The organism is Marivirga tractuosa (assembly GCF_042140215.1).
GTDB classification, from domain to species: Bacteria; Bacteroidota; Bacteroidia; order Cytophagales; family Cyclobacteriaceae; genus Marivirga; species Marivirga tractuosa_A.
Map to the genome: position 1 here is coordinate 1,630,001 of NZ_CP159478.1, position 115,343 is coordinate 1,745,343.

Here is a 115,343-nt window from a genome sequence, read left to right on the forward strand (position 1 = left end):
CTATGTTTGGAAGGGATAAGCGCTGAAAGCATCTAAGCGCGAAACCCGCCTCAAGATGAGACTTCTTTAAAGGAACCCTATAGATGATGGGGTTGATAGGCTGCAGGTGTAAAGGCAGTGATGTCATAGCCGAGCAGTACTAATTATCCGTAGCTTTCCGTTCAACAGTCTTGTGTTTACTTTAAGACTCTTTCACTTTAACATGTTGATTAATCCGAAAAAGATCGGATTAATTATAAAATACTGATACACCCTCCCGATCAATCGGGATAAGTGGTCAAAATAATTAAGTCCGCCTTCGCCAAGGCTAGGTTGGACAAGACTTTATGGTGACTATGGCGGTGGGGTACACCTCTTCCCATTCCGAACAGAGAAGTTAAGCCCACCAGCGCTGATGGTACTGCCGTAAAAGGTGGGAGAGTAAGTCGTTGCCAACTTTTATTTACAACCCTGATAGTGAAAACTGTGAGGGTTTTTTTGTGTCCTTTGGTTTTTTGTGCTTCTCTTTGCAATGTCCCCTACAGATAATCTGGATTAAGCCAGCCCTGCTTCTCCATATACTCCACTTCTAGCATAGGATAATTGTAATCCAGTACGACCTTGCCTATTAAGCTATAGAAGCCTTTGCCTCTGAAAGGGTATTTTTCAGTTACTTTAGGGAAGTGGACTGTATCAAAAGTATTTTCATAACAGTCGTGAAAGGTACCGAAATACATAGATTCTTTGTTTTTTGTAGAGGTTCTTTTAATAGTTACCATATAGCCGATGAGATGTACTTTTTTATTAATCTTATTTTTTAATTCTGTAGCAAAAGTATTCGGTGTGATTTCGGTATTCATTAATATATAGGGATTACATGTTGGATAACCAAATATCATCAATTCATTAAATGATTTTTCCAGAGCAGTTGTTTCCATTTCTGGAAGGCTGTAATTTACAGGCTCTTCTTCAAATAGATTTGCATTCGCAGTTTCTTTCTTTTTGAGATATAGGGAATAGGCTTTCCATAAAAGATGTTTGTTTGGTTTGTTAAAGCTATTAAAGGTTCCAATTTTTATTAGAATGAATAGTTGTTCTTTTTTAATAGGGATTCTTGTTTTAAAGTCCTCGAGGCTTTTGAAATTACCATATCTTTCTCTTTCAGTTACAATTTTTTCAGCTATCTTTTTCTCAAGGTCTCTAATATGAATAAACCCTAAATATATTTTCTTTCCTTCTATTCTGGTGAGGTAGTTGCTTTTATTAATACAAGGATTAATTATCTCTGCACCTGCTTTTCGGGCTTCATGAATGTAAAATTCTGTTTTGTAAAATCCTCCGAAATTATTGATGACGCCTACCATAAACTCTATTGGGTAGTGTGCTTTAAGGAATAAACTCTCATAACTTTCGACTGCAAAGCTGGCAGAATGACCTTTTGCGAAGGAAAAGCCTGAAAAACTTGATATCTCATACCAAACTCTCTGAATCACCTTTTCATCAAATCCTTTTTCACGACAATTTTTAAAAAACTGCTTTTCGACCCTTTCAAATTCTTTACGAGATCTGTACTTTCCTGACATTCCTCTTCTTAATATGTCTGCTTCGCTTAAGGTGAGGCCACCGAAGTGATGGGCTACGCGGATAACATCTTCCTGATAGACCATCACACCATAAGTTTCTTTCATCAGTTCATCCATTATGGGATGGATGGATTCATAATTTCCGTTGCTGTGATGGCGTTCAATATAAGTTCTCATCATGCCGGACTGTGAAACCCCTGGCCTAATAATAGAGCTGGCAGCCACTAATGTTATATAATCTTCACATTCTAGCTTTGCAAGTAGCATTCTCATAGCTGGAGATTCTACATAAAAGCAGCCCATAGTATTACCGTTTTTGATAAGGTTCTTAATAGCGGGGTCTTTTTCCAGTACCTTAGTGTGTATTTTTCTAGGATCGATTTTTTTACCTTGATTTTCTTCTACAATTTTAATGGTATCCTGAATATGTCCAAGGCCTCTTTGACTGAGAATATCATATTTGTAAATCCCTATATCTTCAGCATTGTACATATCAAAATGAGAAACTGGAAAGCCTTTTGGTGGCATTTCAGTTGCCGTAAATGCATAAATAGGTTGTTCTGTGATTAGTAACCCACCCGCATGAATGGAAATATTGGCAGGAAATTCTTTTGCTACCATGTGCTGCGTATAGTGCAATACCTTATGTAGATATTCGTCTTTTCTTCCATAGTTAGGATTTTCAGAAAGCTTATCAATTTCTGTTTTAGGCAGACCGAATACTTTGGCTATTTCGCGCAACATCATACGGGATTTCATAGTAGTGTGTGTGCCTAATAAACAAGTGTGATGCGCATCATGTTTGTCAAACATGTACTGAATCACCTCATCTCTATGTTGCCAAGAGAAATCAATATCAAAATCTGGAGGTGAGGTGCGTGATGGATTTAGAAAACGCTCGAAATAAAGGTCTAGATCAATAGGGTCTACATTGGTGATTCCGAGGCAATAGGCTATCATACTATTCGCACCACTTCCTCGCCCAACATGAGGGAATCCTTTACTTTGAGCAAACTGAATCATATCATAAGTAATAAGGTAGTAAGCTGTAAAATCTTTCTGCCTTATGATTTCCATTTCCCTTTCGAAGCGTTCAGTAAGCACTGCATTTTGCTTTCCATATCGATTTTTGAAGCCTTTTCTTGCCTCTGATTCGAAATATTGCCAATCTTCTATGGCTGAACCCAATAACGATCGTTTGTTTTTAGATTTACCAAATTGAATTTCAAAATGACATGCTTCCAACAGTTTTTTAGATTGTATTATCATAAATTCAAATCCCTGATAATATTGGATCAGCACTTCTTTAGGTTTCATAAATTCATTGGGCTGCGCTTGAAATTTTTTATCCAAACGGCTGAGTAACTGATTTTGCTGAATTGCTCGCAATAAACGATGCATATTAAAGCCTGTTTTATTTTTGAAGGTAACAGGGGACAAAGCCAATAATTTTTTCTTTTCAAATTTATGATGTTGATACCTTAAACGATTGAGTTCCTCGGGCTTTACTCCTATAAATTCGTTGGTGCGCAGATTTTCAGGAGCAGTGTGCATGAGATAAATTACTGCTACATTATCAGTGAAGCGTGGTCTGCTTTGCAAGGGTAAATCGTTTCGGTTGTGATAAGATAAAAAGGCATTGAGTTCTTCAAAGCCTTGATTATTACGGGCGATACCGATATAGATTAATTGTTCTTGATTACGAAATTCAATTCCTGGGATTACTTTTAGCGGATAATGAGCATATTCATTTTTCAAAAAACGGAAAAATTCAATATATGCAGCCGTACTATGAATGTCAGTTAATGCAATTTGATGAATATCATTTTCAATGCATTCTAATATTAGTTCTTCGGGCGATAAAGTGCCGTATTTGAAGCTAAAGTGTGTATGGCAGTTGATATACATTACTAATATTTTTAGTAAAATTACTAAAAATATTAGTTTAAATTCAAATTGATTTTACTTTTTATTATGTTAATTTATTTCTCTTGAATCCAAATAAATTCTTGTTTAACAACCGACAGCACTATATATTCGAAACCTATGGAACTATCCTTTTTGATTACTATTCTGGTTATATTAACTGCCATTGTTTTATTTGCTACCGAGGCTGTCCGAGTGGATTTGGTAGCGATAGGTGTAATGGTATTGTGGATAGTATTTGGCGTTTTAGAACCTGAGGAAAGTTTTAAAGGCTTTGCCAATAGTGCTACACTCACCGTAACGGCTATGTTTATTTTAAGTAGTGCCTTAATAAGAGGCGGGGTTATCAAATTATTGGCACCTTTAACCACTCGTTTATTCAATAAATCTTATAGTGGCGCTATATTGGGGATGAGTTCTGGAGTGGGTTTGTTATCTGCATTTATCAATAACACACCTGTTGTGGCCACTTTTATACCAATAGTTTCTAAAGCTGCAAAAAAGCTCAATTTACACCCTACTAAGTTTCTTATTCCATTATCTTATGGAGCCATATTAGGTGGGACCTGTACTTTAATAGGAACATCTACCAATCTGTTAGTCGCAGGTATTGCAAAAGATAAAGGATTTGATGAAATCGGATTATTTACCATGACTCCTATTGGGCTTGTATTTTTAGTGATAGGCTTACTGTATCTTATGTTTATAGGAAAGCATTTATTGCCTAAGGAATCGCAAGTGAAGCCTTTGCAGGATGAGAGCCAAATCACTAAATTCTTGACTGAAGTTAAAATACAGGAATTACCAGACGAAAAAAAAGGGATAAGTATAGAAGAATTGTTTGCTGTGAAGGATTTATCTTTTGAAGTGCAGGAATTGAAGAGGGGGGACGAATCCATCAAAAATCCTAAAATGGATACAAGACTTCAGACAGGTGATGTGATGTTGATTAAGGGAGAGCTAGATAAAGTGAAGAAAGTAGTAGCAGATAAACATCTTTCCATAGTGAAGTCCATTACGGATAAATATTTTCCCGAAGAAGAGACAAAAGTAGTAGAGGTAATTATTATGCCAGGAACACACTTAGTCGATAAGAAGCTTAAGAATATAGGGTTCTTGAAAAATTATCATTCGCATCTGCTAGCAATTAGGCATAGAGGTAAGCGTAAGTTCAGCGATATGGAAAATATTAGACTGAAAGTGGGGGATATTCTATTGCTGCAAACGAGTAAGGAAGGTTATGAATTATTGCAAAAGGCTGAGAGTAATCCAAATGCTCCTTTCTTATCAATTAAAGAAACCGATTTAAATATACCTAATAAAAGGAAGCTTTATATATCAGCTGGTGTTTTGGCATTAGTAATATTGACTGCTACATTTAATATTTTACCCATTGTAGCATCTGCCTGGGCAGGTGTTTTTCTATTAGGGGCTTTTAGGATTATTAGTATGACGGATGCCTATCGTTCGATAGATTGGCAAGTAATATTTCTACTGGCCGGTTCTTTGAGTTTTGGGACCGCTATGGAAAAAAGTGGTTTGAATGAATGGTTGGTTACACATTTAACATCCTTTACGGAAAATGAATTAGCACCGTTTATTATAATAGGCGTCATTTATTTAATGACCATGATTTTTACTGAAATCATGTCGAACAATGCTGCGGCCGCTCTAATGGCACCACTTTCCATGGCAATAGCAGAAGCTTTAGGCTTCAGTCCATTACCTTTCTTAATAGCAGTAATGATAGCGGGTAGTGCCAGTTTCATGACACCAATCGGTTATCAGACCAACACCATGGTGTATAGTGCCGGGAATTATGAATTCAAGGATTTCTTTAAAATAGGTGCACCACTAGGGGTTATATTTTGGATTATTGCTTCATTGCTTATTCCTATTTTTTATTCATTTTAACAGTAGATTTTCCAGGTCATCAACATTATTGTAATTCTTATCTCTTCTTTCACCGTTCACAAATTGGTCTTCAAAGGCTAGTGCTATGGTGTCAATTTCTTGGGATTTAAATAATGCTTGCTCAGGTTGAGTACCTAAATATAATTTAGGGCAGCAAACAAAACTAAGGGAACTAATGTGCTTAAGCCCCAAACCAATTCTCATCCCGTCTCAATCTTTTATCAAGCCCTACGGTATTGCCTCTCATAATGCTTTCCAAACCATGTTTGTGGCGGATTTTATCCAAGGCTTGGTAGAGTTGGATGTATTCTTCCGTATCGTCAAATAAATTGATTTGGTAATTGCCGTGCACTAGTCCGCTGAGGCGCACTCCAATTAGTCGAAGCATCATCCTGCGGGTGTATAATTGGTCAAAAAGCTCTTTTCCAAAGCGAATTAAAGATTTGTCGCTAGCGGTATAGCTAATTTTCTTTTGCTTGCTTTCCGTATCAAAATTGCTGTAGCGGATTTTAATGGAGATGTTGGAAGTCAGGCGGTTCTGCTCACGGAGTTTGTGCGCTAGTTTTTCTATCATGGCTACCAATATAGCTTTCATTTGCTTTACGTCCATGCTGTCATCATGGAAGGTACTTTCGGTGGAAATGGATTTTTGTTCGCTATAGGGCGTGATAGGCGTATGGTCTATGCCTTGTGCTCTTTGCCACATCACAATCCCATTTTTACCAAAGGTATATTCCATCAGCTTTTTTGGGATTTGCCTGAGCGTTTCTACTTTTTTCACACCCATTGAGCGTAGAAGCTCAGAGGTTTTCTTTCCGATCATCGGGATTTTATGCACGGGCATAGGATCCAAGAATGCGATTTCTGTTCCAGGAAGTATTTGCCGAGTATTGTTAGGTTTTGCTTCTCCTGTAGCTACTTTTGAAACCATTTTATTTTGTGAAATTCCCATGCTGATCGGTAATCCGCTTTCACTGATGATTTTTTTTCGCAGCTCTTTTCCCCATTCATAGCAACCAAAATATTTATCCATTCCGCTTACGTCCAGATAAAATTCATCCACAGAAGCCTTCTCAAAAAGAGGTGATTCGCTTTTAATGATTTCCGTAATCAGCTTGGAGTAATGGCTGTAGTTTTGCATATCTCCCGCTATCACCAGAGCCTCTGGGCAAAGCTGTAATGCCGTTTTCATAGGCATGGCAGAATGTACACCATATGCCCGGGTTTCGTAACTACAGGCAGCTACCACACCTCTGTGCCCGCCTCCAACGATAACAGGCTTGCCATTTAGTGTTGAATCTAAAAGACGTTCGACAGACACAAAAAAGGTGTCCATATCTAAATGAATGATGGATCTGGTAGCATTTTCTCGCATAAAACTAAAATAATTAGCTTTTATTTGGCTTTTTTAATTATTAATACTAAATTTATTATCAAAATTACTAAAATAAATAGTAATTCAATTGAAAAAGTTCACGGCTTTTAAAATTATTAAGTGGGATGGATGTAAAAATTAGATTATCAAGTAAACGCCTTAATTCAGGAAGGTGTCAGGTGCATTTTCATGTGCGTACTAAAACGGGAGATAGCAAATGGTACGGTTACACACTAGCTGAACCACAAGATACCGTAAGCGAGGTGGTCGGTAGAATTAGGAGTCGATTTAACAGGGCGGAGGATAAAATTTCTTTGCATCAAAAGGTGCTATATCATATGAATGAACATTATAGAGAAACGGATGATTTGATGATTTTTAAAGTCCCCTAACCCGCCAACTGGCGGGGAATTAGGCAGCAGGAAAATGAAAGTTGAGTGCAGTTGATTAGGTCAGTACCGAAGGACCGGAATGGGCAGAATTGACAATAGACAGTTGACAAAATGAGAATTAATATTTTGGAAGTTTAGTTCAGACCGGTTTATAAAAATTGAAAGAAGAATATAGAATATAACGAAATTTAAGATAAATGATATAAGTTTGAATTGGGGAGTAGGAAATTAGAAGATGGAAGTGGGGAGTTTGATTTTTCTAGATACTCGATACTAACTACTTGATACTAAATAGAAATAATGAGCTTGATCAATAACAATATTAAATACCTCCGAAAGGAGAAGGGTTGGACTCAGCAGGACTTAGCTGATGAGTTGGGGGTGAAGCGTCCGCAGATTGGTTCTTATGAAGAGGGAAGGGCAGATCCACGGATTCAAACATTGATTAAATTATCGGATCTTTTTAATGTGAGTATGGATGATTTGTTAGGGAAGGATTTGTCAAGCCCAATGACAGTTAGCCGAAAACCAACCAAAGTGTTGGCTATTACGGTGGATAGCCAAGAAAGAGAAAATATTGAATTAGTCCCTCAAAAAGCTTCTGCAGGCTATACCAATGGCTATGCAGATCCTGAGTATTTACAGGAACTTCCCCGCTTTCAATTACCTAATTTACCTCGAAATAGCACTTACCGAGCATTTGAAATTAGTGGTGATTCCATGTTGCCTTTGGAACCCGGTACCATTATTATAGGCGAATATGTGGAAAGTCCTGAGGCAATCCGAAATGGTAAAACTTACATCATTGTGAGTGAGCAGGAGGGAGTGGTTTATAAAAGAGTTTTCAATTATGCTGAGGAAAAAGGAGTGTTGTTTATGGTGTCGGATAATACGGTGTATTCGCCTTATGAAATTCCTTTGGAGAGTGTTATGGAGATTTGGGAAGCAAAAGCTTTTATCAGTACACAATTTCCTGATGTCAAAAATGGAGATAAACCTCCTATGAGCTTAAGAGAGCTAACTGATATTGTGTTAGAAATTAAAGAGGAAGTGACAAAATTGAAGAAGTAACTACGCTGAAGCGGAAGTAACTTCCACCAGCCTGAGGCTGGTGGAAGTTGTCATTTTAGTCTTTTAAGCTTTCAAAGCAGCAACACCAGGTAATTCTTTGCCTTCCATATATTCTAGTAAAGCACCACCGCCAGTTGATACATAACTTACTTTATCGCCATAACCTAAGCTGTTTACAGCTGCAGCTGAATCTCCGCCACCTATAAGTGAGAAAGCGCCATTTTCTGTAGCTTTTACTACTGATTCAGCAATGGATTTTGTTCCTTTAGCAAAATTCTCCATTTCAAAAACACCCATTAGGCCGTTCCAAAGGATAGTTTTGGATTCTTCTACTGTTTTTTGGAAAATAGCTGTTGCTTCTGGTCCAATATCCAGTCCCATCCAGCCATCTTCTATGGCATGATTTTGTGCTATTTTCGTATTGGCATCATTAGCAAAGTTATCTGCTACTATGGAGTCAATTGGTAATTTTAATTCAACCCCTTGCTCTTTGGCTTTTTGAATCAACTCTTTGGCTAAATCTAATTTATCTTCTTCTACCAATGAGTTTCCGATTTTTCCTCCCATTGCTTTAAAGAATGTATAAGACATTCCTCCACCTATGATTAGATTATCTACTTTACCTAATAACTTTTCAATGATTAAGATTTTATCAGAAATTTTAGCACCTCCCATAATAGCTGTATAAGGCTTATCTGCTTTTTGCAATACTTTATCGGCATTTTCGATTTCAGCAGCCATTACAAAGCCAGCCATTTTATCATCAAAGAATTTTGCGACTACTGTGGTAGATGCATGAGCACGATGAGCGGTTCCAAAGGCGTCATTCACATAAACATCTCCTAATTTTGAAAGAGCTTCGGCAAAAGCTTCATCTCCTTTGGTTTCCCCTTCATGAAAACGAACATTTTCCAACAATAGAACTTCTCCATTTTTTAGGTTTTGGGCTGCAGATTCAGCTTCTTCCCCTATAGTGTCCTTACTGAAATGAACTTTGGCTCCGTAAGCTTTCTCTAAATCACCTACTATATGTTGTAGTGAGAATTTATTTTCTGGTTCGTTTTTAGGTCTTCCCAAGTGGGACATTAAAATTGCTTTTCCTCCATCATCTAATATTTTTTTAATGGTTGGGATGGTAGCCTTTATTCTGGTGTCATCAGTTACCTGAAAATCTTTATTTAAAGGCACATTTAAATCGACTCTGATTAATGCGGTTTTGTTTTGGAATGAATAGTCTTTTACGGTTTGCATTGAATTAAAATAATTATGGTTATAAATTTATTCTCTTACGGCTGCTCTTTGCAGTCGATCGTTTATTGCTTTTCCCAATCCCTCAGAAGGTACTTTTTCAGTAATGATCAAATCTACATTACTCTCATCTAATTTACGAAGATGCGAAAATAAGTTTTTAGCTGCTTCGTGCATATCTTTAGTTTTCGAGAGTACTAATGATGTTTCTACATTATTGTAAAACTTTGAAAATGATAATACTCCTATTTTTGATTCAGGATTCTGCTCAATTAACTTTTCAATATCTCCTAAAATAATGTTTTTTCGAGGAGCGTAGTGACTTTTAAGCATACCAGGAGCATCTGGTTTTGAACTCGAATGTGGAAGAACTTTTACTTTACCTACTAATCTTTCGATAGCATTTACTTCTAATCCTCCCAATCGATAGATTATGGTTTCTCCATTTTCAAATCCCACTATAGTGGATTCTATCCCTACCTCACTAATTTCTCCTTCCAATATAAAAGGTATTTTATGGCCCAGTTGCTGTTGAACATGAACAGAACTGGTTGGACTTATATAGCCAAACGGATTTGCGCTAGGGGCTGCTAAGGGATAATCAAGAATTTTAAGTAAACTTAATGCTTTTGGGTGTTTTGGTATCCGAAATGCTACTCTATCTAATCCTGAGCAAGTTAAATCTGGGATTTTCTGGTTCCTTTCCAAAAGAATAGTTAGTGGCCCTGGCCAAAAGGCATCGGCTAATATTTTCGCTGTCTTTGGAATTTCAATTACATATTCACTTATGGCTCCAATACTATGAGAATGAAGAATCAATGGATCAAAGTGTGGACGGTTTTTTACTGCGAAGATTTTACTCACAACTTCCGCCTTTAATCCGTTTCCTGCTAAGCCATAAACTGTTTCAGTAGGCAGTCCAATTAAATGATCTGCATCGAGCATGGCTTTTGCCTGATAAATATCGCTATTGATTTCTGCCATAATTCTGAAGGCGAATTTAAGTTATTTTTTTATTGATGTCACAGATTTGTAAAATGAGAATGATATATTTATACTTGAACGTACCAAAACAAATAAAACTATGAGCAGAAAATCTAGAAATTTAATAAAACTAGTGGCTATTATAATAATATTGGTTTTAGTTTTTATGGAATTAGGAATTATTGCAATTCCTGCATTGGCAACCTATAAATTTTGGTTAAGTGTTATAGCCTTTGCAATGGCATTATTAGCTTCCAGGTAATTTTTGGAAGGGAGAAGATTGGTCTTCTCCCATTTCTTATTTACAAAATTTCTCTAATGCTTCAATTGCATCTTGAAAGCCTCTGTTTTTTGCTTTAATCAAATCATCGCAACCAGCTTCTTTTTGGTCTGTATTGATTTTGATAAACCCACTCCAGTAATAGCTCTCTCCATTCTCAGGATTTATTTTTAAGCTAAGGTTTAATAAACTATCAGCTTTATTAAATGACCCAAATTGCAATAAGGTTTTCGCACTATTTAGATATGGAATATGATTATTTGGCGAAAGTTTAATAGCAAATCGATTATCTTCCAAAGCGGCATCATATTGTTTTAATTCAAATAGAGCTGTTGCTCTGTTAATGTATAAATCTGCATTATTTGGGCGTAAATCTATAGCCTTGTTGTAATCTAATAGAGATTTTTCATAATTTTTGGTCTCTAAATGCACATTTCCTCTATTATAATACGGCTTATAATTTGATGAATCATTTTTTATTGATTTTGTAAAATCTTCCTTTGACTTTGAATAATCTAATAATTGCAGATGTGCTACACCTCTCATATTGTAAGCGTCAGCATTAGTATTATTCATAGAAATTACCTGATTTAAGTATTTTATCGCCTCTTTATAATTTTCAGACTTCATGTTTTTTCTGCTTTCTTGCATTAGTTCTTCTTCTGAAGGACTGCAAGCGAAAATTAGTGTTGAGCAAATTAGTAAAATAATAGTGTTAACCTTGAACATATGTTTAAACAATTAATGTTGTAAAATATAAAAAACCTTACATGAATGACTTAAATGATGTTTGTGCTATTTACGTTTAAAAAAAGCGTTTTACATTTGTATTAAGCTTTACGATTCATTTATTCAAATGGGCGTAATTTTAAGGTTGATAGTTTACCCCGGTTTGGTTCACCGGGGTTTTTTTATGCCCTATCAATTCTTTCCACATTTTCGAATTCCATTATAAAGTCTTTACCAAATGCCTGTGCAGGTGTTAAATAACCTTTAAGACTCTTTTCTTCAAGTTTTAGGGCAGATGATAATGCTGTCTTAGCTGTAAGGAAGTAAGCTTCAGGTAAAATTAATTCTGCTGAATAGCTGTTTTCTTCTTTGTCAGAAATTTTTCCCAATACAAAAGTTTTTCCTGATTTGAGATTTTCCTCGCTTGGACCTGTAACAGAATTTTCAATTTTTCTTCTTACTAGCTTTTGAATCCATCCAATGCTTAGTAGAAATTTTAATCTTCTAAATTTTTTAATTTTTTTAATCATTTTAATACTTGCGCCACTAAATACTTTAATATTCGGTATTTGTGTCTGATGGAAACTGGTCATAAGATCTCCCCACGGAATGGTCATACACCATTGATGCCGATGCGAAAATTTAAATTCCTTTACTTCATATGCCAAAGGAACATTTTTTATTTCTCCGTTCTTTCTTATAAATCCACCTTTTGCAATATTTTTTGCCATAGTTACGGCTGTTCCACGCGACATGCCAGTTTTAGAACCAACAAATGCTAATTCTAAAGCATTACCGTTAGGCATTTTTTCCTTTAGATATGCAGCTAAGCAATCTGTAGGTACTACATCAAAACCTACGCCTGGCAGGAGCGCTATGCCTGCTTTTTTGGCTTGTTCGTCATATTTCATGATATCTTCAAACACCCATATTTCTCCTGTAATGTCCAAATAATTTGTTTTGGAATTAATACAAGCCTCCACCATTGGGATAGCTGTTTCTGAAAAAGGCCCAGCACAATGGATTACGGTATCGAATTCCTTTAAGAGCGTCTCTAATTTGACTGTTTCTGAAAGTTCAATAATATGGTAAGGGAATCCTGTTTCCTTTGAAATAGATTTAATAGCCTCTTCATTTCTCCCTGCTATTTCTATCCTTATTTCATTATCCTTAGCTTCCTGTGTAATTAGTTTTCCGGTATAGCCGTTAGCCCCATATATCAGAATTCTATATCCCATTTAAAAATACTTTTGATTTTTCCGCCATTCTCAAAATGGAGGGTTCCTTTGTTAAGGTTTCCACACTATTTAGTTTAATCCAATGAAAGTTATTGCTTTCAGAGTTTATTTGAGTTTTTTCAATTTCAGTACAAAAATAAGCAAACCTAACATCAAAATGATAATGTTCCGGAATTCCTTTATTCTCAGGAATGATATGAATATCTATATCAAAGATTTTATTTGTGATCAATTGTAAGTTATTAAGTGCCGTTTCCTCCTCAGCCTCTTTCTTTGCTACTTTTTCTAAATCTGTTTGACCGTCTGCATGACCACCGGGTTGCAGCCATTTGTTAAGTTTTTTATGATGCAACAAAAGCACTTCTTCAGAGTTTGGGTTAATTATCCATGCTGAGGCAGTAAAATGAGCTTCTAGGTTATCTCTATAAAATGATTTCTTTCCTTTGGACTTATAGAGCTTAAGCATTTTTTCTTTAAATACTTCTTCTTTTTCTGAAACTGGATTGTAGTTTTCTATGAGTTTCATTTTAATGAAATGGGTAAAAAAAAAGCCATCTTTTAGGATGGCTTAATGGAATGATTGAGATTGTATATTATTGTAATTCTAAGCTTAAAGTAATATTAGTGTCATTATCAGTTGCTTTAGGATAAGGTGCAGTATAGCTCAATGTTAAGTCACCATTTTCCTTGTTGATATTTCCGATAGTTAAATCACCACCTGGGCTTAAAGTAACCACATCTAAATTTTCATTCAGACTAAAGCTACCACTGGCACTTAAGGTTTCAGCGTGATTCAAATTTGCATCAGTAAAGGCTGAAAGACCAGAAACTGAATAAGTTGTGTTTTCTGCGTTAAAATTGATAGTAATTCCGCTTAGGTCTTCATCTAGAACGTTAGCTCCTACTATGTTCCAAGTTCCACTTAATTCCTCAATTTTCTGTTCTTCAGGACTTGGATCATCATCTTTTTTACATGAGCTGAATATAACAACAAAGGATAATGCTAAAAAGCTTAAAAGTTTAATGTTCATTTTCATAATTAGTAAATTAGTTATTTTAATCTAATGCTTAAAAATCTGAATTATTGTTCATAATCCAATAAAATATTTATCTTTTATTTGATTTTTTTAATTCTATTTAATGTCAATATTAACGATTTTTTTTGCAAAATCATTATATTCTGTAGGGTCATTTGATGCAATGAGGGTAATTCTTTCGTTAGCTGTTCTTTTCAAAAGGTCTTTATACCATGCAACTCCTTTTGAATCTAAGTGAGAAGTGGGTTCATCCAAAAGTAGAACCTTAGCTTCAAAACTACAACATAATATCAATTTCAACCTTTGCTGCATTCCAGAAGAGAATTCAGCAACAGCTTTATTCATACTCCTATGCAAATTTGCATTCTCAATTTCATCCATCACATTTTTCTCTAAATGCGTTTTTTTAAATTTTGAATGAAAATCCAAATGCTCCTTTAAAGTAAATTCTTCAATTAGATTTAGATAAGGTGCTGATATTCCTAGTAGTTTATAAATATTTTCTTTTTCAACTACTTTCCCTTCTTCAATAAACTTCACATTTCCTTTACTTGGAGCAATTACTCCCGCTATTATCTTAATCAAAGTTGACTTACCACTACCATTTTCTCCAGTAATAGCATATGCATTATTAGATTCGAAAGTATGGTTCAAATCTTCAAAAAGTTTGTTCTTTGGGTATTTTTTAGATAGCCCTTCAAGAATTAATTGCATATAGTGCTATTTAAAACTTCAAATAGGAATCTTATTCATTTAATGGAGCCAAATCAAATGATTTTTAATTTGGATAGATTAGTTTCCGTAGCCTTTCATGATACCTCTTTCAGATTTTCTGACAAAGGCTGTGATATTATCACGTTCTTCACTGCTTCTTATTAAGGTCTCTATATTTTCAAGTGCTTCCGCATTGTTTTTTCCACTTAAGTAAAGACTTCTATAAATCTCTTGAATATCGTTTATTCTTTCATTACTAAATCCACGTCTTCTCAAGCCTACAGAATTTATTCCGCAATAAGTAAGAGGTTCACGTGCAGCTTTTACATAAGGAGGAACATCTTTTCGAACTAAGGATCCGCCAGAGATCATTACATGACTTCCAATTTTTACAAATTGATGTATTGCTGTTGCTCCACCAATAATTGCCCAATCATCAATTGATACATGTCCCCCAACTTGAACGGAATTAACTAAAATACAATTATCTCCTATTATACAGTCATGCGCAATATGCACATATGCCATAATAAGGGTTTTAGCGCCAATTTTTGTAACTTGTCTGTCACTTGTCCCCCTGCTGATGTTCACATATTCTCTGATGACGGTTCCATCCCCAATTTCTGTTGTGGTTACCTCTCCGCTAAATTTTAAATCTTGTGGAACAGCTGAAATTGTAGCCCCTGAATATATTTTGCAATTTTTACCGATTCTAGCTCCTGAATTAATAGTGACATTTGGGCCAATCCAAGTGCCATCTCCAATTACCACATCCTTATCAATGAAGGTAAAAGGTTCGATTATTACATCTTGACCAATTTTAGCGTCAGGATGAATGTAGTTTAATGACTTGTCCATGTAAATTATTATTTAAGCATTAAATGCTTGTTCTATTTACCTTCTAAAAGGTATTATTCTTCATCTTTTTTAACAATTCTAGCAGTAAGTGTCGCTTCACTTACAATACTATTTCCTACATACGCATATCCTTGCATTTTGGCTATTCCTCTTTTAATTGGAGCCAGGAGTTCACATTTCAGAATAATTGTATCGCCAGGTCTCACCATTTTTCTGAACCTGCAATTGTCAATACCTAGAAAGTATGTCCAGTATTCAGAAGGTTCTTCAACAGAGCTAAGCACTAAAATACCACCTGTTTGAGCCATGGCTTCAATTTGTAATACGCCAGGCATCACAGGATTTCCATGAAAATGTCCTTGAAAAAAGTTTTCATTTATAGTGATATTCTTTAGCCCTATTACGGTTTTATGATCCTGATGGATAATTTTATCAACTAACTGAAAAGGATAACGGTGGCGCAGCATTGCGGAAATACCATCAATATCCATCACAGGCTCTGCATTAGGATCATATTTAGGAGCAGATTTCTCCGCTTTCTTGATATATTTCTTAATCTTTTGTGCAAAAGCCACATTCGTTGAATGACCTGGTCGTGCTGCTAATATTTGACCTTTTATAGGTCTGCCCACTAATGCCAAATCACCTACCACATCTAATAATTTATGTCGTGCAGGCTCATTTTTGAATCTTAATTCGATATTGTCAAGAATTCCCTCTTCTTTGACTTCGATATTAGGTTTGTTGAAAATCTTAGCTAGTTCTTTTAATTCATCATCAGAAACTAGTTTATCCACTACTACTATGGCATTATTTAAATCACCACCTTTTATTAAGTTGTTATTATAAAGCTGCTGAAGTTCATGCAGAAACACAAATGTACGGCAGGTTGATATTTCTTTCTTAAAATCTGCTAAATTATTCAAAGAAGCATGTTGACTACCTAATACTTTTGAGTTGTAGTCAATCATAACCGTAACTCTGTAGTCATCTACAGGCAATAAAGCCATCTCTACATTTTTCTCATCATCCGTAAGGAATAGACTTTCGGGAACTTCGAAAAAGTTTCTAAGTGCATTTTGCTCTGATAAGCCCACAGATTCCAATGCTTCATAAAATAATTTAGCACTTCCATCCATGATAGGGGTTTCTGGTCCATCGACCTCAATTAAAACGTTATCAATCTGCAGACCTACTAAGGCCGATAGAACATGCTCTACTGTAGATACTCTTGCTTCTCCTTTGGCAATTGTAGTCCCTCTTGAAGTATCTACTACCAAATCAGCATCTGCTTCTATGATTGGTTTTTCGGGTAAGTCAACCCTCTGAAATTTTATGCCGCTATCAATTTCATCTGGTTTAAAAGTTAAAGTTACTTTGTGGCCGGTATGAAGTCCCACACCTGAAACACTCACGGCTTTATTAATAGTATGCTGCTTATTATACATTTAGTTCTTTTTTTCAGACGGCAAATTTAAAACTATTTTTTCCAATTGCTGAACTTGTTGATGTAATTCCGGTAATCTCTTGAATAAAGTGCTGGCTTTAAGGTACTGTTTATGATCAAAACCTACCATGCCAGAAAGAATTGTACCAGTTTGCTTAACAGATTTAGAAACTCCAGATTTGGCACTTACAGTCGTTTTATCTGCTATTTCAATATGCCCAACTATTCCAACTTGCCCTGCAATCACACAGTTTTTGCCTACTTTTGTACTTCCTGAAATTCCTGTTTGAGAGGCTATTACTGTATTTTCACCTATTTCAACATTATGTGCAATTTGAACTAGATTATCAATTTTAGCTCCTTTTCGAATAATTGTAGAGCCTAAAGTGGCACAATCTATAGTAGTATTGGCACCAATGCTTACGTTATCTTCCAAAATCACGTTCCCTAATTGTGGAATTGTTTTGTAAGTACCATCTGCTTGAGGAGCAAACCCAAAGCCGTCACTTCCGATTACGGTACCTGCCTGAATATTACAATTGATACCAATTTTACAATCAGAATAAATTTTTACTCCCTGAAAAATGATGGTATTATCTCCAATTTCTACATTATCACCTATATGCGCTTGAGGATAAATTTTGACATTTCTTCCAATTTTTACATTATTTCCGATATAAGAAAAAGCTCCACGATAAATATTCTCTCCCACGGAACTCCCTTCTCCAATAAAAGCAGGTGATTCTATCCCAGATTTAGCGTAGGACATAATCTTGTTATATTCTTCCAATAATTGAGTAAAGGCAGAATAAGGGTCTTCGACTTTTATTAAGGCTGGCTTAATAGGATTTTTTGGTGTGAAACTCTTCTTTACTATTATGGCGGCTGCATCGGATTTATAGATGTAGCTTTCATATTTTTCATTTGATAAAAAGCTGATTGTTTTGGCTTTACCCTCTTCTATTTTTCCCAGATTATCCACTAATCTTTCCCCATCACCTTCAACCGTGCCCCCAATCATTCCGGCTATTTGATTTACGCTAAACTCCATGTATTACGATTATGGTTGCTATAATTTACAAAGATACGTTTTTAGGTAGGCATAGGTAATATTTTTTGACTATTTTACTCATGGCTTTGATATTTGGTAAATCAGCGGCTTGAGTAATATCCATAAGTTTTCCTTTTTTAGTGATTATTTTGATACTTTTTCCTCCTAATACATATGCTGAGTTTGTCACTTCTCCATGGGAAATAAAAAAAGCGGCTTCTCTATTCAATAATTTATATTCTTGTGTGATTTTGCCTTTTAAAGTATTGATATCTGCTTTTTTAAGGGGTTCATTCTCCAATTTAATTTTAAATAAATCACGTTGTAGAATCCTTTGACTTAAATTTTTAAGTACTTTATCTTTGTTGTTTTCCCATACTTTGATGGCATGCCAAATATCGGAGTCATCAAGCTTTGAAAATTGATGAACAATTTCAGGGTTTTCTTGAAACTCTTCTAAAGTAAAATCATTTTCTAAAAAATATTTTAAAGCAGGTGATATATTATCCAAACTATGAACCTCTTTAGCCCTGCTCATTAAATGAACTAGCATTCTTTCGGCACTTAAAGCTGTTTTGTGTAAATAAACTTGCCAGTACATTAATCTACGAGCATTTAGGAAGTTTTCAATGCTGTAAATAGCCTTTTCCTCTACCACTATTTCATCTTCAATCACATCCAAATGGCTTATAATTCTATCAACACTTATATTTCCTTCTGAAACCCCCGTATAAAATGAATCTCTGTTCAAATAGTCTAATCTATCTACATCTAATTGACTTGAAATCAACTGATGGAAGAATTTTCTTTTGTAAGTGTTTTTGAACATTGCAATAGCGGTATCCAATTTTCCTGAAAATTCTTTATTAAGCAATTTCATAAATTGCAAAGAAATATTTTCATGGGTTATGCCTTTAATTATGCTATATTCTAAAGCATGAGAAAAAGGGCCATGTCCGATGTCATGAAGTAATATTGCAATCTGAGCCGATTCATATTCTACCTCATTTATAGTAACATTCTTTTCTTTTAGGTGATCTAAAGCCAAGCCCATTAAATGAGTTGCGCCTAAAGCATGATGAAAACGAGTATGGGTGGCGCCAGGATAAACCAATTCGCTTAAACCCAATTGTCGAATCCTGCGTAAGCGTTGAAAATAAGGGTGATTGAAAATACTGAAAAGTAATTCACTTTTTATTGTAATGAATCCATAAATCGGATCGTTTACCTTTTTTAACTTCTTCAAATCAAATAATTTTAAAGGCTCAAATATACACTATGCAAAATTATCAAATCTTATGGGCAGATGACGAAATTGATCTGCTAAAACCCCATATTATTTTTCTAGAGAACAAAGGTTATCAAATTACTCCGGTAAATAATGGTTCGGAGGCAGTAGATTTATGTAAAGAACAAAAATTTGATGTTGTGTTCTTAGATGAGAACATGCCGGGTATGACGGGATTGGAAGCATTGAGCCTTATTAAAAGCTATAATCCCAATATTCCTGTAGTAATGATTACAAAAAGTGAGGAAGAATATATTATGGAAGAGGCAATCGGTTCTAAAATTGCCGATTATTTGATTAAGCCACTAAACCCCAATCAGATTTTACTTTCGGTTAAAAAGATTTTGGATAATCAGCGACTAGTTTCGGAAAAAACCAATCAAAGCTACCAGCAAGATTTTCGAAATATCAGTATGGCCTTTGGAGATGTTATGGATCATGCTGAATGGGCTGAGATGTATAAAAAGCTAGTTTTTTGGGATTTGGAAATAGATCAAACGGATGACCAAAGCATGTCGGAAGTGCTTTCTATGCAACATGTAGAAGCCAATGCCAATTTCGCAAAATTTATAGATGATAATTATGAAGGCTGGTTGAACGAATATCAGGATGAAGCACCTTTGTTGAGCCATCAATTAATGGAAAAAAAGGTATTCCCTAAAATGGGAGATGAGCCCGTATTTTTTATTGTAATTGATAATTTGAGGTTCGACCAGTGGAAGCTATTAGAGCCAGAGATTCTCAAATACTTTAATATAGAGGAAGAGGATAATTATTATTCTATTTTGCCCACTACTACCGCTTACGCCAGAAATTCTATATTTTCAGGACAAATGCCAGATGAAATGGCAAAAAAACATCCTGAATTGTGGGTGACTGAAGATGATGATGAGGGGAAAAATAATTTTGAAGATAAATTTCTAGAAAAACATCTGAAAAGGAAAAACATTCAAGGAAAGTTTACTTATAATAAAATTGTGAATGTTAACCAGGGTAAACAAGTTCTGGAGCATGTTTCTGCTATGATGGATCATAATTTGAATGTGTTGGTTTATAATTTTGTTGATATGCTTTCCCATGCCAGAACGGACATGAAAATGATTCGTGAATTAGCACCAGATGAATCAGCTTATCGTTCATTGACTAAAAGTTGGTTCTTACATTCTCCACTTTTAGATTTATTAAAGCGTATTTCTACTAAAAAAGCTAAAGTGGTGATTACAACTGACCACGGGACTATTAGAGTAAAAAAACCTTTTAAAATTGTTGGTGATAGAAATGTTAATAGTAATTTAAGATACAAACAAGGGAAAAACTTAGGCTATAAAAATAACAATGATGTTTTAGAAGCACCTAAGCCAGAGCGTTTTCATTTACCGAAACTTAATGTAAGTACCTCCTATGTTTTCACAAAAGGAGAAAGCTTTTTCGCCTATCCCAACAACTATAATTATTACGTAAATTATTTTAAAGATACCTTTCAGCATGGAGGAGTTTCAATGGAAGAAATGATAATTCCCATTATTTCCTTAACTTCGAAAGATGGAAAGTGAAATCTCTGAAAACATAACATTTTCGGATATAGAATTAGTTGACTTACCCAAGCTGGTTGCTGAAATTTATGATTTCGGAAAAAGTCATAAAATATGGCTTTTTAAGGCAGAAATGGGGGGTGGAAAAACTACTTTTATTAGTCATTTATGTGATTATTTAAAGGTAGAAGATCATGTTAGTAGCCCTACCTTTGGTTTGGTAAATGAATACATGTCTGCTAAAATAGGGGGAATTTATCATTTTGATTTTTATCGAATTAAAAATGAGCAAGAGGCATTTGAAATAGGAGTGGAGGATTATTTTTATTCGAATAAACTTTGCTTGATAGAGTGGCCTGAAATGATTCCTTCTTTTATTCCTGATCAATTTTTATTGATTGAGATTAGCCTTTCCAATGAGCAAACAAAAAGAAATTTTAAAATAAGTAAGCATGGCTAAGGAAGTTTCAAGAAAAGGCTTTGACGTTCTGGCAAGAAAAAGTGCCCTTTATCCTCAAGAAGAGTTATTGGCAGTAGAACGTGGTAAGAACGCCATGCAGATTGGTGTTCCAAATGAAATTTCTTTGCAAGAAAAAAGAGTGCCGCTCACGCCAGGTGCTGTAGCTTTATTGTCTAATAACGGACATGAAGTAATAGTAGAAAGTGGGATGGGCTTGAGTAGTAATTTCACTGATAATGAATATAGTGATGCAGGAGCTAAAATCGTTTATTCTGCTAAAGAAGCATTTGAAGCACAACTAGTGGTGAAAATTGAGCCTCCAATTAAAGAGGAGATTGAAATGTTTAAGCCAGGAAGTTTTTTAATTTCTGCTCTTCAGTTTGGTCAATTAAACAAAGAATATTTTCAATATTTAAATGAAAAGAGAATCAATGCGATTGGTATCGAATTGATTGAAGATAAAGTAGGAGGAATGCCAGTAGTTCGTGCTATGAGTGAAATAGCAGGGATTTCAGCTATTCAAATCGCCACGGAATTATTGAGTAACTTAAATGAAGGGAAAGGAATTATTTTAGGTGGTATAACAGGGGTTAGACCTACCAAGGTCGTAATTCTGGGTGCTGGAACTGTTGGGGAATATGCCGCCAGAGCAGCTTTAGGATTAGGAGCCAATATAGAAATTTACGATAATCACCTCTATAAATTAAGAAGAATTAAGCACGCATTGGGTCAACCAGTGCACACTAGCACACTTGATACTGTCATGCTTAGTGATTCCTTAATGGAGGCAGATGTGTTGATTTGTGCCATAAGAGCTGAAAAGGGGAGGAACAGATGTATTGTCACAGAGGAAATGGTGATGAATATGCGTAAAGATGCGGTGATTATTGATGTGAGCATTGACCAAGGGGGGTGCGTTGAGACTTCTGAAGTTACTTCTCATGACGATCCAACTTTCAAAAAATTCGATGTCATTCATTATTGTGTTCCTAACATAGCGTCAAGGGTCTCAAGGACAGCAAGTAATGCCGTAAGTAATATTTTAACTCCTATGTTGCTGCAGGCAGGTGATGTGGGCGGGATTGAAGAAATGATTTTTACCCATTCATGGTTTATGAAAGGGGTATATACTTATAAAGGAAGTCTAACCAATATGCATTTGGCCAAAAAATTTGATCTTAAATATAAGGAGTTGAGTTTATTAATGGCGGCCAGATTTTAGTTTAATCGGAAGCCTATTAAAAGCATATCATCTACTTGTTCTTTATTTCCTTTCCAATTTTTCACAATATTTTTAATGTGAATTTCTTGTTGGTAGACTGGCTCTTTATGAATGGATTCTAAATACTTTCTTAGCCTTTTAATGCCGTATTTTTTGTCCTTTGGCCCGCCAAATTGATCTTGGATGCCATCCGAGAATAAATAGGCCATCAAAGGCTCATCTTTAGGAATAATATGATTTTCGAAATCCAGTTTTTCATGTTTGATATAAGATTCACCTAAGGAAAACCGATTGCCCCTAATGACATTTAATTTATTATTTTTAAAATAATATAATTTATGTCCAGCTCCCGCAAAAATCATTTTATCTGTGTGAATCACGCAAAGCCCAATCTCCATTCCATCATTACCATATTTATCATCTTGTTTTAGCATAATTTTTAGCCTTCTATCCATTTCAGATAATATTGCTGCAGGCTTATCGTAATCTAATTCAATAATTATTTGAGATAAAAGCGCATCTGCAATCATACTCATGAAAGCTCCAGGAACACCGTGGCCAGTGCAGTCAATTGAAGCAATAAACTTTATTTCTTCTCCATTGGATATTTTTTGATGAAACCAATAAAAATCCCCACTTACAATATCTCTGGCTTTATAAAAAATAAAAGATTCAGGGATTGATTTTTTAATAATATTGAGGTCGGGCAATAAGGAATTTTGAATTTTCTGAGCATAATTTATACTGTCAGTTACATCCTTGTTTCTTTTTTCTAAAATCTCATATGCTTCCGAAAGTTGATCTCTATGCGATTCAATTTCCTCTTTTTGACTTTTAAGCTCCTCAGTCATTTCGCCCAGCTGAAGGTTTCTTTCTTCAATCTCTTTATTTTGTGAGTTTAATAATGTTAAAGCTTTTTGCTTTAATCGGTTTCTACTAATGTATACTGCTAAAAATAATGCTAAAAGTAAAAGGATGATTAAGGTCGCTAATATTAATATATTCTTTCGGGTAATCGATTCCTTGTTTAATTTACTTTGATGTTTGAGTAAATTTATTTCAGCTTCTCGCTGCTTAGCTTCATATAATTCTTGTAGTTCAAGGAATTTTTCAGTTGTTTCTTCACTGTAAATTTTGTCATTAGTTTCTACAAATTTTCTCAAATCATCATATGCTTTTGATTCATTTCCAAGTGATTTATGAATCTTGCTCCTTAATTCGTAGCCTTTCCTTAAGTAATAATTGGACTTCGATTTTTTTGAATTAAAAACTGAGGAATCTGCAAATTGTAAGGCATTCTGATATGAATTTTTCTTCAGATAAATATTCGAAATCGTCAAGTAAGCCTCGCTTATGGCAGCAAAATCAGGATCGGAAGAATACTGAATTTCTAAGCCTCTCAAAAGATAGATTAAGGCTTTATCAAAATCATTATTTCTTTCTAATGCCACTCCATAGTTTATGTAGGCTATTGATTGAATATATTTATCAGTTGAATCTTCTAATTTAATGGCATTCTCGGCATAAAATTCAGCGGAATCATATTCCTCCATGCGTATATACATGTCAGCTATGTTTAATAGGCCAATCATTTTGTCTTCAGGGAGATTATATTTCTCAGCATACTGAATATTCTGTCGGTAGTATTCTAAGGCTTTAGCATAATTCCCCATTTCATCATAAGTAAGGGCAAGGTGGGTAATGATATAATCGATTAGGTTTTCTTGCTGAGATTCTAAAGCTATATCATGAGCTTCAAAATATATTTTTAAGGCTTTATCAAGAGCTCCTAAATTGTAATAGGAGTATGCAATCATTGCTTTTCCATATACAATATTATTAGTGTCTTTCTTTTCAATAGCTAATTCCAGTAATTTTTCAGCGTAAGAAATGGCTTGCTCACTATCATTGAATTGATACTTCGAGCTTAAATCGTAGAATAATCTCATTCTTTGAGAATCAGATTTTGTATTATCTAAATCTTCCTTTAATTCTTTGATTGACTGACCAAAAACGGTCAGATTAAAAAATGCCAGAAAAATGAATAATACTTTATACACTTACAGCTGATTGATTTTGTTATTGATATGCAATTTATTAATTCATTTTATAATAAATCAAAGGTTAAGGTATTTAATGTTTTAGATAAATTATGCTTTTCTTTTTCTCTTTTGAATGAATCTAATTTGGATATACCTCAGTTCTTCATCTTTCTTTTCAGCAATTGAGCATTTAAGGCTACTATAATTGTACTTAAACTCATCAATCCAGCGCCAACAGCTGGGCTTAGAATAATTCCTGCAAAAGCTAAAGCTCCTGCAGCCATAGGGATGGCGACAATATTATATCCAGCTGCCCAGAATAGGTTTTGCATCATTTTTTGATAGGTAGATTTTCCGAATGCAAGAAGGTGTACTATGTCCATTGGATTGCTGTTTACCAAAATGATATCAGCTGTTTCAGCTGCCACATCAGTTCCTGAACCGATTGCAATTCCTACATCTGCTTTGGCAAGAGCAGGAGCATCATTTACACCATCACCTGTCATGGCTACTATTTCGCCATTTTCTTGGAGATCTTCAATTATTTTTTGTTTATCCTCGGGAAGTACTTCAGCATAGTAATCATCCAAGCCTAATTCTTTACTGACTGATTTTGCGACTTCTTCATTATCACCGGTAGCCATAATGACTTTTAAGCCATTTTCTTTCAATATTTTTACAGCCTCATATGATTCATCCCTTATTTCATCAGCAAGGGAAATATAGCCTATCAAATCTTTATCTTTCAGAATATAAACTATCGTCTCTGCCTTTTCATTTTTTGTATCTTCAGGTAATTCGATTTTATTTTCTTCCAAATAGCCAGGGCTCACCACTTTGATTGATTCCCCATTAATGTTTGCTTGGATACCTTCACCTGTCAAGTTTTCAAAGTCAGAAATATCTTCAAAATCTAATTCCTCTTCTTCATGTTTTGTTAATATTCCTGATGCAATTGGGTGTTCGGATTCTTTTTCAAGGGATGCTGCTATTTTTAGAATGTCTTTATCCTTAAAATCATCTGAAGTACTTTTAAATTGACTCACCACAAAATTTCCTTTTGTGAGCGTACCTGTTTTGTCAAAAATAATAGTGGTGATTTTGCGAGCATTTTCAAATGCAGTTCTATTTCTTATAAGCAAACCATTTTTGGCAGAAACAGAGGTTGAAATAGCCACTACCAAAGGCATAGCTAAGCCCAATGCATGAGGACAAGCAATAATCATAACAGTTACCATTCTTTCAAGAGCATAATCAAATTCTTTTCCTTGCCAGAGCCAGACCCCCAAAGTGGTAAAGCCAGAAAAAAGGGCAATGTAAAATAGCCAAGCAGCAGCTTTATTGGCAAGATTTTGAGTTTTGGATTTAGTCTCTTGAGCGGATTTTACCATTTCCACCACCTTGTTCAAATATGAACCTTCGCTATCTTCTTTAATTTTAAATTGAATAGAAGAAGAACCATTTACAGAACCACCAATTACTTCATCACCTTCTTTTTTGCTTACAGGTTTTGATTCGCCTGTAATCATAGATTCATTTATGTCGCTTTTACCTTTTTCAATGATGCCATCGGCAGGGATTTTTTCTCCTGGTTTTACAAGCACTAAATCTCCAGCTTCTAATTCAGATATTTTTACTTCATGCGTATCTCCATTCTCATCTAGTTTCAAGGCAGTTGAAGGAAGTAATTTAGCCAATTCTTCTACAGCTCCAGAAGCTCCCATTATCGATTTCATTTCAATCCAATGCCCTAAAAGCATGATAGCTATTAAGCTAGCTAGTTCCCAAAAGAATATTTTACCTTCCAGCCCGAAAACTACAGCGGAGCTATAAAAATAGGCAACACTAATTGCTAGTGCAATCAAAGTCATCATGCCTGGTTTTCGATCGGCTATCTCATCTTTTAACCCTTTAAGAAATGGAAATCCGCAATAGAAAAATACTACAGTGGACAAAGCAAATTGAACATATCTATCGTATTGGAAACGTAATTCATATCCCAGCAATTCTTGAATCATGGGTGCTAAAATCATGATAGGAATGGTGATGATGATAGAAATCCAAAATCGCTTTTTAAAATCTTCTATCATATGTGCATGATGCTCATGATGATCATGTTCACCGTGATTATGACCTTCATGATCATGGTGATCATGCTTTTTTTGAGAATCTTGTTGGCTTGAAGACATTGAAAAAATTAGTTAAAATGATAAATACTATAAAAAGTAACCTATACTATTAATGGAATTAATTTGATAATGTTTCGAGTGGTATGATTTAATAGTCGGAATCTTATTTTCTTAGCGCCAATTATTGACAATTGTAAGATAGCCTGTCATTATTGCAGCTTTTTGCCTATATGGCGCATGAGTCAAAAAAGTCTTAATAGAATTAAAATTAATTTGAATTTCTTATAATAATCATTTTAAGTGTCTGAATATTAGGTAATTAAATATTAAATAATTTTCGAATATTCATCATTTTTATTGAAAAATGGGTTTAGATGCACAATGCTTGCATAGGCTGAAGCACAATTGGAATTAATTCTTTATATTTAATAAACAAAAATTTACTTATGAAAGTACTTGTAATAGGAGCTGGAAACATGGGTTTAGCTTATGCTAAAGCCTTAGTGAAATCTGAATTTCTATCGAACCACAACTTAATGATTTCAGATACCAGTCCTGAAAAAACAGAAGAACTTAAAAAAATTAGCCGTTTTGATGTTTTTACTAACCTCTCGGACTGCCTTCCAAAAGCTGATATTATATTCATTGCTGTAAAACCTTATCATACTGATGAGTTGTTTGCAGAGCTTAAACCAATGATGTCTCCTGATCAGATTGTGATTTCCATCATGGCTGGAGTAACTATACAAAGCATGAAAGACGGGTTAGGAATTACCAAGGTGGTAAGAGCAATGCCAAATCTACCTGCGCAGGTTGGAAAAGGATTGACTTCTTTTACTGCTTCTGATGAGGTTTCAAGATTAGAGCTTTCAACTGTAGAAAATTTATTGGATACTACGGGTCGATCTGTAAGATTAGATACAGAAAATGATGTGGATGCTTCTACTGGTATTTCAGGTAGTGGGCCAGCTTATGTTTTCTATTTTATGCACTCTATGATGGAAGCAGCCAAGAAAATGGGTTTTTCTGTTCATGATTCAAAAGTATTGGTTGGAACAACCTTCGAAGGTGCTGTAGAGTTATTTAACAAATCTGATTTAAGTCCTGAAGGTTGGATGAAAAGAGTTGCCTCAAAAGGAGGAACAACTCGTGCTGCTTTGGATTCAATGGAAGATAATAATATCAAGCAATTGATTGAAGATGCAGCTTATGCAGCATTCAACAGAGCCGTTGAATTAGGAAAAGAATCGTAAACATAATATTGAATTGTGAAAACACATAGTAAAAGAATTGTTGTTAAAATCGGAACCAATGTGATGACCAATAAGGATAATCGCATTGTAGTTCCCATTTTGAAAAGGATAGTAGATCAAGTAGCACGACTTTATGAGGAGGATGTCATGACTGTTTTGATTTCTTCTGGTTCTGTTATAGCAGGAAAAGAAGTGCTAGATGATAATGAAATTGATACAATTGATAATGCCGCTCAAAGAAGACAGGTTTATTCTGCCGTTGGACAACCAAGGATGATGCGTCATTATTACAGTATCTTTCATGATTATGGAATGAGATGTGCACAAGTTTTGGCAACCAAAAGGGATTTCGATTTTGGTAGGCATAGGGATAATATGATCAATTGCTATGAAGGCTTATTAGGTCAAGGAATTATTCCAATAGCGAATGAGGATGATGCCGTTTCATTATCTATGTCTATGTTTTCTGATAATGATGAATTGGCAAGCTTAGTAGCAGAACTAGTGGATGCAGATGCACTTATATTGCTTACCGATACAGATGGGATTTTTGATGGTCACCCTGATCATGATGATTCTAATGTGATCAAAAGTGTAAGTACAGATCAGGAAGTGGAACAATTTATTCAGGAATCCGATAAAAAAGAAGGAGAAGGTCGTGGAGGAATGGAATCCAAGATCAACGTAGCCAAAGGTGCTGCATCTAAAGATATCGTTACATACATTGCTAACGGAAAACGTGAGGATGTTATTATAGACATTGTGCATGGTAAAGATGTAGGGACTAGGATTTACAAAGAGGAGTAATAATTTCTTTGATTCTCAATGTAATTTATTTTAAACTTAAATTTATACGCTTTTATGAAGCTTTTAAATACAAAACTTAAGAATGCAGTATTACAATCTATGATAGATAATCTTGATAAAAATCGAGATGCTATCATTGCTGCAAATAAAAAAGATTTAGATGCATTTGACAGAGATGATCAAGCACTCTACGACCGCTTGGTTGTAGATTCGGCTAAAGTCGATGATATGATCAGAGCAGTTAAAGAAGTGAAAGATCAAGACGATCCAGTTGGGACTGTAATCAGTGAGGATACTCTTGAAAATGGATTGAATATAACCAATAAAGCAGCTCCTTTCGGGACGATTATGATTATTTATGAATCTCGCCCTGATGTAACTATCGAAGCAGCTGTTTTAGCATTTAAAGCCAATAATAAAATATTATTGAAAGGTGGTAAAGAAGCCCATAATAGTAATGAGGAGTTAGTAAAATGTTGGCATCAATCTCTAAAAGAAAATGGGTTGGAAGATGATTGGATACAATATCTGAAAATGGATAGACCAACCACTCAGGAATTCTTAAGAAATCCTGACCAACCATTAGATTTGATTGTTCCTAGAGGAGGCGAAAGATTGATTGATTTCGTAAAAGAACATGCAAAATGTGCTGTTTTAGTCAGTGGTAGAGGGAACAACTTTGCCTATATAGCACCAGATGCAGATATGGAAAAAGTTATTCCAGTACTTGTGAATGCTAAAACGGATAAAATTTCAGGATGTAATGCATTGGATAAAATATTGGTAGATGAAAATCATCCTCAATTTGAAGAAACGCTTAAAACAATTGAAAAAGTATTGAGTGAAAAAGGTGTTCAAATTGTGGCTAGTGATAAAGTTATTGATCACTTGGAAACTAATGATAAGATTGATAGCGAAGATGTATGGTATGAGGAATTCTTAGCCATGAAAGCCGCAATTTCTTCAGTGAAGGATTTGGATGATGCCATTGAATTTATCAATAAATATTCTGGAGGACACTCCAATATCATTTTAACAGAGACTCAGTCAGATGCGGAGAAATTTATGGAGCAAATTGACAGTGCAGCTGTTTATCACAATGCTTCAACCCGTTTCACTGATGGTGGCCAAATGGGGGTAGGAGCTGAGTTGGCAATTAGTACCGATAAATTGCATCATAGAGGACCTTTAGGATTAAAGCAATTAGTTACGAATAAATACTATGTCTTAGGAAACGGACAAGTAAGGAAGTAATTCTAAAATAGAAATGGATAGTTGAAAAAGCTTGCCAGGTGGCAAGCTTTTTCTGTTTATAAACATTTTAGTTCCATAGATTATAGGCAAGCTGTAATCCTAATCGTAATTTCACTACTCCTCCAGTTTGAAGATCGCTAATTTCTCCTCTTGAATTAAAAATTTTATCAGGTACTACATCCGCATTATCCATTTCAGAAAATTCATGAATATATCTATATCCTAACCCAACAAAGATTGTAATGTAGAAAGGATCGTAATCATATATTTTACCCATTTTGATATTTAACGCAGGTACAATTCGGTCTACTCTAGAGTCATAAAACCTATAGTATTCACAGTCCCCAAATTCATCATTGCAGCTATAGCCGGCAATTCTTTCTGCATTAAAACTTGCCCAATAAAACTGTGGCTCAATGTCTATAAAAGTTTTCGAATTATAGGGGTAGTTTTCTTCAATATCCAAAAAATACCGATAATAGAAATAAGCTTTTACCCCATATACTTCAGTATACCAATCTGGTTCTATACTTGGATTCAGTCCCTGTAAATTATATATATAACCTATTTCCCCTCCAATAGCACTTCTGGTTCCCAATGTATTCATTAAACCAATGTCAAATGAATTATAACTTTCAAAATTGGAGCTTAAGGAAATATAAGAAAGCAATAATGGTTTGTATTGAGTATCGCTACTGTCTTTGGAAATAGAGTTGTTTTGAGCTAAACCAACAGATGAAATGCATACGAAAATTATTATTGCTAAAAGTTTATTCATTTGCAGGTGCACTAAGGATTTGACTTAATTCTTTTAAATTATAAGGATCATTATAATCATATTGAAATATGCCATTCTTACCTGTGATAATCAACTCTTTTCTACCATAATTTGTAATTACATCATAGCTTGGAATGCTGTCGTAATGAGATATAAGTTCCGGGTTTGCCCTGTCTTTAATATTAAAAACTTTAAAGCCAAAGTCACCTTCACATACAAAAAGAACCGTATCGCTCACTGATAATCCATGAGGGTTCTCCATTGGAATAGTAGTTAATAATTGTGGGTTTCTTAAATCTGAAACATCTACCACTTCCATTCGATCTTCTCCTGTCTGACAAGTGGTTCCGCTTCTTAAGGTTACATAAGCTATACTATTGGACACCACCACTGGATCGCATGAAAAAGAGTGTTCAAAATCTGATAAGTAATTTGGTATTGGCCCATCCTCTACTGAATAAATTTTCATTCCCCATTGGGTACCCAAAAACAAATAGTTTTCATATGGGAATATTGTCTCTACACCATCTCCAACATTTTCAGTTCCCAGTAAATCTGGATTTTCAGGATTACTAATATCAAAGGTTTTCAAAGTGCTTTCATCAACTATATATAAATAGCCTTTAAGAAAAGTAAATCTGGCCATTGATCCTCCTTTGCCTTCGCCTGAGCCATCAAATTCGGAGTCGCTTGAGCATGAGATGAATAGGGTAAGGGAAATGGTTATGAATATAAGTGGGAGTAATTTTAAATTTTTCATGACTTAAGGTTAGTTTTAAATGAAATTATCGATAGCATTTTGGAGATTGAAGTGTGGTGAGTTCCCACCCTACGATTAAACCTTTTTCAGGGTCTGGACATTCAAAATATACACCCTGTGGTTGTGGATATTGAACTCCAAATGGGAAAACACCTTTTACCCTAGAAGCTATTTTGACATTTTCTGGATTGCTAATGTCAATAGCTAATAAATCCATGGCTTGATCAGCATACAAAATATTATCTCTAACTGCTACATCATTACTACCCGTAATTTGAATAAAACCAATATTTTCCGGGTTTTCCGGATCTTCATTGTTGAAGACATGAACACCTTTTAGTCTATCAACCAAAAGTAGGTAATCATTTATGACATAAATTTTGCCTGGGTCTTCAATTTCTCTTACAGACAAAGTTTTAATTTCAGTTTGACTTTCTGTGGCATAAATTGGCCTGTAACCTTCCACTTCCTCAACATCAAAATCGGGGACAGGTTCCCAAGTATTGCATGAGGCTAGACTTAAGAAAAGTGCAGAAAGTGTTAATAGTTTAAGTATGAGTGTTTTCATTGGATTTATGAAATTTAAAAGTTCGATTTAATGACACATGTAGGCTACGATTGGTTGTAATCACCTTATGATTAGAATGAAAATAATTTATTCTACCAATACTGATAAATTATAGATAAATATAGTATTTCAAAATATTACTTTTTCAAATATTTATAGCATCTTAGCAAGATAGAAATATAATATGATTACAAAACGATTATTTTTTTTTACACTTTTATCCATTTTTTGTGTTTGTCATAGCTCTTTTTCCCAAAGGAAAGGAAATACAAAAGATAGTACTGAGGTAACCAGGCTTAATAATTTATTTAAAATTCAATATAAAAGTCAGCCCGCCAAAAGTTTTGAATATGCGAATACTGCTTTGGAGATCTCTAAAAGGATAAATTTCCTACAAGGAGAAGCCACAGCCTACAACAATTTAGGAGTTTATTATAAACAAAAAGGGGATTATGATAAAGCACTTCGCTTTTATAAGCTTTCCTTCAATCTTTATGATTCACTGGATGATAAAGAAGGAATAGGTAAATCTTTGAGTAATATCGGGAATATTTATTCCATCAATGAAGATTTTGAAAGGGCATTGGACTATTATACTGATGCTAAACAAATATTTGATGAACTTGATGATATTCCCAGACTATTAAGGATTTTAAATAATATTGGAAATATATACTTAGATCAAGGCCAGGAATTGGAGGCCGAAAATTATTATAGACAGGTTTTGAATATTTATGATCAAAATCCAGAGCAATCTACATTATTTGATCCTTACAGTAATATAGGGAAGATCTATTTCAACAGACAAGAATTTGATAGTGCGCTATATTATTTTAATAAGTCGTTAAAAAAGGAGGAGGCTTCAGATAATAAATTTGGCATTTCTGCTGCTTTGGTGAAAATAGCAAGACTTCATAATGCAAGGGGGGGGCATTTGGCAGCTAAAAATGCAGCACTTGATGCAGTGGACATTGCCAATGCCATAAATGCTAAACCTATTTTGTTAGATGCCTACAGTACACTTGCAGAAGTATACTTGCACTTGGAAGACCTTGAAAATTCATATTTGTATATGAATCAATATCATATTATGAATGATAGTTTATTTAATGAGACTTCTCGTAGAGCTATAGCCGAATTAGAAAAAAGTATAGAATTAGAGCAAAAAGAAAAAGAAATTGCGCTTTTAAGGAAAGAATCAGAGATCAAAGATTTACAATATCAAAATAGTCAGCTTTATATTTTCGGATCAGTTGCTTTTTCCATTTTGTTACTGGCATTAGCTATAATTTCCTTTTTAAAATTTAAGCAAAACCGAAAGGCGAAATCTCTTTTAGAATATCAAAATCAAGAAATTTTAAAGAGTAAACAATCGATTGAAATTCAAAAGATGAAGCTTGAAAGTTGGAATCAGAATATAACGGATTCCATTGAATATGCGAAAAGCATACAGGAAGGCATTATGAATAAAAATAATTTTAAAGAGAATATTCCTTCCTCTTTCGTATTCTATAAACCTAAAGACATTGTAAGTGGTGATTTTTATTGGTACTCACGGCAGGCAGGTTGTGATATTCTGGCTCTGATTGATTGTACTGGACATGGTGTAGCAGGTGCTTTTATGACGGTTATTGCCAATGCCACCATGAACCAAATTGTGAATGAAGAACAAGAAATTGAGCCACATAAAATCCTAGCTAAGCTGGATATTAAGGTGATGGAAATCTTAAAACAAAAAGAAGTGACCACCAGCAATCACAGCATGGATGTAGCTTTGTGCAAAATTGACTATGATAGGAAATTAGTGACTTTCTCAGGTGCTAAGAGGCCTCTTTATGTGGTGGAGCATAATAAATTGAAAGAATATAAGGGGAATAATTATACAGTAGGGGAGTATTTCAATAGCCCAGATAAAAAATTCACTTTTCAGGAGATTGATTTTGAGAAAAACCAAACCTTCTACTTAAGTTCTGATGGTTTTGCAGATCAATTCGGAATCAAAACGCAGAAAAAATATCTACGGAAAAGATTTAAATCACTTTTAGAAAGCATTTCAAATAAAAGCCTACCAGAGCAAGGTAAGAGTCTAGAACTGGAAATGAAAAGATGGCAAGGGGAGATGGAACAAACCGATGATATGTTGGTGATCGGGTTTAGGGTTTTATGAGTAAAAAGCAGAGAAATGAGAGCCGATTAAAAACTCTCATCCCATTCCAATTTCCCTTGGGAAACACCCATCAAATTGCAAAGACGGAATAAGATTCTAGCACCTACATTACCGTTCCAATCCGTATTTTCGCCTGGAGCTACTTCATTTAAATCAAAACCAATAATTTTCTTACCGTTTTTAACTAACCTCGTCAATAGATAAATGATTTCAGAATAGCTAATGCCACCTGGTACTGGTGTACCCGTATTTGGGCATAGTTCTGGTCTCAAGCCATCTATGTCAAAGGTGATATATACTTCATTTGGCAATTCTTTTATGATTCTATCGCAGATGATAGTCCAGGATTCGCCTTCAAACATCCCAACCTTTATATCATCATCATAAAAAATACTTACTCTTTCTCCTTGCTTTTCAGCAAATTTGATTTCCTCTTCACAAAAATCTCTTATCCCCACTTGAACCATTTTCTCAATTTGCGGAACAGTCTGCAACATATTATAAGAGATAGAAGCATGTGAATATTCAAAGTTTTCATAAGCTTTTCTGAAATCCATATGCGCATCAATTTGCAGCACACCAAAAGATTCATGTTTGGTGGCTAAAGCTTGAACTGCTCCTAAAGGAGTGCTATGATCACCACCTACTAATCCTAAAAGCTTATGTTTATCGAGCTGTTTTAGAGATTCGGATTTCACCCATTCTACCATTTCGGCACAAACCGAATTGACTTCCTTCAAAAGGCTTTTTCCTTTTTCGCTTTTTTCTTCACCAGATTCTAATAAGCCAATATATTCCTCTGCCATTATTCGGTGTTTATTGCTTTTTGTCAATAAATCCTGATTGATAGGGAGCATATGAATTCCCATTTTCCAAGCATCAATGATGTCTTTCTGGTACAAATCTACTTGAGAGGAGGCTTCCAAAATATGCTGTGGTCCTTGAGCGGTGCCTGCTTCGTATGAAACCGTTACCTCCCAAGGAATGGGTATTAAAATTAAATCAGCAGTTTTTTCATCGAATGGTAAAGCAAAAATATTATTTGTTTTGCCTAATCCGTTAGGGTCAAAGGCATTGATTATTTCCTGTTTTTTTGTCATAAATTATTATTGAATATCTTCTGGTCTAATATGTTCAATTAAATCACAGTTTTTTTCCGATACCTCCGACCAAGAGGAAAAAGGAATTTGGATATGTACCATACCTGCTGGTTCTACATAGCCCACTTCTGCACCTGTAATATATTCCGAAATATAGGTGATAGAAGGGTTATGGCAGATAATAATAGCCGAACGCATTTCAGCTGGAATCTCTGAAATAACACGTAACATGATGCGTGCAGAAGCTTCATAAATTTCTTCTGAGGCTTCAATATGATCAGGTTTAACGCCCAGTTGCTCATTAATTCTGTGCATAGTTTCTGTTGTCCTCTCGGCAATGCTATGTAACATTAAATCAGGATGAAATTCCTTTTGTTTTAAATACATCCCTACTTTTGAGGAATCCTGCAAACCCTTTGCAGTTAATTGGCGTTCCACATCTTTTAAGCCGGCAGTTGGTTCTTCTGCCTCGCCATGGCGAATTAAATAAAGGTCTTTAATCATTTGATTGATTAGCTGTTTGTAAGTAAAATTAAGATTAATCATTTAACTATCTCAATAAACGAGTAAAAACCTAAATTCTTTTTTTCTAAAAAAAAATAATGATATTTGAATTTCAATTTAAAATAAGCCAGTAGATATGTCGAAAAATTTAGTGATAGTGGAGTCACCAGCCAAAGCCAAAACTATTGAAGGTTATTTAGGAAAGGATTATAAAGTGCTTTCTAGTTATGGTCACGTTCGGGATTTGCCAAAAGGAAATAATGCCATCGACATTGAAAATGGGTTTAAACCTACTTATGAGATATCCAAAGATAAGAAGGAAGTCATCAAGGCATTAATAAAAGAAGCGAAATTAGCAGAAATGATCTATCTCGCGACTGATGATGACCGCGAGGGAGAAGCTATTTCATGGCATTTGAAAGAAGCTTTAAATTTAGATGATGCCAGAACCAAAAGAATTGTTTTTAGGGAAATTACAAAATCAGCCATTCAAAATGCGATTAATTCTCCTAAAGGAATAGATATAGATTTAGTAAATGCGCAGCAAGCGAGAAGAATTTTAGACCGTTTGGTAGGTTTTGAGCTTTCACCAATTCTGTGGAAAAAAATCAAAACAGGGCTTTCTGCTGGTAGAGTACAATCTGTTGCAGTAAGAATAGTAGTAGAAAGAGAGCGGGAAATTGAAAAATTCAAAGCGGAATCATTTTTTAAAATTCAAGCCTTTTTTAATGTAGAAGGTAAAGAATTAAAAGCGGAACTTCCGGGAAGGTTTAAAACGGAAGAAGAAGCGATGGCATTTTTAGAGAAATGCCTGGATGCGGAATTTTCTATAGGAAAATTAGAGAAAAAGCCTGCTAAGAAAACTCCAGCGCCCCCATTTACTACTTCTACTTTACAACAAGAAGCTTCCAGAAAATTAGGTTTTTCTGTTTCTCAAACCATGACATTAGCGCAAAGGCTTTACGAATCAGGTAAAATCTCATATATGAGAACGGATTCCCTGAATTTGTCTGATGAAGCGAAAGAAGGAGCTGCCAAAGAAATTAAATCAGAGTATGGGGCAGATTATGCACATACTAGAACTTTTAAGACTAAATCAGCTGGAGCACAAGAAGCTCACGAAGCCATTCGTCCTACAAATTTCTCTACAAAAGAGGCAAGTAGTGATTATAACGAGCAAAGGCTTTATGATTTGATATGGAAGAGAGCCATTGCTTCTCAAATGTCTGATGCTCAAATTGAAAAGACCAATGTGAGCATTGATATTTCTAATACAGATCAGACACTAAGTGCTAGTGGTGAGGTGGTGAAATTTGAGGGCTTTTTGAAAGTATATATTGAATCTACAGATGAGGAGGAAGAAGGAGAGACCAATGTAACTAAAGGCATGTTGCCTCCATTGCAAGTAGGTCAAACTTTGGATTTGAAAAGAATGCAATCCAGAGAAGGCTTCACTCGACCGCCAGCTCGCTATAATGAGGCAACTTTAGTGAAGAAATTAGAAGAGATGGGAATTGGCCGTCCATCTACTTATGCACCAACCATATCTACTATTCAGAAAAGAGGCTATGTCAACAAAGAATTCCGTGATGGAAAAGATCGGAAATACGTTGAGATGGTGTTGGAAAATGGAAAAATAAACCGTGCAGAGAAAACGGAAATTACCGGAGCCGAAAAAAATAAATTATACCCTAGTAATTTAGCTATGGTGGTAAATGATTTCTTGGTGGAGCATTTTCCTAATGTTACGGATTATAATTTCACTGCTAAAGTAGAGCAAGAATTTGATGAAATTGCCAAAGGTGAAAAGATTTGGAATAACATGATTAAGAAATTCTATGGCGAGTTTCATCAAAAAGTGGATGATGCAGAAAGCATTGAAAGAAAAGATGTTAATACTGGTCGTGAATTAGGAGTTGACCCTAAAACGGGTAAGAAAGTAATAGTGCGTTTAGGTAAATACGGCCCTTTGGTACAATTAGGTGAAACGCCTGATCCTGAGGATGAAGAGGCGGAAAAACCGAAATTTGCTAGCTTAAGAAAAGGACAATTTATTGAAAACATCACGCTTGAAGATGCTATGGAGTTGTTTAAATTGCCTAGAGAACTAGGTAATTACGAAGATCAGAAAATGGTGGCAGCTATAGGGCGTTTTGGTCCTTATGTTCGACATGATGGCAAATTTGTTAGTATTCCGAAAGGAGAGGATCCATTAGATATCACGGCTGATAGGGCAATAGAATTAATTGAAGAAAAACGGAAAGCAGACAGGGAAAAATTCATCAAAAGTTTCGATGAAGATCCTGATGTCCAAGTATTAAATGGAAGATGGGGACCATATATTAAATTTGGTAAAAAGAATGTTAAAATCCCTAAAGATAAAGAGCCAACAGATTTAACCTATCAAGAATGTGTGGAATTAGCTGAAAAAACGCCTGATAAAAAAGGAGGAAGAAAAGCGGCTCCAAAAAAGAAAGCAACTAAGAAAAAGTAGAATAAAAAAACCTGAGCGATCAGGTTTTTTTATTTCGTCATGATCGGTTTGACACCAATTTAATGCTATTAAGCTAAAGGAATAATATTAACGAGGTTTTCGCTTTAGCGAAAAATCTTTTGTTTTCTTTTGTTCTTTGTGGTGGAAATTTGCTACCGATAGTACAGATTAACAAGCATTACTTTTTAATCACAAAGGAGACAAAGGAACATAACCTTGGTTATTTTTTAGGGTTTTATCATAGGGTTATGTTTAAAGCTTAACTTAATATCGTTGAACTACGAGAGGGTGAAAGTTTTTAATTTTTCAACACATCCTGAATACTTTCATCCTTTTCAAAAGCATGCTTTGCATAAGTACATAATGGCAATATTTCAATTTTTGAATTTCTAGCCTCTTCCACTATTTTAAGTAATAGTTTTTTACCTATTCCTTGACCTTTTAGGCTTTCATTTACTTCAGTATGGTCAATTATCCACATTGAGTTGGGTGTAATTGAATAAGTCATTTCTGCAATAGGAGAATTAAATTCACCCATATATGCTTTTCCTTTATTTTCTGATGAATGAAATTGAATTTCTTTTTCCATTTTGATTAATATTATAGGGTTTGAGTTAAGCCAAATATCCAAATGATAAAATTTCAAATCTCTTGATGCAACTTTTTAAATAATAGAAGTATCTAAAGAATATAGATCAGTCACTAAATTTCATGATGAACCTATACTTAAAGAGATTCTTTTTAGGATGTATTTTCTTATTTTCATTCAATACGGTTCTTTTACCACAATCGTTGAGTAATAAAAATGTGAGTTCAAATCCCGTGTTTTCAGAAAATGAAACAGATATTCTAGGAAAAAATGAAAAGAAAGGAAGTTTTTTACCTGATTCAGTTCAAGAATCATCTCTTGATATTATAGAGTTCAAAGAAAATTTAAGTAATCAGAATTATCAATTAAAGTCAAAATCAGGTGTTTTTTCTGTTTTCAATGAGATAATCTACTACTGGTTCCATCAATTCTAATCAATTTATCTCTCATTATTTACTTTAAATATTGCTCTGATTTCATAATAAGCTTTTAGCTTTGCAAGCTTAAATAATATTATGAAATGAGCATAAATTTTAGAATCCTCAACATACCAACCCAGGATGAATAAAATTTATTGAATTCCATCCCGATAAATACGGGACAAGTTGTGGCAACTTAAAAACAATTATATACACATGAATAAGGGGATTCTTTACATGATTATCGCAGGTTTTTTGTTTGCAACCATGAATGTTTTCGTCAAAATGTTGCCTAATATTCCTGCTGTGGAGATTGTTTTTTTTCGATCTCTCATATCTTTCGTAATGAGTTATGTTTATTTAAAATCCATTGGAGTTCCTGTATTAGGGAATAACAAAAAGCTGTTGATTGCTAGAGGTGCAGTGGGGGCAGTGGCTTTAACCATGTATTTCTATACACTTCAAAACATCCCTTTAGGAAGTGCAGTAACCATGCAATTCCTATCTCCAATTTTTACATCAATATTGGGAATTTTCATAGTAAAAGAGAGAGTACATCCAAAGCAGTGGATATTTTATATCATGGCCTTTGCTGGTTTAATAATTATTCAAGGTTTTGACCCTAGAATTTCTGTTCAGATGTTCATCATCGGAATTAGTTCTTCCATATTTGCTGGCTTGGCCTATAACATTATTAGAAAAATAAAAATGACTGAGCATCCTTTAGTCATCGTTTTTTACTTTCCTTTGGTGACTACTCCTCTTACGGGTATCTATTCAGCCTTCAATTGGGAAATGCCTGTTGGAAATGAGTGGCTGATTCTCTTGGCAATTGGTGTATTAACTCAGTTTGCCCAATATTTCATGACCATGTCATACCAGTCAGAAGACTTATCAAAAGTGGCCAGTTTAAAATATTTAACCATTGTATACGCGCTTGCATATGGCTATGTATTTTTCGATGAATCTTATAATTGGATAGTTTTTTCTGGAATTTTCTTAATATTGTTAGGAGTTATTCTAAATATTTGGTTTAAAAATAGGATTGAACGAGTCAAAAAAATAAAATGACTATATGTTTCTCGAACAAATAGGCCATGTTATCGAATTGATTTGATTTTGATTGCTCCTTAAAAAGGTTTTTCTCAATTTATGGGATTATTTATAATGAGCTTCAATTAAGTTTATTTTTCATTTAAAATGAATGATTGAGGTTGCCATATGTTTTGAATGAATTACAATAAAGAAAAAATCTCTTTGGAAAAGGAAAATCTTCAAATAAAACAGGAGTTAGAGGCAGTAAAGAAAAAATTAGCTCAATATCAATATGCAGCTGCAGGAGCTAATGAAGGTTTATGGGATAGAGATCTCATTACTGAAGAGGTTTTTATTTCCCCACCTTGGATAACCATGTTAGGTTATGATCCAGAAGAATTTGATGAATATTTTGAGCTATGGGAAAACTTGATGCATCCAGAAGACAAGGATTTTGCTGTTAATGCTTTAAATGAATTTATTAAAGGTGAAAGGACGGAGTATAATATTCAATTTAGGCTTAAACACAAAGAGGGCCACTATATTTGGGTAAGATCTAACGCCAAACTCACAGTTGATAAAGATGGGCGCCCTATTAGGGTTTCAGGATCTCATAGAGATATTACAGATAAAAGGCGCAGTGATGAGATAATTAAATCAAGCGAAGAGAAATATAGAAACTTTTTTCAGAACTCTCTAATTGGTATCATGAGAGTCAGGAAATCTGATTTTGAGGTAATAGAAATTAACCAGAAAGGACTTAATATTTTAGCGCTTCCTGAGAAAAAGCGACATATGAAAATGTCTGATCCTTTTAAAGATAAGGAAGATGTTGTTAAATTATTAGGGCAGTTGATTGACAAAGAGTCAATAGAAGAATTTGAGGCAAAATTTGAGCGTTGGGATGAATCAGAGACTTGGGTTTCTATATCTGCTATAGAAGTTGAATCTAATGATACAGCTTATTACGATATTATTTTTAGGGATATAAGTGAGTTTAAGGAGAACCTGATAGAACTGCAAAGATTAAATTTTGAGTTGGATAATTTTGTGTATCATGCTTCTCATGATATTAGGTCTCCTTTACGTTCATTAATGGGCTTAATTGAAATTTTAAAAACCGAGACAAGGCCAGCCGAAATACGGAAGATTATTGAAATGATAACGGGCAGCATCAATAGGTTGGATAAATTTGTGGTTGACCTATTGGCAATGTCACGGGATAATAGAATGGAAGAGCCTGATGCTGTCCCCATTAATTTTATGGTGGAAGTAAACAACAGTATCACCAATTTTCATCATGTTTATACTACCAAAAATATTGAAATCAGAACAAAGATAATACAATGGTATCCTTTTCATTCTGATTTGACTAAAATCCGTATCATTCTAAATAATCTTATATCAAATTCAATTAAGTATAGGAAAAATTTAGAAGTCGATATTTCTTATATTAATATTGATATTGAAACTTCAGCCGAAGAGGCAAGAATTATAATTGAAGATAATGGAGAAGGTATTCCCCAAGATAAATTAGAAAAAATATTTGATATGTTTTACCGAGCTTCCGAAAGCAGTGAAGGTAGTGGTTTGGGAATGTATATCGTAAAAAACGTGATAAAGAAATTAAATGCTAAGTTGGACGTTCAATCTAAAGAAGGAGAGGGAACCAAGTTTACTATAAATATACCGAATAGATATAAAAGAGAATCTTAAACAAAAAATTGCATGTCAGTTCATAAAAAACCTATTAAAAAAATCACTACTCACCAATTACAGGAAATGAAAAACCGTGGCGAGAAAATTTCTATGCTTACGGCTTATGATTTTTCGATGGCAAAATTGGTAGATGCTTCCGGAGTAGATGTCATTTTAGTAGGTGATTCTGCTTCAAATGTTATGGCAGGACATGAAACTACTCTACCTATCACGCTTGATCAAATGATTTACCATGCTTCTGCAGTGGTAAGGGCAGTAGAAAGAGCTTTAGTGGTAGTGGATATTCCTTTTGGATCTTATCAGGGGAATTCTTCTGAAGCATTGCGGTCATCCATCCGAATTATGAAAGAATCAGGTGGACATGCAGTTAAAATGGAAGGAGGAGCTGAAATTCAGGAGTCTATAAAAAGAATTTTAAGTGCTGGAATTCCAGTTATGGGCCATTTAGGTTTAACACCTCAGTCAATTTATAAATTTGGAACTTACACGGTAAGGGCAAAAGAAGAAGCTGAAGCTGAAAAATTAATTGAAGATGCTAAGATTTTGGAAGAATGCGGTTGCTTTAGCATAGTTCTAGAAAAAATACCTGCTGATTTGGCTAAAAGAGTAGCGGAGGAAGTTAATATCCCTATCATTGGGATTGGCGCAGGTCCCTACGTTGATGGACAAGTTTTAGTACTCCATGATTTATTGGGAATTACAACCGAATTTAAACCACGATTCTTGCGCCACTATGCTCGTTTGGATACTGTTATAACAGAAGCCATCGGTAAATATGTAGAAGATGTGAAAAATATTGAATTCCCTAATGAGGATGAGATGTATTAGTGTTTTTGGGAGTTAGTGACCTTGGTTGGCGGTATATTGACTATTTGCATGATTTGAGATTAAATGATTTAGTTTAAATCTTTATACTTCGTTAGATTAGAACGTCATCCCTTTGAAGAAAGGGATCTTGCAATATTGAAACGAAGTTTCAATAAACTATATTTAAATCACAATATGTAAAAGGATATAAGTTCGGTGCCCCAAGCCTATTGATTATTTTTTAACCAAAGGTTAAAATCTATAGATTCCCACCTCCGTGGGAATGACGCACTGAATGAAATAATTAGATTTTTAATGTTCTATATGAATGTTAATACTGTCCTAATGGCTGGTAGTAGACCTACTAATCTAATAAATTAACTTTCAATCCCTAAAAACCCTTTTCAAAGAAACATAAACTACCCCAATTGCTATTAAAACCGTACCCCCTGCTATTACAAATTCCATAATTTTTTGCTTAGAAACAAACTGTTTTTAATAATGTTTCGAGCTACCTGAAGAATGCCTAGTGAAATAATTTTATCTACTCTTTCTTTTATTTAATTTCACATCCTGAAATTTGGAACAAGGCTTCCGAATGGCCGTTACTTATTGATGTTTATTAAATTTTAAATCAAATACATTAACCATGTCTAAAACTGCAAGGATTTTATATACCAAAACAGATGAAGCTCCGGCTTTAGCAACCTATTCTTTTCTACCTATCATAAAAGCATTTACTGATTCAGCTGGTGTAGCTGTTGAAACTCGAGATATTTCATTAGCAGGGCGTATTATTTCTCAATTCCCAGAGAGATTAAAGCCAGAACAACAAATTAATGATGATTTAGCTGAGCTTGGTGAAATTGCTAAAACTCCTGAGGCTAATATTGTGAAGTTACCTAATATTAGTGCTTCTATTCCTCAGTTAAAAGCTGCAATAAGGGAATTGCAATCCTTAGGATATAATTTACCAGATTATCCAGATGAACCAGCTAATGAGGATGAAAAGAAAGTAAAAGCCAAATATGATAATGTTAAAGGTAGTGCTGTAAACCCAGTCTTAAGAGAAGGTAACTCTGACAGACGTGCTCCTAAAGCAGTAAAAGAATTTGCTAAAAAACACCCTCACAGCATGGGAGAGTGGAGTAAAGATTCTAAAAGTCATGTAGCGAGCATGAGCGAAGGAGATTTTTATGGAAGTGAAAAATCACTCACTTTACCGTCTGCAACAGAGGTGAAAATTGAATTGAAAACTAAATCTGGAGATGTTAAAGAACTAAAAAGCGGATTAAAACTTCAAGAAGGTGAAATTATTGATGCTGCAGTCATGAGTGCTTCTGCTTTACGTGCCTTCTTAAAAGAGCAAAAAGAAGAGGCGAAAAAAGCAGGTGTATTATTTTCGATCCACCTGAAAGCAACCATGATGAAGGTTTCTGACCCTATTATTTTTGGCCATGCCGTAAAAGCTTTCTTCGAGCCAGTTTTTGAAAAACACCAAGCAACTTTAGATGATTTAGGCGTTGATGTTAACAATGGATTTGCATCTGTTTTATCTCAAGTAGACGAATTACCAGAGGATAAAAGAAAAGAAATTGAAGCTGATATAGAAGCTTGCTACAATGAAGGACCAGATTTGGCAATGGTAAATTCTGACAAAGGTATTACTAACCTTCATGTTCCGAGTGATGTGATTATTGATGCCTCCATGCCTGCCATGATCAGAACTTCAGGTCAGATGTGGAATAATGACAACAAAACGCAAGATACAAAAGCGATTATTCCAGATAGAAGTTATGCAGGAGTATATCAAGAAACCATAGATTTCTGTAAGAAAAACGGAGCTTTAGATCCATCTACTATGGGAAGTGTTTCTAATGTAGGATTGATGGCTCAGAAAGCTGAGGAATATGGTTCTCACGATAAGACTTTTGAAATTCCTGAAGCTGGAACTGTTGAGGTTAAAGATGCCAATGGAAATGTTTTATTAAGTCATGAAGTAGCTGAAGGCGACATTTGGAGAATGTGTCAAGTGAAGGATGCGCCAATCAGAGACTGGGTGAAATTAGGGGTGAATAGAGCAAAAGATACTGGAAACCCAGCTGTTTTCTGGTTGGACAGTAATCGCTCTCATGATTCAGAATTGATCAAGAAAGTCAATGAATATTTGAAAGATCATGATACAAATGGTTTGGACATCAGAATTATGAATCCTGTTGAAGCAACTCGTTTTTCATTTGAAAGAATAGTGGAAGGAAAAGACACTATATCTGTAACAGGAAATGTTTTAAGAGATTATTTGACCGATCTTTTCCCAATTTTAGAAGTAGGGACTAGTGCTAAAATGTTGTCTATCGTTCCATTAATGAATGGAGGTGGATTATTTGAAACTGGTGCTGGTGGATCTGCTCCAAAGCACGTACAACAATTCATGGAAGAAGGCCACTTAAGATGGGATTCTTTAGGTGAATTTTTAGCTTTAGCAGTATCATTGGATCACTTAGGTAAAACTTTCGGTAATGAGAAAGCTAAAATCTTAGGAGCTGCTTTAGATAATGCGACTTCTAAATTTTTGGATGAAAATAAATCTCCTTCAAGAAAAGTCAATGAGATTGATAATAGAGGAAGCCATTTCTATTTAGCGATGTATTGGGCTGAAGCCTTAGCAAATCAGGATGAAGATGCTGACTTGAAAAAGATTTTCAGTAGAGTAGCAGAAAGTATGAGCCTCAAAGAAGCGGTTATTAATGAGGAACTTATTGCCGCTCAAGGTAAGCCAGTTGATATGGGTGGTTACTATAAGCCAGAAGAAAGTATTTTAGTAAAACAGATGAGACCTAGTAATACATTGAATGAGATTTTAGATTCAATAGTAAGCTGAGTGTAAATCATTATAAGTAAAAATTTAAGCTCCTTTGAAGATTTAAGATCCAATAAGGAGCTTTTTTATTTAGATGATTTATTGAGCTCTAAACCAAAAAAAAATAAAAGGTAAGACCTCAGTCTATATATCCATAAAGGTTAATTATCAATCGATAAAACTTAATTTTTATCCGATTAAATTGTAAATAAAGATTTATATTTTTTATTTTTGATAATTATATCCTTTAAATAATATGCCACTAACTCCTTTGATTGAAGTACTAGGAAACCAAAGAGCTGCTCATCTTTTAAGAAGAACCGTATTTGGTGCTACTCCAGATTTGGTTCAAGAGTTTTCTCAATACACTCCGCAAGAGGCATTGAATAAATTGTTTGTATCTGAAATCCCATATCCAGCACCACCTATTGATCCAGCAACTGGTCAGGAATGGATGACAACAGGAACTACAGATGCCAACAGTGAAGGCTTTGAATTAGAGCGGTATTTCTTAGGATGGCAATTAGGGCAGTTTTTAGGAGCTAATGTAGCAGAAGAACAAAAATTGTCTTACATCTTTAGAGAAAGATTAGTCTATTTTTTACATACTCATTTCACAACCAAAAAGTCTGTAGTAGGCAATAGCCGAGCTTTATATTTCCAAAACCAACTTTTTCGTCAGTTTGCCTTTGACCAATATTTAGAAATAGAAGAAACAGGTGAAACTCTAAGTTTCAAAGATTTAGTTATAAAAATCTCCTTGGATAATGCGATGTTACAATTTTTAGATGGTCGACTAAATGTGAAGGGAAGCCCAAATGAAAATTATGCCAGAGAATTATTAGAATTATATTCTGTAGGTAGAGGATTAGAAGGAACGGATAAAGGAGATAACGATACAGGTGATTACGGTACTTTTACGGAACAAGATGTTCAAGTAGGCGCCAGAATTTTATCTGGCTTTAATGTAGACGATACTTTTAGTTTTATAGACGAACAAACCGAATTGCCAACTGGAATTGCAAAGGGAAATGGACTAACTGCTGCTCAGCACGATAATGAAAGCAAACAATTAAGTTTTCGTTTTAATAATGCTGTCATCAGCCCCGACCCGGAATTATTATTAAATGGCCAGGCTACTTATGAAAGTGCAGTAGATGAAATTAAGCAATTCATTGAAGTCATATTTCAACAAGAAGAAACAGCCATTCATATTTGCAGAAAAATCTATCGCTTTTTTGTCTACCATGAAATAAGTGAGGAAATACAAAATGGTGTTATTAAGAATATGGCCGCTGTTTTTGTGGAGGAAAACTTTAGCCTACAAGCTGTTTTGCAAGCCTTATTTAGCAGTAAAGAATTTTATGAAGGTGGAGATGGTATTTCTGATGATAATTTTGGCAGTATCATTAAGAGTCCTTTGGATTTAATAATAGGTCATGCTAGAAGTGTGGCATTAGAATTACCTGATTTCATTTCAGATTATAATTCCTTTTATGAGATCACAAACGATTGGTTGGGTAAGATGGGAGATATGGGCTTAAATTTTTATGAGCCTTTCGAAGTAGCAGGTTATCTGGCGTATCATCAATTCCCTATTTATCATAGGGGTTGGATCACTACTTCTTATTTGACTCAGCGTTATGCTTATGTTCAGAGTGTAAGTAATGCCGATATGGAGGGTATGGCTGTTGCATTGAAGACTCCGATTGAATATGTGGAACAATATGTTGACAATAATATTGCTTCAAATGCAAGGGATTTGGTCGTTGAAATTTCTAATCAATTTCTTGCTTTAACCGATAATTTAGGATTTGATAATCCTGATAATAGCCCTTTAACTGAAGAGAGATTGAATTATTTTCTGGATGCATTTTTAAAAACCTTTCAAATAGATGAAAATCCCGAAGAAGCCTGAACCATCCGATGGACTCAAGGCGTGGATAGGGAAACAGTAGAAAGACAATTACAAGATCTTTTTAATGCTATTTTGCAATCACCTGAATATCAATTGATGTAGGCCATGAATAGAAGAAAGTTTTTAAAACAATTAGGATTTGCAGCAGGCGCACCAATTGCCTTTCAGGGGATTCCTTTGCGTCTTTTATCCTCACATCAACCACTTAAAAACCTTTTGCCCAAAAGTGATAATGATAAAGTAATCGTTATACTTCAGCTGCATGGTGGTAATGATAGTCTTAATAGTTTTATTCCAATTGAGAATTACGATCTTTATTATAATAGAAGAGCAAATATCGCTATTCCGTATAAAAGCGGAAACAGGACTTTAATCCCACTAGATAGTACCTTGGAAGCCCCTGATCAAGTAGGACTACATCCTGATATGATCGATTTCAAAAGTATGTATGATCGAGGTCAGGCTGCTGTATATCAAGGTGTATCCTATCCTAAAAATAATGGATCACATTTCCGTGGCCGTGATATTTGGTTTATGGGAGGTGATTATGATGATTATTACTCTTCAGGTTGGATAGGTAGATATTTAAACCAAGTTTACTCACCTTCCGCTTACCCTGATGATTTCCCTAACGCTGGAATGCCTGATCCTCTGGCTTTAGAAATGGGGAATGATACTTCATTATTATTTCATCAGGAAGGAAATATTCCAACTTCTATTTCATTAGGAAATAGTCCAGGGGCACTTTTGAATCAGATAGAAAACTTGGAAGGATTTGCTGATGAAGGTGTAGATCCAAGAGGCTTACCTCCAGAGCACCTTAATGGCTCTCCTTACAAAAAGGAAATGGACTGGATTTTAGGATTGGAAGATAAATCCGAAACTTATATTAAACGCTTACAAGAGATTTATCAATCTTCAAACGAAAGTGCAGTTGAATACCCTGAAATTTATCCTTTTAATGCACCATCTGGAAGTTTGAGAAATCCTTTGAGCGGACAATTAAAGTTGGTTTCTCGTTTGCTAGGTGGAGGCATTAAAACTAAAGTATTTTTAGTGAAAATGGGTGGTTTTGATAACCATGCTGGTCAAGTGGAAAGCACTAATACCACTATGGGTGTGCATGCCACCAAAATGTATCATATTTCTGCGGCAATGAAAGCTTTTCATGCGGATTTGAAAGCTAGAGGTATGGAAGATAAAGTACTCACTATCAGTATGAGTGAATTTGGTAGAAGAATTCCATCAAACGGTAGCTATGGTACTGATCACGGGAAAGGTGGTGCTGTGATGGTATTTGGAAACCGTGTAAATCCAGGTGTTTTTGGAACCAATCCTGATCTGAATAAGAGCAATGTTGATTTGCAATTTGATTACCGACAGCTTTATGCTAGTCTTTTGCATGAATGGTTAGGTGTTGATCAAGAAAGCATTAATAATGATATTTTCTTTAGGGATTTTTTCAATGCTACAGATGAAAATGGGAATCCTTTACCAGATGTTGAAATGGTCTCTAACAGCATAACAGGAACTAATTCTTGGTTAGGAAAGCATTTTAATGTAGATAATCCCTTTCCGAATCCTGCAGGCGAAAGGACTAATCTAAAAATACAAAGTAATGAACCAGGCAAAGTAAGAATTGAAATCATGGGCATAAATGGTCAATCTATAGGAGTTCTCAATAAAACACTTCATCAGGGTAGTAATGATATTCAATTAGATGTTTCTGGTTTAAAATCAGGGATATATACCATTAGAGTAAATGCCAAAAATATAAATGACAGTAAAAAACTTATCAAAAACTGATTTTATGCCAAGGCTTAAACATCTATCAATTTTATTATTCTTTCTTTTAGTCTGTTCAGTTTTTGATAGTTTGGCTCAGAAGAGGAAAAAACCAAGCACTCCTGCTTCTCAGGCTCAAGAATTCTTGAATACACAATGGTGGTTAGGAATAAGAGGAGGTACTAATTTTAGTCAGACTACCTTAATAAAAAGCTATTCTGGTTTAAACCCTATTAATTATAGCAATGAAAATTTAGAAAAGGAATATGAAAACTTTGTAAGTCCTGCTTTCCATATTGGGTTAGATGTCACTTTCTATCATAAAGGATTTTCCATTTTGAGTTTCCCTACCTTTTTCAGAAACAACATAAACTATAGCAGTGAATTAAGTTGGTCTGGCGAAACAGAAAGAGACCAATATGAAACAAATTATGATGTGCAGCAAAGCATTACCTTTCTAGAATTGCCTGTAGCGGTTAAATATGATATAATTGGAGATAAAATAAGACCTTTTGTAATGGCAGGAGCTTTTTACTCCATTGCTTTTGATGCAAATAAAGAGGTTCAAATTTTTGAGACAGATTATGCTTCTGGTCAGCCAGTTGAATTTGAAAGAGCTAATATTAAGCTTAATAATAAAGAGGAGATTAAAAATAATTGGGGAGTACTTGGAGGAGTGGGCGTTAGCTTCGATTTCTGGAATATTCGCAGCATATTTGATGTGCAATACAGACACAGCTTTCAATCTATCGTTAATAGTGAAACACGATTCAATGAAAATACTTTTTCATCTTTCGGAGAGGTTCAAGATGATTACAGTCTCCAAAATTACAGTGCATCTTTAAGTTTTGTTTTCCCACTCCGATTTATTGACAGCCAGTTTAAAGCATTATGAAAAATAGTCTAATATTTTTTCTGTCCATTATCTCAATATTCACTTTTTCATGTGATAATGAGGAATTAGAACCGCAGCAACAATCATTTTTAAAAATTTATGATGATGCTAATTATAATGCTTCCTACAATCCGGTTGGTCTTCAGTTCAATGCAAATAATTATTACATTTTATCAGAAAGAAGACTTTCTTCAAGTGATTTCTCTGGCATTAACCTAGTAGTCACTGATTCTCTTGGAGATTTTGTGAGCGAGCAGCAATTAGAAGAAGCATTTGTTGCACCTACAAAATCATTATTAAAAGTAGGGAACTCATTATATTTTTTCTGTATGGATAGGAATTCTTTACGGCCATATTTAGCAGTTATATCTGAAGATGGATCTTTGAATACTATCGCATTAAATACTACTGCTTCCTATCCGCTTGCAGCAAATGTAACAGCAAACAATAATTTATTGCTACTCTCTTATGATCCTGACGGACTCAACTCGATTATAACTGAAGTAAGTAGGGAAGGTGGTATTTTACAACAAGCACGATATTCCATAGGGCCTGGAAGCGATGTTCAAGATGCTATCGTTAATCATTTTACAAAAAGAAGTGCACGACTGCCATTTTTCTGCGGGCAAGCAGCTGGTAATCGCTATTATTTCAACGGGTTTTATAATTATACCTTATCCATGGTATTTACAAATTTTGGCGATGAACCGACAGGTGTTTTGCAAGGACAAGGTACTGATGCGGGTTTGAAAGCAGCACACACCACTGCTTCTGGAGATTTCGCATTTGTCGGCTATCAGTTTTCCGACCATTTTATGAATGCTAAAACAACCTTACCCATAAATAATATAAGTTCCTCCGTAAATTTATTTGACAGGAATATACCTGAAATTACAGAAAGAGCTATTTGTAGAATTATTCCTTTTAATGGTATTAATAGGGAATTGGTTGTTATAGCCTCAGAAACAGAAGGCAGGCAAGTGGTTTTGTATTTCTATGATGTGAACTCTGGCCAGTTAGAAGCAACTTACTATTTGGGTACTTTGAATCCATTTACACTTTCAAGTGTTATAGAATTAGAAGATGGTGGAATCGCCATTACTGGAACTACATTTTTGGCAGGTAGATTTGAAAGAATTTATTTACAGAAAATTACCAAAGAGCAATTACTAGAAATTTTATAAGTTGTTTTTAAAAAATTTGAGCAATTTGCGAGTTCGCTATCAACTCATTTAGATTGAAATTATTTAAATACAAATCAAAGAATTCAGTTAATGATAAGGCCTTTGGAAAGATTAAAACCGAAACTTTTCTCTTTAGCTGGATATCAGAATTTTTCCTAAAAGCTCATAAATCCGAATCATCACATGTTATTACAGATGAAGTTTGTAACGATCTGGATTTTGACGAGTTATTCATGTTTTTGGATCGAACCAATTCCAAAATTGGTCAACAATATCTCTACAATCAATTAAGAGTATTTGATAATGATACTAAAATTGATAAAGAGGAAGAAAAGTGGATTCAGAAGATTGCGGAGGATGATCAATTAAGATTAGTTTTGGAAGCACAATTATCAAAACTGAAGCAAACAGAAGCATTCTATATTGCTAAGTTGTTTCAGGATAAGCCTATCGAAGCTCCTAAGTGGTATAGACTTCTTCCTTTTCTCTCCATTTTGTCATTAATTTCTACTATTAGCCTTTCATTCAGTACTGCCATGGTTTATGTAGTCCCTGTTTTGATTATTATTAATATGGTAATTCACTATAGGAATAAAAATAATCTTGCCCATTATATTTCATCCTTACCAGAATTGGTAAAACTCCAAACCGTAGCTAAACATCTAAGTGGACATGATTCTGATATTTTCAAAGATGAAAAATTGGAAAAGTCCATATCTGCAATTGATAAGGTGAAGAAGCACTTCTATTTATTTCAAATGGAAAATAAATTACAAGGTGATATGACAAGCTTATCGTGGAGTATCCTCGAAATAATTAAAATCATTTTGGTTTTAGAACCTATCATATTCTTCAAGGCATTGAATCGAATAAAAAATAATCAGAAGCAGATCAGTATTTTATTCAATTCTATAGGAAGAATAGATATGCTATATTCTATTAGTTCATTGCGCCTGGGTTTAGAGAATTATAGCCTACCTGTTTTTTTAAATCCGGAAGAAGGGATTAAAGCAAAAGGAATTTATCATCCATTAATAGAAAATTGTGTACTCAATGATATTGATACTTCCAGTAAATCTATTTTGTTGACAGGCTCAAACATGTCTGGTAAAACCACTTTTATCAGAACAATTGGGGTTAATGTTATTACCTCCACGGCACTGAATACTGCTTTTGCAGAGGCATTTCAATTACCTAAAGTGCGATTGATGTCTGCTATCAGAATAAGTGATGACCTGATGAATGAAAAGAGCTATTATTTTGAGGAGGTATCTACTATAAAAAAAATGATTACTAGTTCTGAAAGTAAGCACTACCATCTATTTCTTCTAGATGAGATATTTAAAGGCACTAATACGATAGAGAGAATTTCAGCAGGCAAAGCGGTATTATCTTATTTAGCAAAGCATAATAATTTGGTTTTTGTATCTACGCATGATATTGAACTTGCTGATTTATTGAAGGAAGAATTTGATCTTTATCATTTTAGTGAGATTATAAAAGATGAGAAAGTAGATTTTGATTACAAACTAAAGGAGGGGAAGCTTAAAACCCGAAATGCCATTAGAATTTTGGATATAAATGAATATCCAAAAACTATCATACAGGAAGCCGAAAAAACTGCAGAGAGATTAGATTTAAATAGTGGTCAATCCTAAATTAGAATCGAACTCAGGTTATTATTTATTTTTTCTCAATTGTTTTAGCGCTACTTCAATATCTTTCGGATAAGGTGCCTCTACTGAGATTACTTTTCCCTTTAAATCGGTTAAACTTATGTTTACTGCGTGAAGAGCAAATCTTTTTATAATAGGCTGCTCTACTTTTTCTTTCCCTTTAACAAAATTTCTTTTAAAGGAAGATAAATATAAGGGCTGCCCGCCATAGGTTTCATCACCAGTTATAGATGCATTTAAAGAAGCTAAATGAACTCGGATTTGATGCATTCTACCTGTCTCTGGTTTGCAGGCAACCAATGAATGCTTTTTAAAGGTTTCTAAAGTATTAAAAAAAGTTTTGGCATTTTTCCCCTGTCTATGTGAGATTTTAACATAACCTGAGGCGGTGGTATGCAAAGGTAAATTCACTTCCTCTTCCTTAAATTGATGCAGCCCATCTACTATTGCAGTATAGATTTTTTCCACTTGCCGGTGCTCAAACTGCATGGATGCATTTCTATAAGCCTCAGGATTTTTTGCGACTAATAAAACACCCGAAGTTTCTTTATCAAGCCTGTGGCATATTTGGTAATCATCGTTGTATTTTTTCACTAATGACAATATGGTCACGGGATCATTTCTGTCTGCTAATGTAGAAACAAAAGGAGGCTTATTAATGAAAATGTAATCCTCTGATTCTTCTATAATCAGCGGGTTTAGTGATTTATAATACATTCTAAAATTTAAATTAATCTATTCTGATTCTTCCTCATCAGCTATTGGTACATAAGGTTCTGGCACTTTCTTCACAGGAAGCTTAAAGCTGAATAGAGAGCCTTTTCCTACAGTACTTGTTACTGAAACGGATGAGCCATGCGCCTCTATAATATGCTTTACAATTGCTAAACCTAAACCTGTGCCACCTCTTTCTTTCGACCTACTTTTGTCAATTCGGTAAAATCTTTCAAATATCCTTTTGATATGTTCAGGTGAAATTCCAGCACCATGGTCTTGTATAGCTATGGTAACATCCTTTTCAGTTATTTCAAAACCGACCACAATTTCGGTATTTTCATCGGAATATTTAATGGCATTGGATATCAAATTTACAATTACTTGATAAATACGCTGATAATCGGCAATTACGTTGATTGGACCCTCATAAGATTTATCAAATTGAAGGTTCATATTCTTTTTATCTGTTTTTCCTTCAAATTGCTCAAAAACATCTTCAACCAAAGCCAATAGATCAATTTCTTCAAAGTGCATGGTGATTTCACCCGCTTCAATATGGGAGAGGGTTAATAAATCATTAACTAACATTTCCAATCCATCTAAGCTTTTGGCTGCTTTTTTCAAGAATTTACCTCTTACTTTTTTATCTTTAACAGCACCATCTATAAGCGTATAAACAAAGCCTTGGGCTGCAAAAATAGGTGTTTTTAATTCGTGAGATACGTCTGCTAAAAACTCTCTACGGTAAGTCGCCATTCTTTTTAGCTCATCAATTTCTTGTTGCTTATTGGCGGCATAACTAAAAATCTCCTGATTGATTTTCCTTAAGGGATTGAATGATTGTTGATTTTCTATATCATTTACAAATGAATAATCTTTTTCTCCAAGCTTATTGAAAACTTCATAGAGTTTATTGATTTCCTTGAAAAACAGGAATTCCAATACGATGCTTATTAATAAATAAGAAGAAGATGAGGATAAAATGAAAGTTAGGACTAAGGCCGTGGTTCCAACGCCTTCCAACAAACTTAGGAAGGCAGTTGTAACTATGGCAATTGATAGCGCTAATAAAACAGAAACTCCTCTGGAATTAAAAAGCATAGTTTTTATTATTCCATATCAAATTTATAACCAACTCCTTTAACAGTGGAAATATAGCCATCTCCTACCTTTTCTCTTACTTTTCGAACATGAACATCTACAGTTCTGGCTAAAACATATACGTCAGAACCCCATATATTTTGCAATAAATCATCTCTATTGAAGACTTTATTTGGGTTTTGGGCTAGAAAATATAATAGCTCAAATTCCTTTTTCGGTAAAGATACTTGTTTGCCATCTACAGTTACCGTGTAACTAGTTCTGTCAATCATTAAGCCACCAATAGTAATTTTATTGCTGTCTTTCTGTTTTTTAACATCACGCCTAAAATATGCATTAATTCTGCTCATTAATGCGCGGGGCTTTATGGGTTTGGTGATATAATCATCTGCTCCATTCTCAAAGGCGGCAACTTCGGAATATTCCTCAGAACGAGCCGTTAAGAAAATAATAAATGCATTAGCTGATTCCGGATTTTCCCTTAGCTGGCGGCATGTTTCCACTCCATCTTGATTGGGCATCATGATGTCAAGCAAGATTAATTGAGGTTGAAATTTTTGAGCTTTTTCAACTGCCGTTTTTCCATCTTGAGCTGTTTTTACCTCATAACCTTCTTTAGTAAGGTTATATTCCAATAGCTCTAAAATGTCTGATTCATCATCAACGACAAGCACTTTGTGGCTTTGCTTGTTTCCCATGTTTTTTTGTGTTTTGTTTTAGGCTAAATTCGATAAAAATATTTATAAATTAAGCGATTAAAATGGTAATAACAATTTCTTAATATGTAATTAAACTTAAGGATACATGCACTATAAAGAATTGAAGTTCTTTTGATAAAATTCCAACATTTTTAAAATATCTCCATCAAATTGCTCTTTTAACTTTTGTTTAAGTAGTTGCTGATGGCCAGAATAGCGTTTATATGCCAGTAAATACGCATTATTTACCTCAATTTCGCTTTTCAGGAATTCGATATACTTTGGGTTTTTGAATTTTTGCGCCCTTAATTCTGCTTTAAATTTTTCTATGAAGTAATATTTTTGATTTTCTTTTTCAGTAGTACTAAAACCTTCTATTTCCTGGTAGAGACTGTCAAATCTGGGTATATAATTTCTGATAAATTGATTGAGGGCATGTTTATCTTCAAGATGAGTTGAATAATCTTCATAATCTTGATTAAATTCATCAGGATTTTTTTCAAAGAACATTTTAGTGAATTCTTGTCCGAAAAAAGAAGCTAAATTTTCATTGAAATCTACACTATCTCTTATGAAGATTTCATCATGCGTTAATTCATGAAAAATCAATTCAGCTAATCTACCATTGCTGTATTGCAATACATTGCTTAATAGCGGATCATTAAGCCAACCTAAAGTGGACCATGCGCTAGCTGTTCTTAATCGGACATCAAATCCCTTGTCTTTCAGTTCTTGTTCGAGTTTTAAGGCTTCTTTTTGAATAAAAAATCCTTTATAACTGACTTTTCCCAAAACGGGAAATTTCCATTCATAATTTTCGAGTTGGTAAGGATAGGCAGCTGTTACCACCCACATTAGCTCTTTGCCTTCTTGATCAAACATTTTTTGATATTGGTCTTCGGAGGAGAATCCTATTTCGGATTTAGCAAATGCTTTGACTTGTTTTACCAGTTCGATTTTAGCTTTCAAAGAGTCTGGAAAAGATGCTTTATTCAAATAGAAATCTAAGGGTTCAGCATTATATATAATGGAAAACTGACCTTTAGCTTGCTGCCAGCCATATCGGATTAAATCCCATTTCAATACAATGAAAATGCTTAATACAGTTAAACCTAGTAATACTATTTTGCGAAATACAGACTTCAATTATTTTTTTTTATTGGAATAGTTTTAAAAATATTAAAATAAATAGCGTGAGAAAATTCGAATAATTGATTTTTGAAATCCCAGTAAGGTTCGAATCTTAATAAAAGGGTGGAGGATTCGCCTATATGAAATTCATTCATCACTCTTAGAATTAATAATTGTCTTTCGTCTTCAAAAAATCTTGAATTAGGGTCAGTGCTGTAGGATTGATATAATCTTCCGCCTTTATAAGAATAAAAATGATCTCCATGCCAGTAACTTAGCATAAAATCCCCGATTTTTGTTTCTAAAGTCCCATTAAGATAATAGGCATGTCCCTCGGTGTATGGTAAACGATATTCAAAACTGTCATCAATAAAGTGTAAAAAATACCCTTCCCATTTATGCCCTTTTATAAAGCCTGAATTATACTTTTTTTGATAAGAAGCTCCAATTGCATTATTGAATCTAGTAACTAAAGGTAAACCTCTTACGGTATCTATTTGTCCGGCTCGATGATAGCCTCTAAACTGATAATGAAGGCTAGTTGTATTTCCATTTTTTTTAATTATATCATATTGACTTACCAAGCCACCTGATACTTCCTCTTTAAAAGGAGAATTCTGATAGATCATTTTCTCCCAATTGATCCAAGCATCAAAAAATATTCTTTCAGTATTGTATAAATACTGAATGCCATTTTCAGGAGCATCCACTAATAACCTTTCAAAATCTTCCAATGGTTCAAGCATACGGTGATGAATGGAGCCATTGTAATTTCCAAAAATCAATTGACTGTTATTCCAATCATATAATATGCTGAAATAAGGGATGGAGTAGGTTAGGTTATTGTTTCCAAAATCTTTCTGCAAGAAAATACCTGCTTGTATATTAACTTGTTCGTGAAGTTGGTATCCAATACTTGGAATAAATCTGGTTCCAAACAAAGTATAGCCTTTTACGATTTTATTGAAATACTCATTATTTTTATTAAAAGATAAAGCTCTAATAGAAAAGCTAAATGGATCTTCTAAAGTACTGTCTTTTTCAATCCTTTGTTCGAATCCAGTATTGTCTAACTGAGCTATCAAATGATTAGCACAAATGACTAAAATAAGGATTGAAACAATAATAAATTTGAATTGCATAAAATTTAGTTATAAAGCAAGGCTAAGCATTTGGCAATTGTCTCTTTTCCTGCTAAATTCGATGCAGCAATTTACAAATAAGCCCTATACAAAATATTAAAGATGAGCGAAAAAAGCGAAAAATTAAAAGCATTACAACTAACAATTGATAAACTGGACAAAACTTACGGGAAAGGTTCCGTAATGAAGTTGAGTGACGAGAAAGTTGTGGATGTTCCATCCATTCATACTGGTTCTTTGGGATTGGATATTGCCCTGGGTATCGGAGGTATTCCGAGAGGTAGAGTAATTGAAGTTTACGGTCCAGAATCATCAGGTAAGACCACCTTGGCCATGCACTGTATAGCGGAAGCTCAAAAAGCAGGAGGAATGGCAGCTATTATTGATGCTGAACATGCTTTTGATAAAGCTTATGCGGAAAAATTAGGGATTGATACTGAGAATTTATTGATTTCTCAACCTGATAGTGGTGAGCAGGCTTTAGAAATAGCTGAACATCTGATTCGCTCAGGAGCATTGGATATAGTGGTAATCGATTCTGTAGCGGCTTTGGTTCCTAAAGGGGAATTGGAAGGTGAAATGGGAGATAGCAAAATGGGGCTTCAAGCTAGGTTAATGTCTCAAGCTTTAAGAAAGTTAACGGGTGCAATTAGTAAAACAGGTTGTTCTTGTATTTTCATCAACCAGTTGAGGGAGAAAATCGGGGTAATGTTCGGTAATCCTGAAACAACTACAGGTGGTAATGCATTGAAATTTTATGCATCTGTTCGATTGGATATCAGAAGAATCGGAAGCATTAAAGAAGGACCTGATAATATTACAGGTAACCGAGTGAAGGTTAAAGTGGTGAAAAATAAAATGGCTCCTCCTTTCAAAGTAGTCGAGTTTGACATTATGTACGGAGAAGGAATTTCTAAAGTAGGTGAGATTATTGATTTAGGCGTAGAACTGGAAGTGATTAAGAAAGCTGGTTCATGGTTCTCATATATGGATAATAAATTAGGCCAAGGAAGGGATTCAGTTAAGTCTTTAATTTTGGATAATCCAGAACTGATGGAGGAATTGGAAACTAAAATTAGAGCAAAAATTAATGGAGAGGATTTAGAGGGAAAGCCTGAAAAAGCTAAGAAATAAGTCTAATTATTATTTAAATAAGGTGTTAAAAGCAGCTAGGGAAACTTAGCTGCTTTTTTTGTATCCACCTACATATAAAATTCACTAAAGCTTAACACAAACTATTAATCTTAAGACTGATTTTCACGTAGATTTATGTGTAGATGAGTCCAGAGCTATTAAAAAATAAAAACCATTACAAAAATGTGCTGTCTATCATGGATAGCTCTGAATGGTTGCTGTTTATTACTACATTCATTCGCAGGAAAAACCTTATCACTAAAATTTATTGGACCTACCTATTAATTGGTTTAATCGGAGTTTTCTATATTTTTTTTAATTATGAATTAGTTAGTATAGAATCTAGGTTTTGGATTGTAGGAATAACAGGTGGATTATTACTTTCATTATTAGTTACACCTGTTTTACATGAGTTAATTCATGCAGTAGTTTTCAAAATATTTGGAGCGAAAAGTATAAAATTCAAATGGAATTGGAGCCTTTTTAGGTTTAATGTACAAGCTAATGATTTCGTTTTAAGTAAAAATAAGTTTTATTTTATCTGCGCAATTACATTTTCTATTTTTTCAGTACTTCCATTTGTTTTAGCTTTTTATACTGATGGAATATTGCTTTTCACCTTACTTTCCCTTTCTTTTTTTCATGCATTGTATGCCATGAAGGATTTAGCGGTTTGCAGTTATTTATTTAAGTTTCCAAACTGCTATATTTATAGTTCAGAAGAGAACAAGACAATTTTTTATAAATCAATACCCTAATATTGGTTTTATAAAACCTCCAGCTTCTCTTAGCGTTTCTGAATTAAATTCTTTAATCTAATATTATGAAAACTGTATTTAAATTAAGCTTGGTGCTAATTGCTGTGTTAGTGATAAGTTGTGAATCAAAAGAGAAAGAAGTTGAGAAATTAAAGTCTGAAACTATAGAAGTTCATGATGAGGTAATGCCGAAAATGGATACTATCATGAAATTGAAGAAGTCTTTGAAGGCAAATCAAGATTCTACTGAAGATGTTAAGAATGAAGAGATTCAGGAATTAATTAATGCGCTGGAGGAATCAGATAAAGCTATGATGAATTGGATGCGAAATTATGATCCTAGAATGGAAGGGATGTCAGATGACGAGAAAATTGTCTATCTAAAAGATCAAAAATCGTCAATAGAGAAAGTAAGTCAACAAATGAAAAGTAGTATTTCTGAAGCTGAAGATTATCTGAATCAATAATATTACGGACAGTTGGAGAGAGACTCTTCAACTGTCTCTAATTCAATCATGCCTTTTTCATTTCCCCAACTGTTATAAATATAAGTTGAAATCTCAGCTATTTCTAAATTGCTTAATCTATCCAGTGCTGGCATAGCTTGATTATAAGTTTTGCCATTTACTTTAATTTCTCCTTTTAAGCCGTTTTTAATAGCACATATACTTCTAGGAATATTTTCCAGCATATAATCTGATTTAGCCAAAGGAGGGAATAGTTTTCCTAAACCAGCTCCATTTTCCTGATGGCAGTTGCTACAATGCGTAGTGTAAAGTTGTTTGCCTTGTATCATATATTTGGCATACTTCTGTAATTTCTCGTTGGAATAGTTTTCAGTAGCTGAATTTTTAAATTCCTCATATCGGCCACATGAAAAAAGTACCGTACTTAAAATTACTATTGAAAAGAATGCTGATTTACTCTTCATAAGTAGCCAGTAATAATTCGATATCTGTTATTAATTTATCAACTTCTTCAGAGCGTGTTCCATCATAAACCCCTCTGATTTTTCTGTCTTTATCCACCAAAACAAAAGCACCACTATGAAGATAACCGCCTTCTTCATTTTCATCTTCCATGGCTGTTACCATATAACCTTTCTGCCCTAATTCATAGATGGCTTCTTTTTCACCTGTTACAAAATTCCATTTTGGAGCTTCCACATCTAGTTTTTCGGCAAAATCTTTCAATAAAGCAACAGTATCATATTCAGGATCGATGGTATGAGAAATAATGCCAACCTCATCATTATCCTTATATGCCTCATATACTCTCAACATCTCTTTTTTCATAGTAGGACAAATGGTAGGGCAGGAGGTAAAAAAGAAATCGGCCACATATACTTTTCCTTCAAAGGTTTCAGGAGTTACCCAATTGCTGTCCTGATTCACTAATTTATAATCAGGGATTGTATGGTCAACCGTGTCGGTAACAGTTTCGCCATTTACTACCTTTTCTACATATTGTTTTCTCCCTAATACAGGAAATTCCGCTTTTTTATTTTTTTGGTTTTCTAATCCACAAGCCACTAGTGTTAAACTTGCCAATGTGAAAAGAAGGATTGATTTATGTAAATTCATATTTTTTATTTTTCTGATTTATTATTTCTTATTGCTTTGTATATTTTGATGGCAATCATTAAGACCACCCCAAAAGCTATAAAACCAACTGTACCCCAAATCCAATTAAGTTCATTTTTAAGAACTATTAAAAATACAACGGCAACCAGAAAAAGAGTTGCTACTTCATTCCAAATCCTTAACTGTGTTGAGCTATATTTGATTTCCCCTTTTTGCAGTTTTTTATAAATATAGTGGCAAGAAAAATGATAAAGATATAGGAAAAACACAAAGGTCAATTTTATGTGCATAAAAGGCTGTTGCAGCCAAAAGGGTTGCAAAACTAGCAAAGTGGTAGCTAAAATTAAAGTAATGATAGCTGATGGCCAGGTAATCACATTCCACAACAACCTTGACATTTTACTCAGTTGGGCATGAAGTATCCCTTTTTCAGGCTCCGGTTTTTGGAGTGCCTCTGTTTGGTAAATAAAAAGCCTAACGATATAAAATAATCCAGCAAACCATGTAACTACAAAAATGATATGCAAAGATTTAATATATAAATACATATTTTTTAATTAGGATATCAATTTTTTGAACTAGGAATATTTTATCCTGCTGCAAAAGTAATGATTATGAACTTATTTTTGTTTAGTTCCGTAAAGTATAAAATTAGATTTAGTAACAATTATTACAATCCCTAACTCCAACAAGTAATATGGCAGATTCTACTCAACTATGGTATTTCGAAAATGTTGATTTGTTTAACATCCTTTGCCCACATAAAATTGATGGCATTGAAGATGAACATCCTATGACTAAGTTCAAAAAGGAGGAATTTGTTTATTTTCCTGAAGATGCCTCGAATTATATTTACATGATTGCAGAGGGAAGAATAAAAATTGGCTCTTATTTGGAAGATGGAAAGGAATCCGTGAAGGCAATTTTAAGCAAAGGTGAGATTTTTGGTGAATTGGCCTTGACAGGAGAAGAAAAAAGACAGGATTTTGCACAAGCCATGGACAGTGGAACTATTGTTTGTCCTATGACTTTGGATGATATGAAAAATTTGATGGCCAATAATCAGCCATTGAGTTTTAAGATGATGAAATTGATTGGCTTACGCTTACGCAAAACTGAAAGAAGATTAGAATCTCTGGTTTTTAAGGATGCCAGAACCAGAATAATCGAATTTCTGAGAGATGAAGCTCAGGTTCACGGTAAAAAAGTGGGCTATGAAACCATGATTCCCAGTCATTTGACGCATAAAGATATAGCGGCTTTAACAGGTACTTCAAGACAAACGGTTACCACTATCTTAAATGAATTAAGAGATAAAAATGTCATCAATTTCGATAGAAGGAAAATCTTAATTCGGGATATGGAATTATTGGCATAAAAAAAGGAAGCACTTTTCAGGCTTCCTTCTTTAGTTTAGTTTTGGTTATTTTTTTCAGTTTGTAAAACCATTTCTAATTAAGAAATCTTCATACGCTTTTTCAAAAACCGGAACATTTGGAGCTTTTTGAATAGCTTGTTCGTAAGCGGTTAAAGCATCTAATAATAAGTCATTGTCTTCATAGAAAGCAGCCATTACTAATTTATCCATTGCTGATTCTTCTTCAATTTCACTTTTCAGTTGTTCCAATGTTTCTTTAATTTCAGCAGTTTCTTCCTCAGGCTTGATGGTGATGGCGTAATCATCAGATTTTAAATCTTCGCCTTTCACTTGAACTTTTACTTTTATAAAGTCTTGTCCTTTAAATGGCTCTTTACTTCTATCCAATAGGTAAGAAGTTTTGTCCACAGTCTCTGTCGCAATAGTTTCGTCAAATAAATTACTGAAAGTCAATTCATAATTTAATTCTTCAATTTCACCCTCTTGCTTCGGCTCATTCCATCTTAATATTACTTCATCATTTATGATTTCACTTGAGCTTAAAGCCATAATTTTGATTGATGCACCACTTGCTAATGCTCTATCAACGGCTCCTGTTGCACCCATACTTTTTCTGTAATCTCCACTGCCTTCATCATCACTCATCTTGTTCATTACAAAATCAGCGTATTTGCTGGCCACACTAGTGTTTTTGCTTTTCAAATTAGCTGCTAGGCCTGATACAGTATGAGAACCAGGTGTTTTTACTTCAAGTGTTTTACCAGAATTATGCATTAAGCCTAAATAAGCTTCTTCTGATAATTTTAATTCATCTCCTGAGTTTAAAGACTGACCTGTTTTCAGCTTAGTCCAATCAGCACCTTCTATTTTCACTGAATTGTCGCCTTTATTGGCCAGTACCTTAAATACATAACTTTGGGCATTAGCTGCGTAATTACCCAGCCATAATGCTACGACTAAAATTTTAATTAAAGATTTCATGTTAATTGATTTAATTGATTTCTACTTTGTCTTTTCTTCTTTTATTTACACTAAATAGTTCTTTTCGTCCTTCTTTAGTAAACATATTCTTCACTACTCCATTATAAACTTCTAAGGAGTCACCGACTACTGCTACAACTCCCATCGCGAGAGTTAATTCTAGGTTGATATTGTATAAATGAAAACTATATACAATTGCTAAAAGTATAAAAAGTAATTCTATTAACTGTACAACTTTGGTTATACCATCGTACCAATTTTTTAATGCGTAATATACCCACATAAAAGCGACCACATTTATATAGCAAAGCAATACAGCTATTATAATCTGGTAAATTTCATCAAGTTTGTAGACATAGTCTTCATCCAATATCATGGAAATAATATTGGCATGAATTACTGCACCATACATATCTGGTTTTCCCCTACCGGCATATTTTTCATTAAGTGGTGTGTAATACTTATCTTCAATATTGTAAGGGTCACCAAAATACTCACCTAGCATCCCAAATATCACTATTTTGCCCTCTATTAATTCAGGGACAAAATTTTCATTGAATACATCTGGAATATCCAGTGCAAAAAAGGTAGGGGCGAAATTAGTTTCACTACCCATCGCATTTCCTTTATAATTGATGTATTCTATATGGTTATCACGTTCTAAAAACCTTTTTACTTTATCGGGTGCTAAATATTGAGCCAATTTTACTGCAAAAAATAAATGCGTGCTGTCTTTATCATATAAAAGTTCCTTAGGAACAAATGAGCGGCAAGTTTTCACATCCTCTTGGCCTACTCCTTCAGCAGTTATTAAATTTGCAAAACCAAAATCTTCCGCATGTACTCTGAACTTTTCGGCAGATAATTTTAAAGAATCTACAATGTTTTCATCATTCCACTTTTCTAATTTGGTGGCCATTACTAAATTATCTACCTCACTTAATGCATTTACTAATGCAGTGTCTTGAGCTTCTCCTTTAGAAAATGGAAAAAATGTATCTAAGCCTATCACTTTAGGATTGTACTTATTAATAATCCTGATTTGCTCAGCAATCATTTTTCTAGGTAATCGACCAATATTTACAACCACAACATTATCATCTGCTGGAGGGTCTTCTCGTAGGGTTGAATATACTATATCGTTGAATTCTACATCTTCTAAAGCTTCTCCTACAGGATCAATTGCATCAAAAACATTTATTAAAGAGAATAGTCCGAAGATCACAACAAATATAAAGGCTGTTGCCAAAATTGAATCTATCCATATGTTTTTGAATATACTTCCTTTCATCCTATATCAAAATAGTTAAATTTTTTATCCGAATAGTAAAATTATAATAATTAATTGAATTTAACAATTATATACAAAAAAATTATATTTTGGCGTTTTTGCATCTTAACTTTTGGATTTAAATTAAAATAAGCTTGAAAAGAAGAAATAGATTATCTTTAGAAGAGTATAAGTCGGGTGTTCTTTCTGGCGACAGAGTAGGATTGAGTAGAGCTATTACACTAGTAGAGAGTACTTTGGACAGTGATAATGAGCTAGCTGCAAAATTGATTGATGAAGTGTATCAGTACACCGGAAATTCATTCCGAGTTGGAATAACGGGAGTTCCGGGTGTGGGAAAAAGCACTTTTATCGAGTCTTTTGGACAGCATGTGATTGACAGTGGAAAGAAATTGGCAGTTCTTACAATAGATCCATCAAGTCAAAAAACTGGTGGCAGTATACTGGGTGATAAAACCCGTATGGAAAAACTCAGTCGATCTCATCAAGCTTTTATAAGACCTTCGCCATCAGGAGATGCACTTGGGGGTGTAGCGCATAAAACCCGTGAGACCATGTTGCTTTGCGAAGCAGCAGGTTATGATTTTATCTTCATTGAAACCGTAGGAGTGGGGCAGTCCGAAACAGCTGTGAAAAATATGGTTGATTTCTTTTTGCTTTTAATGCTAGCTGGTGCTGGTGATGAGCTGCAGGGTATCAAGAAAGGAATAATGGAAATGGCGGATGCCATTGCCATCAATAAAGCCGATGGTGAGAATATTAATAATGCCCAAAAGGCTAAAAAAGAATATCAAAACGCATTGCATTTATTTCCAGCAAATGAAAATGGCTGGATTCCTAAAGTAAAAACCTGTTCTTCTTTAAATGATGAAGGACTTCAATCTATTTTAGAGCTTTTAAACAAATTCAATTTAGAACAAAAAGAATCTGGGTTTTTTGATAAAAATAGAAAAGAACAAGCTATTCATTGGATGCATCAAACCATTCATCATTTTTTGAAGCAAAACTTCTACAAAAGTCCTGAAATATTAAAAAAATTAAGCAATTTTGAAGAAGAGGTTAGGAATGGAAATAAACATTCTGTACAAGCAGCGCGAACTTTATTAAACCACTATTTTAAATAAACTATCATGACCAAAAAGTATACTTTTCTAATATGTTTTCTCTTAATTCATAATTACGTATTCACTCAAAGTCCATGTGAAAATGGTAAAGCTGGTGGTTACCCATGCAATCAGGTTGAATTACTTTCTAGACTTGATAACGGAGTTTTATCTGGTGTTTCAGGGGTACAAGGAAATGATATCTGGGGATGGACAGATCCTACTGGCGGTAAAGAATATGTATTAATGGGACAAACAAATGGAGTTGTATTTGTTGATATAAGTAATCCTATCGAGCCAGTTATTTTGGGAAGACTTCCAAGTGAAACTGGGAATGCCAGTGCTTGGCGCGATATTAAAGTGTATAAAAACCATGCTTTTGTGGTAGCAGACAACAATACTGGTCATGGCATGCAGGTTTTTGACTTGACAAAACTGAGAAGCGTAAATAATCCCATAGAGGTTTTCAGTGCTGATGCTGTATATAGAGGAGTTTCAAGTGCTCACAATGTGGTAATTAATGAGGAGACGGGTTTTGCCTATATAGTAGGTGCTAGAGGTGCTGGAAATAATTGTGGAGCTGGAGGCTTGCATATTGTAAATATTCAAGATCCCAAAAACCCGGAATTTGCGGGATGTTTTGATCAGGATGGTTATACACATGATGCACAATGTGTGATTTACAATGGTCCTGATGAAGATTATCAAGGGCAAGAAATCTGTTTTAATGCAAATGAAAATACCATTACAATTGCCAATGTGCAGGATAAAGAGAATACTCAATTGATTTCAAAAAAAGGCTATCCTCAATCAGCTTATTCTCATCAAGGATGGCTGACAGAAGACCATCAATATTTTATTTCCAATGACGAACTAGACGAACAGAGTGCTGGGCTGAACACTCGTACATTTATCTGGGATGTGCGCAATTTGGACAATCCAATTTTGTTAAATCAATATTTTTCAGAACGTATAGCAATTGATCATAATTTATATACTAAAGGTTCCATGATATATCAATCTAATTATACAAATGGATTGATAATTTTGGATGGAAAAAGAATTTCTAAAGGAGATTTACGTGATGTAGCTTATTTTGATACCTATGCTCAAAGCGATGAGGCATCATTTAATGGTTCGTGGAGTAACTACCCATATTTCGAAAGTGGTGTTGTTGCCATAAGTGATATAAATAGTGGACTTTTTCTAGTGAGATCAAATTTTGAGGAATTCATTAATCAACATCCTGTTTTTACCTCCTGTGGAGAGGAAGCAATTTTAAATGTTGAAATTAAAGAAGGGTTAAATGTCGTAAATTACCAATGGCAAACAATAGACGGAGATGTTGCTGAAAATTTATCTGATAGTGATGATTTTTCAGGTGTAAATACTGCAGAGCTAACCATCAACCCAGAGCTAGAAGGCTTGGCTGATATGCGTTTTAGGGTCAAAATAGAATTAGAAAGTGGTGAAATTTTAACTACGTATTTGTCTAATACAGTAGAAGGATTACCAAGTGTAGACTTCTCTGCTAATGTAAATCAATTAGAAGTACAATTTGAAAACAATACGTTAGGTGCTCAAGAATATGAATGGAATTTTGGGGATGGTTCTGAAATATCCACCGAACCTAACCCGAGCCATACTTATGAAATGAATTCAGGTACATATGAAGTTAAGCTTACTGCAACAAATGACTGTGGCTCTTCTGATTTTGTATATAAAGTGAATTTATCACAATGTTTGCCTTATCCAGATTTTACAGTCTCTGTGGAAGACAATGAGATCACATTTATTAATTTAACTAGAAATTCAACCTTGTTTGAATGGGATTTTGGAGATGGCTCACCAATAGTGACGGATGGAAATCCTATTTATACTTACGATTCTGAGGGACCTCATGAAGTTACTTTAACAGCTTACAATGATTGTGGAACCAGAACAGCCACCTTAATAATTGATGAATCTGTGCTAAATAATAGTAAAGAACTAGAAAGTGCGGTAAGTATATATCCTAATCCTGTTCAAGATCAGTTATATTTAGATTATGATTCCCCAGAAGCTATTCGAAATATCAGCATTGTATCCACTGAAGGAAGGAAAATCTACAATCAGGATTATTTCCAAAAAAGGGAATCCATTAAAATGTCTGCCTGGAAAAAAGGAATATATTTTCTGATTATTACAAATCCTAAAGGAGAAAGAGCTGTTAAGAAAATAATTAAAAATTAATTGATTGCTATTCGGTTATTAAGTTTGCCGAATAGCTTTCATTCAATCTCAGCAAAGTAAAACTCACTTTTTATTGTTTTTATTTCTTTATCCTCTTCAATTTGGTATTCATAAAAATGCGATTGAATTGATTTTAGATCTATTTTTACTTTACTCTTAAATAGAGGGCCATCATACACAAAAGTGTGGAATTCTCCATTTTCCCCGCATAGGTCAACGTCTTTAGGTAATTGGTTGAGCAAGTTTTGAGTGATGGTTTCACCTATTTTATTTTTATCTAATTTGGAAGCATCTCCAGCACATATTTTGGTTTTATAACCTAATGCAAGAAATTCTTGTATAACTTCTTTCGTTGGAATACCCCATAAGGGAAATAGGCACTTCATCCCTGCTTCAGCCATTTTTTCTTCTCTGTAGTTCTTTAAATCTTCCAAGAAAATATCTCCAAAGGCAATAGTATTAATGTTTTTGGATTTACAGGAACTTGCATATTCTCGCATCACCTGTTCATAAGAGATATTACTTTTATCCGAAGGTAAGTGGCTAATCTTAAGAGGAATACCTAATGACGCTGCTTGAGCCTCAATTAATTCTTTTTTGATGCCATGCATGCCCACTCTGTTTGTCTCCTCGCCAATTACAGTGTGCAAATGATCTATATCATATTCTTTAGAATTCATTAAATAGTGCAGTGCCAAACAAGCATCTTTTCCTCCGCTCCAACTTAAGGCAATTTTCTTTGGCATATCAAATAGTAATAAAAGAAATGATAAGTTCAAAAAGTAATCCGAAAGCTAAGAGGATGAAATAGAAAAATCCTAAAGTGATAAATTTAAAAATGGATTTTGTCCAATTGTTTTGATAAAGCCTTTTTATTGAAAAAAGTGTATAGAGACTCACCCAAATGAAACTTAGAAAGATTATCCAATCTTCAGCTGTAGCGAAAATACTAATTAATAAAATGGCCAATCCATAGATAAAATAAGCAAATGCATGAAGGTGTAAACCATGGATGAGATGTTCCATATAATACCTTTTCTTCATAAAGAGGAGGTAAAGAATAAATGCAAAAATGGGGAGGAAGAAAAACATCATCAAAGGTAGGTTTCTAATAGCCTGATAAGTAAACATGGAAGAATTCAATAAAAATGATCTTTTATATTTGGCAGGAATACCTTCGATATTGCCGCCTACTTTATCGAGTTTCGCTTCAAATTCCTCATCATTCAAAGTTTCGTCCCCAGCCCAGTATTTTAAGGTTCCCCATTTGTTTAGTGAATCTTCCTGATTTGCCACTTTATTTTGCTCTGCTTTTTTTATGAGTTGTTGAACTCCCGCGCTATCGAGGCTCTCAACTTTAAAGGAATCTAAAACAGCTTTTTTGTTGACATATGATCTTAAACCTGAGTCAATCAAATTTTTAGGAACTGTAAGACTAATCATGAAAAAATAGAAAAGGGAAAATATCAAATACAACCTAATGGGATTGATATACCTTCTTCTTTTGCCCTCATTAAAAGCTTTGGTAAGCTTTCCTGGTCTGAAGATAAAGGGAGTTAAAGTTTTGAATAAGATGGTATCAAAACTAAGATAGTTTGAAAAGAAATCTTTTAGAAAAGCACCTAGAGGTAATTTTTTATCAGAATTTTCTTGGCCACAATTTGGACAAAAATTTTCATTTGAATCTAATTGCTCTCCACAATTAAGGCAGTTCGTAGTCTTGTTTTTCAATCTTCTGTTCAGTTAGCTAGCTACGAAAGTAAAAAATAATTTGAATGTTTTCGTTATTTTTTTGCCTTCACATTTTTAAATTGATAGGGGCAATGCCTGCATTTATTTCCACAGCAATAGCCCCTTTTCAAATGATATTTTTCAGTGAACACGAAAAAGCCATTTTCCATATAAAAATCTCCTTCTTCTATTTTTATATTTTTTGCACTCATGTGATTAAAATCGGTTTCTTATTTTCATCTATAGCCACCATTGTGAAACAGCCTGAAATAGATTTTTCTCTCTGGTTGGAATACATTTCTTCGGTAAAAACATCCACTCTGACCTCTAAACTGGTATTGCCGACCTTTTCTATTTGACCTACTAATTCAACTATTGTTCCAGCAGGAATTGCTTTGTTGAAATCAATTTTGTCACTGCTAACCGTTACCATTTTCTGCCTTGAATAGCGGGTGGCCGTAATAAAAGCCACCTCGTCCATCCATTGGAGGGCAGTTCCTCCGAATAAGGTATCATAATGATTCGTTGTATTCGGAAAAACTGCCTTAGTTACTTTTGTAATGGCGTTATCTGCCTTATTTCCTTTGGTTACAATCATCTATCTCTTTCGATATTAAAAGAAAATTGAGTAGGGGCAATACCAGATTCAAATGTATCCAATAGTTCTCCCTCAGCATCATAGCGAATTACAAGACCTTCACTAGAAAAATCTAGGGCGTCACCTAAGTAAAAATCTCCTGAAACTGGATCAACAGCAAAAGCATATGGAGTTTGCATTTCAACTTCTATGCCTGTTGAACTAATACTGTTATCTGAAATATTTAAAAATGAAATTTCACTGTCCGAATAAAAATAGATAGCATCTTCATATGAATCAATATCACCTAATACTGAATCATCCAGTTCAATTTGATTTGCGATGCCTGTTAAAGATGCATTTAATTGCAACAAATTCCCACTAGTACAAACTACCCAAACATTACCGTTATCGTCCTCTATTATTTCCTGTGGCTGCTTGGAACCTCAAGAGTTTCTTCTATTTGCAAATTATCAAGGTTGATAATGGATATTTCACTAATGGTTCCATCAAAAGATGCGTGGCTTACAATTAGTTTATTGTTTTTAATAAAAAGATGTTCAGGATATTCCTGAGTTTCAATTCGATCTACTAATTCGTTTGTGCTTAAGTCCACAACAAATATTTCACTGTTCGTTAAAGCAAAGTTTTCGTTGTAAGGCCCCCAGTTTGCAATAAAAGCTACATCATTCAATACAGCAATATCTCTAGGTTTATCCAATTCAGGGAAACTGATTTTAGCTTCAGATTTTAAATTTGAAGTCATTAAATCAATGGAATTACTTCCATTAAGTACACTGTAGATTCTGTCATTATTATTATCTACCAAAATGTTTTGCTGCACATCTCCAATAAAGCTGCTGTTTTGACCTCTGTAAAGTGAAGGATTATAGTCTAAGGATTCAGGATCATAATTACCAATGGTTGCATTATTGCTTCCAAATGCTCCTTCATGATATACGTAAACGCCTGCTGTTTTTAGTTTTATATCCTCAGCGTCCTGACAGGAAGAGAAAATAAACAGTGCAAGAATAAGGTTGATTAAAATTGAATAGTTCTTTGTCATGTTAATTGAATTTAAATTTTCGGGTTATACTGATTTGATAATTTCTACCTGGCATTGCATAGCCAGAATAGAGAAAGTATTCTGTGTTAAAAATATTCTTTGCTTTAGCTGATAAATGCCATGAAGTTGATTTCCAACTTAATCCTAAATCAGATAGTAAAAATGACTCAAGGGCAAATAGGTCGGAATTGTTATTGGTTGTGTAAACTTTCCCTGTCCATTGATGGAAAGAGTTTAATGAAAATTTTTTCCAGAAAAGAGAAGCCGTGGCATTTGCTTTATGTAAGGGAGTATAGACAAGCTGCTTTCCTATTTCACTCGAATTATTTTCTGAATCTAAAACTGTCGATTGAGTGTAGCTGTATTGGAAATCAGTTTGAATTTTGAAATCATTAAAGACAGGAAATTCAACTCCCATCTGAGTTTCAACTCCTTTTGCCAGCACTTCTTTGATATTGCGAGGTCTCCATTGATTATTTTCATCAGGCACCCACTGAATCCAATTGTCTACATTATTATGGTAAGCAGTGATGGAAAAATTTGATTTAACATCAAGCCACTGATGCGAAGACTGTAAAGTCATCTCCTTATTCCAAGCGGTTTCTGAATTCAGTTCTGGGTTTCCAGCTTCATTCCAAAATCGGTCATTTAAGGTTGGTAGTCTATAGTTATAAGAAGAGTTGAGTTTAAGATTTAGTCTGTGATTTCCATTTTGAATTACTTGGTAAGAAATTCCTGCATAAGGAGATATGGGGATATTAACTCCTGGTACTAATTGCTGTCTCAAATGTAGAGCATAATCAACTCCTTCAATGATTTGGCCCTTGAATAATGCTCCGAGGCTGTATCTTTGTTCTGTAGCACCTCCTGATTCATAACTTTGGTTGTTGGCCTCAATATAATTATGACGAGTTGAAAGTTTGACTTCATGATTTTTGGAGAACTGATGTTTATAATTAGCAAAACTCTCCCATCTGTTAACTTTATTATAAGAAATTGCCTGGTTAAGTCTGTAATCCATTTCATCCATGAAATAACCGCTACCAATAGTTAAGTGACCATTTTTTACTGTTTTCTCGAAATTAAGATGTGTCCTTAAATTATGATCCGTTTGCTCGTTTATATCTCTGGTAGACCCTATTGGAGGTTGAATTTCCCGGAAGTTGTCATTATACCAAATCGCTAATTTTATTTTTTCAGTATTACTGATTTTATAGCCAATACTTTGGTTTATCCCCCATCTTTCAAATCTTGCATTATCCTGTTTTTCACCAGTTTGTAATATTTCAAAATCATTTTCGGCTTTCCCCCAATATAAACGAGTATCATAAGCCCATTTCCCGTTACTGCCATTTGCAGTTAGGTTACTATTTAACAATCCAAAACTACCGATTTGCTGCCCAATTGATACATTATTCCCTGTTTTAAATGAAAGTGGATTTTCCAATAAAACGGCACCACCAAAAGCACCACTTCCTCCCATGCTACTTCCGCTTCCTGGAATGATAGATATTTCATCTATAGCCTGAGAAGGCAATAAAGAGAAATCTGTTTGTCCTAAGGTGAAGCTATTGATATTGAAATTGTCCCAAAGCACTGCAGTTTGGCTGGCATTTGTGCCACGGAAGGCAATGGTGGTAAGCATTCCATTTCCATATTCCTTGAAATAAATACTGCTATTCTGTTTTAAAATTTCACTGATATTAGCGCCATCGTAGAAATCTAGCGTTTTAGCTTTGGGCAAAATAATAGTATTGCCAGGCAGAAATTGTTTTTCAAAATTGCCTTGCACAGAGATTTCCTGTAGCACAGGAATGCTGTCCTGATGGTTTTGTGCCCACAGTTCATTGGAGAACCATAGCAATAAAAATAATATACCTAATCGCATAAAATATAGTTTAATGCGACCACGGTCAAAATCAGATGTAAAAAAGTTAGCTTATAGCTTTCGTACATTCCTGACCTTTCACCCGAAAGTCGAAAATATTTATGAGCTATGGCAGGTCTCCTGACTCGTCCTTTGAAGTTGCGGCCTTCCCATCAGCCTAAAGGCTAACAGTGGCAAGGGTAGTGCAATTCAATTAAAAATGGACTTACAGTTGCGGGGACAGTTTCGGAATATTGATCTCAAAAATTAAAACCAAGCACCGAATTCCCTTTTAATCCTGAAGGAATGAAATCCAACAGAAACCATAATTCTTCCGCAAATGTAGGGGAATGAAATCTGAAATCAAATTTTAATTCTTTAACTTTATTAATTAAAATGTTTGTGCAATGAAAGTAGTACCCATGTATCCTGACCCTTACAAGCTCAAAATCCATTTAGAGCACACGGATATTTATAGAATAGTTTTAGTCCCTTCGGACATTAATATGCTTCAGCTTCATTTAGTTTGTCAGGAGGCTATGGGTTGGAACATGGTACATTTATTTCAATTCTCAGATAAAAAAATGAATGAATCCATTCGAGCTGGTTTACCTATGCCTGAGGAGGATTTTGGCTTTGGAGGAGGAGTTGAAGAAGTGAAAGCCGATACAATTCATTTGTCTGATTTTGAAGAATTAACAGCTCGTAAACCCTTTTGGTATTGGTACGATTTTGGGGATGACTGGTGGCATAAAATCAGTTTCCAAAAGCCCACTAAAAAGGATTTGGAATTATATAAGGGCGAACCCATTTGTGTAAAAGGAGAGAAATCATGTCCCCCAGAAGATATAGGTGGAGTAGGAGGGTATTATCACTTTCTAGAAATTATGGAAGATAAGAAAAACCCAGAGAGAGAGGAATTCATGGAGTGGCTTGGATTGGAAGAAGGCGATGAATTTGATGAGAATTATTTTGATTTGGAGGATATTAATATATTTCTTTCAGAACTTTCTGAATCAGAATTTTGGAATATGACGGCCGATGAGTTTATGAGTTAATGAATAATGAATGATGAAAACTAGCTCCTTATTTTATTTAATTTTAGTTCTGCTTCTATTTTCTTGTAGATTAAATCAAGATGTAGAAACTAATATTTGGGAATCAGGTAGTTATCGATTTTCCTTATCTCATGATGATTTAAATAGGGAGTATTTGTTATACATTCCTCGAAATTATGATATTGAGAAAAATTATGCCCTGATTACTGTATTTCACGGGGGCGGAGGGCAGGCTGAGGCGACCTTTGAAAACAATAATTGGGCTGCTTTTGCTGATGAAAAAGATTTTATTGCGGTATTACCTGATGGAAGCAGGGAAGATATGGATAGACCTGCCAGTTTTGCAAACAATGCACAAACTTGGAATGATGGCTCTGGGAGAAGCAATATTGGAGCAGTAGAGAGAAAGGTGGACGATGTTGGTTTTATCAATAAAATGATAGGCCACTTACTCGATACTATTCCAAATATAACTAAAGGAGTTATTGCCACAGGCTTTTCAAATGGTGCCAGTATGACTTTTCGCATGGCAAGGGAAAATCCTGATTTATTTGAAGCAGTAGCCTCTGTAGCGGGAACTGATTGGATGCCTGATTTGATTCCAGCTTCAACTCCACCAAGATTATTATATATCACGGGTACTGAAGATCCATTAAACCCTTTCAATGGAGGTGATATATTCCTTGGTAACTCTTATGCCGGCACAAAACCTGATGTGGAAGAAATGATTCTAAAGTGGAGAAGCTTATTAAATTGTGAGAATCAATTTACGACAGATACCCAAATGGATATCAGAACTTATGAATTTGATTGTCTTGAAAATAACCAATTAAAAATGCTGGCCTTGATAGATCATGGTCATCATTGGCCGGGAAGTGAATCATTATTTCCTGTTTCTGTCGTAGGGGAGAATACCACTGAATTAGATGCTAATGAAGAAATTTGGGAGTTCTTTGATATTTGAGAATATAATGGAGTTAATCATTTATATTCTTGATACCATTTAAATTTATCATTTAAGATTTCATTTTTCTTTAGTCTAATATAGTCCAAATAGGCTTGAGCAACTGGTGAAATTCTTTTGCCTTTTAGCCAAATTAATCGCCATTTTGTTGTTACTGGTAAATCCTCAGCAGGCAAAATATATAATTGATTATTTAATAATTCATTTTTAATACCAATTAATGGCATAATAGAATTACCTAATCCTGCGATAACAGCTTGTTTCACAGCCTCATTAGATGTGAGTTCCAGTCTCTTTCTAGCCTTTGAATTATGTGTCCCGTAATAATGTTCCATCGCACTTCTTGTGGCTGAGCCTTCCTCCCTGTAAATCAAAGGCATACTTTCATTTTGCTGTGCTTCGCTACTAACTAAATATAATTTATTGTCAATTAAAAGTTCTTCATCGATATCTAATAGATCAGGTACTACACTTACAAGGGCGAAATCAATTTCGTTATTCTTCAAGCTTTGAATTACTTTAGTTTTGTTGGTAACATCCAAAACCAAATCAATACCAGGATTTTTAGTCAAAAACTCATCAAGAAAGTAAGGAATTACATATTTACCTGTAGAAGCTGATGAAATCTTTAATTTTCCAGTCATCATTCCGCTATAAGCTTCCGTTTTATAATTTATATTATTCAATTCTTCTATTACTCGCTCCGCAATTAAGGCAATTTCTTTACCGAAATCTGTTATGAATAATTTCCTTCCAACAACCTCATATAATGGTATATCGAATTGATCTTGAAAGTTTTTTAACTGAATGGAGACCGCTGGTTGTGACATAAATAGCTCTTCAGAAGCTTTAGTGATGCTTTGCTTTTGGACCACCTTTAGAAATATCTGTAACTGATGTATAGTATAGTTCATAATAATAGTTTATGTTTTGTATAAAATATATAAATAAAAATATATGAAAAATGTTTGCCAAATTTGTATAAATAATTTGAAAAACTATTAAACAAATTAAAAATTATGGAACAAGTTGTAGTTAACAAGCAAAAAAAAGACCTGCTAAGAGGTGAATATTCAGCTGAGGAAGCAAAAGAGATTATTTCAAATTTCATTACTCAGAAAATCAACTTTCATAATATGAGGAATTATAGTTCACAAATAAGATATGAAAGGCCAGATGAAAATTCTTTGATAAGAATTGAGGAGCTTAAAGAAAGCAGGAAATCACTAATGGAATTAATTAATACTGCAAAAGAAGAAGGTAGAACGCTTAAAATCGATTCAACTATCACCATTGAATTAATATAAAACTGTAAGGCATGACCAAAGAATTAATCATCAGCACTGTTTTTCTATCCCCACTTTTATTTACACTTATCGCTATTCTGTCTTGGTTTATGAGGGGATTAAGGCCTAAAATATTGATATGGGTAAGTAAAATATCAATTTATGCATCTATTCTAGTAGCCATATTTTCCGCTTTGATTGTATATCAATATGGATTTTTGGAGAGTAATAGTATAGCATATAATGGTATTGGATTATCCATAAGATTAGATGCTTTAAGTGTTTTGATATTCACCATGATTAACCTCATTTCTTTTATAGTGATGCGGTTTAGTTTCAATTATATGGATGGAGACAGTAGACATGGGGTTTTTATTGGAAGATTGGCTGCTACTATTGCTTCTGTTCAATTGTTAGTACTTTCAGGAAATATAGGTTTGCTGTGGATTTCATGGGTTTTGACAAGTATCTCCTTACATCGATTACTTGTTTTTTATTCTGAAAGACGCAGATCCAAATTGGCAGCCAGGAAAAAATTTATTGCGGCTCGATTGAGTGATTTATTTTTATTGGGGGCTGTCATCTTGATTTTTAATTATTTCGGTACCGGAAATTTAGAAGAGATCATAACTGGAATAAAAGGTTTTGCCAACAATGTGCCATTTAAAATAGAATTAGCTGCTATTTGTATTGTGTTAGCTGCTATCTTAAAATCTGCTCTATTTCCTACTCATGCTTGGCTAGTAGAAGTGATGGAGACACCGACTCCGGTTTCCGCATTGCTACATGCGGGCTTGTTAAATGCAGGGCCATTTTTAGTGGCAAGAATGTCTTTTGTTGTAGTGGAAACTACTTATGCGCCTATACTACTTATTGTTTTTGGAGGTTTTACGGCATTATTTGGCTCGATTGCTTATATGACTCAATCTTCAGTGAAAACAGCTTTAGGTTATTCCAGTATTTCCCACATGGGCTTTAGTTTGTTGCTTTGCGGATTTGGGATTTATGCTGCAGCCATGTTGCACTTAGTAGCACATTCTTTCTACAAAGCGCATGCATTTCTTTCTTCTGGAAGTTTAATTGATGTAAAAAAAGCAACTAAAATATCGCTGCCAGCAAGAAAAGCTAATCCACTTATACTCATAATAAGCATAGTACTTGCTTTCACAATATTTGGGATTATGGCATATGCTTGGGGTATCAATCCAATAGAGGAATTATCATTATTGGTGATAAGCTGCATAATCGTTATGGGATTATCATTATTAATAGGTACTGCTTTTGATTCTTATGGAAGCAGGAGGTTGATTCCAAGGGTGGTCTTAATGGCCGCTCTTGTTGCCTTTGCATTTTTCAGTTTAGAAACGATTATGGCTGCTATTTTGAAATCTCAAATTCCAGTAATTATGCAACCTTCCACTGTAGTAGTAATTTTATTATTCTTTTGGTTGATAGTTTTTACGGGATTGGTGCTTATTCAAATCTTTTCACCTTTTATCAGAAATTCTACTGTGTGGAGAAAATGGTCAATTCATTTCAGAAACGGACTTTATGCAAATGTGCTTTATGATCGCTTGGTTGGGGCTTTATATGTGAAGGCGTCTAAACCTAATTTCATAAAAAAACACGAATAAAATAATGTGATTTATTAAATACTTATTTAGAAAACAATTTGAAATGTTAAATAAAATCAAGGATTCTAAAATCAAATTAATAAATACTTCAATTAGTAAGGCTTTTTACGATGCCTCTAAAAAAATAGCCCCTTTGTGGCCTTTGGAGAATTTTGTGGCCGTAAACCCTTACCTGGGATTGAGTAATCACTCTTTCGAATCTATTGCACAAAGATTATCTTTTACTGCCGGCATACAAACTACTATGCCACTAAGCTACTATTTGGAAGCTTTAGAACAAGAGAAGATATTAACTGAGGATTTGGAAATTGCATTAAATCAAAAAAAATATCCCAATGAAAATAGAAGTGCAAAATCTTTTGTTGAGGAACTGAAAAAGAAGGCACCTTCAAAATTTAAATAGCCCTCAAATAAAGACGGTTGCTGAGTTGGCAATGAAAATCAGCACCGCCAACTGGCCTGATTTTATGTTAGACTGCATTTCCTCCTGGGCGTCCTCTTATTTTGATGAAGCTCAAGGGCAATGGAAAAATAATGATCAAAGATTGGATTTATTTTCCGCTTGGAAAATTGAATCAGAAACCAACCGATCACCATCTTTGATGGGACTTAAAGGATTCCATAAGCTTATAAAAGAATTACCCGATAATCATATTGAAGCTGCGGCTATTGCCCTACGTCATTTGGAAGTGGAGGAGAAGGCTTTGCCAGCTTATTTACACAGTTTATTATTGAGGATAGGAGGTTGGTCATCCTACATTGCACATTTCGATTGGGATGCTAAGCGTTACGGTCGTGAAGAGCAAAGATTAAGTGAATTCCTAAGTGTATTAATCTGTTGGGAATATGGTATTTACAATGCATTACAAAACCCTGTTTTGGAAAGCCAGTGGAAAAAAGAAAAGCTGGAGATGCTTCAATTTGAGGATTCAGAAGTCATTAATCCAGCCTTATCAGATTTAATTATTTTACAAAGTGCTTATGATTTAACTGCACAAAGACGATTAATCAAAAAGTTTAAGAAAAAGGATTTTTCTAATCGAGAAGTAAGGAAACCTAAGGTTCAGGCTGTTTTCTGTATTGATGTTAGATCAGAAGTTTATCGTAGAAACCTGGAATCAATAGCGCCAGAAATTGATACTTTGGGTTTTGCCGGTTTTTTTGGGTTTCCAATAAATGTAAGGAAAATTGGCCACGACCAAGGATATGACCAATGTCCGGCATTAATTCCTTCGGGCTATACTGTTAAGGAGAAAGTACTTGACAAGAACCAAAATGACAAGGTAGTTTTAAGAAGGAAGATTAATAGATTATTCAATTTCTCTTGGAAGTCCTTTAAATCAAGCGCTATCAGTTCTTTTGGTTTTGTGAGTCCTATTGGATTGTCATTATTGCCTAAACTTTTTACCGATTCTTTTGGAATAACGAGACCTGTTCCGCATCCGCAAAAAAATGGACTTAGGAAAGATGAGTTAGAAAATTTATCGGTGGATATTGAGAGTAGTCAAGGTGATTTGAATATTGGAATTCCACTGTCAGATAGAGTAAATATGGCAAAAGGGGCTCTTCAGGCTATGTCATTAACTGAAAACTTTGCAAGAGTAGTGATGATAGTAGGCCATGGCTCGACTTCAGTCAATAATCCTCATGCTTCTGGTTTAGATTGCGGTGCTTGCGCAGGTCAGTCTGGTGAGGCTAATGCAAAAGTGGCTTCCATTATCCTAAATGATAAAGAAGTAAGAAAGCAACTGGCCGAAGAAAAGATTATTATACCTGATTCGACCTATTTCTTAGCTTGTTTGCATGATACCACCACTGATGAGGTCTCACTTTTTAACACCGGTCTAGTCCCTACTTCACATCAGGAAGATTTAGAAAACATAAAAGAGAGGATTTCACAGGCTGGAAAAGCCACACGTGCAGAAAGAATTTTAAGGATGAATATAGAGGATGGAAAAGATGTTGATTCATTCATAAAATTAAGAGCCAATGATTGGTCTCAAGTAAGACCAGAATGGGGTCTGGCAGGATGTTCTTCCTTTGTGGTTGCACCTCGTTCCATTACCAAAGGAGTCAATTTGGAAGGACGTTCGTTTTTACATTCTTATAATTGGAAAGAAGATCAAGGGTTTAAGGTTTTGGAAACTATTATGACTGCCCCTATGGTGGTAACAAGCTGGATAAACCTCCAATATTATGCTTCCACAGTGGACAATAAACATTTTGGTTCAGGAAATAAGACTCTACATAATGTGACTTCTGGAATTGGCGTGTTAGAAGGCTTTGCAGGAGATTTAAGATCAGGACTACCTATGCAATCAATTCACGATGGGGTAAACTATCAACATGAACCACTAAGATTAAGTGTTGTGATTAATGCACCTAAAGAAGCCATGACTAAAATTTTGAAAAAGCATGAATCAGTAAGGCAGCTTTGTGATAACCAATGGATTTTTCTTTTGGCTATGAATGATGAAGGGGAAATCACCGATATTTATGACGGAGATTTTATGTGGAAAAAGTTGGATTCAATTGAGTCATTTAATAAGCAAAATGAAAAATTGGTAGAAGAGTTTGCTTAAAATAAATTAATATTATTTACGAATTTTTAGGTTGTAATTTGGGGCTTCATTATTGATTTAATGAGGCTCTTTTTACTTTATGTTAAATGAACAAGACGATAGTTATTATTTAATTTATTTCTATCCTCTCTACCCCATCTATTTATTAGTATAAATCCAACCATTTATTAGTACCACCACATAACCAAATAGCACTCAAACCGGCCTCTTTTAATGTTTTAGCCGCTTCTACAGAGCGCCCACCGCCTTTTCCGCAAACTGTTACGTAATAAGTGCTTTTATCCAATTTTGAGATTTTTTCACTAAGCTCATCCAATGGAATATTGATGGCCTCTGGAATATGAGCATTTTCATATTCGTCCTTATTCTTCACATCTATAATCTGAATGACTTCATTCTTATTTAATGCTTCTTTTAGCTCTTCTGGCTCCATGCAATCCTTTGTTTGCTTGATGTTGGCTGGCATACGGAGTTTGATTATTAGAGAAGACATAATTGTCAGTCCTGCAATTGTTAAAACCGCATATTCAACTCCAAATAAATCAGCCGTTACCCCAGAAATTATGGCACCAAATGCATACCCTAAATCTCTCCAAAGCCTGAAGGTACCCACACTTTCTGCTCTTTGTTGCGGACTGGTTGCCTGGGCAATGGTGGATAAAAATGTAGGGTAAACCAAGGCAGTTCCCAAACCTAAAATAGCAGATAAACCGGCTAAAACGGCAAAGCTGCTGCTGTAAGGAATAAACAGTATGGCTATACCTTGTAATAACATTCCCCAGAACAACATTCCTTTTTTGGAATAATGATCAGACATTTTACCTGTAAATAACTGACCAATTCCCCAAACAGTAGGGTAAATAGCAGTGATAATCCCAATACTTTCATTGTCATAATTCAATGAAAAAAGCACCATTGGTAAAAGCCCCCAAATCATCCCGTCATTCAAGTTATTAATTAAACCTGCTTGAGTGACAGAGCTTAGGGTTTTGTTTTTGAAAGTGGTTTCCAAAAAGATGTTTTTCAAATGCACAGATTTGTCTGTCCCGCTTTCTTTATTTACATGACCTCGGGTATCTTTCACCCAGAGTAATGTCAAAATAAAACCAACAATCGAAAGGAAAATTCCGATGTAAAAAGGATAGGGGGTGAGTCCGTAACTATTGGCTACATAGCCGGTTATAAAAGCCACGATACCCACAGCAAAATATCCGGCAAATTCATTTAATCCCATGGCAAAACCACGGTCTTTTTCGCCTACTAGGTCAATTTTCATTACTACCGTACTGCTCCAGGTCAATCCCTGACTTAATCCTAATAAAATATTAGCAATTATGACGAATGTCCAGCTTGGCGCATAAATCAGCATAAAAGGGACGGGTATAGCCAATAGCCATCCAAAGAGGAGGAGGTTTCTTCTCCCAAATTTATTGGCAAGTTTACCCGTATAATAATTGGCAAATGCTTTACTAATACCAAAAGCTGTAATAAAAGTAAGAATTGCCGTTTTGGAAGCCACTCCAAATTCCACTTCAGCAAATTGCGGGAAAATGCTTCTTTCCATACCCACCATGCCGCCAACAAAACCGTTGACAATCACCAAAAATGTAAATTGTTTCCAGTTTTCTTTAAGTCCTAGCTTTATGCTATCCATTGATATTTCATTTTTCAACATGCAAATGTCGAAAATTATCAGGAATGTTATGTATCAATTGTTATGTAGGGACAATATTATCTACCCAAGTTTTCATGGATTAATGCGTGATTGCTATTGCTTTGAAATCTTATTCTATTTCTCTACAAGATAGTTTACGTTATCACGAACATTTGAAAATCCCACAAATGCCACATCATGGTTTGCTTTTCAATTTACCGATATTCTGGATTCGGGTTGTCCTTATGATTTGAATTATCCCATTCTGTTCTTTGGTTTCCGTGTGCTGGAATACCATTATTGTCTTGAAGCATTTTCGCCATATGAATCAAATTCCAAGTCATAAAAGTGGTATTCCTATTTGTGAAATCATTCTCAGGGCCACCACTGCCATCATCCATATAAGATGGTCCTGGCCCTGCTTCGCCTATCCAGCCAGCATCAGCTTGTGGAGGAATAACATATCCCAAATGTTGTAAACTATAAAGGACATTCATGCCCACATGTTTGATGCCATCTTCATTTCCAGTTACTAGACATCCCCCTACTCTTCCATAATAAGCATACTGTCCTTGCTCATTGGTTTCACCAGAGAGGCTATACAATCTTTCGATCACTTGAGTTGCGATGGAGGATTTCTCACCTAACCAGATTGGTGTTCCAATTATTAAAATATTGGCATCCATCACTTTCTTTTGAATTGCTGGCCAATCATCTTTCTCCCAGCCATGCTCGGTCATGTCAGGGTAAACCCCGAAAGCAATATTATGGTCAACTGCTCTGATGATATCCACATGAATTCCATTTTCCTCCATGATTTCAGCCGACATACTTATCAGTCCTGAAGTATGTGATTTTTCTGGTGATTTCTTTAAAGTACAATTGATAAAAACGGCTTTTAAGTCGCTAAAATCTGTCTTGTTTTCTTTATTCAGTTTTTCCTGATAGCTGCTGAGTTTCATAGTTTTTAATTTAGGATTTCTAAATAAGTAAATCTTCTTCTTAAAAAATGTTTGAGAGATGACATTTGTATTGATTTAACTCTAACAAGCAGTTTAAAGTTATTGATTGATGATTGAGCTTTTTGGATAAGTTAGTTTAATAGGATTGAAATAATTTGACTTTTAGATAGTTTTGCACCGATTAAGCACCTTATTTGTCGCAAAAAGTGCAACGAATAATTTTTATTTGCAACGAATAACCGTATATTCGTTGCAATAAATGCAACGAATAATGAATTATATTTATCAACTGGAAGATTGGCCAAATTTCAAATGGAAGACTGAGGAGTTTTTAGGGCTTCTCAGTGAAGCAAGAAATTTACAGGGAAGGTTGTTAGGGAAAATGGACTCTCTTGGATTTGAATTAAGAAATGAAGCTTTTCTAGATACTATCACTTTGGATGTTTTGAAATCTTCTGAAATTGAAGGGGAGATATTAAATCCAGAGCAAGTTCGGTCATCCGTAGCACGTAAATTAGGATTGGAGTTTGCAGGGGCAGTAGACTCTGATAGAAATGTGGATGGAGTAGTAGAGATGATGTTAGATGCTACACAAAAATATTACCAACCGTTAAGTGCGGATAGATTATTCGATTGGCATGCAGCATTATTCCCAACTGGCAGGAGCGGGATTCGGAAAATAACCATAGCAGATTGGAGAAAGGGTACAACAGGGCCAATGCAAGTAGTTTCTGGAAGTATGGGAAGAGAGAAAGTGCATTTTCAGGCTCCTGATGCAAAATATGTTGAAAGGGAAATGATTAAATTTCTTGATTGGTTAAATGATGATAGGAAAAATGATTTAGTCATGAAGGCTGCTATCGCCCATTTGTGGTTTATTACTATTCACCCATTTGAAGATGGAAATGGGCGAATTGCGAGAGCAATAACTGACATGATTTTAGCTCAAGCCGATAAAAGTGAACAGCGGTTTTATAGTATGTCTGCTCAGATCAGAATTGAAAGAAAAGAGTATTATGAAATCCTTGAGAAAACTCAAAAAGGCAATTTAGACATAACAGAATGGATGGTCTGGTTTTTAAAATGTTTGATAAATGCTTTAAAATCTAGCGGGGAGATTCTGAGTGATATTTTATTTAAAGCTGATTTTTGGAAAAAAAATGCTGAAATAAAGTTAAATGAAAGACAGAAACAATTGCTTAATAAAGTTTTAGATGGATTTGAAGGAAAGTTGACATCTGCAAAATGGGCAAAAATAGCAAAATGTTCAAAAGATTCTGCTATTAGGGATATTAATGACCTAATTGATAAAAATATCCTGGAACAAGAAGAATCAGGAGGAAGAAGCACGAGTTACCGACTCAAGAGCTTTCATCCTTAATTACTAATTATTAATTCTTCCCTCTACTCCTCAAACTGAAAATTCGTATAAGCATTCTGCAATTCCCTCAGCGCATGTTGCTCCCCATTTTTTTGTGCAGTAGCTATTCCTTTTTGGTAAATTTCATCAGCTTTATCTCTATCAAAGAATTCTGCATACAAAGCAGCTGCATGATAGTAGGTTCCTATGTAGTTTTCATGCTTTTCTAACAACTCATCGAAAAGTTCCTTGGCTTTTTTGTGGGCCTCTTCTTTATATTCTGTAGCCAAAGCATAGATTAAAAAGGGATCATCGGGAGATTCTTCTCGAAATTTTTGAAGTTGTGCTATTCTATCTTCATTCATTAGTCGGATTCAGTTTTTATTTTTTTCAATTATACTTAACTTCGGGCTTTAATATCAGTTATACTTTATAAATCTTCAAATTGTCTTTAACAAAAAGTGTTTTAGGCATGGAACTATAAACTCAATATATTTTATGAAAATATTAGTTTGCATAACGCATGTGCCGGATACAACGGCAAAGATTTCCTTTAAGGACGACAATACAAAATTTAATTCAGACGGTGTGCAATTTATCATTGGCCCATATGATGATTACGCTTTAGCAAGAGCTGTTGAATTGAAAGAAGCTTCAGGCGGTACTGTTACCGTATTAAATGTTGGAGGTGCTGAAACAGAACCTACAATCAGAAAAGCTTTAGCAATTGGTGCTGATGATGCCATCAGAATTAATGCTGAGCCAACCGATTCATTCTTCGTGGCAGAGCAAATTGCTAACCATGCTAAAGATGCTGGTTATGATTTAATCATGATGGGTAGAGAATCCATTGATTTTAATGGCGGTATGGTACATGGAATGGTAGGCGAATTATTAGGCTTACCTGCTATTTCTCCAGTTATGAAATTGGATATCGAAGGACAAACAGCTAAGTTGGCTCGTGAGATCGAGGGAGGTAAAGAATATTTAGAATTGGAATTACCTTTTATCGCAGGATGTCAGGAGCCAATTGCTGAATGGAAAATTCCTAATATGAGAGGAATTATGTCAGCAAGAAGCAAGAAGTTGGATGTAGTAGCTCCTTCAGAGGCTTCAGAGGCAGTAAAACTGCAGAAATATGAAATGCCGCCAGAAAAAGGTGATGTGAAAATGATTGATGCCGACAATGTAGAAGAGTTGGTGAAATTGTTGAAAAACGAGGCGAAAGTTATATAATAACTGAAAAGTCGATTAATCATTGTTGAACGAAATTATTAGAAAGAAATGTCAATATTAGTATTTATAGAACACGCAGAAGGCGAAATTAAAAAATCATCTCTTGAGGCAGTATCTTATGCTGCGGCAATGGGAGAGGATGTAACCGCCATCGCAATTGGTCCAGTAGATGAATCAGTTTTGAAAGTAGCTGGAAAAGCTGGAGCTTCAAAAGTTTTGCATGCTGCAGACGCGAAATTGGAAAAAGGATTGATCCTTCCATATGCAAAAGTGATTGCTCAGGCAATGGAAAAAGAAGGTGCAAAGACTTTAGTACTGGCTAAATCTTCATTAGGAGATCCTGTTGCAGCTAGAGTTGCAGCTAAATTAAAAGCTGGGTTTGTTTCCAATGTTGCTGATTTACCTGATACTTCAAGCGGATTTACTGTGAAAAGAAGTATTTATACGGGTAAAGCTTTTGCCAATGTGGAAATGACCACTGAGACAAAAATTATTGGGATCAAAAAGAATGCTGTTGAATTGAAAGAAGATGGTGGAGATGCTTCAGTTGAAGCTTTTGAACCAACTTTAGATGATTCAGATTTTTCAGTCAAAATCACTTCTCAAGATAAACAAGAAGGTGAAATTTTATTACCAGAAGCAGAAATAGTAGTTTCAGGCGGTAGAGGAATGAAAGGTGCCTGAAAATTGGGGAATGATTGAAGACTTGGCTAAAACATTGGGTGCAGCTACAGGTTGTTCAAAGCCAGTTTCTGATATTGGATGGAGACCTCACCATGAGCACGTAGGACAAACAGGCGTGAAAGTATCTCCACAGTTATATGTTGCAGTTGGTATTTCTGGTGCTATCCAGCATTTAGCAGGTGTGAATTCTTCCAAATATATATTAGTGATTAACAAAGATGAAGAAGCACCGTTCTTCTCAGCAGCGGATTACGGTATTGTAGGAGATGCTTTTGAAGTAGTTCCAAAATTAACTGAAGCACTAAAAGCAGCACAAAATTAAAATTCACTTGTGGATAAAATCAAATTAGAAATATTAGGTTTATCGTCTAGTCAGTCGCAATCAGGTTCTTTCGCTTTAGTTTTGGGTGAAACGCCTGGTAGCAGAAGACTGCCGATTATCATTGGTATGTTCGAAGCGCAAGCAATTGCTATCGAAATAGAAAAGATTGTGCCTAACAGACCCATGACGCATGATTTATTCAAATCCTTTGCGCACAGTTTTAATTATGCAGTAAAAGAAATTGTGATTTCGGATTTGAAAGAAGGCGTGTTTTTTGCCAAAATTGTATGTGATAATGGCATGGAAACTGTTGAAATTGACAGCAGACCATCGGATGCCATTGCAATAGGGATACGTTTTGACGCTCCTATTTACACTTATGAAAAAATCATGTCAGAGGCAGGTATTGTACTTTCAGATGAGAAAGAAGACGAAGATATTTCTGAGTTGAAAAAGCCAGTTGAAAAATCATCTTCACCAGGATCTTCATCAACCCCTCCATCAAAATCTGATTTCGACAAATTGAAAAATATGCCGATGGATAAATTGAATGAGCTGTTGGATAAAATGATTCAAAGTGAGGATTATGAAAAAGCCGCTAAAATCCGCGATGAAATAAATAGAAGGAATTAAAAAATATATTCTTAGATGATAATTTAAATAGCTTTGCCATAATTGGTGGAGCTATTTTTTTTGATACAAATTAAATTTCCCCTAAAATCAAGCCTACAATTTTGTGAAATCGGAAATGTTTGCACTAAATTCGTCCATCAATTTTTAAGCAGATAAAATATGACTTTAAAAGATATAGCATCAGTAACTGGTAAAGGTGGTTTATTTCAAGTAGTAAAACCTTCAAGAACAGGCGTTATTTTAGAATCCTTAGATGAGAAAAAGCAAAAGCTAGTGGCTCATGCCCATGATAGAGTATCTATTCTGGACGAAATATCAATTTATACCACTGATGCAGAAGGCAATGTTCCTTTGCAAAAGATTTTTAACACCATGCATGAGGAGTTTGGTGATGATTTAGGGATCGATGCTAAATCTTCAAAAGAGGAGATAATGTCATTCCTTAAACATATATTACCTAATTATGATGAAAACCAGGTTTACCCATCAGATGTTAAAAAATTAGTAAGTTGGTATAATACTTTGCTAAAAGAAGCACCTGAGGTATTGACTGCTAAACGTGAAGATAAAGCGTAATTGATTTAAAAGAAATCAGATTTTAAACCTTCCAAGTTTTCATAACTTAGAAGGTTTTTTATTTTATTATAGTTTAATCAAATACTTGCTCATTCAATTTCCTTACCTCTTTCCAATCCAAGGTTTCTCCTTTTGATAGCATTTTATAATGTTCTCTAAAGTAATTAATGCAAATATCCTGAAATTCTTCTAGAGCTATGCTAGAGGAGTAAATTGGCCTGAAACAAGGGCTTTGGAATCGCTCTTTTTTGCTTAATTTTTCTCCATTCAGGCGTAGGATAGGGGCGGTATCAGTAAAATGCTCTGCTTCCCATTTTTTACCACTTTCTTCGAATACATTCAATTGATCACAAAGTTTCTCCATGCTGATTCTAGGGAAATGCTGGCGAGTGGTATTGATCCAAGTCGTATATTTATACTCTAGCTCATATCTGTTTTCAGGATAAATACTTAAAACCATATCAGCAGATTGACTTTGGCTATATAATGCATAATAATGGAGGGGTTCTTTTCCTTGCACTATATTTAATCTAATGACATCTAGTGTTTTTTGCTGAGTGATTTTTTCAAGATGACCTAGAACCAATTTGTATTCTTCTGTATCAGGAACTTCATCAATTGGTAAATCCACTACTTTACTGAAAGCATCCAAAAAATGAATGTATTTAGGCACACAAGCTTCCATTTCCTTTTCTGCTATTTCCGGTGCGCCAAAAGGAGGATAGAATAATTCAGCTTCTTCTTCATTCAGCCAGCAGACTAATTTTAAAGCTTTTTTCCAATCAGGATATTCAAAATTAATCTCTCTGAAATCCCCAATTTGAGCCATTTCAGTTAATAAATCATAATGCTCTAAAGCTTTTACAGGATTGAAAACAGCCCATACGCCCAAAAAGCCATCAATATCATAATGATTATTGGTGATATATTTTTTTTCAAGCTCAGGCAGTTTATTTTGAATTGCTTTTAGTACAATTTCAGTGCTGGTATCTGCCTCACAATTCTTGGGAACTGGCGCTCCTCTCCAATGCGATAAATCAAATCCCTGTGGATGATGGGCATCTACCACCAATACTTCATCTGGGTATTTTTTGATGTCATAGAAGGGGATGAATATCTTTTCTTGCATAAGCATTTTTTACTTTTAAGAAGCTTTTACGAAATTAAGAACTTTTGAAAAGCTAATGATAAAATTTATGACTTCAATATAGGCCTGTCAGATTTTAGTGCTTAATCCCCCATGTTTAGGTGTTTTCATCTAAACAACTGCTATATTGTTTTATTTCATCTCATAGATTCTTTCAGTTGAAAACACCTGAAAGCGGAGAGTTAGTGAATTAATTGAAAGAAACTTTTCCAAAGTTTAGAACTTTGGAAAAGTTGTCTTTTATAAATAGATATTCAATTCTTGCTAAAACTTCAAATTCAAGCCGACTAAATAATTGGTGCCTGCCTGAGGGTATAAATAATTCTCTCTTACCTCATAAGTTCCGGCATTATAACCGAAAGTATAACCATTGGACGAATACATCTCATTAAAGATGTTATTCACCATCAATTTTAACTCAGCTTGTTTTAAAAAAGGTAAACTAAACTGATAGCTTCCAACAAAATCACTTACATAATAAGGATCCAATGCTCTATCATCATTTGAAGTATTATCCAAGTATTGTTTGCCTACATATTTCCCTAAAAGGGTGAATTTTAAATTTGTTAGTGGTTGGTAATTAAGTTCACCAGCAGCAATAATATTTGGAGAAAATGAAATATCCGTATTCCTATATTCATTTTCAATTATGTTAAACTCATCAAATGCCTCACCATAATCATAAATGATCTCAGTGAAATTGATTATTTTATTTTGACTGAAGGTAGCATTACCCCCAATAGACCATTGTTGATTGAATCGAAATGCTCCAATCAATTCGATTCCAGTTCTATAGCTATCATCCACATTGGTCCGGATACTTGAACCTACATCGTTTAACTCTCCTGTTAAAACCAATTGATTATTGTAATCCATATAATAGAAAATAGCTTCTGCACTGAAATTGCTAGCTTGCTTTTTATAACCTAATTCGTAATCATAAAGGGTTTCATGTTCAGGAGTTTCACCTTGTGGCGCATCTACGAAATCATTTCTTACAGGCTCTCTATTCGCAACTGCAACTGAAGCGTACAATTGACTATTATCAGGCAAACTGTATGTTAATCCTGCTTTAGGATTAAAGAAAAAATAATCACCACCAGTATCGATTACAGCTAAATCATTATCTATTCCTTGAGTAACATAGTCAATAGTTCTGATTTGCATATCAGCAAATAGATTTAATTTTTCATCTAGCTGATAGTTGGCTTTTAGGAAAGTATTAAAGTCTTTTTTTCTTCCGAAATTATCGTAATAGCGTTCTCTGATTTCAGAGTCACCAGCAAATCTTGCCCAGATGATTTCTCCGAAATGGTCACCATCATATTCATTATATGCACCACCTAAAGTTAAATCTAAATTGTCTTTTTGATAATTGAAACTGTAGGTCATCCCATAAAAATGATTGTCTAACCATCTTCTTCTTATTAAATCAGTTGAACTTATGGTTTCATTACCAATTTCGATATCATCTAATTGATAATCTGCTAGATCATCATCATTTCTGTACTGCTCATAATAGCCCCTGCCATAAGTATAGTGTAGGGCAGCATTGGCTTGCAGGTTTTCAGTAAATTGATGTGAAAGATGCAGTTGATAATGGTCTTGCTGATAGTTATCTACCTCATTATCATATAAATAGTAGTTGAATGTTCTTCCAGAGTTCAGGAGGTTTTCGGCTTGTTCATCTGTATAACCATTATTTAAGATTACTTCTTGCATACCTTCTTCATCATTTTCTAAACGAGCTTCTGGTGTACCCCACCAGCTTTGGTAGGTTCTTTCTTTTCCGCCAAATGCCAAGGCTTTTACTATGGTTTTATCCCCATAATAAGCCCCTGATAAAAAATATGATTGCATATCAGAAGTCGCTCGGTCAATATATCCATCAGAATGAATAGAAGATAATCTTCCTTCAAATGACCACCCGCTATTGGTAATTCCTGAATTGAAAATCACATTATGTCTTCTGGTATTAAAAGAGCCAAATGAATTATTTACTTCCCCAAAAGCATCTTGTGAAGGGGTTGAAGTTTGCATATTAACAGATGCTCCGAATGCAGCAGCCCCATTGGTCGATGTTCCTACACCTCTTTGGATTTGGATATTATCTACTGAACTTGCTAAATCCGGCATATTCACCCAAAAAGTACCGTGTGATTCGGAATCATTAATTGGAATTCCATTTACCGTCACATTAATCCTGGTTCCATCGCTACCTCTAATCCTCATCCCGGTGTAACCAACACCTGCACCTGCATCAGAAGTGGTTACCATTGAAGGTGTATAATTCAATAGCATGGGCATGTCTTGGGCAAGATTTTGCCTGTTGAGTTCTGCTTTTTTGATGTTTGTAAAAGTAGTGGGTGTATTTTCATCCGCTCTGGTAGCAGAAACCATGACTTCATCCGTAAGTTGAACATCTTTTTCTAATTCAAAATTAAGCTGAATATCCTCATTTTTTAGGCTTACTTTTTTTACTGCTTGCTTATAGCCGATATATGAAACTCTAATTTCATATTCACCTGTTTCAACCTTATTAATACGGAAGTTTCCATCAATATCCGTGGCACTTCCTTTTTGAATGGATTCTATCACCACGCTAGCACCCACCAAAGGTGAATTGTCATCCTGGGAAACTACTTTCCCACTAATGCTGCTTTGCGCCATTAGATGCATACTCATGACCACAGCCAAAGCAGTTAATAACCACTTTTTTGTAAATTGTAACATTGTTTAAATTGTTTGTTAGTGAAACTTGTGGAGGCGGGGTAAATACCTCCTTCATTTTCCTTAACCAAAATCCCTGCGACCGCATTATCGGCATCAGGTTCATTGGGTATGATCTCAGCCCGTTGTATTAAGGCACCCCTGCTCTGTAGAGCAATTTTTTTATAAGTACTTGTTTGTGTATAATGATTTATGGTTTGATAAAGTTTCTTCTTTTATCAGTTTTTGAGATTTTAACCAATTCGTAAAATTTTTCCATCTTTCATCTTCCATAGTTCCCCAACTATTATTTTGATCAGTATAATAGGGATTAATAGATTTTTGACTTTCTAAAAGAAAAGCCTCATCATTTAAATCTTCTTGGTTTCCAGATGCTGCCAGTATTTTCACGGCATCTTCAGGTTGCGCCTGTGCAAAATGAAATCCTTTGGCGGTTGCTTTCATAAATATAGAAATAGCTTCTGCTTTCTCGTTTAAAACATCAGGATGTGCTAATAAAATAGGAGAATAACCGTAAGGAATATTGTAGGAATCTAATTGAAAGGCATTTAATTGAATACCAGCTCGTTTGGCTAATATTCCTTCCCAAGGCATAAAAACCCAAGTAGCATCTGCTTTTCTTTCTAAAAGAGTGTTCCAAATACCTAATTTATCCGGATTACTTTTGATGAAATCTCCACTGCCACCATCTTTTTTCACCATAGCCTTCACAATATGATCTTCAAATCTAGCATTATAGGATGCATAAGTTTTGCCATCTAAGTCCCTCATCTGCTGCATATCACTATCTTTTAAGCTAACAATTGCGCTTGCATCTTTTTGAAGTATAGCCGCAACTGCTTGAAGTTGTGGTTTGTTTTCTAAGGTTTGGTAACTGATTACGGATTCTGAAGGTGCTATACCCAGTTCAACTTCTTTTTCGGCCACCAATTTGGCAGGGGTTTTAGCATAGTTATCTTCTTCTGGAGATCTGATTTCTACTTTAATGCCGGCTTCATCATAATATCCTTTGGCTTGAGCCACAAAAAAGCCAGTATGATTGGTGTTGGGAGTCCAATCCAATGCTAGTCTGATTAATTCCATTTTAATTGATTTAAATTCAAAATTCCTACGCTCGCATTACCGAGATCAGGTTCAGGGTATATTCTCAGCCCGTTATCTTAAGGCACCCCTAATTGACTTTGCAATATTAAGAGGGAATAATAAGGAATGCAAACTTTTGCCCTAAAGTAAATTCTTCTGAATTGCTTCAACAGCCTTTTCTAATCTTCCTTCTTTTCCTGAAATCACGCTATATTCAAATCCATAATCCTCCAGCTCCTTTTGATAGCGTTCAAAAAGTTCTTCTCTAATATTAGGATTTTCTCTTAATGGATCCGCTTCCCAAGGGAGATCGGGTGTACATAGAAAATAATAATCATAAGGTTTTTGCTCTAATTTCTCCAAGATAAATGAATGACATTCTCCATATTTCACTTCGTACCATACTTTCATCATAATCAAATCAGTATCGCAAAATAAAAATTGATTAGCATTTTTGGCTGCTTTTTTTTCCGCATCAATCATACCTTCGCTGATTTTCAATAGGTCACTTTTTTCATATTGAGCAGCTGTTTCCTCTAAATATTTTCGCCCATATTCTGGCACAAAAGGCTCTTTGAAATGATCAGCCAATCTTTTTGTTAAAGTACTTTTTCCGGTGCTTTCAGGTCCTATGATGGCGATTTTCTTCATGCGTATTTGGTGTGGTAAAGTCTGCGCCAGTTGAAATAACCCACAGCGGCTATTATAACATAAGCTGCCATAAGGAGGGAAGTTAAAAATAATTCTCGCTGGAAATAAATGTAAACAGCTACTGCATCAATTATGATCCAATAGAGCCAGTTCTCTAATACTTTTCGGGTAACTAGTAAAGTGGTTAGCACACTAAAAACGGTTGTAAAGGAATCTAAATAGGGGAGTTGGGCATCAGTATTCTCAATTAAAAAGTAACCAAGCCCAAAAGTGAAAAGAATGCCGGTAATGATGAATAAGCCATGTTCCTTCAATTTCATTTTACTGATGGGTAATTCCTTTTCTTTTCTATTGGGGTTTCTCCAATGCCACCAACCATAAATGGTGGTGCCCAAATAATAGAAATTCAAGCCCATTTCTGCATAAAGTTGAACTTGATAACAGATGACTAAATAGATACTTACACTTACTAAACTTGCATACCAACACCAAATCATTTCTTTGGCAGCAAAGTAGATGTATAAGATGCCAAAAAATACACCTAGTCCTTCTAACCATCCCATATTAAGAAGGCCGTAATATAATTCTTTTAAAATGTCCATTTGCTATATCATTGATTCCTACGCCTGCATTATCAGGATCAGGTCCAGGGTATGTTCTCAGCCCGTTATTTTGAGGCACCCCTTACTTGATTGGGCAAGTTAGGGGATTAAGACAAAAAGAAAAAAGGATTAAGCTTACTCTTTTAAACGTTTTTTTAGCTTGACAGGATTTTTATTTTTTCGCATTCTCAAATTCAGCATTTCAACGACTAAAGAAAAGAATATTGCGAAGTAGATATATCCTTTTGGTACATGGGTATGAAAGCCTTCTGCAAACAGTAAAACACCAATTAGTAATAAAAATGATAGTGCCAGCATTTTAACTGTTGGATGACTGTTTACAAAATTGCTAATTTTAGTGGCAGCTACTAACATGATTGCAATACTTATAACCACTGCTATAATCATAATAATGATTTCGTCCACTAAACCAACTGCGGTTAAAATAGAATCAAATGAAAATACAGCATCTAAAAGAATGATTTGGAATATAACGGAAGAAAAGCTGCTTGCTTTGGATTTCGATTTTACATCAATTTCTTCTCCTTCTAATTTATGATGAATTTCAATTGTACTTTTATAGATTAAAAATAATCCTCCTGCCATGAGGATGATGTCACGATAGGTAAGTTCAAATCCATATATGGTGGTTAGTGGTTCAGTGAGACCTATTAACCATGATACAGCAAATAATAAAGCAATTCGCATCACTAAAGCTAAAATCAAGCCTAGGGTTCTGGCTTTGCCTTGTTGATTTGAGGGAAGTTGATTACAAAGAATAGATATGAAAATAATATTATCTATACCCAAAACTACTTCCATTAAGGTAAGTGATAATAAACTGATAATTCCATCAGCAGTAAGTAAAACTTCCATAAGGTTGAAAAATTAGCTTGTATACTTGAAGTTAGTTATTTATTTAAGTTCTTCTTTAGTAATAGGGATTTTAACTTCAAATGTACTTCCTATATTGGGTTCACTATTTACTATTACTTCACCTTTCAGTCGTTCAATAGCCCTTTTTAAAATGAATAGTCCTAAACCAGTTCCTGAACCTTTTTCGCTAGCTCTATAAAACATACCAAAGATTTTATTTTGATGCTCGGGTTCAATACCTTTTCCATTATCAACTACTTTAAGAATAATGTGGTCTTTTCGCTTAAAAATGACTATTTCTACCTTTGGCTGACTTTTTTCTATATCAATATATTTGATACTATTTTCTATGAGGTTTTGAAGAATAGTATTGATAATATACCACTCAGACTTAAAATAAAGATTACTTTCTATATCTATTGTAAAATTTATTTTTGAGAAGTGAGGTAGATAAGTATATGCTGAGATACAATTATCTGCTATTTCATAGAAATTTATAGGGCTAAGCTTTATATCTCTATAATTTAACTCTGTTATATTGATAAGCTCCATCACAATCATATTCAAGCGCCTTATCTGATGGTCATACATTTTGAAAAAATGTCTGGCATCAGGATCTTTAATGTCTTTATCCACTAAGTCGCTTAATCCCAAAAGAGAAGCAATGGGCCTTTCAAGTCATGAGATACTCTATAAAAAAATGAATCTAATTCTGTATTTTTCTTTTCAATTATAGATGCTTTTTCTTGCTCTATTTCAGCATCTTTTTCCAAATCCTCCATTTGGGAGATTACCTCATAACCATCTACTATGTTTTTGATGTATTTATTGTTTTCTTCTTCCTTTAGTTTTACATATTCTTCTAAATGATAAAGTGCTTTTGAGTTATCTACAGGTTTAAAGCACTGAAAAAGAAGATGATGACATTTAAATAAACTGGTTTTTAGATTACCTTTTTCAGCCAATTGTATGGCTTCTTCTAATAAATCTATGGCCTCCTGAATTTTACCAAGCTTGAAATTAACCCCCCCTAATTTTTCCATGCTCTCTACCATTCCCGATTGCATGTTGTATTGGGTAAACAAAGATAAGGCAATCATAAAATTGTAGCTAGCTTTTTCCAGTTTTCCAGCTTTAGATTTTATTTTTCCGGCAAGATAATATGCACTTGCTAATTTTTCCTCTTGTTTAAGCTCTTCCTTTAGTTTAATGCATTTTTCTACAAATTGAGATGCTTTAATTACTTTATCAGATTTAAGATTAATACTTGCTAGGCTTAGATAAATATCACTTATTAAATCTTTGTTTTGATGTTCTTGTGCTTCAGAAAGAGCTTCGTTATAGGCTAAAAAAGCATTTTTGAAGTCATGAAATCCTTCATATAAATTTCCTAGAAGGCACAAGGATTTAGTGTGAAATTTATAATCCTTAATTTTTTTGTAATAATGAACTGCCTCAGTTAAATAAGGTAATGCCTCACTATACTTTTCTAGTTCTTTTAAAATTATACCAATGTTATAACAAGCATCGCCTTTTCCTCTTTCATAGTTGATTTTACTAGAAATTAATTGCGCCCTCTCCGCTAGCGATTTGGCAGTTGCATATTCCTTGTTTTTTCTTTGCAGTAAAGAAAGTTGATTTAGTGCATCAGCATGGATAGCATTTTTCTCTTTAATTTTTTGTGATTTGAAAAGAGCTTTTTCAGTTAAGCTTATTGAATTTGGGACACTCTCTTTTGAAATTTCATGAGCTTCAACAAGCAAATCCTTTATCTCCCCAATAAGGTTGTCAGCTATTTTCAAGTTATATATTATTCAATGGTTCAATCCAAATATACAATTAAATATTAAAATCTTCATCCTGATCAGACGAATCTTCAAAATTTAACATACTGCTTAATAGATCTTTAAAGCTATGACCTTTAGCTAAAGCATGTTTGCTCAATAGACTATATTCTGCCATTCCATGTAGTGCAAATTCCATCATAAAATAAGTTTCTTTTTCACTCAGTTTTTTATGATGTGCCTGAACCAGATCCTTAAGTCCAGGAATAATATCTAGTTTTTTTCTATATTCCTTCTCACTATCATCATTGAAAAGGTCAATCTTCTTTCCATCATTAAACCACTTACTGATTTGTCTATAAGGATTCTTTTTCTCTCGGTCTTTTCTTAATTCTTCTGGATTAGGGAAATAATGATCAAATTGAGAGCGGATAGCTTTGCCCACTAAAGTTTGTGCAACTATACCAGGCCCTTCCTGCTCGCCTTCATATACTAATTCTACTTTCCCAGTGATTGCAGGAACAACTCCAGTAAAATCCGACATGCGAACGTAAACTTTTGATTCCTTATTAAGTAAAGATCTACGCTCAGCAGCACTGACTAAACTTTCGTAAGCTGAAATAGTCAAACGTGCAGAAACACCACTTTTCTCATCTATATATTCGCTTCCTCTAGCTTCTATAGCAATTTGCTCAATTAAATCCTTAGAAAGCTCATTCAACTCTACCGCTTCATTTTGTTCATCTTTGATAGCTGCTTCTTGAGTTGTAATTTTTCTTCCTATTTCAATGGTTTCTGGATAATGTGTAATGATCTGGGCATCTATTCTATCCTTTAATGGAGTAATAATGCTACCTCTATTCGTATAATCTTCAGGGTTGGCAGTAAATACAAATTGTAAATCCAGTGGAAGCCTTAATTTAAATCCTCTAATTTGAATGTCTCCTTCTTGTAAAATATTGAAAAGTGCAACTTGAATTCTGGCTTGTAAATCGGGCAATTCATTGATTACAAATATCCCTCTGTGAGACCTTGGAATTAATCCATAATGTATTACTCTTTCATCAGAATAAGGTAGTTTTAGTGTCGCTGCTTTAATTGGATCAACATCTCCGATCAAATCTGCAACTGATACATCAGGAGTGGCTAACTTCTCAGTATAGCGTTCATCTCTGTGCATCCATGCAACTGGAGCATCATTGCCTTTTTCTTCCAAAATGTCTTGAGCCTGTCTGGAAAGTGGCTGCATTGGGTCGTCATTTAATTCAGTGCCTTTCAATACTGGAATGTATTCATCCATAAGCAAAGTCATCATGCGGGCTATTCTTGTTTTTGCCTGCCCTCTTAAACCCAATAAATTAATATTATGTCGAGATAGAATTGCCCTTTGAATATCAGGAATTACTGTATCTTCATAGCCCCAGATGCCTTCAAAAACATTTTCTCCAGCTTTCATTTTTTTAATGAGATTTTGCCTGAGTTCTTCTTTTACGGCTTTCGGCTGATAACCGCTTTCCATCAATTCTTTAAGCGTAGTAATTTTTAATTTATCTTGAGTAGTGAGTTTTTCGTAGCTCATAAAGTTATTTTCAGTATCTTTTTTTTCTATTTCTTTTGTAATCTTCAAACACTAAGTTGCCTAAGCCTTGTAAACTGCTGTAATATGCGTTTCCATTATTTACAGTAGTGAATTCTTTCACAAATTCCTGCAAATAAGGATCAGAGGCAATCATAAAAGTGGTAATAGGAATATTTAATCTTCGGCATTGTGCCCCCAGATTAAGGGTTTTGTTCATAATTTTAGGGTCAAGCCCAAAACTATTTTTATAATATTTGATGCCTTGTTTCATACAGGTTGGTTTCCCATCCGTAATCATGAAAATCTGTTTGTTTTTATTTTTCCTTCTTCTCAATAAATCCATAGCCAATTCCAATCCTGCTATGGTATTCGTATGGTATGGTCCCACTTGAAGATAAGGTAGATCTTTTATTTGAATTTGCCAGGCATCATTTCCAAATACAATGATATCTAGCGTATCCTTTTTATATTTTTTAGTGATGAGTTCAGCTAAAGCCATAGCCACTTTTTTGGCAGGAGTAATCCTGTCCTCTCCATACAAAATCATGGAATGGGAAATGTCAATCATCAGCACAGTGGAGGTTTGTGTTTTATATTCACTTTCCACTACCTCTAAATCATCTTCTGTAAGCATGAAATCGCCTAAGCCATGATTGATTTGTGCATTTCTTAAGGAGTCGGTCATTGATATTTGATGCAATAAATCACCAAATTCGTAATTTCTTCTATCTGTTCCAGGCTCCTCACCCAAACCAGTGAAATTGGTCTTATGCTCTCCTTTTCCTGATTTTTTTAGCTTTCCAAATATTTCCTCTAGGGCATTTTTCCGAATATTCTGCTCAGTTTTAGCGGTAATTTCAAAAGAGCCATCAGGTGTTTTGTCTGAGATGAATCCTTTATTTTTTAAGTCCTCTATAAAGTCGCCCATTCCATATTGACCATCTGTAATATTGTATTGCTTGTCAATATTGGTTAACCAACTTAAGGCCTCACTAACATCACCGCCCGTAATGATCAATAATTCGTTGAATACATTGAACAATTGATCAAAAGTGGTGTCTGATAAATCTTTATGAGCTAAATACTGTGTAAATCTGTAACCTAACATATTTCCTCTTAACTAATAAGGGAAGATGAATGTTACTCTAATTGACCGAAATTTATTGAGAATAGAGTAAGTATTATTGTATTTTCTACAATCTTTCTGATCAGGAGCAGAAGAAAATTTTAATGGTTTTCATAAAATATGATGAGAAAATTCCTGATTCACATGCTGTGATAGACTTATTTCCTGAAAGCTATCTTCTAATAAATTATGGTGAGCCATATTAATCATTCCTTTTAAGGATGAAATGCTCGTGATGCTTACCGTTTTCACAATTCCTCTGTCCATTACCATATCATTTTTTAAATCTCCAGAGCCTGCAGTTTTGTGAAAATCCATAATTGATTCAGTAGAATAACTTTTATTGTTTTTTAACCATTTTTGAAACCAATTATTTCTGTTTTGAATGGATTCTTTAGTGTAAAGTTGAGCTGAAGCCCATAAATGAGGTTCTGTGGTTTTTTTTTCCTCTAAAAAAGTTTTATCACCATCCCATTTAAATTCCAATATCCTTAGGGAAGGATCATGAAAAAGCACTACCATAGTAAAGGGTTCTATGCCAGTAAAATCGTAGTTTTTAAAAAATTCATCTGGTTTTATGCATTCAATAGCTTCCATTACAACCAAGCCTCTACTGATTCTATAAGGAGGATTAAATTCATGTGGCTCATTGGCGCCATTCAATAGGCATACACTAATACCATTGTCAGAAGTAGCCACCCAAGTACCTCCAGCTTTTGGATCTTGAGGGAATATAATATTTTTACCTTCCACATGATGATAAGAGGGGAAGCCTGCTTGACCTCTATCTGGACTTTCATCACGATTGGTGGTTAATAAATATTGTTCTTCGGAAAGCGGTAAATATGTTAGCGTACACATAGTATTTGGTAAAACTTCCGAATGATACTAAATTATAAAATCTTTAAAAAGTCATTTCTTTAATTAGTATAAAAAAAATGGATTGGGTCAGGGTAAATGAATGAATAATCTAAAATATGTTCAATTTTAGAACTTTCAATAATTCGATTGGTAAGTTCTTGTTTAGAATTTTCAAAAATTGGAGGTTCGAAATTAAAATCTTTGGCATTTTTTAGAAAAACGTCTTTTTTAGATGGGTGTTTTGGCGCAACTCCATTTAATATGCAGGACCATTTTTCTTGGTTTAGCACTGCCTCAATTACTCCAATGGCATCATCTCTATGAATATAGTTTACTTTTTGTTGATGTTGTGCTAAGTTTTTACCTGTATAATATTTACCAGGAATTCTTTCATAGCCTAATAGTCCTCCAAACCTGATTATTGTTAATTGATCATAAAATGTATTAAGCAATAATTGTTCTGCCTGAATAAGTGCTTGTGCTCTTTCAGAATTAAAATCTAGTTCATGATCTTCATTAATTGCATTGTCAACTTTTGGGTAAACTGATGTGGCACTGATGTAAATAATTTTTTGATTAGAGGGTAAAAGTGGAATGATAGAATTTATGCTATCTAAATGGTGGTTTACTCCATTTTTAGAAGTCTTTGGTGGAATATTAATAATTAAATAATCAGATTGAAAAAAATCAGAATTTAAATTGTTATCAGGTAATTGTATCTTGAATGGATTAATACTAGCATGTTCCAATTCTTGCATTTTTGAAGTGGTGGTTGTACTTCCTTTTACTTCAAAGCCTTTAGATACTAAATTTATTGCAAGAGGAAATCCTAACCAACCACAACCTAGAATACTGACTGATGCCATTAATTATTTTTTTTTGGTACTGTATTGAAAATATAATCCCAGATAGGAGAGGATACCCCAAAATATTTATCAGGATGTTTGTAATGATGTATGCTGTGATATATCCATAGCCACCTCAAGAAATTTTTTGGTGGTTGGTATGCATGTATGGCATAATGAACAAATGCATATGTTAAATACCCTACTAAAAAGCCAGGCACGAAAGCAAATGCATAGTCTTGCATAAATAACCAGAATCCACCAAAAATAATACTACTTATTAAAATGGCTCCAGCTGGGGGCATCACTATCCTGTCTTTATCTTTTGGATATTCATGGTGAATTCCATGAAAAGTGTAAGTTACCCATCTTTTCCACCTTTTATCATTATCCATATGGAATACATATCTATGGATTAGATATTCACCTAAAGTCCAACTGAAGAATCCTATTATAAATAGAATTGCAAAAGTTACGACTCCAATATTAAATTGGGTAAATGATAAATAAGCAAGAGAGATTGAAATAATTGCTAAGATGCTTAATGGAACTGAAAAATGACTTCTAGTCAATTTTTCAAGTATTGGGTTCTCGAATAAATTTTTTGTTCCTGAACCCTTAATTTTCCTGTCTTGTGCTATATCCATAACTATTAAAAATGACAATTTTAAAAAGTTGCTCATCTATTAACTATGGCAATTTAACGACCAAATTAAGGATTTGTTCTATAAGTAGATTTATGATGGTCGTTCAGCTAATTCTTTTTTCATAACCTTATCATAAAAATTTTCATATAATGGAAGGATGTTAGCGATATCAAATTTCTTTGCTCTTTCAAGTGCAGCTGTTTTAAACTTCCCTAAGTTTTCATCAGCTAAAATGTGTAAAGCCTTTTCAGTCATGTCTTTAACATCCCCAACATTACAGGTAAATCCTGTTACTCCATCAATGTTCAATTCAGGAATACCACCCGCATTGGAGGATAAAACAGGAACCTCACAGGACATTGCTTCAAGTGCAGCTAAACCAAAACTTTCTTTTTCTGATGGCATTAAAAATAAATCACTAACGGAGAGAACTTCTTCCACAGCCTCCATTTTTCCTAAAAATCGAATATCTTCACAGGTACCTAATTCACGACAAAGCTTCTCCATTTTTATTCTTTCAGGGCCATCGCCCACTAATAATAATTTAGCGGGAATAATTTTGCGAACATTATTGAATACATGGATAACATCTTCTACTCTTTTAACCTTTCTGAAATTGGATGTGTGTACCAGTAACTTTTCACCATTTGGGCAGATGGCAGTCTTGAAGTGATCTTTTTTCTGTCGTTTAAACCTATTTAAATCAATAAAGTTTGGAATAACTTCAATATGCTGGTAGATATCGAAATGATCTAAAGTGTCTTTTTTCAAATCTTCGGACACAGCTGTAACCCCATCTGATTTATTAATACTAAAGGTTACTACAGGTTCATAAGATGGATCTTTTCCTACTAAGGTGATGTCAGTTCCATGAAGTGTAGTTACCACTGGTATATCTATATTTTTTTCCTTTAGAATTTGTTTTGCCATGTAAGCAGCTGAAGCATGTGGAATAGCATAATGAACATGCAATAAGTCTAATTTTTCATGTTGGGCAACATCCACCATTTTGCTGGCTAAAGCTAGCTCATAAGGAGGATATTGAAACAATGGATAGGTTCTAATGTCTACCTCATGATAGAATAAGTTTTCATTGAAAAAATCTAAGCGGGTAGGCTGTGAGTAAGTAATGAAATGGACGTTATGACCATTCTTTGCTAAAGCTTTTCCCAATTCCGTAGCTACAACCCCGCTTCCTCCAAAGGTAGGATAGCAAACAATACCTATATTCATTTATTTGTTGTTAAATAGTAATTCCTTTATTAAAGTGAATTTAAAACGTAATGCCTTGTGATTATGTTTAAAATATTAAAATGGATAGGTTTAATTAACATAATCCTCTTGCTTTGATTCATATTCAAAAATAGATTGATATATGATATCCATTATTCGTGTTCTGACATTAGAAGTTATTAATTTCCGGTTATTTGCATCAGGATAAACCCTATTAGATAAGAAAATATAAACTAAACCAAATTCAGGATCAGCCCAAGCTGCTGTTCCAGTAAAACCTGTATGACCAAATGTTAATGGTGAGGCATAGTGCGAAGTAGGAGAAGGGCCATCTTCTTCAACGGGTTTATCCCATCCTAAGCCTCTTCTGTTCTCATCAAATTGTTTTCTGGTAAAATAGGGTATAGTTCCTTTCCTGTAGTACCTTACACCTCCATAAGTCCCATCCCATAAGTTCATTTGCATTAATATGGCCAAGTCTTTCGCATTGCTGAAAAGTCCGGCATGACCAGCTACTCCACCAACCATAGCAGCTCCTTGATCGTGAACCCAGCCTTTTATAAGATCGTTTCTAAATACTAAATCATTTTCAGTTGGTGCAATTTGATTTTCAGGAAATCGACATAGAGGAAGAAATCCCATGGTACTCATGCCCATAGGTTTGTAAAAATTTTCATTTAAAAATTCTTCATAGCTCATATTGGTCATGCGCTCACTAATTTTTTGCATAATGTAATAGCCCATATCTGAATAGCGATAATCATAATTCTTTTGCCATCTGGGCTTTTCCAATAGCTCTGAATCAATTACCCATTGCCAAATGGAGTCGCCTAAAACCTGGTGACCATAAAGTCCTGAGGCTAACTGATTTGGATATAATGAGGCTTCATGATTTTGATACAAAGGTGTTTTTAATCCAAACATATCATGCGTTTGTCTCCAAAAAGGAACATATGGAATTAAACCTGCCTGGTGAGTCAAAATATTTCTCAAAGTCATATTTTGCTTATTACTTTTTTTAAGTTCGGGCAGGTAATGACTGATTTTCTTATCTAAATCAATAATTCCTCTGTCATATAAGAACATAATGCTTTGTAATGTTGCGCTCACTTTAGTGATAGAAGCCAAATCATAAATGGTATTATCTTCCACTTTTGAATATTTGTGATAGGTCTGATAGCCAAAGTTTTTTTCATATACGATTTGACCATCTTTTGCTACTAATATTTGACCACCTGGTGTGGCATCTGTTTCTATGGCTTCTTGTGCAATGGCATCAATTTCAGCTAGTATTTTTGGATCCATTCCCACATCCAATGGATTGCTGTATCCAAATCTATTAAGTGTTTTGGTGTTTATACCTGTTCCTGCTTTCATATCAGGAGCAACAGAAACCGGTAATTTTCCTTTTGTAGATTTGGCACCAAACAGCATTTGAGGAGCTAATTTTTGAGTGATTTCATTGTCCTCATACATCATCAGAATTTGTTGAAATGATTGCAGATATTTTAAGCTGTAAGCATTTCCGAAAACAGTTAATACTACATTTGCTTGCTCTGAGAGATTTTGAAGAAAAAGTAAATCTTCTGATTTTAAGCCAAATCTTTTAGAGGCCGAATTATTCATTCCATGCAAACCAACGACAACTGTTTCATATTGACTTAACTGTGTCATAAGTTGACTGTAATCTCCTAAATCCATACTACCTTTAGGTAAATGGTAATGAGTAAAATCAGCATATTTGTCTAAATATTGTTGGAACGTACTGTTTTTATTTCCTCTTAAAGAAATAGAAGCAAAATTGGTGGTATCCAAAATATGTATAGGAAGAAAATTCTTCTCATTTTTAACTAGAGTAGCAGCTTCAGCATATAATTTCTCATTTAGATTTTTAGCCTCAGTTGTATGAAGTCTTTCGTATATATTTTCAGATTCTAAGTTCTTAAAGCCTTTATGTAGTCCTAATTTGTATTTTGCATGAAGGATTTTTTTAACACTCTCCTCCAATCTTTCTTCTGTTATTTCATTGTTTTTGATGGCTTCTTTTATCATTTTAATGGCATTGGGAACATTCATAGGGAAAAGTAAAACATCATTTCCAGCCTTAAAAGCTAATAAATCAGTTTCGCCTGGGGCATAAAAATCGCTTACTCCCTTCATGTTCAAAGCATCAGTAAAAATCAATCCGTCAAAACCCAATTCTTCCTTTAATAAATCAGTTACCACATTTTTGGATAGGGTAGTGGCTTTATTAGACGTGCTATCATATGCAGGAATATGTAAATGAGCCACCATCATACTATTAACGTTATTTTCTATGAGTTTTTTGAAAGGATAGAGCTCAATTTCATCAAGTCTTTCGGTACTATGATTGATGACCGGCAAGGTCATGTGTGAATCGGAATCCGTATCGCCATGTCCAGGGAAATGTTTTGCATTGGCTAAGAGTCCATTGTCTTGCATACCTTTCATATAGGCAACTCCTTTTCGAGCTACATTTTTTTTGTCCTCACCAAAGGATCGATATCCAATCACAGGGTTTTTAATGTTATTGTTGACATCAACCACAGGAGCAAAATTAACATGGACGCCTATTAACTTAGCTTGACGTGCAATTTCTGCTCCCATGTCATAAATAAAATCATTGTCTTGTATAGCTCCCAAAGTCATTTGCTTAGGAAAGTTCATTGTGCTATCCAACCGCATTCCTAAACCCCATTCTGCATCCATTCCTATCCAAAGGGGGATTTTAGATTTAGCCTGCAATTGGTTAGTTATTTTAATTTCTCTCCCTGGACCTCCTTGAAAGAATATCAATCCTCCTATATGATATTTTTCAATAAGAAGTGAGAGGTTTTTAACATGCTGCTCATCCTTATTAGAATAGGCTGCAACCATAAAAAGCTGTCCAATTTGTTCTTCTTGACTCATATCCTTATAAGTTTTTTCAACCCATTGCGAATATGACTTATCTTGTGCACTTAGCAAACTTGCTAATGAAAAAATAAATAGAATAGAAAGGAATAAAACTTTTTTGAACATGTGACAGTTTTGAATTTATGATAAAAGCTAAATTAGCATTAAGTTTGTTTTTGAGAAAGATGATTTCATTTAGATTGTAAAATAGTTTGCTAATTTGTTGAATTAAATTGAGATCATAATAGCAGATTACTATTTAAACTTACATAACGATAGCTTCGTTCTTTTATTCATCTAATTAAATAAATGATTATGAAAATTCCATCCATATTTAGAACTCCAGGACATCAGAGGTTTGAAATTCAACCTCGCTATTACGATCCGGTGAAAGAAGATATAGAAAAAAGAACTGATCGAATTAGAAAAGAAATTAGAAATCAGAAAGAAGGGCATAATACCGAAAGTATTCGAGACGCCTATAAAGCCCGAAGGGGCTCTAATCGATCAGCTGATTTATTTCAGTTTCTAATGGTTGTAATAGTGGGTGTTTCCATTGGCGGATATTTAATGTATGGTGCGAACGTTTATTTTGCTTTATTTCTTTTAATTCCTTTATACATATTCTTGAGAAGAAGGAAATAATAAAATATTTACGGCAATAGCACGATAATAATGGTGATTAGTCGATCTTCAATGCAGATAGCAATTTTGTGTAATTTAATTTTTGAATCCACATAATAAAGTAAATGTCCGATATAATACAGTTATTGCCTGATGCAATTGCTAATCAAATTGCTGCAGGAGAGGTAGTCCAAAGACCAGCTTCTGTAGTGAAGGAGTTACTTGAAAACTCCATTGATGCCGGAAGCAGTAAGATAAAATTGGTGGTGAAAGATGCTGGAAAGCAGCTCATTCAGGTAATCGATGATGGCCTGGGCATGTCGGAAACAGATGCAAGAATGTGCTTCGAGCGTCATGCCACTTCAAAAATTAGAAAGTCAGACGATTTATTTGCATTGAAAACCATGGGCTTCAGGGGAGAAGCTATGGCTTCTATAGCAGCTGTTTCTCAAGTAGAGCTTAAAACCAAAACAGCCGATGCAGAGCTTGGGGTTTTGCTTCAAGTGGAAGCTTCGGAAGTGAAAAATCAAACCCACACTGCTCATACTGGCGGCACCACCATTTCAGTAAAAAATCTCTTTTATAATGTTCCTGCTAGGCGTAATTTTTTGAAATCCAACCCAGTAGAGATGCGTCATATCATTGATGAATTTCATCGTGTGGCGCTAGCCAATCCGCAAGTAGCTTTTAGCCTTCATCAAAATGATATGGATGTTTATCAGTTGAATGCTGGTAAATTGAGCCAGCGAATTGTAGGCTTATTTGGTAAAAATTATCAAGAGCAATTGGTGGCTTGTGAAGAAACTACAGACCAGTTAAAAATATATGGCTACATAGGCAAGCCTGAGTTTGCCAAAAAAACCAGAGGAGAGCAGTTTTTCTTTGTCAACAACCGCTACATCAAAAGCGGCTATTTACATCATGCAGTGGTGAATGGATTTGAAGGATTGTTGGCAAAAGAAGCACATCCATTTTATGTGCTGTGCTTGGAAATTGATCCTAAAAAAATTGATGTAAATGTTCATCCTACCAAAACAGAAATCAAGTTTGATGATGAGCGCATGGTTTATGGAATTTTGGCAGCAGCTATTCGCCAGGCTTTAGGAGCGCATAATGTAGCCCCTGCATTGGATTTTGACAGTGATGTAAACTTCAGTTTTAATGCTCCTAGAAGAAATCAGGTAGATGATTTTACCAGAAAAACCACTAATTACCAAAAGTTCAAACAACCAAAAGATAATGATGGGGAGTGGGATAAAATTCTATCTAATTTCCAAGAGTTGAGCCAGAAAATAAGTGAAGAAGAAAGTGAAGATATTGCAGATGAAAGTCAGCAGTCAATGACTTTTGGGAGTGCAATTAATGAAGAAAATGAAGGTAAGACGCCCCAAAATGAAAGGGTAGAAACTAAATCAAGCATATTTCAAATCCATCAGAAGTATATTGCTACTCAGGTGAAATCTGGTTTAATGCTAGTAGATCAACAAGCAGCCCATGAGCGGATTTTATTTGAGAAATTCAACCGTCATTTGCAAAATAGTGATGGTAGTTCTCAGCAATTTCTTTTTCCCGAGCAAGTGCAATTATCAGCACCAGATTATGCTTTGGTGATGGATATGGAGGAGGAGTTAAAAGCTTTGGGTTTTGTGATTTCTTCTTTCGGAAAAGACACCGTGGTGATTAATGGAGCACCAACAGAATTGACCGATACCTCGGTAAAATCAGTTTTTGAAGGCTTGATTGATCAATTTAAACACAATAAAAACGTGCTGAGTGTATCGAAAAATGAAAATATAGCCCGTTCTTTGGCAAAAAGGTCAGCCATAAGAGCAGGGCATAAATTGAATGGAGAGGAAATGAATGCTTTAATTGATAAACTTTTTGCTTGTCAAAATCCTAATTATGCACCTTCAGGTAACTCTACTTTTATTATTTTTGACCTTAATAAAATTGCAAGCTTCTTCAATTAGATATAAGAGGAGAAGTTATTCTAATTAAATTATAGAAATTATATAGTATAAATTTATGTTCGCAAGACTTACTCCGGTTGTTAAAAACCTTCTTTTAATAAATATAGCTTTATTGCTTATTCCTTCTTTTCTAAGTTTTGATTTGACTCAAATATTTGGTTTGCGCTATATTTTTGCGGATTCATTTCAGCCTTTTCAGTTTATTACCTATATGTTTTTGCACTCTGGTTTTGGCCACTTGTTGGGAAATATGTTTGCTTTATTCATATTCGGCCCAATGTTGGAGCGGTTTTGGGGATCTAAAAGGTTCTTTATTTTTTATATGGTTACTGGAATTGGGCCGGAATACTTTTTGGAGCTGTGAATTTTGTGGAAATGCAACAATTGGAAAGTGCTGCTGAACAATATATCGAAAATCCGAATTATGAAGAGTTTGTATCCTTTATTCAAGAAAATGCTCCAAAAAGGGTGTACCAAGAATGGTATCCATTTATTGATTCTTTTGGAGATAATCCCAGTAATGAAAATTTAATTGAAGGCAGTATTCAACGAGTAAAAGAATTAGTTAGATTTAATGGCAGTATTCCTATGATAGGAGCTTCAGGAGCAATTTTCGGAATTCTTTTTGCATTTGGTTTTCTATTTCCTAATACAGAATTGTTTTTACTATTTCCACCTATTCCTATCAAAGCTAAATACCTTGTAACCTTCTACGGATTATATGAGTTATATGCAGGCATACAGAATGCTCCGGGAGATAATGTGGCGCATTATGCCCATTTAGGGGGGATGTTGATTGCGTTTATTCTGTTAAAGATATGGCAGAAGAATAATACAAGATTTTATTAAAGAAGATGGCAGGATTTTTCGATGAGTTAAAACAAAATTTTAAAAGACCCAATAATGCATTAAACCAGTTAATTATTATCAATGCTGTTGTTTTTGTAGGTTTGGGCTTATTGGCATTAATTGGTAAATTTTCAGGTGTTGAAGGGCTTTATGCAATTGTTGATGCACAATTTACTATTCCGCCAGATTTAGAAAGGTTCATATATCGTCCCTGAACCATCATTACCTACGCCTTTTCTCATGCAGGATTCTTCCATATATTATTGAATATGCTAGTATTGTACTGGTTTGGGATGTTGATTTCTCAATATCTGGGAAGTGCTAAATTGGTTAATTTATATGTATTGGGTGCTTTAGCAGGAGCTGTAGTATTTATTTTAGCCTATAATTTAATCCCTTTTTTAGCTGAAAGAACCACAAGCGGTATGGTAGGAGCTTCTGCCTCAGTTTATGCAGTAGCTACTGCAGCAGCAACATTACTTCCAGATCACAAATTTCATTTGATTTTAATAGGTCCTGTGAAGATCAAATATATTGTAGCTGTTTATATTGTCCTATCTTTATTAAATTCAGCTGGTCCTAATGCGGGTGGAAATCTGGCACACTTAGGTGGAGCAGGAATAGGTTTTTTATACGTTAGAGGATTACAAGCAGGTACTGATTTTGGTTTATGGATCCAAATGACTTTAGGGTTTATTCAAAGTATCTTTAAATCAAAACCAAAAATCAAAGTCACCTATAAAAAGAAACAGACTGCTGGAGCAAGTAAAAGTAGTAGTTCCGCTTCATCTTCTTCATCCAATATTGAGCAAGAAGAAATAGACAGGATATTAGATAAAATTTCAGAAAAAGGATACGAAAGCCTTAGTAAAGACGAAAAGCAAAAGCTTTTTAATGCAAGCAAGAAGTGATTAATGATTAATAATTAATAATTAGGGCATTTCAATTCTGGGAAAGCTATTTATGATATTTCCTAACTTTCCTCATATCAATCTAAAAATTTAGGGATTAGATTTTAATTTTAACCTCTAATTCATTCTTGACTTAAGAAGGATATGGATTTTCTTAGGTAATCCACTAATGTTTTGCACTCACTGATGCTCCCCTGTTTTAGGGAGCTTTCCGTAGGACTGAGTGGTTTTGATCTGTAAATTCAAGGAAAGTTTTTGTTTTTAATAATCCACCATTCCTGAGTTTAATAATCAGAAATAAGACTTATAAATCAATAGTATTAAGAATGGATTATAAAGTAGATGAGACCGCCAATTCGTAATTTCTAATTCCCAAATTCGTAATTAAATCTGTCCGATTACATACATTTTCTCCATGGTAGGATTTTCGCTACCACCTCTAGGTTCTAGCGTTACAGCAAATGCAGAAGCTTTTCCGGTAGTTTTCATTTTGAGTAAGCTTGTCATATCACCCGCTACATCAAAAACGCCCATATCCACAGGATTTCCATCTACTATTGCCCAAAGTTGGTATTGATTCTCTGTTTCATTTGAAGGCATTTTCTTGGCATTTAAGAATACCTCATTGGTTTTCTTATTCCAGTGTACAAATGCTTGGGCTTCAGGCGCTATGTCCAATCCTTTCATTGGAACAGTTTCTATTCCGGGCTGTCTAAGGATTTCAACATTCTCTGCATATTGTTCCATCTGGTTTTTCACCACATTATATTGCTGCGCCATTATTTGATTTTGAGCAATAATGTTGGATAATTTAGCCTCAGTGTCTTGCCATTGATTATAATAATAAACACTGAAAACTATTCCTATTACAGCTACTATACTGGCAGCAGCTGATAAGTAAGGATAAATAGAAAAGGATTTAGTCTCTTTTTTGATTTCTTCTTCTATAAGCTCTTCATTAGAATTATCTTCATCAGAATTCATCTCCAATCCCAAATCTTTAAAAAGTGCATTTTTGGAATATTCAGGAGGTGTAATACTTCCTTCTTGACCCAATGCAAATAAGGTTTCCTCAGCCTCATCTAAGGCTTTTCTTACTTCTTCATGCTCTTCTGCATACTGAAGTAATTCTTTTGTTTCAGCTTCACTAAGCTGTCCCAAAACGAAAGCTTCGATTACTCCGGACGATATGTATGCTTCAATCTTACTCACAATAATAATTCTCTTAATGTACGCATAGCTGTCCTAGCTCTGGTTTTGACAGTCCCTAGTGGGATATCAAATTCCTCAGAAATTTCAGTTTGCGTATAGCCTTTAAAATACATTTGATCAATTACAAATCGAAGTTCGTCAGAAAGCTTATCTAAAACTTTCTCCAACCCTATGCCATCAATTGAAAGCTCAGTTGAATTTGCATTGTCAATGGTATGTACGTTGTCTGAGACTGAATCGGTTTTACCTGTTTTCTTTATTTCTTTTGATCGAAGTTTATCGATGGAAGCATTTCGGCTAATATTCACCAACCAGGTGTATAAACGACCTTTTTCAGCACTATAGGCATTAATGTTTTTCCATGCCTTCATGAAAACATCATGCAATACTTCCTGGGCTACTTCCTCTGATTTTACAATTCTGACTATAACACCATAAATTGCCGCACTGTAATTATCATACAGGTATTCAAAAGCACTTGATTTCTGTGCTTTGAGTTCTTTCACAAGAACCTCTTCCGATATTTTAACTGCTGGTGCTATAGTTTTGAATTTCTTTTGCTAAATAAATGATAATACCCCAATAAAAAAAGCTGTTAGTCAAATTCAGTTAATTAAATCTGCTTAACAGCTTTTTGTTTTGTTTTTTAGGTATTTAAAAAGCGCTAGCTTCCTAGCTCGTGCTTATTTATTACCTTGGTACGAGCTAGGAATCTCGCACCAACTTTTTATTCTCTGAACTGTCGCAAGCGTCCGCTTGTAACAAATACCTTATATATGAATCACTTCATCATAAGCAGCCGCTGCAGCTTCCATCACCGCTTCACTCATCGTTGGGTGAGGATGAACTGTTTTGATCAATTCGTGTCCTGTAGTTTCTAATTTTCTAACCGCTACAATTTCCGCAATCATTTCGGTAACATTGGCTCCGATCATGTGAGCACCTAATAATTCACCATATTTAGCATCAAAAACCAATTTCACAAAACCATCTTTAGCTCCTGCTGCACTTGCTTTTCCTGAAGCGGAGAATGGGAATTTACCTACTTTTAGGTCATATCCTGCTTCTTTCGCTTGCTTTTCAGTATATCCTACTGATGCAATTTCAGGGCTGCAATACGTACAACCTGGGATGTTTTTGTAATCCAATGGTTCAGGATTTTCACCTGCAATTTTCTCAACACAGATAATTCCTTCTGCTGAAGCAACGTGCGCCAATGCAGGACCATGAACGATATCACCAATGGCATAAACACCCTCGACATTGGTTTTATAATAGTCATCAACTAGTACTTTTCCTTTATCAGTAGAAACGCCAACATCTTCCAGACCAATTCCTTCTAAGTTAGTGCTAACTCCTACTGCTGAAAGTACTACATCGCAATCTAGTTTTTCTTCACCTTTTTTAGTCTTGACAGTCACTTTGCAGCCACTTCCTTTGGTATCTACTGAAGTTACTTCAGAGCTGGTCATGATATTGATACCAGCTTTTTTGTAGGTCTTAGCCAATGCTTTTGACACTTCCTCATCTTCAACTGGCACAATTCTATCCATAAATTCTACTATGGTCACTTCTGTGCCAATTGAATTATAGAAATAAGCAAACTCAACACCAATCGCACCAGATCCTACAACCACCATTTTCTTTGGTTGTTTTTCTAAGCTCATGGCTTTTCTATATTCAATAATTTTTTTGCCATCAATCGGAAGATTTGGTAATTCTTTGGCTCTTCCACCTGTTGCTATAATGATGCTGTCAGCTGAATATTCTGTTTTTTTACCGTCAGCTTCAACTTCAACTTTTTTGCCTGATTTCAGTTTTCCGTAGCCCATTATTACATCAATCTTGTTCTTTTTCATCAAGAACTGCACGCCTTTACTCATGCCATCAGCAACGCCACGGCTTCTTTTAATCATGCCAGAAAAATCAGCTTTCGCATCTTTTACAGTTATTCCGTAATCTTCAGCATGGCTGATATATTCAAAAACATTGGCACTTTTCAATAATGCTTTTGTTGGAATACATCCCCAGTTCAAGCAAATACCGCCTAAACTTTCTTTTTCAACTATAGCCACTTTTTTACCTAATTGGGAAGCACGTATTGCCGCTACATAACCACCGGGACCCGAGCCCACTACTATAATATCATATTTTGATGCCATAATATTTATAAATTAATTTTTGGATTCTTTTTTATTTGCAGACAAATTTAATGGAAAAGGGGCTAGAAAAAAATTTTAGCTGACTTAGGATGATGAATACTTCTATAATTCCATTGACTTACATTTTTGGCAGTTCTGGCCATATTATACAATAATATTGTAACCAATACTATTGAAATCATTACTTTGATTTTTCGGGAATTAAATTTAGACAAAGCTTCTTTGGATAGTAGTGTCAATTGTAAAATTATAATAGGAGTTATTGGAGCTAAAAATCGTCCTGTTTCACTTGATTCAAATTCAGGTAATATTAAAAATAGAATAAGGTAGCTCGTAAAAATAATCAGTGGCAATAATTTTGATTTTTGAGCTACAATAGATGTTAAAATGATTATTCCAAATATCAATAGCAGAGCTGAGTGAGCATTTTCCTGGATTGGAATGAAAAACCTAATTATTTCTACAGAAAAGGTTTCAAGGTTGGGAATAAAGTCTGCTATTATAAGGCGATTAGAAAAGTCATAATCTTCGGTAAAATAAATTTTTTGAGTATTATTCCATATAATGTTTGGGGTTATAATCAGTAAATTTATAATTGCCATTTTTATCAAAAACTTCCAGTCTTTTTCCTTCAAAAAAACAATAAAGCAATAAACGGAAAGACCAACTATTATAAATACACCAGCATTTCTTTGTAGGCACATTAAAGCTAGTAGAATAGAAGACAGTATTAAACTGTAATTTTTCGCTTTGTCTTGAAGCCAATTTTGGTAGTAGTATAATCCTGAAAATAGTAAGAAAGTGAAAATTGTTTCTGACCATAGAAAACTACTCATTAAATAAGGATATACACTAAGAATAAAAACTGTTAAACTTATTAAGGCTATATCTTTTTTGTATAGCTTTTTGAAAAAGAGATAGATGAATAATAAAGAGGATAGAAAGCAGACTATGTGAAATATATGATAGGTAGTTTCATTAAAGAAACTCAAGATGATAGGAAAAAGAGGAGGCCAAAAGATG

The 115,343-nt window shown here is 34.5% G+C and carries 106 protein-coding genes, 2 rRNA genes, 2 pseudogenes and 4 riboswitches (2 of these 114 running past the window's edge); of the genes and pseudogenes, 47 read left to right on the forward strand and 63 right to left on the reverse strand.

All coding sequences use genetic code 11. The features are described from left to right. Both ABWH96_RS07475 and rrf read left to right on the forward strand, forming a co-directional pair. Positions 1-162 (forward strand): 23S ribosomal RNA (locus tag ABWH96_RS07475); it begins 2,734 nt to the left of the window's first position. A 163-nt stretch (positions 163-325) separates the two neighbouring features. Beyond that, positions 326-437, forward strand: a 5S ribosomal RNA gene (gene rrf, locus ABWH96_RS07480). 81 nt (positions 438-518) lie between these two features. Here rrf and dnaE read toward each other — a convergent pair. Next, positions 519-3,470, reverse strand: coding sequence for a DNA polymerase III subunit alpha (gene dnaE / locus ABWH96_RS07485; protein ID WP_375580846.1), 2,952 nt, complete (start codon positions 3,468-3,470; stop codon positions 519-521). Between the two features lie 138 nt (positions 3,471-3,608). On the opposite strand from dnaE, the gene ABWH96_RS07490 reads away from it, so the two are divergent. Further along, positions 3,609-5,402 carry a sodium:proton antiporter gene (locus ABWH96_RS07490; RefSeq protein WP_375580847.1) on the forward strand — a complete coding sequence of 598 codons (1,794 nt, stop codon included), beginning with the start codon at positions 3,609-3,611 and terminating at the stop codon, positions 5,400-5,402. Here ABWH96_RS07490 and ABWH96_RS07495 read toward each other — a convergent pair. Both ABWH96_RS07495 and dinB read right to left on the reverse strand, forming a co-directional pair. Beyond that, positions 5,394-5,606, reverse strand: a complete 213-nt coding sequence (locus ABWH96_RS07495; protein WP_375580848.1) for a hypothetical protein — start codon at positions 5,604-5,606, stop codon at positions 5,394-5,396. The genes ABWH96_RS07490 and ABWH96_RS07495 overlap by 9 nt on opposite strands. After that, the gene (gene dinB / locus ABWH96_RS07500; RefSeq protein ID WP_375580849.1) at positions 5,584-6,777 is read right to left on the reverse strand and encodes a DNA polymerase IV; all 1,194 of its coding nucleotides are present in this window, start codon (positions 6,775-6,777) and stop codon (positions 5,584-5,586) included. The genes ABWH96_RS07495 and dinB overlap by 23 nt, the downstream gene beginning before the upstream one ends. Before the next feature lie 125 nt (positions 6,778-6,902). Here dinB and ABWH96_RS07505 point away from each other — a divergent pair, with 125 nt between their 5' ends. Both ABWH96_RS07505 and ABWH96_RS07510 read left to right on the forward strand, forming a co-directional pair. Then, positions 6,903-7,169 (forward strand): hypothetical protein, encoded by a 267-nt coding sequence (locus ABWH96_RS07505; RefSeq protein ID WP_375580850.1) that lies wholly within the window; start codon positions 6,903-6,905, stop codon positions 7,167-7,169. A gap of 300 nt (positions 7,170-7,469) precedes the next feature. After that, a complete protein-coding gene (locus ABWH96_RS07510) occupies positions 7,470-8,240 on the forward strand; it encodes a helix-turn-helix domain-containing protein (protein ID WP_375580851.1) in 771 nt (256 codons plus the stop codon). A 63-nt stretch (positions 8,241-8,303) separates the two neighbouring features. On the opposite strand, the gene ABWH96_RS07515 is transcribed toward ABWH96_RS07510, so the two are convergent. Together ABWH96_RS07515 and ABWH96_RS07520 are read right to left on the reverse strand one after the other, a co-directional pair. Next, on the reverse strand, positions 8,304-9,491 hold the full coding sequence (locus ABWH96_RS07515) for a phosphoglycerate kinase (RefSeq protein WP_375580852.1): 1,188 nt from the start codon (positions 9,489-9,491) through the stop codon (positions 8,304-8,306). Between the two features lie 27 nt (positions 9,492-9,518). Further along, positions 9,519-10,472, reverse strand: a complete 954-nt coding sequence (locus ABWH96_RS07520) for an L-threonylcarbamoyladenylate synthase (protein WP_375580853.1) — start codon at positions 10,470-10,472, stop codon at positions 9,519-9,521. Between the two features lie 100 nt (positions 10,473-10,572). Between ABWH96_RS07520 and ABWH96_RS07525 the strand changes: the two genes are divergently transcribed. Next, positions 10,573-10,734 (forward strand): hypothetical protein, encoded by a 162-nt coding sequence (locus ABWH96_RS07525; protein ID WP_375580854.1) that lies wholly within the window; start codon positions 10,573-10,575, stop codon positions 10,732-10,734. 36 nt (positions 10,735-10,770) lie between these two features. Here ABWH96_RS07525 and ABWH96_RS07530 read toward each other — a convergent pair whose 3' ends face one another. The 9 genes from ABWH96_RS07530 to ABWH96_RS07570 all read right to left on the reverse strand — a co-directional run bounded on the left by ABWH96_RS07530 (position 10,771) and on the right by ABWH96_RS07570 (position 19,072). Continuing rightward, the gene (locus ABWH96_RS07530) at positions 10,771-11,481 is read right to left on the reverse strand and encodes a tetratricopeptide repeat protein (RefSeq protein WP_375580855.1); all 711 of its coding nucleotides are present in this window, start codon (positions 11,479-11,481) and stop codon (positions 10,771-10,773) included. A gap of 182 nt (positions 11,482-11,663) precedes the next feature. Further along, on the reverse strand, positions 11,664-12,719 hold the full coding sequence (locus ABWH96_RS07535; RefSeq protein WP_375580856.1) for a saccharopine dehydrogenase family protein: 1,056 nt from the start codon (positions 12,717-12,719) through the stop codon (positions 11,664-11,666). Next, complete coding sequence (locus tag ABWH96_RS07540) at positions 12,709-13,245, reverse strand: NUDIX hydrolase (RefSeq protein ID WP_375580857.1); 537 nt, start codon at positions 13,243-13,245, stop codon at positions 12,709-12,711. Before ABWH96_RS07540 ends, ABWH96_RS07535 begins: the two co-directional genes overlap by 11 nt. A 67-nt stretch (positions 13,246-13,312) precedes the next feature. Next, positions 13,313-13,750 carry a hypothetical protein gene (locus ABWH96_RS07545; protein ID WP_375580858.1) on the reverse strand — a complete coding sequence of 146 codons (438 nt, stop codon included), beginning with the start codon at positions 13,748-13,750 and terminating at the stop codon, positions 13,313-13,315. Positions 13,751-13,852: 102 nt separating this feature from the next. After that, positions 13,853-14,470, reverse strand: a complete 618-nt coding sequence (locus ABWH96_RS07550) for an ATP-binding cassette domain-containing protein (protein ID WP_375580859.1) — start codon at positions 14,468-14,470, stop codon at positions 13,853-13,855. 78 nt (positions 14,471-14,548) lie between these two features. Then, entirely contained in the window at positions 14,549-15,328 is a 780-nt protein-coding gene (gene lpxA / locus ABWH96_RS07555; RefSeq protein WP_375580860.1) for an acyl-ACP--UDP-N-acetylglucosamine O-acyltransferase, read from the reverse strand. A gap of 53 nt (positions 15,329-15,381) precedes the next feature. Further along, a complete protein-coding gene (locus ABWH96_RS07560) occupies positions 15,382-16,776 on the reverse strand; it encodes a bifunctional UDP-3-O-[3-hydroxymyristoyl] N-acetylglucosamine deacetylase/3-hydroxyacyl-ACP dehydratase (protein WP_375580861.1) in 1,395 nt (464 codons plus the stop codon). Next, a complete protein-coding gene (lpxD, locus tag ABWH96_RS07565) occupies positions 16,777-17,826 on the reverse strand; it encodes a UDP-3-O-(3-hydroxymyristoyl)glucosamine N-acyltransferase (protein ID WP_375580862.1) in 1,050 nt (349 codons plus the stop codon). A gap of 25 nt (positions 17,827-17,851) precedes the next feature. After that, a complete protein-coding gene (locus ABWH96_RS07570) occupies positions 17,852-19,072 on the reverse strand; it encodes an HD domain-containing protein (RefSeq protein WP_375580863.1) in 1,221 nt (406 codons plus the stop codon). A gap of 32 nt (positions 19,073-19,104) precedes the next feature. On the opposite strand from ABWH96_RS07570, the gene ABWH96_RS07575 reads away from it, so the two are divergent. Genes ABWH96_RS07575 through ABWH96_RS07585 form a run of 3 tightly spaced genes read left to right on the forward strand, consistent with a single transcriptional unit; the run spans position 19,105 to position 22,328 of the window. After that, positions 19,105-20,667, forward strand: a complete 1,563-nt coding sequence (locus tag ABWH96_RS07575; RefSeq protein ID WP_375580864.1) for a PglZ domain-containing protein — start codon at positions 19,105-19,107, stop codon at positions 20,665-20,667. Next, positions 20,657-21,106, forward strand: coding sequence for a tRNA (adenosine(37)-N6)-threonylcarbamoyltransferase complex ATPase subunit type 1 TsaE (gene tsaE / locus ABWH96_RS07580; protein WP_375580865.1), 450 nt, complete (start codon positions 20,657-20,659; stop codon positions 21,104-21,106). The genes ABWH96_RS07575 and tsaE overlap by 11 nt, the downstream gene beginning before the upstream one ends. Beyond that, the gene (locus ABWH96_RS07585; RefSeq protein WP_375580866.1) at positions 21,099-22,328 is read left to right on the forward strand and encodes an alanine dehydrogenase; all 1,230 of its coding nucleotides are present in this window, start codon (positions 21,099-21,101) and stop codon (positions 22,326-22,328) included. The genes tsaE and ABWH96_RS07585 overlap by 8 nt, the downstream gene beginning before the upstream one ends. On the opposite strand, the gene ABWH96_RS07590 is transcribed toward ABWH96_RS07585, so the two are convergent. Together ABWH96_RS07590 and ABWH96_RS07595 are read right to left on the reverse strand one after the other, a co-directional pair. After that, a complete protein-coding gene (locus ABWH96_RS07590) occupies positions 22,325-24,388 on the reverse strand; it encodes a SpoIIE family protein phosphatase (protein WP_375580867.1) in 2,064 nt (687 codons plus the stop codon). The genes ABWH96_RS07585 and ABWH96_RS07590 overlap by 4 nt on opposite strands. A 137-nt stretch (positions 24,389-24,525) precedes the next feature. After that, positions 24,526-26,559 carry a copper-translocating P-type ATPase gene (locus ABWH96_RS07595; RefSeq protein ID WP_375580868.1) on the reverse strand — a complete coding sequence of 678 codons (2,034 nt, stop codon included), beginning with the start codon at positions 26,557-26,559 and terminating at the stop codon, positions 24,526-24,528. 386 nt (positions 26,560-26,945) lie between these two features. Between ABWH96_RS07595 and proC the strand changes: the two genes are divergently transcribed. From proC to ABWH96_RS07610, 3 genes are read left to right on the forward strand one after another with little or no spacing between them, the layout of a single operon-like run. Further along, on the forward strand, positions 26,946-27,752 hold the full coding sequence (proC, locus tag ABWH96_RS07600; RefSeq protein ID WP_375580869.1) for a pyrroline-5-carboxylate reductase: 807 nt from the start codon (positions 26,946-26,948) through the stop codon (positions 27,750-27,752). A gap of 15 nt (positions 27,753-27,767) precedes the next feature. Continuing rightward, a complete protein-coding gene (proB, locus tag ABWH96_RS07605) occupies positions 27,768-28,559 on the forward strand; it encodes a glutamate 5-kinase (protein ID WP_375580870.1) in 792 nt (263 codons plus the stop codon). Between the two features lie 54 nt (positions 28,560-28,613). Then, on the forward strand, positions 28,614-29,813 hold the full coding sequence (locus ABWH96_RS07610) for a glutamate-5-semialdehyde dehydrogenase (protein ID WP_375580871.1): 1,200 nt from the start codon (positions 28,614-28,616) through the stop codon (positions 29,811-29,813). A gap of 67 nt (positions 29,814-29,880) precedes the next feature. Here the strand turns inward: ABWH96_RS07610 and ABWH96_RS07615 are convergent, their stop codons facing one another. Genes ABWH96_RS07615 through ABWH96_RS07625 form a run of 3 tightly spaced genes read right to left on the reverse strand, consistent with a single transcriptional unit; the run spans position 29,881 to position 31,919 of the window. Continuing rightward, entirely contained in the window at positions 29,881-30,591 is a 711-nt protein-coding gene (locus tag ABWH96_RS07615; RefSeq protein ID WP_375580872.1) for a hypothetical protein, read from the reverse strand. After that, positions 30,584-31,351 carry an LVIVD repeat-containing protein gene (locus ABWH96_RS07620; RefSeq protein ID WP_375580873.1) on the reverse strand — a complete coding sequence of 256 codons (768 nt, stop codon included), beginning with the start codon at positions 31,349-31,351 and terminating at the stop codon, positions 30,584-30,586. The genes ABWH96_RS07615 and ABWH96_RS07620 overlap by 8 nt, the downstream gene beginning before the upstream one ends. 25 nt (positions 31,352-31,376) lie before the next feature. Then, positions 31,377-31,919 (reverse strand): hypothetical protein, encoded by a 543-nt coding sequence (locus ABWH96_RS07625; protein WP_375580874.1) that lies wholly within the window; start codon positions 31,917-31,919, stop codon positions 31,377-31,379. Between the two features lie 184 nt (positions 31,920-32,103). On the opposite strand from ABWH96_RS07625, the gene ABWH96_RS07630 reads away from it, so the two are divergent. Further along, on the forward strand, positions 32,104-34,086 hold the full coding sequence (locus ABWH96_RS07630; RefSeq protein WP_375580875.1) for a tetratricopeptide repeat protein: 1,983 nt from the start codon (positions 32,104-32,106) through the stop codon (positions 34,084-34,086). 26 nt (positions 34,087-34,112) lie between these two features. Here ABWH96_RS07630 and ABWH96_RS07635 read toward each other — a convergent pair whose 3' ends face one another. Together ABWH96_RS07635 and ABWH96_RS07640 are read right to left on the reverse strand one after the other, a co-directional pair. Then, positions 34,113-35,186: an agmatinase family protein gene (locus tag ABWH96_RS07635; RefSeq protein ID WP_375580876.1), complete on the reverse strand. Its 1,074-nt coding sequence runs from the start codon at positions 35,184-35,186 to the stop codon at positions 34,113-34,115. A gap of 6 nt (positions 35,187-35,192) precedes the next feature. After that, the gene (locus ABWH96_RS07640; RefSeq protein WP_375580877.1) at positions 35,193-35,732 is read right to left on the reverse strand and encodes a histidine phosphatase family protein; all 540 of its coding nucleotides are present in this window, start codon (positions 35,730-35,732) and stop codon (positions 35,193-35,195) included. Positions 35,733-35,826: 94 nt separating this feature from the next. On the opposite strand from ABWH96_RS07640, the gene topA reads away from it, so the two are divergent. Further along, positions 35,827-38,184: a type I DNA topoisomerase gene (gene topA / locus ABWH96_RS07645; protein WP_375580878.1), complete on the forward strand. Its 2,358-nt coding sequence runs from the start codon at positions 35,827-35,829 to the stop codon at positions 38,182-38,184. A gap of 298 nt (positions 38,185-38,482) precedes the next feature. Here topA and ABWH96_RS07650 read toward each other — a convergent pair whose 3' ends face one another. After that, positions 38,483-38,773 carry a GNAT family N-acetyltransferase gene (locus ABWH96_RS07650; protein ID WP_375580879.1) on the reverse strand — a complete coding sequence of 97 codons (291 nt, stop codon included), beginning with the start codon at positions 38,771-38,773 and terminating at the stop codon, positions 38,483-38,485. 122 nt (positions 38,774-38,895) lie between these two features. Between ABWH96_RS07650 and ABWH96_RS07655 the strand changes: the two genes are divergently transcribed. From ABWH96_RS07655 to ABWH96_RS07700, 10 genes are all read left to right on the forward strand, one after another. Further along, on the forward strand, positions 38,896-39,207 hold the full coding sequence (locus ABWH96_RS07655; protein ID WP_375580880.1) for a hypothetical protein: 312 nt from the start codon (positions 38,896-38,898) through the stop codon (positions 39,205-39,207). Positions 39,208-39,408: 201 nt separating this feature from the next. Next, positions 39,409-40,263 carry a DMT family transporter gene (locus tag ABWH96_RS07660; protein WP_375580881.1) on the forward strand — a complete coding sequence of 285 codons (855 nt, stop codon included), beginning with the start codon at positions 39,409-39,411 and terminating at the stop codon, positions 40,261-40,263. A gap of 159 nt (positions 40,264-40,422) precedes the next feature. Continuing rightward, positions 40,423-41,943, forward strand: coding sequence for a PAS domain-containing sensor histidine kinase (locus tag ABWH96_RS07665; RefSeq protein WP_375580882.1), 1,521 nt, complete (start codon positions 40,423-40,425; stop codon positions 41,941-41,943). A gap of 12 nt (positions 41,944-41,955) precedes the next feature. After that, on the forward strand, positions 41,956-42,774 hold the full coding sequence (gene panB, locus ABWH96_RS07670) for a 3-methyl-2-oxobutanoate hydroxymethyltransferase (RefSeq protein WP_375580883.1): 819 nt from the start codon (positions 41,956-41,958) through the stop codon (positions 42,772-42,774). 628 nt (positions 42,775-43,402) lie between these two features. Continuing rightward, a complete protein-coding gene (locus ABWH96_RS07675) occupies positions 43,403-45,634 on the forward strand; it encodes an NADP-dependent isocitrate dehydrogenase (RefSeq protein ID WP_375580884.1) in 2,232 nt (743 codons plus the stop codon). Positions 45,635-45,869: 235 nt separating this feature from the next. Next, positions 45,870-47,531: a DUF1800 family protein gene (locus ABWH96_RS07680; RefSeq protein ID WP_375580885.1), complete on the forward strand. Its 1,662-nt coding sequence runs from the start codon at positions 45,870-45,872 to the stop codon at positions 47,529-47,531. 105 nt (positions 47,532-47,636) lie between these two features. Next, entirely contained in the window at positions 47,637-49,337 is a 1,701-nt protein-coding gene (locus ABWH96_RS07685; protein WP_375580886.1) for a DUF1501 domain-containing protein, read from the forward strand. Between the two features lie 4 nt (positions 49,338-49,341). After that, positions 49,342-50,211, forward strand: a complete 870-nt coding sequence (locus ABWH96_RS07690) for a hypothetical protein (protein WP_375580887.1) — start codon at positions 49,342-49,344, stop codon at positions 50,209-50,211. After that, on the forward strand, positions 50,208-51,395 hold the full coding sequence (locus tag ABWH96_RS07695; protein ID WP_375580888.1) for a hypothetical protein: 1,188 nt from the start codon (positions 50,208-50,210) through the stop codon (positions 51,393-51,395). Before ABWH96_RS07690 ends, ABWH96_RS07695 begins: the two co-directional genes overlap by 4 nt. Before the next feature lie 53 nt (positions 51,396-51,448). Next, positions 51,449-53,053 carry a DNA mismatch repair protein MutS gene (locus ABWH96_RS07700; RefSeq protein ID WP_375580889.1) on the forward strand — a complete coding sequence of 535 codons (1,605 nt, stop codon included), beginning with the start codon at positions 51,449-51,451 and terminating at the stop codon, positions 53,051-53,053. A gap of 21 nt (positions 53,054-53,074) precedes the next feature. On the opposite strand, the gene ABWH96_RS07705 is transcribed toward ABWH96_RS07700, so the two are convergent. The 5 genes from ABWH96_RS07705 to ABWH96_RS07725 form a co-directional block, all read right to left on the reverse strand. Further along, positions 53,075-53,788: an RluA family pseudouridine synthase gene (locus tag ABWH96_RS07705; RefSeq protein ID WP_375580890.1), complete on the reverse strand. Its 714-nt coding sequence runs from the start codon at positions 53,786-53,788 to the stop codon at positions 53,075-53,077. Positions 53,789-53,806: 18 nt separating this feature from the next. Beyond that, positions 53,807-54,889 (reverse strand): sensor histidine kinase, encoded by a 1,083-nt coding sequence (locus ABWH96_RS07710; protein WP_375580891.1) that lies wholly within the window; start codon positions 54,887-54,889, stop codon positions 53,807-53,809. An 8-nt stretch (positions 54,890-54,897) separates the two neighbouring features. Beyond that, entirely contained in the window at positions 54,898-55,587 is a 690-nt protein-coding gene (locus ABWH96_RS07715) for a response regulator transcription factor (RefSeq protein ID WP_375580892.1), read from the reverse strand. A gap of 111 nt (positions 55,588-55,698) precedes the next feature. After that, positions 55,699-56,733: an aminopeptidase gene (locus ABWH96_RS07720; RefSeq protein ID WP_375580893.1), complete on the reverse strand. Its 1,035-nt coding sequence runs from the start codon at positions 56,731-56,733 to the stop codon at positions 55,699-55,701. Further along, positions 56,730-57,860 carry a hypothetical protein gene (locus ABWH96_RS07725; protein WP_375580894.1) on the reverse strand — a complete coding sequence of 377 codons (1,131 nt, stop codon included), beginning with the start codon at positions 57,858-57,860 and terminating at the stop codon, positions 56,730-56,732. Before ABWH96_RS07725 ends, ABWH96_RS07720 begins: the two co-directional genes overlap by 4 nt. 102 nt (positions 57,861-57,962) lie before the next feature. On the opposite strand from ABWH96_RS07725, the gene recA reads away from it, so the two are divergent. From recA to ABWH96_RS07740, 3 genes are all read left to right on the forward strand, one after another. Next, a complete protein-coding gene (gene recA, locus ABWH96_RS07730) occupies positions 57,963-58,994 on the forward strand; it encodes a recombinase RecA (protein ID WP_375580895.1) in 1,032 nt (343 codons plus the stop codon). Between the two features lie 143 nt (positions 58,995-59,137). Beyond that, positions 59,138-59,752 carry a DUF3267 domain-containing protein gene (locus ABWH96_RS07735; RefSeq protein ID WP_375580896.1) on the forward strand — a complete coding sequence of 205 codons (615 nt, stop codon included), beginning with the start codon at positions 59,138-59,140 and terminating at the stop codon, positions 59,750-59,752. Between the two features lie 65 nt (positions 59,753-59,817). After that, positions 59,818-60,219 carry a hypothetical protein gene (locus ABWH96_RS07740; RefSeq protein ID WP_375580897.1) on the forward strand — a complete coding sequence of 134 codons (402 nt, stop codon included), beginning with the start codon at positions 59,818-59,820 and terminating at the stop codon, positions 60,217-60,219. Positions 60,220-60,221: 2 nt separating this feature from the next. Here ABWH96_RS07740 and ABWH96_RS07745 read toward each other — a convergent pair whose 3' ends face one another. Genes ABWH96_RS07745 through ABWH96_RS07755 form a run of 3 tightly spaced genes read right to left on the reverse strand, consistent with a single transcriptional unit; the run spans position 60,222 to position 61,883 of the window. Then, positions 60,222-60,683 carry a c-type cytochrome gene (locus tag ABWH96_RS07745; protein WP_375580898.1) on the reverse strand — a complete coding sequence of 154 codons (462 nt, stop codon included), beginning with the start codon at positions 60,681-60,683 and terminating at the stop codon, positions 60,222-60,224. Continuing rightward, positions 60,673-61,335 (reverse strand): SCO family protein, encoded by a 663-nt coding sequence (locus tag ABWH96_RS07750; RefSeq protein ID WP_375580899.1) that lies wholly within the window; start codon positions 61,333-61,335, stop codon positions 60,673-60,675. Before ABWH96_RS07750 ends, ABWH96_RS07745 begins: the two co-directional genes overlap by 11 nt. Before the next feature lie 5 nt (positions 61,336-61,340). Next, entirely contained in the window at positions 61,341-61,883 is a 543-nt protein-coding gene (locus ABWH96_RS07755; RefSeq protein WP_375580900.1) for a CopD family protein, read from the reverse strand. Positions 61,884-62,032: 149 nt separating this feature from the next. Here ABWH96_RS07755 and ABWH96_RS07760 point away from each other — a divergent pair, with 149 nt between their 5' ends. Continuing rightward, positions 62,033-62,713, forward strand: a complete 681-nt coding sequence (locus ABWH96_RS07760; protein WP_375580901.1) for a Crp/Fnr family transcriptional regulator — start codon at positions 62,033-62,035, stop codon at positions 62,711-62,713. Between the two features lie 54 nt (positions 62,714-62,767). On the opposite strand, the gene ABWH96_RS07765 is transcribed toward ABWH96_RS07760, so the two are convergent. Further along, on the reverse strand, positions 62,768-63,694 hold the full coding sequence (locus ABWH96_RS07765; RefSeq protein ID WP_375580902.1) for a hypothetical protein: 927 nt from the start codon (positions 63,692-63,694) through the stop codon (positions 62,768-62,770). 10 nt (positions 63,695-63,704) lie between these two features. Continuing rightward, positions 63,705-64,985, reverse strand: coding sequence for a CHASE2 domain-containing protein (locus tag ABWH96_RS07770; RefSeq protein ID WP_375580903.1), 1,281 nt, complete (start codon positions 64,983-64,985; stop codon positions 63,705-63,707). Between the two features lie 134 nt (positions 64,986-65,119). Here ABWH96_RS07770 and meaB point away from each other — a divergent pair, with 134 nt between their 5' ends. Next, positions 65,120-66,109, forward strand: a complete 990-nt coding sequence (gene meaB / locus ABWH96_RS07775) for a methylmalonyl Co-A mutase-associated GTPase MeaB (RefSeq protein WP_375580904.1) — start codon at positions 65,120-65,122, stop codon at positions 66,107-66,109. A gap of 6 nt (positions 66,110-66,115) precedes the next feature. Then, on the forward strand, positions 66,116-68,320 hold the full coding sequence (locus ABWH96_RS07780) for a choice-of-anchor B family protein (protein WP_375580905.1): 2,205 nt from the start codon (positions 66,116-66,118) through the stop codon (positions 68,318-68,320). Positions 68,321-68,358: 38 nt separating this feature from the next. On the opposite strand, the gene ABWH96_RS07785 is transcribed toward ABWH96_RS07780, so the two are convergent. Genes ABWH96_RS07785 through ABWH96_RS07815 form a run of 7 tightly spaced genes read right to left on the reverse strand, consistent with a single transcriptional unit; the run spans position 68,359 to position 73,582 of the window. Then, positions 68,359-69,066 carry a diphthine--ammonia ligase gene (locus ABWH96_RS07785; RefSeq protein WP_375580906.1) on the reverse strand — a complete coding sequence of 236 codons (708 nt, stop codon included), beginning with the start codon at positions 69,064-69,066 and terminating at the stop codon, positions 68,359-68,361. A 1-nt stretch (position 69,067) separates the two neighbouring features. After that, positions 69,068-70,051, reverse strand: a complete 984-nt coding sequence (locus ABWH96_RS07790; RefSeq protein WP_375580907.1) for a DUF3667 domain-containing protein — start codon at positions 70,049-70,051, stop codon at positions 69,068-69,070. A 53-nt stretch (positions 70,052-70,104) separates the two neighbouring features. Continuing rightward, entirely contained in the window at positions 70,105-70,263 is a 159-nt protein-coding gene (locus ABWH96_RS07795) for a DUF5522 domain-containing protein (RefSeq protein WP_375580908.1), read from the reverse strand. After that, positions 70,260-70,649 (reverse strand): acyl-CoA thioesterase, encoded by a 390-nt coding sequence (locus tag ABWH96_RS07800; RefSeq protein WP_375580909.1) that lies wholly within the window; start codon positions 70,647-70,649, stop codon positions 70,260-70,262. The genes ABWH96_RS07795 and ABWH96_RS07800 overlap by 4 nt, the downstream gene beginning before the upstream one ends. Next, on the reverse strand, positions 70,646-71,002 hold the full coding sequence (locus tag ABWH96_RS07805) for a hypothetical protein (RefSeq protein WP_375580910.1): 357 nt from the start codon (positions 71,000-71,002) through the stop codon (positions 70,646-70,648). The genes ABWH96_RS07800 and ABWH96_RS07805 overlap by 4 nt, the downstream gene beginning before the upstream one ends. Positions 71,003-71,049: 47 nt before the next feature. Next, on the reverse strand, positions 71,050-71,694 hold the full coding sequence (locus tag ABWH96_RS07810; protein WP_375580911.1) for a YncE family protein: 645 nt from the start codon (positions 71,692-71,694) through the stop codon (positions 71,050-71,052). Position 71,695: 1 nt separating this feature from the next. Further along, positions 71,696-73,582 (reverse strand): TonB-dependent receptor, encoded by a 1,887-nt coding sequence (locus ABWH96_RS07815; RefSeq protein WP_375580912.1) that lies wholly within the window; start codon positions 73,580-73,582, stop codon positions 71,696-71,698. A gap of 92 nt (positions 73,583-73,674) precedes the next feature. Beyond that, positions 73,675-73,904, reverse strand: a riboswitch (cobalamin riboswitch). Positions 73,905-73,968: 64 nt separating this feature from the next. On the opposite strand from ABWH96_RS07815, the gene ABWH96_RS07820 reads away from it, so the two are divergent. Continuing rightward, entirely contained in the window at positions 73,969-74,619 is a 651-nt protein-coding gene (locus tag ABWH96_RS07820; RefSeq protein WP_375580913.1) for a plasmid pRiA4b ORF-3 family protein, read from the forward strand. A gap of 10 nt (positions 74,620-74,629) precedes the next feature. Continuing rightward, the gene (locus ABWH96_RS07825; RefSeq protein WP_375580914.1) at positions 74,630-75,583 is read left to right on the forward strand and encodes an alpha/beta hydrolase family esterase; all 954 of its coding nucleotides are present in this window, start codon (positions 74,630-74,632) and stop codon (positions 75,581-75,583) included. A gap of 17 nt (positions 75,584-75,600) precedes the next feature. Here the strand turns inward: ABWH96_RS07825 and ABWH96_RS07830 are convergent, their stop codons facing one another. Next, positions 75,601-76,497, reverse strand: a complete 897-nt coding sequence (locus ABWH96_RS07830; RefSeq protein ID WP_375580915.1) for a LysR substrate-binding domain-containing protein — start codon at positions 76,495-76,497, stop codon at positions 75,601-75,603. 105 nt (positions 76,498-76,602) lie between these two features. On the opposite strand from ABWH96_RS07830, the gene ABWH96_RS07835 reads away from it, so the two are divergent. The 4 genes from ABWH96_RS07835 to ABWH96_RS07850 are packed head-to-tail and all read left to right on the forward strand — an operon-like array spanning position 76,603 to position 81,085. Then, on the forward strand, positions 76,603-76,890 hold the full coding sequence (locus ABWH96_RS07835) for a hypothetical protein (RefSeq protein ID WP_375580916.1): 288 nt from the start codon (positions 76,603-76,605) through the stop codon (positions 76,888-76,890). Between the two features lie 11 nt (positions 76,891-76,901). Beyond that, entirely contained in the window at positions 76,902-78,503 is a 1,602-nt protein-coding gene (locus ABWH96_RS07840; RefSeq protein WP_375580917.1) for a proton-conducting transporter membrane subunit, read from the forward strand. A 43-nt stretch (positions 78,504-78,546) separates the two neighbouring features. After that, on the forward strand, positions 78,547-78,906 hold the full coding sequence (locus ABWH96_RS07845) for a putative inorganic carbon transporter subunit DabA (protein WP_375580918.1): 360 nt from the start codon (positions 78,547-78,549) through the stop codon (positions 78,904-78,906). Positions 78,907-78,937: 31 nt separating this feature from the next. Beyond that, the gene (locus tag ABWH96_RS07850; protein WP_375580919.1) at positions 78,938-81,085 is read left to right on the forward strand and encodes a YbcC family protein; all 2,148 of its coding nucleotides are present in this window, start codon (positions 78,938-78,940) and stop codon (positions 81,083-81,085) included. Between the two features lie 145 nt (positions 81,086-81,230). Here ABWH96_RS07850 and ABWH96_RS07855 read toward each other — a convergent pair whose 3' ends face one another. The 3 genes and pseudogenes from ABWH96_RS07855 to ABWH96_RS07865 form a co-directional block, all read right to left on the reverse strand. Further along, complete coding sequence (locus ABWH96_RS07855) at positions 81,231-81,551, reverse strand: rhodanese-like domain-containing protein (protein WP_375581469.1); 321 nt, start codon at positions 81,549-81,551, stop codon at positions 81,231-81,233. Continuing rightward, positions 81,537-82,739 (reverse strand): annotated as a pseudogene (locus tag ABWH96_RS07860) (MFS transporter); the annotation flags it as partial. The pseudogene ABWH96_RS07860 and the gene ABWH96_RS07855, both read right to left, overlap by 15 nt. A gap of 215 nt (positions 82,740-82,954) precedes the next feature. After that, positions 82,955-83,701 carry a flavodoxin family protein gene (locus ABWH96_RS07865; protein WP_375580920.1) on the reverse strand — a complete coding sequence of 249 codons (747 nt, stop codon included), beginning with the start codon at positions 83,699-83,701 and terminating at the stop codon, positions 82,955-82,957. Positions 83,702-83,972: 271 nt separating this feature from the next. On the opposite strand from ABWH96_RS07865, the gene ABWH96_RS07870 reads away from it, so the two are divergent. Further along, on the forward strand, positions 83,973-85,082 hold the full coding sequence (locus tag ABWH96_RS07870; RefSeq protein ID WP_375580921.1) for a Fic family protein: 1,110 nt from the start codon (positions 83,973-83,975) through the stop codon (positions 85,080-85,082). Between the two features lie 23 nt (positions 85,083-85,105). On the opposite strand, the gene ABWH96_RS07875 is transcribed toward ABWH96_RS07870, so the two are convergent. Next, complete coding sequence (locus ABWH96_RS07875) at positions 85,106-85,426, reverse strand: tetratricopeptide repeat protein (RefSeq protein WP_375580922.1); 321 nt, start codon at positions 85,424-85,426, stop codon at positions 85,106-85,108. A 133-nt stretch (positions 85,427-85,559) separates the two neighbouring features. Here ABWH96_RS07875 and ABWH96_RS07880 point away from each other — a divergent pair, with 133 nt between their 5' ends. The 4 genes and pseudogenes from ABWH96_RS07880 to ABWH96_RS07895 all read left to right on the forward strand — a co-directional run bounded on the left by ABWH96_RS07880 (position 85,560) and on the right by ABWH96_RS07895 (position 88,512). Next, positions 85,560-86,297: an electron transfer flavoprotein subunit beta/FixA family protein gene (locus ABWH96_RS07880; RefSeq protein WP_375580923.1), complete on the forward strand. Its 738-nt coding sequence runs from the start codon at positions 85,560-85,562 to the stop codon at positions 86,295-86,297. 48 nt (positions 86,298-86,345) lie between these two features. Continuing rightward, positions 86,346-87,303, forward strand: a pseudogene (locus tag ABWH96_RS07885) (electron transfer flavoprotein subunit alpha/FixB family protein). Positions 87,304-87,312: 9 nt separating this feature from the next. Beyond that, positions 87,313-87,936, forward strand: a complete 624-nt coding sequence (locus tag ABWH96_RS07890; protein ID WP_375580924.1) for a bifunctional nuclease domain-containing protein — start codon at positions 87,313-87,315, stop codon at positions 87,934-87,936. A 159-nt stretch (positions 87,937-88,095) separates the two neighbouring features. Beyond that, positions 88,096-88,512, forward strand: coding sequence for a DUF5606 domain-containing protein (locus ABWH96_RS07895; RefSeq protein WP_375580925.1), 417 nt, complete (start codon positions 88,096-88,098; stop codon positions 88,510-88,512). A gap of 73 nt (positions 88,513-88,585) precedes the next feature. Here ABWH96_RS07895 and ABWH96_RS07900 read toward each other — a convergent pair whose 3' ends face one another. The 15 genes from ABWH96_RS07900 to ABWH96_RS07970 form a co-directional block, all read right to left on the reverse strand. After that, on the reverse strand, positions 88,586-89,641 hold the full coding sequence (locus ABWH96_RS07900) for a DUF6687 family protein (RefSeq protein ID WP_375580926.1): 1,056 nt from the start codon (positions 89,639-89,641) through the stop codon (positions 88,586-88,588). Between the two features lie 282 nt (positions 89,642-89,923). Further along, a complete protein-coding gene (locus ABWH96_RS07905; protein ID WP_375580927.1) occupies positions 89,924-92,392 on the reverse strand; it encodes a TonB-dependent receptor in 2,469 nt (822 codons plus the stop codon). Positions 92,393-92,445: 53 nt separating this feature from the next. Beyond that, positions 92,446-92,542, reverse strand: a riboswitch (TPP riboswitch). 9 nt (positions 92,543-92,551) lie between these two features. Next, entirely contained in the window at positions 92,552-93,472 is a 921-nt protein-coding gene (locus ABWH96_RS07910) for an ABC transporter substrate-binding protein (protein WP_375580928.1), read from the reverse strand. A 5-nt stretch (positions 93,473-93,477) separates the two neighbouring features. After that, positions 93,478-93,572: riboswitch (TPP riboswitch) on the reverse strand. Between the two features lie 41 nt (positions 93,573-93,613). Next, positions 93,614-94,123, reverse strand: a complete 510-nt coding sequence (locus ABWH96_RS07915) for an AAA family ATPase (RefSeq protein ID WP_375580929.1) — start codon at positions 94,121-94,123, stop codon at positions 93,614-93,616. Beyond that, on the reverse strand, positions 94,120-94,725 hold the full coding sequence (gene pnuC, locus ABWH96_RS07920; RefSeq protein ID WP_375580930.1) for a nicotinamide riboside transporter PnuC: 606 nt from the start codon (positions 94,723-94,725) through the stop codon (positions 94,120-94,122). Before pnuC ends, ABWH96_RS07915 begins: the two co-directional genes overlap by 4 nt. Beyond that, positions 94,723-94,818: riboswitch (TPP riboswitch) on the reverse strand. (Overlaps the previous gene by 3 nt.) Before the next feature lie 42 nt (positions 94,819-94,860). After that, positions 94,861-95,601 carry a TerC family protein gene (locus ABWH96_RS07925; protein WP_375580931.1) on the reverse strand — a complete coding sequence of 247 codons (741 nt, stop codon included), beginning with the start codon at positions 95,599-95,601 and terminating at the stop codon, positions 94,861-94,863. A 39-nt stretch (positions 95,602-95,640) separates the two neighbouring features. Continuing rightward, positions 95,641-96,255 (reverse strand): sensor histidine kinase, encoded by a 615-nt coding sequence (locus ABWH96_RS07930; protein ID WP_375580932.1) that lies wholly within the window; start codon positions 96,253-96,255, stop codon positions 95,641-95,643. Continuing rightward, entirely contained in the window at positions 96,246-97,403 is a 1,158-nt protein-coding gene (locus ABWH96_RS07935; RefSeq protein WP_375580933.1) for a tetratricopeptide repeat protein, read from the reverse strand. The genes ABWH96_RS07930 and ABWH96_RS07935 overlap by 10 nt, the downstream gene beginning before the upstream one ends. A 37-nt stretch (positions 97,404-97,440) precedes the next feature. After that, positions 97,441-98,964, reverse strand: coding sequence for a magnesium chelatase (locus tag ABWH96_RS07940; RefSeq protein WP_375580934.1), 1,524 nt, complete (start codon positions 98,962-98,964; stop codon positions 97,441-97,443). Between the two features lie 10 nt (positions 98,965-98,974). After that, on the reverse strand, positions 98,975-100,072 hold the full coding sequence (locus ABWH96_RS07945; RefSeq protein WP_375580935.1) for a VWA domain-containing protein: 1,098 nt from the start codon (positions 100,070-100,072) through the stop codon (positions 98,975-98,977). Between the two features lie 129 nt (positions 100,073-100,201). Continuing rightward, positions 100,202-100,951, reverse strand: coding sequence for an NRDE family protein (locus ABWH96_RS07950; RefSeq protein ID WP_375580936.1), 750 nt, complete (start codon positions 100,949-100,951; stop codon positions 100,202-100,204). A gap of 59 nt (positions 100,952-101,010) precedes the next feature. Then, positions 101,011-101,817 carry an NAD(P)-binding domain-containing protein gene (locus ABWH96_RS07955; RefSeq protein ID WP_375580937.1) on the reverse strand — a complete coding sequence of 269 codons (807 nt, stop codon included), beginning with the start codon at positions 101,815-101,817 and terminating at the stop codon, positions 101,011-101,013. After that, a complete protein-coding gene (locus ABWH96_RS07960; RefSeq protein WP_375580938.1) occupies positions 101,817-102,443 on the reverse strand; it encodes a sterol desaturase family protein in 627 nt (208 codons plus the stop codon). The genes ABWH96_RS07955 and ABWH96_RS07960 overlap by 1 nt, the downstream gene beginning before the upstream one ends. A 90-nt stretch (positions 102,444-102,533) precedes the next feature. Further along, positions 102,534-103,676 carry an N-acetyl-alpha-D-glucosaminyl L-malate synthase BshA gene (gene bshA, locus ABWH96_RS07965; RefSeq protein ID WP_375580939.1) on the reverse strand — a complete coding sequence of 381 codons (1,143 nt, stop codon included), beginning with the start codon at positions 103,674-103,676 and terminating at the stop codon, positions 102,534-102,536. A gap of 90 nt (positions 103,677-103,766) precedes the next feature. Next, complete coding sequence (locus ABWH96_RS07970; RefSeq protein WP_375580940.1) at positions 103,767-106,718, reverse strand: glycoside hydrolase family 3 N-terminal domain-containing protein; 2,952 nt, start codon at positions 106,716-106,718, stop codon at positions 103,767-103,769. A gap of 189 nt (positions 106,719-106,907) precedes the next feature. Between ABWH96_RS07970 and ABWH96_RS07975 the strand changes: the two genes are divergently transcribed. From ABWH96_RS07975 to ABWH96_RS08000, 6 genes are all read left to right on the forward strand, one after another. Further along, positions 106,908-107,237 carry a hypothetical protein gene (locus tag ABWH96_RS07975; RefSeq protein ID WP_375580941.1) on the forward strand — a complete coding sequence of 110 codons (330 nt, stop codon included), beginning with the start codon at positions 106,908-106,910 and terminating at the stop codon, positions 107,235-107,237. Between the two features lie 104 nt (positions 107,238-107,341). After that, positions 107,342-109,186, forward strand: coding sequence for a DNA mismatch repair endonuclease MutL (mutL, locus tag ABWH96_RS07980; RefSeq protein ID WP_375580942.1), 1,845 nt, complete (start codon positions 107,342-107,344; stop codon positions 109,184-109,186). Between the two features lie 211 nt (positions 109,187-109,397). Continuing rightward, positions 109,398-109,550: a rhomboid family intramembrane serine protease gene (locus ABWH96_RS07985; RefSeq protein WP_375581470.1), complete on the forward strand. Its 153-nt coding sequence runs from the start codon at positions 109,398-109,400 to the stop codon at positions 109,548-109,550. A gap of 11 nt (positions 109,551-109,561) precedes the next feature. Next, positions 109,562-110,035, forward strand: a complete 474-nt coding sequence (locus tag ABWH96_RS07990) for a rhomboid family intramembrane serine protease (RefSeq protein ID WP_375580943.1) — start codon at positions 109,562-109,564, stop codon at positions 110,033-110,035. Positions 110,036-110,040: 5 nt separating this feature from the next. Further along, on the forward strand, positions 110,041-110,250 hold the full coding sequence (locus tag ABWH96_RS07995; RefSeq protein WP_375580944.1) for a hypothetical protein: 210 nt from the start codon (positions 110,041-110,043) through the stop codon (positions 110,248-110,250). A gap of 54 nt (positions 110,251-110,304) precedes the next feature. After that, complete coding sequence (locus tag ABWH96_RS08000) at positions 110,305-110,946, forward strand: rhomboid family intramembrane serine protease (RefSeq protein ID WP_375580945.1); 642 nt, start codon at positions 110,305-110,307, stop codon at positions 110,944-110,946. Between the two features lie 384 nt (positions 110,947-111,330). Here ABWH96_RS08000 and ABWH96_RS08005 read toward each other — a convergent pair whose 3' ends face one another. From ABWH96_RS08005 to ABWH96_RS08020, 4 genes are all read right to left on the reverse strand, one after another. Next, positions 111,331-112,158: an anti-sigma factor domain-containing protein gene (locus ABWH96_RS08005; protein ID WP_375580946.1), complete on the reverse strand. Its 828-nt coding sequence runs from the start codon at positions 112,156-112,158 to the stop codon at positions 111,331-111,333. Continuing rightward, complete coding sequence (locus tag ABWH96_RS08010) at positions 112,155-112,664, reverse strand: RNA polymerase sigma factor (protein WP_375580947.1); 510 nt, start codon at positions 112,662-112,664, stop codon at positions 112,155-112,157. Before ABWH96_RS08010 ends, ABWH96_RS08005 begins: the two co-directional genes overlap by 4 nt. A 264-nt stretch (positions 112,665-112,928) precedes the next feature. Beyond that, positions 112,929-114,320, reverse strand: coding sequence for a dihydrolipoyl dehydrogenase (gene lpdA, locus ABWH96_RS08015; RefSeq protein WP_375580948.1), 1,392 nt, complete (start codon positions 114,318-114,320; stop codon positions 112,929-112,931). A 62-nt stretch (positions 114,321-114,382) separates the two neighbouring features. Beyond that, positions 114,383-115,343, reverse strand: partial view of an ArnT family glycosyltransferase gene (locus tag ABWH96_RS08020; protein WP_375580949.1) — the 3' portion only. Its footprint extends 203 nt past the window's final position; the window shows 961 of its 1,164 coding nt (coding positions 204-1,164); the start codon falls outside the window, past its right edge; the stop codon is at positions 114,383-114,385.

Bases quoted from the DNA above. Each gene is read 5' to 3' on its own strand.
- ABWH96_RS07740 (WP_375580897.1), top strand. From the start codon at position 59,818: ATGAAAACTGTATTTAAATTAAGCTTGGTGCTAATTGCTGTGTTAGTG.
- ABWH96_RS07745 (WP_375580898.1), bottom strand. From the start codon at position 60,683: ATGAAGAGTAAATCAGCATTCTTTTCAATAGTAATTTTAAGTACGGTA.
- ABWH96_RS07875 (WP_375580922.1), bottom strand. From the start codon at position 85,426: ATGAATGAAGATAGAATAGCACAACTTCAAAAATTTCGAGAAGAATCT.
- proC (WP_375580869.1), top strand. From the start codon at position 26,946: ATGAAAGTACTTGTAATAGGAGCTGGAAACATGGGTTTAGCTTATGCT.
- tsaE (WP_375580865.1), top strand. From the start codon at position 20,657: ATGGAAAGTGAAATCTCTGAAAACATAACATTTTCGGATATAGAATTA.
- ABWH96_RS07840 (WP_375580917.1), top strand. From the start codon at position 76,902: ATGACCAAAGAATTAATCATCAGCACTGTTTTTCTATCCCCACTTTTA.
- ABWH96_RS07510 (WP_375580851.1), top strand. From the start codon at position 7,470: ATGAGCTTGATCAATAACAATATTAAATACCTCCGAAAGGAGAAGGGT.
- ABWH96_RS07690 (WP_375580887.1), top strand. From the start codon at position 49,342: ATGCCAAGGCTTAAACATCTATCAATTTTATTATTCTTTCTTTTAGTC.
- ABWH96_RS07755 (WP_375580900.1), bottom strand. From the start codon at position 61,883: ATGTATTTATATATTAAATCTTTGCATATCATTTTTGTAGTTACATGG.
- ABWH96_RS07825 (WP_375580914.1), top strand. From the start codon at position 74,630: ATGATGAAAACTAGCTCCTTATTTTATTTAATTTTAGTTCTGCTTCTA.
- ABWH96_RS07865 (WP_375580920.1), bottom strand. From the start codon at position 83,701: ATGAAACTCAGCAGCTATCAGGAAAAACTGAATAAAGAAAACAAGACA.
- ABWH96_RS07905 (WP_375580927.1), bottom strand. From the start codon at position 92,392: ATGTTACAATTTACAAAAAAGTGGTTATTAACTGCTTTGGCTGTGGTC.
- ABWH96_RS07995 (WP_375580944.1), top strand. From the start codon at position 110,041: ATGGCAGGATTTTTCGATGAGTTAAAACAAAATTTTAAAAGACCCAAT.
- ABWH96_RS07855 (WP_375581469.1), bottom strand. From the start codon at position 81,551: ATGCCAGCCAACATCAAGCAAACAAAGGATTGCATGGAGCCAGAAGAG.
- ABWH96_RS07525 (WP_375580854.1), top strand. From the start codon at position 10,573: ATGAGCAGAAAATCTAGAAATTTAATAAAACTAGTGGCTATTATAATA.
- ABWH96_RS07765 (WP_375580902.1), bottom strand. From the start codon at position 63,694: ATGAAATCTTTAATTAAAATTTTAGTCGTAGCATTATGGCTGGGTAAT.
- ABWH96_RS07505 (WP_375580850.1), top strand. From the start codon at position 6,903: ATGGATGTAAAAATTAGATTATCAAGTAAACGCCTTAATTCAGGAAGG.
- ABWH96_RS07800 (WP_375580909.1), bottom strand. From the start codon at position 70,649: ATGATTGTAACCAAAGGAAATAAGGCAGATAACGCCATTACAAAAGTA.
- ABWH96_RS07810 (WP_375580911.1), bottom strand. From the start codon at position 71,694: ATGACAAAGAACTATTCAATTTTAATCAACCTTATTCTTGCACTGTTT.
- ABWH96_RS07985 (WP_375581470.1), top strand. From the start codon at position 109,398: ATGTTTTTGCACTCTGGTTTTGGCCACTTGTTGGGAAATATGTTTGCT.
- recA (WP_375580895.1), top strand. From the start codon at position 57,963: ATGAGCGAAAAAAGCGAAAAATTAAAAGCATTACAACTAACAATTGAT.
- ABWH96_RS07695 (WP_375580888.1), top strand. From the start codon at position 50,208: ATGAAAAATAGTCTAATATTTTTTCTGTCCATTATCTCAATATTCACT.
- ABWH96_RS07820 (WP_375580913.1), top strand. From the start codon at position 73,969: ATGAAAGTAGTACCCATGTATCCTGACCCTTACAAGCTCAAAATCCAT.
- ABWH96_RS07615 (WP_375580872.1), bottom strand. From the start codon at position 30,591: ATGAATAAACTTTTAGCAATAATAATTTTCGTATGCATTTCATCTGTT.
- ABWH96_RS07490 (WP_375580847.1), top strand. From the start codon at position 3,609: ATGGAACTATCCTTTTTGATTACTATTCTGGTTATATTAACTGCCATT.
- ABWH96_RS07520 (WP_375580853.1), bottom strand. From the start codon at position 10,472: ATGGCAGAAATCAATAGCGATATTTATCAGGCAAAAGCCATGCTCGAT.
- ABWH96_RS07550 (WP_375580859.1), bottom strand. From the start codon at position 14,470: ATGCAATTAATTCTTGAAGGGCTATCTAAAAAATACCCAAAGAACAAA.
- ABWH96_RS07640 (WP_375580877.1), bottom strand. From the start codon at position 35,732: ATGATTAATCTTAATTTTACTTACAAACAGCTAATCAATCAAATGATT.
- ABWH96_RS07710 (WP_375580891.1), bottom strand. From the start codon at position 54,889: ATGCTTTTTAATTCCAGAGGAGTTTCTGTTTTATTAGCGCTATCAATT.
- ABWH96_RS07715 (WP_375580892.1), bottom strand. From the start codon at position 55,587: ATGGGAAACAAGCAAAGCCACAAAGTGCTTGTCGTTGATGATGAATCA.
- ABWH96_RS07680 (WP_375580885.1), top strand. From the start codon at position 45,870: ATGCCACTAACTCCTTTGATTGAAGTACTAGGAAACCAAAGAGCTGCT.
- ABWH96_RS07990 (WP_375580943.1), top strand. From the start codon at position 109,562: ATGCAACAATTGGAAAGTGCTGCTGAACAATATATCGAAAATCCGAAT.
- ABWH96_RS07560 (WP_375580861.1), bottom strand. From the start codon at position 16,776: ATGTATAATAAGCAGCATACTATTAATAAAGCCGTGAGTGTTTCAGGT.
- ABWH96_RS07760 (WP_375580901.1), top strand. From the start codon at position 62,033: ATGGCAGATTCTACTCAACTATGGTATTTCGAAAATGTTGATTTGTTT.
- ABWH96_RS07585 (WP_375580866.1), top strand. From the start codon at position 21,099: ATGGCTAAGGAAGTTTCAAGAAAAGGCTTTGACGTTCTGGCAAGAAAA.
- ABWH96_RS07660 (WP_375580881.1), top strand. From the start codon at position 39,409: ATGAATAAGGGGATTCTTTACATGATTATCGCAGGTTTTTTGTTTGCA.
- ABWH96_RS07960 (WP_375580938.1), bottom strand. From the start codon at position 102,443: ATGGATATAGCACAAGACAGGAAAATTAAGGGTTCAGGAACAAAAAAT.
- ABWH96_RS07735 (WP_375580896.1), top strand. From the start codon at position 59,138: ATGAGTCCAGAGCTATTAAAAAATAAAAACCATTACAAAAATGTGCTG.
- ABWH96_RS07785 (WP_375580906.1), bottom strand. From the start codon at position 69,066: ATGCCAAAGAAAATTGCCTTAAGTTGGAGCGGAGGAAAAGATGCTTGT.
- ABWH96_RS07635 (WP_375580876.1), bottom strand. From the start codon at position 35,186: ATGACAAAAAAACAGGAAATAATCAATGCCTTTGACCCTAACGGATTA.
- ABWH96_RS07770 (WP_375580903.1), bottom strand. From the start codon at position 64,985: ATGAAAGGAAGTATATTCAAAAACATATGGATAGATTCAATTTTGGCA.
- lpxD (WP_375580862.1), bottom strand. From the start codon at position 17,826: ATGGAGTTTAGCGTAAATCAAATAGCCGGAATGATTGGGGGCACGGTT.
- ABWH96_RS07665 (WP_375580882.1), top strand. From the start codon at position 40,423: ATGAATTACAATAAAGAAAAAATCTCTTTGGAAAAGGAAAATCTTCAA.
- ABWH96_RS07845 (WP_375580918.1), top strand. From the start codon at position 78,547: ATGTTAAATAAAATCAAGGATTCTAAAATCAAATTAATAAATACTTCA.
- lpxA (WP_375580860.1), bottom strand. From the start codon at position 15,328: ATGGACAAGTCATTAAACTACATTCATCCTGACGCTAAAATTGGTCAA.
- ABWH96_RS07925 (WP_375580931.1), bottom strand. From the start codon at position 95,601: ATGGAAGTTTTACTTACTGCTGATGGAATTATCAGTTTATTATCACTT.
- ABWH96_RS07950 (WP_375580936.1), bottom strand. From the start codon at position 100,951: ATGTGTACGCTAACATATTTACCGCTTTCCGAAGAACAATATTTATTA.
- ABWH96_RS07850 (WP_375580919.1), top strand. From the start codon at position 78,938: ATGAAAATCAGCACCGCCAACTGGCCTGATTTTATGTTAGACTGCATT.
- ABWH96_RS07895 (WP_375580925.1), top strand. From the start codon at position 88,096: ATGACTTTAAAAGATATAGCATCAGTAACTGGTAAAGGTGGTTTATTT.
- ABWH96_RS07870 (WP_375580921.1), top strand. From the start codon at position 83,973: ATGAATTATATTTATCAACTGGAAGATTGGCCAAATTTCAAATGGAAG.
- ABWH96_RS07655 (WP_375580880.1), top strand. From the start codon at position 38,896: ATGATGAACCTATACTTAAAGAGATTCTTTTTAGGATGTATTTTCTTA.
- ABWH96_RS07540 (WP_375580857.1), bottom strand. From the start codon at position 13,245: ATGAAACTCATAGAAAACTACAATCCAGTTTCAGAAAAAGAAGAAGTA.
- ABWH96_RS07620 (WP_375580873.1), bottom strand. From the start codon at position 31,351: ATGAAAAATTTAAAATTACTCCCACTTATATTCATAACCATTTCCCTT.
- ABWH96_RS07725 (WP_375580894.1), bottom strand. From the start codon at position 57,860: ATGCAATTCAAATTTATTATTGTTTCAATCCTTATTTTAGTCATTTGT.
- ABWH96_RS07945 (WP_375580935.1), bottom strand. From the start codon at position 100,072: ATGTTAGGTTACAGATTTACACAGTATTTAGCTCATAAAGATTTATCA.
- ABWH96_RS07530 (WP_375580855.1), bottom strand. From the start codon at position 11,481: ATGTTCAAGGTTAACACTATTATTTTACTAATTTGCTCAACACTAATT.
- ABWH96_RS07545 (WP_375580858.1), bottom strand. From the start codon at position 13,750: ATGAACATTAAACTTTTAAGCTTTTTAGCATTATCCTTTGTTGTTATA.
- dinB (WP_375580849.1), bottom strand. From the start codon at position 6,777: ATGCGAGAAAATGCTACCAGATCCATCATTCATTTAGATATGGACACC.
- lpdA (WP_375580948.1), bottom strand. From the start codon at position 114,320: ATGGCATCAAAATATGATATTATAGTAGTGGGCTCGGGTCCCGGTGGT.
- ABWH96_RS07515 (WP_375580852.1), bottom strand. From the start codon at position 9,491: ATGCAAACCGTAAAAGACTATTCATTCCAAAACAAAACCGCATTAATC.
- ABWH96_RS07705 (WP_375580890.1), bottom strand. From the start codon at position 53,788: ATGTATTATAAATCACTAAACCCGCTGATTATAGAAGAATCAGAGGAT.
- ABWH96_RS07975 (WP_375580941.1), top strand. From the start codon at position 106,908: ATGAAAATTCCATCCATATTTAGAACTCCAGGACATCAGAGGTTTGAA.
- panB (WP_375580883.1), top strand. From the start codon at position 41,956: ATGTCAGTTCATAAAAAACCTATTAAAAAAATCACTACTCACCAATTA.
- ABWH96_RS07940 (WP_375580934.1), bottom strand. From the start codon at position 98,964: ATGAGCTACGAAAAACTCACTACTCAAGATAAATTAAAAATTACTACG.
- mutL (WP_375580942.1), top strand. From the start codon at position 107,342: ATGTCCGATATAATACAGTTATTGCCTGATGCAATTGCTAATCAAATT.
- ABWH96_RS07625 (WP_375580874.1), bottom strand. From the start codon at position 31,919: ATGAAAACACTCATACTTAAACTATTAACACTTTCTGCACTTTTCTTA.
- ABWH96_RS07970 (WP_375580940.1), bottom strand. From the start codon at position 106,718: ATGTTCAAAAAAGTTTTATTCCTTTCTATTCTATTTATTTTTTCATTA.
- ABWH96_RS07595 (WP_375580868.1), bottom strand. From the start codon at position 26,559: ATGTCTTCAAGCCAACAAGATTCTCAAAAAAAGCATGATCACCATGAT.
- dnaE (WP_375580846.1), bottom strand. From the start codon at position 3,470: ATGTATATCAACTGCCATACACACTTTAGCTTCAAATACGGCACTTTA.
- ABWH96_RS07880 (WP_375580923.1), top strand. From the start codon at position 85,560: ATGAAAATATTAGTTTGCATAACGCATGTGCCGGATACAACGGCAAAG.
- ABWH96_RS07650 (WP_375580879.1), bottom strand. From the start codon at position 38,773: ATGGAAAAAGAAATTCAATTTCATTCATCAGAAAATAAAGGAAAAGCA.
- ABWH96_RS07750 (WP_375580899.1), bottom strand. From the start codon at position 61,335: ATGAATTTACATAAATCAATCCTTCTTTTCACATTGGCAAGTTTAACA.
- ABWH96_RS07780 (WP_375580905.1), top strand. From the start codon at position 66,116: ATGACCAAAAAGTATACTTTTCTAATATGTTTTCTCTTAATTCATAAT.
- ABWH96_RS07630 (WP_375580875.1), top strand. From the start codon at position 32,104: ATGATTACAAAACGATTATTTTTTTTTACACTTTTATCCATTTTTTGT.
- ABWH96_RS07830 (WP_375580915.1), bottom strand. From the start codon at position 76,497: ATGAACTATACTATACATCAGTTACAGATATTTCTAAAGGTGGTCCAA.
- ABWH96_RS07915 (WP_375580929.1), bottom strand. From the start codon at position 94,123: ATGAAGAAAATCGCCATCATAGGACCTGAAAGCACCGGAAAAAGTACT.
- ABWH96_RS07675 (WP_375580884.1), top strand. From the start codon at position 43,403: ATGTCTAAAACTGCAAGGATTTTATATACCAAAACAGATGAAGCTCCG.
- ABWH96_RS07835 (WP_375580916.1), top strand. From the start codon at position 76,603: ATGGAACAAGTTGTAGTTAACAAGCAAAAAAAAGACCTGCTAAGAGGT.
- bshA (WP_375580939.1), bottom strand. From the start codon at position 103,676: ATGAATATAGGTATTGTTTGCTATCCTACCTTTGGAGGAAGCGGGGTT.
- ABWH96_RS07900 (WP_375580926.1), bottom strand. From the start codon at position 89,641: ATGCAAGAAAAGATATTCATCCCCTTCTATGACATCAAAAAATACCCA.
- ABWH96_RS07535 (WP_375580856.1), bottom strand. From the start codon at position 12,719: ATGGGATATAGAATTCTGATATATGGGGCTAACGGCTATACCGGAAAA.
- ABWH96_RS07795 (WP_375580908.1), bottom strand. From the start codon at position 70,263: ATGAGTGCAAAAAATATAAAAATAGAAGAAGGAGATTTTTATATGGAA.
- ABWH96_RS07610 (WP_375580871.1), top strand. From the start codon at position 28,614: ATGAAGCTTTTAAATACAAAACTTAAGAATGCAGTATTACAATCTATG.
- ABWH96_RS08000 (WP_375580945.1), top strand. From the start codon at position 110,305: ATGCTAGTATTGTACTGGTTTGGGATGTTGATTTCTCAATATCTGGGA.
- topA (WP_375580878.1), top strand. From the start codon at position 35,827: ATGTCGAAAAATTTAGTGATAGTGGAGTCACCAGCCAAAGCCAAAACT.
- ABWH96_RS07815 (WP_375580912.1), bottom strand. From the start codon at position 73,582: ATGCGATTAGGTATATTATTTTTATTGCTATGGTTCTCCAATGAACTG.
- ABWH96_RS07685 (WP_375580886.1), top strand. From the start codon at position 47,637: ATGAATAGAAGAAAGTTTTTAAAACAATTAGGATTTGCAGCAGGCGCA.
- ABWH96_RS07955 (WP_375580937.1), bottom strand. From the start codon at position 101,817: ATGGCATCAGTCAGTATTCTAGGTTGTGGTTGGTTAGGATTTCCTCTT.
- ABWH96_RS07910 (WP_375580928.1), bottom strand. From the start codon at position 93,472: ATGGAATTAATCAGACTAGCATTGGATTGGACTCCCAACACCAATCAT.
- pnuC (WP_375580930.1), bottom strand. From the start codon at position 94,725: ATGGACATTTTAAAAGAATTATATTACGGCCTTCTTAATATGGGATGG.
- ABWH96_RS07575 (WP_375580864.1), top strand. From the start codon at position 19,105: ATGCAAAATTATCAAATCTTATGGGCAGATGACGAAATTGATCTGCTA.
- ABWH96_RS07495 (WP_375580848.1), bottom strand. From the start codon at position 5,606: ATGAGAATTGGTTTGGGGCTTAAGCACATTAGTTCCCTTAGTTTTGTT.